Origin of the sequence: Micromonospora sp. NPDC049101, assembly GCF_040648675.1 — a bacterium.
GTDB lineage: Bacteria > Actinomycetota > Actinomycetes > Mycobacteriales > Micromonosporaceae > Micromonospora.
The window spans coordinates 1-103,638 of sequence record NZ_JBEZED010000030.1 but is presented as its reverse complement, the minus strand read 5'-3'; the positions used below and the strand labels follow the sequence as shown (position 1 = coordinate 103,638).

Here is a 103,638-nt window from a genome sequence, read left to right as displayed (position 1 = left end):
TGGGTCGTCCAGCTCGGCGGTGACGGCCACCCCGAATTCATCCCACCCGCCTGGCTCGACCCCGACCAACTCCCCCGCCGCAACCACTACCACCGACGAACGTGATCTCCCCGCGTCGATCCGAGTCGAACGAACGCACTGGGGCCGACACATCCACTGAGGTTGGCTAACACGCTGGTGCCGATGAACACGCCGAGCCCAATGGCCGGCTGGGAGCGATGGGCACGTCGAAGGCGCTGAGGCAACGAACGCGCCGTAGGCGGGCTGTGACGGGTGCCGCAGCGCTCGGGGCATCGGTGACGCGTACGTCGGTCCTAGGGTCGGTGTGTGGGCACCTGGGCGGGGATTCACGGCCGCTGGCGGTCTCTGTCGCCGCTGCCGCCGCCGGGTCGGCTGCGTACCCTGTCGCTGGCCACGCTCGCCAACACCGTCGGGACCGGGCTGTGGGTGACCGGTTCGGCGCTCTACCTCACGCGCGTCGTCGGGCTGAGTCCGACGCGGGTCGGGCTGGGGCTCACGCTCGCCGGCCTGGTCGGGCTCACCGCCAGCGTGCCGCTCGGCGGGCTGGCCGACCGGCGTGATCCGCGGAACCTCCGGGCGGTCCTGCAGGTGGCGCAGGCCGGCGTCGCCGTCGCGTACCTGTTGGTCGGCTCGTTTCCGGTCTTCCTGCTGGTGGCCACACTGGACGCGCTGCTGATCTCCGGCAACCTGGCGGTCCGCGCGGCGCTCGTCGCCGCGGTCGGCGGACCGGAGGGCCGGGTGCACGCCTTCGCCACCCTACGGGCGGTGGCCAACCTGGGTGTGGCGCTCGGCGCGGCGCTGGCCGGGTTCGCGCTGGTGGCGGACACCGGGTGGGCGTACCGGCTGCTCGTGGTCGGCAATGCCGCGACCTATCTGGTGTCGGCGGCGCTGATCATGCGACTGCCGGGTTATCCGCCGGTTCGGCGGCTGCGCCGGCCCGGCCCCGGTCGTGCCCTGCGCGATCGACGCTTCCTCGCGGTCGCCGGGGCGTCAGCAGTGCTCTCCCTGCACTGGGTGGCGCTGACACTGCTGCTGCCACTGTGGGTGGTGACCCGCACCGATGCCCCGCCGGTGCTGGTCTCCGTCATGCTGCTGGTCAACACGCTGCTGACAGTGCTGCTCGCGGTGCGGCTGAGCGGCGGCGCCCGGGACGCGCTGCCGGCGGCGGCGACGATGCGCCGGGCCGGGCTGGTGCTCGCGGCCGGGATGCTGCTGTGGGGCGCGACCGGCTTCGTCTCCGGCGCGCTGGCGATCGGCCTGCTGCTGGGCGCGACAGTGATCTACACCCTCGGGGACCTGTGGCACGCCGGGGCCGGGGCGGCGCTGGCCTACGACCTCGCCGCCCCGGACGCCATCGGCGCCTACCAGGGGGTCGACACGCTGCTCGCCGGCCTGGCCCGCGCGGCGGGGCCGGCGGTGCTGACCTGGCTGATCCTCGGCGGTGGCCCGATCGGCTGGCTGGCCCTGGCCGGGCTCCTCGCCGGCACCGGCCTGGCCGGGCCACCGCTGACCCGGTGGGCTCTGACAAACCGCAGCGATCAGCCGATCTCCTCGTCGACGTAGCACCAGCGCCAGGTCTCGCCCGGCTGCACCGACCGGATCACCGGGTGGCTGCTGGACTCGAAGTGCTTCGTCGCGTGCTGGTACGGCGACGAGTCGCAGCAACCGACATGCCCGCAGCTCAGGCAGCCCCGCAGGTGCACCCAGTCGGCGTTGCCGATGGCGACGCAGTCGGGGCACTCCTCGGTGGTGCGCGGCTCGACCGCGCCCGCCTCGGCCAGATGCTGACAGCTCACTTCTCGACCTCCCGCAGCAACGACTCTTCCAGGTCCAGGTCACGATAGGCCCGCACCAACACCTCCTCGGGAATCCGACCGGAGTCCCGGGCAGCCCGGAACACATCCCGCTCGGCGTCGATCATCTCCTGTCGCAGCCGACCGTACGCCTGCGACGGGGTTTCCCGCTCGGTGCCACCGAGCCGTTCCCAGGCCAGGTTGTTGCGATCCTCCAGCGCACGACGCAGCCGGTCCACGACCGCCTCCGGGGCGCTGTCGGCCAGCTTGTCGAGGCGGTCCCGGGCGGCACTGCTGGCCTGCTGCTGCACACCGGCCGCGGACAACGCGTCCTGCACCGGGTCGTCCTGGGGCAGCTTCAACCGGCGGGCGACCATCGGCAGCGTGGCACCCTGGCCGACCAGGGTGACCACGATCACCGCGAAGGCGAGCCAGATGAACAGGGCCCGGGGGTACGCCTCGTCGTCGGCCAGGGTCAGGGGCAGGGCCAGCGCGGCGGCCAGTGTCACCACTCCCCGCATCCCGGCCCACCCGATGATGATCGGGAACTTCGGTGACGGCCTCTCGTCCCGGCGGCGGACCCGGGGAACCAACCGGGCCAGGTAGGTGGCCGGGAAGAGCCAGACGAACCGGGTCAGGAAGACGGTGGCAAGCACCGCGAAGGTGATCAGGATGAGCGAGCCGGCCGGCTCGTCGAGGTCACGCAGCACCTCCCGCAATTGCAGGCCGACCAGCAGGAAGACCAAACCCTCCAGCAGGAAACGGACCAGCCGCCAGAACGCGCCGATCTGCAGGCGGGACGCTGCCGACAGCAGCTGCGGCAGTTTGTGGCCGAGCGCCAGCCCGGTGACCACCACCGCGACCACGCCGGAGGAGTGCACCGCCTCGGCGGCGAACACCACAGCGAACGGGATGATCAACGACAGCGCGTTGTCCAGCAGCGGATCGGTGATCCGCCGGTGCAGGAAGCCGAAGACCACCGCGCCGAGGGCACCGATCAGGATGCCGCCGCCGGTGGCCCGCAGCACCTCGATGGCGATCTTGTCGGCGCCGACCGCCGAGCCGGCGGTGGCCATGGTGGCGACTCGCAGCAGCACCAGCGCGGTGGCGTCGTTGACCAGGCTCTCCCCCTCCAGGATGGTGACCACCCGGCGGGGCAGCCCGACCCGGCGCGCGACGGCGGTGGCGGCCACCGCGTCCGGCGGCGCGACCACCGCGCCGAGGGCCAGGCAGATCGCGAACGGCACCTGCGGCAGCAGCAGGTGCAGCACGAACCCGACCACGAACGCGGTGAACAGCACCAGGCCGACCGCGAGCAGCAGGATCGGCCGGATGTTGTTCTTGAACGCCGGTACCGACGTCTCCAGCGCGGCGACGTAGAGCAGCGGCGGCAGGATGCCGACCAGCACCAGCTCCGGGTCGAGTTCGACGTGCGGGACGCCGGGCACGAAGGAGAGCGCCAGGCCGAGCACGACGAGCACGATCGGCGCGAGCAGGCCGAGCCGGCGGGCCAGCGCGGCACCGAGGGTGGCGATCGCCAGGAACACGACGACCGGAAACAGGCTTTCCATGGGGTACGAGCCTAGGGGTTCCGCCGGTTCGGGCCTCGATCAGCCGGTCGTCCGCAGCTTCGGCAGCACCTCGGTGCCGAACGCGTCGATGAAGCCGCGCTGCTCCTGCCCGACGTGGTGCAGGGCGATCTGGTCGAAGCCCAACTCCACGTACTCCTCCAGCCAGCCGACGTGCCGGCCCAGGTCGGCCGAGATGTTCACCAGGTCGGCGACCCGCTGGGCCGGCACGTCGGCGGAGACCACGTCGAAGTGCTCGACCGTCTCCAGGTCCCAGCAGACCGGCGGCGCGAAGACGTTGCTGCGCCACTGGTCGTACGCGAGAGCCTCGGCCTGCTCCTGCTCCGGCGCCCAGGAGACGTGCACCTGCAGGTGTAGCGGGCCGCGTCCGCCGGCGTCCCGGTACGCGTCGATCATCTCGCGCAGGTGCGCCACCGGGGCGTTCACGGTGATCAGGCCGTCTGCCCACTCGGCGCACCAGCGGGCGGTGGCCACGCTGACGGCCGCGCCGACGAGCGCGGGCGGCTCCTCGGGACGGGTCCACAGCCGGGCGCGGTCCACCCGGACCAGCCCGTCGTGGCTGACCTCCTCGCCGGCCAGCAGCGCCCGGATCACGTCCACGCACTCCCGCAGGCGGGCGGCGCGGACGTCCTTGCGCGGCCACGGGTCGCCGGTGATGTGCTCGTTGCTGGCCTCACCGGTGCCCAGCGCCGCCCAGAACCGGCCCGGGTACATCGCGCCCAGGGTGCCGATCGCCTGCGCGATGATCGCCGGGTGGTACCGCTGACCGGGCGCGTTGACCACGCCGAACGGCAGGCCGGTGGCCTGCAACGCCGCGCCGAGCCAGGACCAGGCGAAGCCGGACTCGCCCTGCCGGGCGCTCCACGGGGAGAAGTGGTCCGAGCACATGGCGGCGTCGAAGCCGGCCCGCTCGGCGTGCGTCACCGCCTCCAACAGGGCGCGCGGACCGATCTGCTCATGCGAGGCGTGGAACCCGAACGACGTCATGGGCGCACTTCCTACCCACGACGGCGCCGACTGATGCGTGCCGTGCCGGGAACTACTCGGCGTGCGCTCCGGCACCGGCCGAGGCGGCACCCTCGCCCACCCAGACCGTCTTGGTGTTGCAGAACTCCCGCATGCCCAGCGCCGACAACTCCCGCCCGTAACCGGAGTTCTTCACACCGCCGAACGGCAACTCCGGGTACGAGGTGGTCATCCCGTTGATGAAGACGTTGCCCGCGTCCAGGTCGGTGGCGAAGCGCTCCTGCTCGGCCGGGTCCCGGGTCCAGGCGTTCGAGCCGAGCCCGAAGCTGGTGCCGTTGGCGACCTCGATCGCCTCTTCGTACGACGACACCCGGAACAGGCCGGCGACCGGGCCGAAGACCTCCTCGGACCACATCCGCATCGTCGGGGTGAGGTCGGTGACCACTGTCGGCGGGTAGAACCAGCCGTCGCCGGCTGGCGGCTCGCCGCCGCAGAGCACCGTCGCACCGTTGTCCACCGCGTCCCGGACCTGGGCGTGCACCTCGTCGCGGCCACGCTCGCTGGCCAGCGGCCCCACGTCGGTGTTCGGGTCCATCGGGTCGCCGACCCGCAGCGCGGCCATGTTCGCGGCGAACTTCTCCGCGAAGGCGTCGAACACGTCGGTGTGCACGATGAACCGCTTCGCGGCGATGCAGGACTGGCCGTTGTTCTGGCAGCGGGCGGTGGTGGCCACCTCGGCGGCCCGGTCCACGTCGGCCGAGGGCATCACCACGAACGGGTCGCTGCCGCCGAGTTCGAGGACCGTCTTCTTCAGCTCCCGGCCGGCGATCTGGGCGATGGACCGGCCGGCGGGCTCACTGCCGGTGAGCGTGGCGGCGCGGACCCGGGGGTCACCGAGGATCGTCTCGACCGCGTCCGAGCCGACGAGCACGGTGGTGAAGGCTCCCTCGGGGAAGCCGGCCCGGCGGAACACGTCCTCCAGCAGCAGCGCGGTCTGCGGCACGTTCGAGGCGTGCTTGAGCAGACCGGTGTTGCCGGCCATCAACGCCGGCGCGGCGAAGCGCATCACCTGCCAGAGCGGGAAGTTCCACGGCATCACCGCGAGCACCACGCCGATCGGCTGGTAGCGGATGAACGCCCGGGTCGCCTTCACGGCGGGCGCGTCGGCCGGCTCGTCGGCGAGGAACCCCGGGGCCCGGTCGGCGTAGAAGCGGGCGGCCGTGGCGCACTTGGTCACCTCGGCCTGCGCCGAGGCGTACGTCTTGCCCATCTCGGTGGTCATGATCCGGGCGATCTCGTCCCGTTCGGCGTCCAGCAGGTCGGCGGCGGCGTTCATCCACCGGGCGCGCTCGTCGACGGTGGTCTCGCGCAGTTGCCGGTACGCGAGGTCGGTGCGCTCGATGGCGGCGTCGAGTTGCTCGGTGGACATCGCCTCATAGGTCTTGAGCACCTGTCCGGTGGCGGGGTTGGTGGTGGCGATGTGGGGCATCTCGTCCTCCTGTCACTCGAACAACGAGTGTCGTACGCCCGGCTCCTCGCGGCGGCGGGCGGCACGGCGGCGCTGGATCACGACCAGGTCGACCACGGCGACCACGGCGAAGATCGCGCAGACCACGCCGAGCCAGACGATGCCGGCGGCGAACGCCAGCACCGCGAAGAGCACCATGATCACCAGCCCGAAGCCGGCGAGGGTGAGGCGAAGGTTCAGTGCGCTGTTCGCGTGGCCGACCGTGCCACGGGCACGCCGGGGCTGCGATCTCGTCATACCCAGGGAGCTACCCGCGATCGGCCCGGTTAACCGGTACGACGCGCTCGCAGGCCGGTGTGCTCCGGCACATCCGATCGCGCCGCGGGCCCGCGACCCGCACGATGGGCGCATGTCAATGACCCTCGCCGTGCCGGTGACCGTCGCCATCGCCCGCCGTGTCGATCCGTCCCGGGCCAGCGAGATGGTGGCCTGGATGCGGGCCGGCACGGCGTTGGCCGAGGCGTTCCCGGGTTTCCTCGGCGCCGGATGGGTGCAGAGCGGCCCCGGCTCGCCGGACTGGCACATGCTCTATCGCTTCGCCGACGCCGAGACGCTGCGCCGGTGGGAGGAGTCGCCACAGCGGCGCTGGTGGCTCAGCTCGGCCCAGGGCATCGTCGAGCACACCCGCGTCGAGCGGCGTACCGGCATCGAGGGCTGGTTCGACCCGCCGCTGGAGCACTCGGTGGACCCGGTCGAACCGGTCGCACCGGCGTCGCCGCCGAGGTGGAAGCAGGCGGTGACCATCTGGTTGGCGTTCTTTCCGCTCAGCCTCAGCGCCACCCTGCTGACAAGTCGTTTCCTCGCCGACGTGCCGTTGGCGGCACGGGTGCTGCTGATGACGCTCTGCCTGACCCCGCTGATGACCTATCTGGTGCTGCCCCGGATCACCCGGGCCCTGCACGGGTGGCTGCACGGACAGCCGGCACGGCGGCGGAATTAAAGCACCTCCGAACGCTGTCACCTACGCTCTGCCGCATACCCGACAGCAACTTCCCGGCACGCCACGTCTGGCGCATAGAGTTACCGCGCTGTCGCTCTGTGCTGCGAAACGCTGTGCTGCGAAACGGGGGATGTCATGCCTCGACGGTGGGTCGCCGCGCTGGCCTGTCTCGCAGCGCTTGTCGCGTTGGCCTGCGAGGGCGGCACCTCCGCGTCACCCCGCCCCACCAAGAGCGGCCCGTCGAGCGGGCCGGGCGGCATCGCCGCGCTCGGCGACTCGATCACCACCGGCTTCGCCTCCTGCCTGGTGCTCACCTCGTGCGAGCGCAACTCCTGGTCCACCGGCGACGGGCTGCGGGTGCAGAGCCACTACCGGCGGCTGCTCGACCAGAATTCGGCGATCCGCGACCGGACGTACAACCACGCCCGCGCCGGCGCCCGCGCGGACGCCCTGGAAGGTCAGGCGCAGGCAGCGGTACGCGACCGCCCCGACTACGTCACGGTGCTCATCGGCGCCAACGACGCCTGCCGCGGCGGGGTGGACGCGATGACGCCGGTGGCGCAGTTCCGGGCCGACGTGGACCGGGGGCTGCGGGTGCTGCGGACCGGCCGCCCGAAGGCCCGGGTGCTGGTGGTGAGCATCCCCGACCTGTACCGGCTCTGGGAGGTCGGGCACGACGACCCACGGGCGGTCCGCGCGTGGCGGCGGGGGGTCTGCCCGGCCCTGCTGGCCGAGGCGACCTCGACGGCGCCCGCCGACCGGGCGCGCCGGGCCGCCGTCCGGGACCGGATCGACGCGTACAACGCCGAGTTGGTCGCGGCCTGCCGGGCGTACGGATCCCGCTGCCGCCACGACGGCGGCGCGGCACACAAGGTCCGCTTCACCCTGGACCTGCTCAACCCGCTGGACTGGTTCCACCCCAACGCCACCGGGCAGAGCCGGCTCGCCGAGGTGACCTGGCGACCCTCCGGTATGGCCGGTTGACCGGCCCGGAGGGAGACCGTCAGGGGTGGCGGGGCCTCGGGAGTGCGGTGCCCCGGGTGCGGTAGAGGGCCCGGGAACGCTGCGCGAGGTCCTTGGTGGCCGACGAGTTGGCCCAGGTGCCGAGCACGATGGCCGCACCTGGGATGACCTTGGCGACGATCCGCTTGGCGGCCCGGACTCCGGCCATCTGGGCCAGCCGGACGCCGAGTTGCAGCATCACCCGACCGAGCGGGCGCTGGCCACCCAGGCCGAAGAGCGCGTCGGCGCGTTCCCGACCGGCGGCCACGCCGAGCGCCAGCCGGGCGCTCTCGGCGACCTTGTGCACGCGCTGCAACACGAGCAGATCAGTGGCCCGGTCGCTGTGCATCGGGTCGACGTCGTACGCGGCGGCGATGTGCAACACCATGCGTGCCTGGGTCCAGGCCAGAACGCCCACGTCGATCACGGCGCCGGGCAGCCCGGCCGCGCCGGAGACCGCACCGGACAGCCGGGCCAGGTTGACGAACTTGCGCGTCGCCTGGTCGGCCAGGGCGTCGGCCGAGACACCGGGCTGCTCGGCCCGGGCCCGGTCGGCCCACTGCTCGGCTTCCGGCCCGAGTCGGCGCACCGCCTCCAGGGCAAGGTGCTCCGGAGCGTACTGGGGGTCGTCGCGCATCCGGTCCCACAGCCGGGCCGGCGGACCCTCGGGGGCGTCCGCCGACCCGACCGGCAGGTCGACGGACGGTTGGGGAGTAGGGGCGGCGGGCTGGCCGCCGACGGGCGGGGTGTCGGTCACCGGGTCTCCCCTGGGATGGGAATGGCGGACAGGGCGGCCGATGGAGCGGTCAGCGGCGGCGGTTGGACAGCTTGGCCGCCAGACCCTTGAGCTTCTGCTGGTTGGCGGGCTTGGCCATCTCTCGACGACCCCGCTCCACCATCTGCTGCCCCTTCGGCGATCTCAGGAACGTGGTGATCCGCTGCATCAGTGACATGGCGTCCTCCTGTCGATGGTCCCTCAGTCATGTGTACCCCGAACCCGCAACACATGTACCCGGGATGCGACAGCCTCAACCCTGACCGTCCACAGTGGGCGGTAGACTACCGCCCCGGCACGATGGCGTCGACGACCCGGGTGGCCCGCCACTCGTGCTGCTGGTAGTACTCGGGGTACGCGGAGACCTGCACGGCCTGGGCGGCGTCGGTGAGCCGCATCCGCTCCCAGCCGGGCACCTGCTCCAGCGCGCCGAGGAACTGCCGGGTGGCGAACTCCGGGTCCATCAGCCGACCCACCGGGCCCCAGCCGCTGCTGGACCGCTGCTGGAACAACCCGACCGAGTCGTGGTCCCAGCCGACGCCCTGGTGTGGGTAGTCCTGCGACTCGGGCAGCACCCCGCTGGCCACGTTGTAGAGGTTGCTCTCCTGCATGGCGGTGGCGACCGCGATCACCAGCCCCCGGCGGGGCACCCCCATCTTGCGGCCGGCGCGCACGATCGCCTCGGCGTTCTCCATCTGGTCCTCGTCCAGCCCGGCGACGGGCGCCAGCCTGGTCGGGCGGGCCGGGGCGGCCTTGCGAGCCGGCGCGGTGGTGTCCGGGTCGGCGGGAGTCGCCGTGGCGGACGCGGCGGGGGTCGTCGGGGCGGCGGTGCGATCGAGGCCACGGGAGGCGCGCTGCTGCTCGGCGCGTTGCGCCAGTTCCGCGCCGGAGATCGCGTCGCGGCGGGTGGCGGCACCCGCGGTCTCGTCCCGAACCTGCGCGACGGCGGCCAGGCCGAGGCAGCAGACCACACCGGTCGCCAGCGCCACCTGCGCCCGGCGTCGACCGGCCAGGTCCCGGGTGTACGCCCGGAGGCGACTCGCGGCGGTTGTCCGTTCGGTTGAGGTGCCATCCTCCGTATCGGCAGTGGGGCTGCTCGGGGCGTACGGGTCGTCGAGGGTGCCGTCGTCACGCATCAGCCGAGGCTAGGCAGAGGGAACCCCCGATTACGCACGGTGATCACGTGGCGATCACCACACCTCGGGGTCGTACTGGTGGACGACCCGGGCGGGTCGACCCGCCCGGGGAACGTTCCTCGCGTACCGGATGAAGCCGGCGCCACACGCAGGCCGGCACGGCCGGTGCCAGGCCCGGACATCCGACCCCCGGGGCTGACATGATCGACAAACTCGGCCTTTGGGCCGAACGACCCCTCGGCCGATCAGCCGACCCATACCCGCCTGGCGGCGTAATCGGGCGATTAGTCCGGTCATGCCCAACCGCCGGGCGACGGATCGCCCGGCGCAGGAATGCACCAGGATGGCGGGTACGTTGCCCGAACGGGTGCCCTCCGTCGCGTGGGCACCCCGCAGGCACATTTCAGGGAGGTCCGCACCGGTGCTCGACCCACATGAGCTCTACCAGCTCACCGACGATCTGCCCGACCTCGGGCAACCGGTCCTGATCCAGGCCCTCACCGGGTTCGTGGACGCCGGCAACGCCAGCCGGCTGGCGCGTGAGCAGCTGCTCACCTCGCTGGAGGGTCGGCCCATCGCCACGTTCGACGTCGACCAGCTCTTCGACTACCGGTCGCGACGACCGGTGATGACCTTCGTCGAGGACCACTGGGAGAGCGTCGACGCGCCCAAGCTGGAGCTGCACCTGCTGCACGACGACGACGAAACCCCGTTCCTGCTGCTCACCGGCCCCGAGCCGGACCTGCAGTGGGAGCGGTTCGTCGCCGCCGTCGCCGGGCTGGCCGCCCGTCTGGACGTCCGGCTCACCGTGGGGCTCAACTCGATCCCGATGGCCGTGCCGCACACCCGACCGACCGGGGTGACCGCACACGCCACCCGCCCCGAGCTGATCGCCGGCTACGAGCCCTGGCTGCAACGCGTCCAGGTGCCCGGCAGCGTCGGCCACCTGCTGGAGTTCCGCCTCGGCGAGCAGGGCCGCGACGCGCTGGGCTTCGCCGCCCACGTGCCGCACTACGTGGCGCAGACCGAGTATCCGGCCGCCGCCGAGGTGCTGCTCACCTCCGTGTCGCGCAGCACCGGGCTGCTGCTGCCCGGCGACGGGCTGCGCTCGGCCGCCGAGGTGGTCCGGGTGGAGATCGACCGCCAGGTCGCGCAGACCGAGGACGCCGCCGCCCTGGTCCAGGCCCTGGAGGAGCAGTACGACGCGTTCGCCCGGGGTCGGGGCGAGAAGAACCTGCTCGCCCCGGACGCCGGGCCGCTACCCACGGCCGACGAACTCGGCGCGGAACTGGAACGGTTCCTGGCCGAACAGACCCGTCCCGGCGACACCCCGGGCAGCTGACCCGGCGCGCCGGGGGCGGATGCGGCAGGCTGGGGGCATGCGCCTGGCGACCTGGAACGTCAACTCGGTGAAGGCCCGCCTCCCCCGGCTGCTGCAGTGGCTGGCCGACACCGGGCCGGACGTCGTCTGCCTGCAGGAGACCAAGTGCCCCGACGGCGCCTTCCCGGTGACCGAGGTGGGCGAGCTGGGCTACACCGTGGCCAGCCACAGCGACGGCCGGTGGAACGGGGTCGCCATCCTGTCCCGGGTCGGGCTGGCCGACGTCCGGGTCGGGTTCGCCGGTGAGCCCGGCTTTCCCGACCCGGAGGCCCGCGCCATCTCCGCCACCTGCGACGGGGTCCGGGTCTGGTCGGTGTACGTGCCGAACGGCCGCACGCCCGACGACCCGCACTACGCGTACAAGCTGGCCTGGTTCGCGGCGCTGCGCGACGCGGTGGAGGCCGAGCTGTCCGGTGGGCTCCCGCTGGCCGTCTGCGGCGACTTCAACGTCGCCCCGACCGACGCCGACGTCTGGGACCCGGCGGTGTTCACCCACTCCACCCACGTCACCCCGGCCGAGCGGGCGGCCCTCGCGGCACTGCGCGACCTGGGCCTCGTCGACGTGGTGCCGACCCCGATGAAGGGGCCGCACCCCTTCACCTACTGGGACTACCGGGCCGGGATGTTCCACCAGAACAAGGGCATGAGAATCGACCTGGTGTACGCGTCCGCGCCGCTCGCCCGCGCGGTCGGTTCGGCGTACGTCGACCGGGAGGCCCGCAAGGGCAAGGGCCCCTCCGACCACGCCCCGATCGTCGTCGACGCGGAGCTGGTGCCCGCGGTCGAGGGGTTCTGAGTGGCTAGGGTGGACAGATGGCAGTCGTGAAGATCAACGCAATCGAGGTTCCGCCCGGCGGTGGCGCGGAGTTGGAGAAGCGGTTCGCCGCCCGAGCCGGCGCGGTGGAGAACTCCCCCGGCTTCCTCGGCTTCGAGTTGCTCCGGCCGGTGGCCGGTGAGACCCGCTACTTCGTCTACACGAGGTGGGAGACCGAGGAGGCGTACCAGGCCTGGGCCGCCGGCCCGTCGCGGGCCGCCCACGCCGCCGCACCCGGCGAGAAGCCACGCCCCCCGGTCGCCACCGGCGCCAGCCTGCTGGAGTTCGAGGTGGCCCTACACGTCCCCCAGCCCTGACCGTCACCCCAGGCCCTGACCGGCCGGCCGGATCACGCGCGGATCCTCCGCCGGAGCGAACCCGGGGCCGGAGGCGGTCTGCGCTGATAGCGTCGTAGCGCGTCGACCGGATCGCTCCGGCCGCCCGGGCAGCCCGACAGCGGCGACCGTAGGTCGCGCTGCCCGCGGCACGCCGTCGGCACCGGCGAGTCCAGGCAGTCACGGGGGATCGCGGCCATGTTCGACGGGTTCGAGGAATTCGACATCGCCACGTCCGGAGCGACGATCCACGGCCGCCGGGGCGGGAGCGGGCCGCCGGTCCTGCTCCTGCACGGCATTCCCGAGACGCACCTCATGTGGCACCGGGTCGCGCCGCGGCTCGCCGAGACGTACACCGTCGTCGCCACCGACCTGCGGGGGTGGGGCGACAGCGGCAAACCGCCGAGCACCGCGGATCACGAGCCGTACAGCATGCGCGCCATCGCCCGCGACCAGGTCGAGGTGATGCGGAGTCTGGGGTACGAGCGGTTCCGGCTCGTCGGCCACGATCGCGGAGCCCGCTGCGCGTACCGTCTCGCGCTGGACGAACCAGACGCCGTCACCCGGCTCGCCGTCCTGGACGTCGTGCCCATCGGCGACGTCTACAACCGCGCCGACAGGACGTTCAGCCTCTCCTACTGGGTCTGGTCCTTCCTGGCCGCACCATTCCCGGTGCCGGAACGCTTCGTCGACGCGGCGCCCGCCGTACTCGTCGACTTCATGCTCGACACCTGGCCCGAGGTGAAGGATGCCTTCCCACCCGAGGTACGCGCGGCGTACGTCAGGCAGTTCAGCGATCCCGCCACGGTCCACGCCATCTGTGAGGAGTTCCGCGCGGCCGCGACGCTGGACTACCAGCAGGACGAGGCGGATCGCGGCACCCGGAAGATCGGCTGCCCGGTCCTGTTCCTGTGGAGCCAACGAGGTCAGGTCGCGAAGCTCTACGACGATCCGCTCGCGATCTGGCGGGAGTGGGCCGACGACGTACGCGGCGAGCCGGTCGGAGTGGGGCACTTCATCCCGGAAGAGGCCCCGGACGAGACGACTCGCCAACTCCTCGCCTTCCTGAGCTGACGCCGGGTCGACCTGCGCGCGCCGCGCGGGTCAGGGCTTGCGGGACGACTGGAGGGTGGCGAAGGCGATCACGTTGTCGGCGTAACCGGTGCGGCCTCCGATGAACTGACCGCCGCAGGTGATCAACCGCAGCCCGGCGGGGCCGTCGTCGCCGTAGATGCGCTCGGCGGGCAGCCGGTCCTTCGGGAAGTGCTCCACGGTGTCGACCTTGAAGATCACCGTGGACCGGTCCGCCCGGGCCACCTCGATGAGGTCGCCCGGCTTCAGCTTGCCCAGGTCGTAGAAGACCGAGGGTCCGCTCTTGGTGTCCACGTGCCCGACGATCACCGCCGGGCCGGGCTCGCCGGGCGTGGGACCACGGTCGTACCAGCCGGTCTCGTTGTGCCGCTCCAGCGGCGGTACGGCGATCGAGCCGTCCCGGGCCTGCCCGACGGGTGCCACCGGCGCGGCCACCTTGATGGCGGGCACGGTGAGGCGCACGGGGCGGCTGGCCGACAACCCGACCGACTCGCTGCGCGCCGGTCGGTCCCCGCCGGCCGGGGCCCAGTCGAACGGGCCGACCGAGCGGCCCAGCCCCGCCCCGGTGGCGAAGACCCCCGCCAGCACCAGCACCACGGCCAGCGGCACCGACCAGGGGCTGCGGCCGGTCGGCCGGCTCCGCCGAGGCGCCACGGCGGTCGGCGGGCGAGCGGCGACCACCGGTCGATCGGAGCCCACCGCACGATCGTCCACCGCCGGGCGGGCAACCACCTCCCGGCGATCCGAGCCCAGCCCACGATCGTCCATCGGCGGGCGGGCACCGGCCGGAGGCGACGAGCCAGAAGCGCCCGGCTGGCGGGGACCGGGCGGCGGCGGTGGGTGGAAGATCTCCATGACGGGCTCAGCGACGCGCGACGCCACGGACCGGATGTGGCCGGCGTAGCGCCACGATGGCGAGGATCAACCCGGTGATGGTCAGCGCCGCGCCGCCGGGCAGCAGCAGCTTGCCGGTCATTCCGTCGGCACCGCCACCGAAGCCGGTGGCCGGACCACGACTGGGATGGGCCGGGACCTTCTTGACCACCTGGAGCATGGTCGAGGCGGTCTCACCATCGCGGCACTCGAGCTTGACCCGGTAGTTGCCGGGGCGCGTACGCTCGCGGACCATCGGCGCGGCGGTGAGCACGCCACCCTGCGGCTGTACGCCGACCGCGCCGAAGGCGTCGGAGACGACTGTGGCGCCCACCGAGTTGTCCTGACAACTGGCCCGGATCCCGACCAGGTAGCCGGGCTGCACCGTGCTGGGGCTCACCTCGACGAAAACGTCTATCGGCGCCGGTTGGGGCGCGCCACCCGGTGGGCCTCCGGGCTGCGGCGCGGGAGCCGCCAGCACCGAGGCGACAGGCGGGGAGGCGGCGAACGCCGAGGTGACAGGCGCGGGAGCCGCGAACGCGGGAGGGGAGGCGAGCAGGGGGCCGGCGAGCACGGTCAGCACCGACAGGGTAACGCCGCCACGGGTCACTGTCACGATGCCCCCTCTCGACGCCGCACGGCCGAGTCGGGCAGTGGAGTCCCCGACCTGCCGTACCAGTTGGATCCTCTCATTTCCGGTCGCACATCACATCCGATTCGTCGGCGGCGTCGCGTACTCTCGGATCGCTGTGACCGCCACCGAGCACGACCCCGCCGCCCCGCCCGTGAGCCGGATGATCCGCACGTTCCACCCCCGTCGAGGTCGGATGAGCGACCGGCAGACCGACGCGTTGGGCCGCCTCTGGCCCGCGTACGGCCTGGATGTGCCGGACGGACCGGTTGTGCCCGTCGACCTGGCCGACCTGTTCGGTCGCCGGGCGCCGGTGGTGTTGGAAATCGGCTCTGGCATGGGCGACAGCACCGCCGCGATGGCTGCCGCCGACCCGGACCGAGATTATCTGGCGGTCGAGGTGCACACGCCGGGAATCGCCAACCTGCTCGACCTGGTGGACCGGCACGGCCTGCGGAACGTGCGGGTAGCCCAGGGCGACGCGTTGTCCCTGGTCAACGGCCTGCCCGAGGGCGTGCTGGATGCCGTGCACGTCTTCTTCCCTGACCCGTGGCCGAAGGCCCGCCACCACAAGCGGCGGATCATCCAGCCGACGCACGTGGCGCTGCTGCGGTCCCGACTGCGGCCCGGCGGGACGCTGCACTGCGCGACGGACTGGGCCGAATATGCCGAGGCGATGCGGACCACCCTGGAGGCGGACCCGGAGTTGGTGGACGCGTACGGCGGCTTCGCGCCGCGTCCGGCGCACCGCCCGGTGACGAAGTTCGAACGGCGCGCGATCACCGCCGGCCGGCCCGTCGCGGACCTGCTGTACCGCCGCCGGTGACCGCCGGCACACCCGGCCAGAAGGCCGACGGGGCGCTACACACACCCGGCCAGGAGCCCGGCGGGGGCCGGGTTGGCGCGCGGGGGCATGGTGCAGGCACCATGGACAGGCTATGACGCTCACCGCCGCGCTGCCGACAAGCGCCGACCCCGACACCCTCTTCGACGCGTTCGCCGGCTGGGCGAAGGAGCGCGGCCTCGACCTCTACCCCCATCAGGAGGAGGCGGTCATCGAGATCGTCTCCGGCGCCAACCTGATCATGAACACGCCCACCGGCTCGGGCAAGAGCCTGGTGGCGATCGCGGCGCACTTCGCCGCCCTCGCCGACAGCCGGACGACCTTCTACACCGCGCCGATCAAGGCGTTGGTGTCGGAGAAGTTCTTCGCCCTGTGCGAGGTCTTCGGCGCCGAGAACGTCGGCATGCTCACCGGTGACGCCAGCGTCAACGCCGATGCCCCGATCATCTGCTGCACCGCGGAGATCCTGGCCAACCTGGCGCTGCGCGAGGGCACGAAGGCCGACGTCGGCCAGGTGATCATGGATGAGTTCCACTTCTACGCCGAGCCCGACCGGGGCTGGGCGTGGCAGGTGCCGATCATCGAGCTGCCGCAGGCCCAGTTCATCCTGATGTCCGCCACCCTCGGCGACACCACCCGGTTCGTGGACGACCTGACCCGCCGTACCGGACGGGCGACCGCCGTCGTGCGCACGGCGGAGCGGCCGGTCCCGCTGATCTTCTCGTACGCCATGACGCCGCTGCACGAGACCCTGGAAGAGCTGCTGGAGACCAAGCAGGCCCCGGTGTACGTCGTGCACTTCACCCAGGCCGCTGCGCTGGAACGTGCCCAGGCGTTGATGAGCGTCAACGTCTGCTCCCGCGCCGAGAAGGACATGATCGCCCAGGCGATCGGTGGTTTCCGGTTCACCTCCGGCTTCGGCAAGACGCTGTCCCGGCTGGTCCGGCACGGCATCGGCGTGCACCACGCGGGCATGCTGCCCAAGTACCGCCGCCTGGTGGAGACCCTCGCCCAGGCCGGCCTGCTCAAGGTCATCTGCGGCACCGACACGCTCGGCGTCGGCATCAACGTGCCGATCCGCACGGTGCTGTTCACCGGCCTGTCCAAGTACGACGGGGTCCGTACCCGGCTGCTCAAGAACCGGGAGTTCCACCAGATCGCCGGGCGGGCCGGCCGGGCCGGCTACGACACCATCGGCCGGGTCGTGGTGCAGGCACCCGAGCACGTCATCGACAACGAGAAGGCCCTCGCGAAGGCCGGCGACGATCCGAAGAAGCGGCGCAAGGTGGTCCGCAAGAAGCCGCCGGAGGGCTCGATCGGCTGGGGCCAGCCCACCTTCGACCGGCTTGTCGACGCCGAGCCGGAGCCGCTGACCTCCAGCTTCCAGGTCAGCCACTCGATGCTGCTCAACGTCATCGGTCGACCCGGGGACGCGTTCACCGCGATGCGGCACCTGCTCACCGACAACCACGAGGAGCCCGCCGCCCAGCGCCGGCACATCCGCCGGGCGATCGCCATCTACCGGGCGCTGCGCGCCGGCGGGGTCGTCGAGGAGCTGCCCGAGCCGGACGAGACCGGCCGGCGGATCCGGCTCACCGTCGACCTCCAGCTCGACTTCGCGCTCAACCAGCCGCTCTCACCCCTGGCCCTGGCCACCATCGAGCTGCTCGACGCCGAATCCCCGTCGTACGCCCTCGACGTGCTGAGCGTGATCGAGTCGATCCTCGACGACCCCCGGCAGATCCTGTCCGCGCAGCAGTTCAAGGCGCGCGGCGAGGCGGTCGCCGCGATGAAGGCCGAGGGCATCGAGTACGAGGCGCGCCTCGAACTGCTCGACGAGGTGACCCACCCGAAGCCCCTCGCCGAGTTGCTGGAGGCCGCGTACGAGATGTACCGGCAGGGCCACCCCTGGGTCGCCGACCACCAACTCTCCCCCAAGGCCGTGGTCCGCGACATGTACGAGCGGGCGATGACCTTCACCGAGTACGTGCAGTTCTACGGGCTGACCCGCTCGGAGGGCCTCGTCCTGCGCTATCTGGCCGACGCGTACAAGACGCTGCGCCAGACCGTGCCCGAGGACGCCAAGACCGAGGAGCTGATCGACCTCATCGAGTGGCTGGGTGAGCTGGTCCGCCAGGTCGACTCCAGCCTCATCGACGAGTGGGAGCGGCTGCGCAACCCGTCCGACGTGGCCGAGGTGGCCCAGGCGCACGCCGCCCTGACCGACCGGCCGCCCGCGGTGACCCGCAACGCGCGGGCGTTCCGGGTGCTGGTGCGCAACGCGCTGTTCCGCCGGGTCGAGCTGGCCGCGCTACGCCGCTGGGATCTGCTCGCCGAGTTGGACGCCGGCGACGGCTGGGACTACGACGCGTGGGCCGACGCGCTCGCGCCGTACTTCGAGGAGTACGACTCGATCGGCGTCGGGCCGGACGCCCGAGGGCCGGCGTTGCTGATGATCGAGCAGGGTCGGGAGCGGTGGACCGTCCGGCAGAGCTTCGACGACCCCAACGGCGACCACGACTGGGGCATCAGCGCCGAGATCGACCTGGTGGCCTCCGACGAGGTCGGCGCGGCGGTCGTCCGGATCACCGACGTCGGCCAGCTCTAGCGATCATCTCGACCAGGGGGTCGCCGGTACGCCGGCGGCTCCCCTTGTCGTGTCTTCCAGTCCGTTCCGAGCAAGGGTGGCCGGCGGCTGACCCGGCAGCAGGGGGTGCGGGCATTCCGGGGCCGATCCGTCCGGATCTGGTTGGCCATTCGTGCAGCGGACCGTTCCCACCAGGATCTGCCCGTTCAGCGGGCGTCGGCGAAGTGGACGCTGCGGGCGGTCGGTTCCCAGGCCAGGAACTCGACGCGGGCTTGCTCCAGGCTGGCCGAGATCGCGTCTGCCGCATCGTTGCCGAGGACCAGCCGCAGCGGGGTCGCGTCCGCGTCGAGTGCGGCGAGGATGGCGGTGGCGGCCTTGGCGGGGTCGCCGGGCTGCCGGCCGTCGGCCGCGTCGAGGTTCGCCGCGACCGCCCCCACGCTGTCGGCGTACGCGTCGATCGCAGGAGCGCGCAGCATGGCCCCGGCGGCGTTGAGGTTCGTCCGGAAGGCTCCCGGCTCGACGATCAGTACCTTGATCCCGAACGGAGCCACCTCGGCCGCCAGTGCCTCGGAGAGTCCCTCCAGAGCGAACTTGGTCGCCGAGTAGGCGGAGACCCCGGCGAAGGACATCCGCCCGCCCATGCTGCTGAGCTGCACGATGGCGCCCGAACCCCGCCGGCGCATGTGCGGCAGCACCTCCCGGGTCAGGGCCGCGGGACCGAAGAAGTGCAGGTCCATCAGGTCACGTAGCTGCCGGTCGGTGGTCGCCTCGACCGCGCCGACCAGAGCGCGGCCGGCGTTGTTGACCAGGACGTCGATCCGGCCGTACCAGAGGATGACCTGCGCGACCACCGCGGTGATCCGGGCCGCGTCCGTGACGTCGAGTTCGACCAGGCATAACCGGTCGGGGTGGGCCGCGGCCAGGTCCTGGAGCGTCTGCGGGCGGCGAGCGGTTGCCACGACGGTGTCACCGGCACGCAGCGCTGCCTCGGCGATCGTCCGGCCGAAGCCGGAGGAGGCCCCGGTGATCAGCCAGATCCGGCCGGTCGGCGGGCGGGTGGACGGGGTTTCGGTGGACATCTCGGCCTCCAGTGGCGCGATGAGCTGACCACAGTGTGGCCAGCGGCGACCTGGCGCGTCCAAGACAGAAGATCGTTCAGGCCATAAGGCCGATTTATGATTCCGGGATGGAGCTGCGCCAACTGCGCTACCTGGTGGCGATCGACGAGGCCGGGAATCTGGGCCGGGCCGCCCAAGGGCTCTACGTCAGCCAGCCCGCTCTCTCCTACGCCCTGCGCAAACTGGAGGCGGAGATCGGCGTGCAGCTCTTCGACCGGCACGCAGGGGGCGTGACGCCGACCGCCGCCGGGCGCGACGTGGTCGCCGAGGCGCGCCGTACGCTCCGGCAGGTCGACCGGATCACGGCCGTGGCGCAGCGGCACCGGCGCGGCCAGACCGGCGTGCTGCGGGTGGGCTTCGAGGCGAGCGGCGCGGGCGAGCTGACGACGCGTTCCCGGGCGGAGTTCGCCCGCCGGTATCCGGGCGTACGGGTGGAGCCAAGGCGATTTGACTGGGGCGAGGAGGCCACCGCACTGCGCGATGGCCGGGTCGACGTCGCCTTCGTCTGGCTCCCGAACGACCTCACCGGCATGCGTGTCGAGGTGGTACAGACGGAGCAGCGGCTGCTTGCCGTGGCCCGGGAACACCCACTCGCCGGTCGGGACAGCGTCTCGATCCTGGAAACCAACGACGAGCCGTTGGTGTGGACCGAGCGGGCGCCGCGCGAGTGGGTGGACTGGTGGGCGGTGAACCCGCGGCCGGACGGGTCGAGCCCTCGCTGGGGCCCAACCAGCAACAACGTCGAGGAGATGTTGGAGCAGGTGGCGGAGGGGACGGCCATCTGCTTCGCACCGGAGAGCATGGCGAGCTACTACGCCCGTCCCGACCTCGCCTGGGTGCCGCTGATCGACGTCGAACCGCTCCGGATCGCCCTCGCCTGGCCCGACCGCACCGACACCCGACTCGTCGGCGGTTTTGCCCACGTGGTCCGGGAACTCGCCGCCGAGAGAGCCTAGCCGGACCGTTGCGGTGTGCAGCCATAGGACACGGCGGTGGGTGCTCGCCGCCGCCAGCTCCGGCGTACCGACCAACTCTTCCCGACCGTGCCGCCGCACCGCGGACGGGACGCTAGCGACCATCTCCACCAGGGGGCCGCCGGTACGCCGGCGGCCCCCTTTGTCGTGTCTTCCACGCCCCCGTTTTCACTGGGCGATGTCAGACCCGTCGATTAGAATGTATGTACTAATCGAGTTCCTGACCTGCAGGATTACGACTAGGGAGGACGCCCGTGACCGCTCCCGCCTCCACGCCTCTCACCCCCTACGCCACGCTGCTCGGCTTCACCCGCTACGTCGACCGCACCGGCCCCACCAAGGCAACCTTCGTGGGCGGGCTGCGCAAGCAGCGTGCCAGTCGGTCCGGCTTCAACCCGCACGGCCAGTTCGTCAAGGCACTCAAGGCCGACATCGCCTTCCACACCGGCGGCACGCACCTGGCCGGGGTGGTCGACGTGGTCAAGCCACGCTGGCGCCCGCTCTACCAGGCGCTCGTCCCCGGTGCCACGGCCTGGCTGCACTCCCTCGGCGATCCGGCCGCCCTCGACCTGGCCCAGACCCGCGACGCCCTGGCCATGCTGGGTGACCTGCCCGTCAAGATCAACCCCCACTTCGGGGTACGCCACGCCGACGGTCGCGCCGAAGCGATCCGGCTGCACTTCGACGAGACCCCACCGAGTGCGGAGTCGGTGCTCGCCACCCTGCACCTGATGGCCCGACACATGGACGCGGTGCTCCCGCACGCCGAGCCGGTCCTGGTCGACGTCCGCCGTGGCCAGGCCCACCGCATGCCCACCGATGCCAAGCCCGACCAGATCGAACGCTGGCTGTCCGGCGAAGCCGCCGCCTTCCGCGCCATCTGGTCCACCGCCGCCTGATTGCTGCCTCCCGTCCGGGTGAGCCAGCGACCTGGACGGGAGAATCGGCACAGCCCCTCACCGTCGCTGCCCCCGCCCCGCGCGGCAGGGGCAGCGACGGGCGTATTCGGCCCGATCAGGCAGTCACGCCGGGCACCTGGCCGGACGGGAACTCCAGCGCCCGCACCGCCGCGACCAGCTCTCGCGCCCGCCGGGCCAACCGGCCAACCGGCCAACCGGCCAACCGGCCAACCGGCCAACCGGCCAACCGGCCAACCGGGACAGTCGACCCCGGACCGGACGTCAGAGCCGGTCGTCGTGCGGCGTGATCTCGTCGGGGTCGACGACGATTGACCGGCCGTCGTCGAAGGTGACAAGCACGCGGTCGTCCGGCATGGCCTGCGCCGTGCCGACCCGCCCGTCCCTCGTGCGGACCAGAGACCGTCGCAGGTCCACGGAAGCCGGCGGATGGTCCTCGAAAACCGCGGGAGCGGTGCTGGTCGCCGCCGCGGTGCTGGTCGCCGCGAAGCCGCTGATCCGCATGATGCTCCGCCCGGCGAACGACACGTACAGCGCCGGGTCCGCGGGGTTCGAGACCCAGTCGAAGTAGCAGTTGGCGGGCCGGCCACGGACGGCACCCGTGTCGAGCAGCCGAGTCCAGATGACGCCGTTGGTGGTCATGAACGCACCGGCGAGACCGACGGCGAAGCGACGGCCCGGGTTGACGGGGTCGAACTGCATGTCGCTGAGGATGGCGCCGTAGTGGTCGCCCTGGCCGTCGGCGTCCTCGTCACGGTCGGCTTCGATGCGCCCACCGCAGGTGAGCAGCTGCTCCAGGCTGGCGTCGACACGCCAGGTGACACCGCCGTCGTCGGAGCGCACGACGTGCTCGCGGTCCAACACGTACAGCAGGTTGGGCCGGTACGGGTCGACGAAGAACCGGCGGGCCTGCCCGGCGCCCCCACCGGGAACCAACTGCTGCCAGGCGGGCATCCCGTCGGTCCACTTCCAGAGGCGACGCGCGTCGTCGCCGCCGACGACGAACACGGTGCCGCTGTGCCCCCCGGACGCCTGGACGAGGCTGACGTTCGGGTCGGGCAGGAACGGCCCCTGTTGCTCGAACGGCCCACCCTCGCCAGCGCCGAAGTTGGGAATGACGAACAGGGGCCGCGGCGGGAAGGTGCCGTCGCCCTTGTTGACTGCGATGAGGACGCCCGCGTCACCGAACCCGACGATGTCGGCGTGACCGGCGCTTGTCACGTCGGCAAGAAACCGTGGATGCTGCTCGACCCGCCAGTCGGAGTCGTAGCCGAAGTCGGGGATGGCGGGTGTGGGCGTGAACGCGAAGGTGCCGTCGCCCCGCCCGAGTGCGACGTAGACCCCGTCGTCGCCGAACGCCACGATGTCGGCGCCACCACCGCCGGTCAGATCGGCCAGGAAACGCGGGTGCTTCTCGACCCGCCACCCAGAGTCGTAACCCAGATCCGCCAACACGAACTGCGCCCCGGCGAACGTACCGTCACCGTTGTTCAACGCGACCCACACACCGTCGTCACCGAACGCCACGACATCGGCACAACCGTCACCGGTCAGGTCCGCCAACACCCGAACATGTCTCTCCACCCGCCACCCACCAGCCTCATACCCGAAATCGGGAATCGCCGGCACCGGAGTGAACGCGAACGAACCGTCACCCCGGTTCAGAGCCACATACACACCGTCATCACCGAACGCCACGATGTCGGCCCGGCCGTCACCCGTCAGATCCGCCAACACCCGGACATGCTTCTCCACCCGCCAGCCAGACTCATAACCCAGATCCGCCAACACGAACTGCACCGCGCCGAACGTGCCGTCACCGTTGTTCAGCGCGACGGAGACGCCGTCGTCGCCGAAACCGACGATGTCGGCGCAGCCGTCACCGGTCAGGTCCACTGCGAACCGGAGGTGCTTCTCGACCCGCCAACTGCCCGCATCGTGCCCGAAGTCGCTGACCACTGGCACCGGCGTGAAGCGGAAGGTGCCGTCGGAGTTGCTCAGCGCCACATAGACGCCCGCGTTGCCGAAGGCGACGATGTCGGCGCCACCGGAGTTGGTCAGATCGGCGAGCAGCCGTGGGTGCTTCTCGACCCGCCAGCCAGACTCGTAACCCAGATCCGCCAGGACGAGCCGGGGGTCGGCGAACGAGCCGCGGGACGTGCTCAACGCGGTCCACACGCCCGCGTCGCCGAAGCCGACGACGTCCGCGTGACCTTCCCCCGTGACGTCCGCGAGCAGGCGGAGGTGCCTGTCCACCCGCCAGCCGCCGGGGGTGTCCCAGTCCGTGCGCTTCGTGACGTCGCGCAGGTTCCTGGTGCGCAGGAGCACGGCCAGGTTGTTGGGGAACGTGCCCAGGTCCCGGGACGAGAAGTTGCCGAAGAAGCGGATGAAGACCTGGTCGTCGGGCTGCGGCGCGTCACCCGGCAGGTCCCGCACGATGGGGCGGTATCCACGGATGACGAACCCGCTCGTCGCGTTCCAGATGGTCGAACCAGGGCGCAGGGAGGGCCCCGGAATCATCTGCCGCCGCGTCCTGCTGGTGAGGTCCGGCAGCGCGCCGGGTGCGGCACCGTAGACGGCCAGGGTCTGGCCCGTGCCCCCGGTGGCCAACTGTCCGTCGGTGTTCCAGCGCGGCGTGAAGACCAACATCGAGGACGGTCGCAGCGGATCGGCGAAGGAGCAGTCGTTGTCGCCGCCGCCGTAGTCCTGCGGCCGCCACGTCTGCCCGCCGTCGGCTGAGGCGAAGCCGTCGTTGTCGCCGGTGTTGAGCGAGATGACCGGGCCACGACCCGGGATCGCCACGCCGGCGATGTTCACGACGGACAGAGTGCTGATGCTGCCCGCGGCGTGGAAGTTCCGACCGCCGTCGGTGCTACGGAAGATACCCCCGTCGCTGGCCATCCAGACGGTGCCAGCGGTCGAGGCGTACGTCCCGTCCTGAACCGTTGCCGCGAAGTCGGGCGACAGGAAGATCCCGTGCAGGTCGACGTGCGCGTGTTGACCGTCGTCGAGTTCGTGCCAGTCCGCCCCGGACGCGGGATCGAGCGGGGCCGCGAAGACTTTCGCGCGCTGCGGGCCGTAGAACAGCACCTCGCCGTGGCCCGGACGGGTGGCGGCGACGAAGACGTTACCGCTGAACTGTTTCTGTTGCCGCAGGTCAGGCAGCGGAACCGGGGTCCACCGCGACGCGTTCGTCCGGGTGAACTGCGTGTAGTCGCCGCGCCACAGCTCGGGTGGGACCAGGTTGGCGTCGGCCGTCGCGAAGACCTCCAGAGGCGAGCGGGGTGACACCACCATGACCCGCTCGTTCGGCGCGTTCGCGAGACCCGTCGCCCCGCCGATGGTGGCCGGGATCGGCCCGACGTCGGCAACCCAGGTCAGGCCGGCGTCGGCGGAGACGAAGACCTTTCGGCTGGCGAGCGCGTACACGATCGGAGGTTGGAGAGCGCCCGGGGGCGTGGCGGCGACCGCGACGTGGTTGACCTGTTGGAAGCCGCCGCCCGGCATGGGCATGACATCGGCGAAGGTGGCGCCGCCGTCGGTGCTGACCGCGAGGGAGCTGCCGCCCGCGGCGTACACCAGGTTCGCGGTGCCCGGCGCCCAGACGAGCTGACCGGCGCCGGGCAGCCGTGCCTGGCCGGTGGAACGGGGGAACCCGTGTACGCGCGTCCAGTTCATCCCTCGGTCACTCGACCGCCACACGCCGGCATCCTGTGACTCGCGGTCGCACTGCGCCAGGGCGAGCACGACCGCCCCGGCCCCGAAGTTGGGTAGCACGAGCCGCGGCGGCTCGAAGGAGGTCCCACTGGCGAGGCTGACGTAGACGCCAGCGTCGCCGAAGCCGACGATGTCGGCGTGGCCGTCGCCGGTCACGTCGACCAGGAACCGGGGATGCTTCTCCACCCGCCAGCCCGAGTCGTAGCCGAAGTCGCGCACCACCAACTGCGACGGCTGGAAGGTGCCGTCCCCGTTGTTGCGGGCGAGGTGGACGCCCGCGTTGCCGAAGCCGACGATGTCCGCGTGACCGAGGGTGGTCACGTCGGCCACGAGGCGCGGGTGCCGTGCGACCCGCCAGCCACCGGCGTTGTGACCGAACTGGTTGAGGGCGGGTGTGGGCGTGAACGCGAACGTGCCGTCGCCGTTGCCGAGCGCGACGTACACGCCGTCGTCGCCGAACGCCACGATGTCGGCGCCGCCCCCGTCGGTCAGGTTCGCCAGGACCCGGACGTGCTTCTCGACCCGCCAGCCCGAGTCGTAACCCAGATCCGCCAGCACGAAGCGCGGCGCGGCGAACGTGCCGTCGCCGTTGTTCAACGCGACCCACACACCGTCGTCACCGAACGCCACGATGTCGGCGCGGCCATCACCGGTCAGATCCGCCAGCACCCGGACGTGCCTCTCGACCCGCCAACCGCCAGCCTCGTACCCGAAGTCAGGGATGGCCGGCACCGGCGTGAACGCGAACGTGCCGTCGCCCTGGTTCAGCGCGACGTACACGCCGTCGTCGCCGAACGCCACGATGTCGGCGCAACCGTCACCGGTCAGGTCCGCCAGGACCCGGACGTGCTTCTCGACCCGCCACCCAGCGTCGTAACCGAGATCCGCCAGCACGAACTGCGCCGCTCCGAACGTGCCGTCACCGTTGTTGCGGGCGACCCAGACGCCCGCGTCGCCGAAGCCGACGATGTCGGCGCGGCCGTCACCGGTCAGGTCGGCCACGAACCGCGGGTGCCTGTCCACCTGCCAACCGCCGGCCTGCGTCCCGAAGTCCGCCGACAGCAGCCGCGGCGCGGCGAACGTACCGTCTGATCTGCTCGTCGCGGTCCACAAGCCGGTGTCCCCGAAGCCGACGATGCCGGCGCCGGGGTCCGCGGAGATCCCGCCCAGCAGGCGCGGATTGCGCTCGACCGCCCAGCGCGCCGAGTCTGGCGCGACGGCGATCGACGTCACGCAGTAGCCGCCCATCGCGCCCGGCACACCGAACTGACCCGCACCTGGCTGCGGCCGCTCGACCTGCGACCACGACTCCCCGCCGTCCTCGGAGACCCAGAGGTTGCTCGAGAAGGAGCCGGCGAACACCAATTGACCATCATCGGAGCTGTCGAGGGACAGCATCCGCCCCGTCGTGAACTGTCCCGACTTCCGGTTCGGTGTGTTGGACCGGGTCGGGCTGACATCCTTGATCGTTGGCACGAGGGCCCTCCCGGTGAGTCCCTACTGCGCGAGCGCCGTCCGTCGCCACTCGAAGCGGGCGGACACCGCGAACACCGCGGACAGGACGAACAGCCCGGCGACCATCAGCCACTCGACCGTGCCGTCGTGGTTGTCGGGCTCGAAGCCGAACGCCTCGAGCCAGTCCTTCCAGAGAAGGGTCAGCACGAACAGCACTCCGAAAAGTGCCGCTGATGCGATCTCGACCCAGAAGCGGGTCCGAACCGTGCGCTGTGGAGGATTCACGTCTCGCTCCTCGCCAGGAGAGCCATGAGGTTCGATTGACGCAGCGTAGGCCCGATTCGCAGTTCGTGGACGTCCGGTAGGCGACAGCTCACCCGATGATGCGCCATCAGCAAACCCGGAGGCTGGGGCGCAAGAAAAAGGAGTGGCTGTCCGTGTCGGACAGCCACTCCTTTTCGGTGTGTACGCCGAGATCAGCCGGCGAGATACTTCGCGAGGTCGTCGAGGATCTTGTTGGCGGCGCCGACGCCGATGCCGGTCATCCAGACCTCGTCGGAGACGGAGTACGCCTTGCCGGCCTTGACCGCGCCGAGGCCCTTCCAGAGCGTGCCGCCGGCCACCTTGGCCTGCTCGGCGGCGGCCTTGTCGCCGTACGCGGTCACGAAGATGACGTCACCGTCGACCTCGTTGACCCGCTCGGGGCTGACCAGGTCGAAGCGCTTGTCCTCCTTGTTGGCGAGCAACTGCCGCTCGGGGCGACCCAACCCGGTGTCACCGAGGACGATGCCGGAGAACGAGTCCGGGCCGTACACCCGGATGTTGCCCGGGAGGAAGCGCACGATCGACACCTTGCGGGCGGCGGCGTCGCCGAGGGTCGTGCCGAAGTCCTTGGCCCGCTTCTCGTAGGCGGCGAGCAGGTCCTTGGCCTGCTGCTCGCGGCCGAGCGCCTTGCCGTCGAGGAGGAAGTTGTCCTTCCAGGTGATGCCCACCTTGTCGGTGAACACGGTCGGCGCGATGGCGGCCAGCTCGTCGTAGAACTTTTCCTGGCGGAACTTGCTGCCGAGGATGAGGTCGGGCTTCAGCGCGTTGATCGCCTCCAGGTCGGGCTCGGCGAGCACCCCGACGGCCTTAATGCCGGCGAGCTTGTCCGCGCCGAAGTAGGTCGGCCAGCTCTTCGCCTCACCGGCGGTCGCCGCGCCGACGGGCGTGATGCCCAGCGAGAGCGCCGTGTCGATCTTGTCGGTGTCGAGCACGACGACGCGCTTGGGCTCGGCCGGGACCTTGGTGGTGCCCATGGCGTGGGTGATCTCCCGGGTCTCCCCGGTGGTGGAGCCGGCGACCGGGTCGCTCTCACCGCAGGCGGTGAGTCCGACGCCGAGGGCGACGGCCGCGGCGAGGGCGGCGACGAGACGACGCATCAGAGTCCTTTCGAGGGGTACGAACCGGAGAGCGGGTTGGCCGCGTCACCGGTAACGGGTCGGGCGACCGGTACGGACGCCGTCGACGAAGAGGGGTCACCCGCGCCAGCGGGAGCCGGAGCGTTACCGCCGGTGTGTGCGGGCACCACCAGTGGCGCACCGGTCACCGGGCAGGGCACGACGACGCAGGCGAGCCCGAAGACGTCGCGGACCAGGTCGGCGGTGAGGATCTCCCGGGGCGGTCCGGAGGCGACCACCGCGCCGGCACGCATCGCGACCAGATGGTCGGCGTACCGGGCGGCCTGGTTCAGGTCGTGCAGCACGGCGACGACGGTGCGGCCCCGCTCGACGCGCAGCCGGTGCAGGAGGTCCAGCACCTCCACCTGGTGGGCCAGGTCGAGGAAGGTGGTCGGCTCGTCCAGCAGCAGGGCGTCGGTGTCCTGGGCGAGCGTCATGGCGATCCAGACCCGCTGGCGTTGACCACCGGAGAGGCTGTCCACGGGTCGGTCGGCCAGGTCGGCCACGTCGGCCAGGGTCATCGCCTCGTCCACCGCCGCGCCGTCCTCGGACGACCACTGCCGCCACCAGCGCTGGTACGGCTGCCGGCCACGGCCGACCAGGTCCGCCACGGTGACGCCCTCGGGCACCAGTGGGCTCTGCGGCAGGACGCCGAGCCGGCGGGCGACCTCACGGGTCGGCAGGTCGCGGATCGCGGTGCCGTCCAGCAGCACCGTGCCCCGGCGCGGGCTGAGCAGTCGGGCCATCGTGCGCAACAGGGTGGACTTGCCGCACGCGTTCGGCCCGACGATCACGGTGAACGCGTCGGTGGGCAGGTCCAGGTCGAGGCCGTCGAGCACGGTCCGCTCGTCGTAGCCGACGACCAGGTCGCGGGTGGAGAGCATCACACGACTCCTTGAGTGCGTCACGACGACCGCCGCCGGCCGCGCAGCAGCAGGAAGATCAGGTACGGGCCGCCGATCGCCGCGGTCAGCACACCGGCGGGCAACTGCGTGGGGGCGAGCAGCCGTCGGCCGGCCAGGTCCGCCAGCACCAGCAGCAGCGCGCCGAGCAGCGCCGCGCAGACAAGCGGTGGCCGTTCGGCACGTACCAGCCGCCGGGCCACCTGGGGGGCGACAAGCGCCACGAAGTCGACGGCGCCGACCTGGGCGGTGACCATCGCGGCGACGAGCACACCGGTGCCGGCCAGGCCGATCCGGCGAGCCACCGGGCGTAGCCCGACGCCCCGGGCGGTGTCGTCGTCGAGAGCGGTGCTGTTCAGCGCCCAGCCGGCCCAGGCCAACACCGGCAGCAGCACCAGCAGCGTGCCGGCGATCCAGGCGGCCTCGGTCCAGCCCTTGCCGGCGAGGGTGCCGATCAGCCAGAGCTGCGCGCGCAGCCCGTCGATCGGGTCGGCGGTGAGCATGACCACCTCGGTCAGCGCCCGGAAGGCGAACGCCACCGCCACTCCGGCGAGCACGAACCGCTGCGCGGCCAGCCCGTGCCGGGCACCCAGGACGAACAACAGCACCGCCGCGAGCAGCCCGCCCACCAGCGCGGTGGGCGCCACCAGCACCGCGGCCATCCCGCTGGTCACGGCCACTGTCGCGGCCAGGCCGGCGCCCTGGGTGATGCCGATGACGTCCGGGCTGGCCAGCGGGTTGCGGGCCACGCTCTGGATCAGCGTGCCCGCCACGCCGAAGGCCGCACCGGCGACAGCCGCCAGCACGACCCGCGGCAGCCGAAGATCAAAAACCACGAGGTCGTACGGGGTGCCGGCGCCGGAGAAGGCGCGCAGCACGTCGGCCGGGGCGACGTACGGGGTGCCCAGCGAGAGGCTGAGCACGACGGCCAGCAGGAGCAGCACGATCAGCACACCGGCCACCAGCACGGCACGACGGCGGACCAGCAGGCTGACCGGGCCGACCCGCACCAGCGACCGCCCGGGCAGCCGAGCACCCGCCGCGCCGACGGCCGCGACGCTCGACAAGCCAGCCGGGCTGGACGGGCGTGCGGGGGTCACGCGGTCACCACCCGGGCGCGGCGGACCAGGACGGCCAGCAGTGGCGCGCCGATCAGGGCGGTGATGATCCCGGCGGGTATCTCGCCGGGCGGGGCGACGAGCCGGCCGACGACGTCGGCGCCGAGCAGCAGCGCCGGGCCGAGCAGGGCGGAGACGGCGAGGGTCCAGCGGTGGTCGGCGCCGACCAGGGCACGCGCCAGGTGCGGTACGGCCAGCCCGACGAAGGCGACAGGTCCGGCCGCGGCCACCGCCGCGCCGGTCAGCAGCACCGCGGCGAGGCCGCCGCCGAGTCGGACCAGGCCGATGCGGTGGCCGAGGCCGCGGGCCACGTCATCGCCGAGGGCCAACGCGTCCAGACCGCGGGCCACCAGGGCGGCCAGCAGCAGACCGGCGAGGACGAACGGCAACACCTGCGCGGTGACCGACAGGTCGCGGCCGGCCAGCCCGCCGACCACCCAGAACCGGTACTCCTCGAAGGTGCGGGCGTCGATGCTGAGCAGCGCGTACACCCCGGAGGCCAGGCTGGCGTCGAGCGCCGCGCCGACCAGCGCGAGGGTGACCGGGCTGGCGCCCTCGCGGGCCCTGGTGGCGATGGCGAAGACCAGCAGCCCGGCGATCAGCGCGCCGCCGATGCCGAACCAGACGTACCCGGCGAGCGTGCCGACGCCGAAGACGGAGATGGCGAGCACCACCCCGAACGAGGCGCCCGCGCTGATGCCGAGGATGCGCGGTTCGGCGAGGGGGTTGCGGGTGAGCGCCTGGAACAACACACCGGCCACGGCGAGTGCGAGACCCACGGCGAGGCCGAGCGCGGTACGCGGCATGCGCAGCTCACGCACGATGGTGCTGGCATCGCCGTCGTCGGGTGCGACGAGCGCGTGCCAGACCTGGTCGATGCCGAGGTGTCGGCTGCCGAGCGCGAAGCTGGCCAGCACGGCGAGCAGCAACACCAGCGCCGCCCCGGCGGTGACGGCCACCCGGCGGCCGGTACGGGTGCCGGACCGGCTGCGGGCCTGGGTCGGCCGGCTGGCGAGGGCGGTCACGAATCTCCTGCACGATCGGGCTTAGGTTCGCCTAACCTTAGCCGACCTGCGGAAAGTGACCTAACCGGCGTCGGTCGATGCCGTCGAGGGCTCTCCCGGCACGCCGCCGTCCCCGGCCGCCGCGCCGCCGTGCGGCAGGACGGTCAGCGGTCGCATCATCTCGTTGTCCTCGTGCTCCAGCAGGTGACAGTGCCAGGCGTAGCGTCCCGGCAGGTCGAAGCGCGCCTTGATCCGGGTCACCTCCCAGGGGTACGCGAGCACCGTGTCCATCCAGCCCCGCTCCCCCGGGCCCGGCCGCGCCCTCCCCGAGTGCCCTCGGCCGAGTAGCTCGAACTGGACCTGGTGCAGGTGGACCGGGTGGACGAGCCGGGTGAAGTTGCGCACCTCCCACACCTCGGTGGCGCCGAGGGTGGGTTGCTCGGTCACCGGGTCGCTCCAGCGCAGCGGCAGGCCCCGGCCCCGCTCGTCGAGGACGCCCAGCAGCATGGTCATCGACCCGCCGGACCTCCGCTCGTTGAGCGACAACCGGCGTACCCGCTGGGCCGGGCCCAGCCGCGGGTGCGACGGCAGCCGCAGGTGCTCCGGTGGCACGCTCGGGTCGGCGCCGGTCGCCTCGGTGACCACGAAGCGCAGCACCTGCCCGGTGGTGTGTGGGTCGGCGGCGTCGAAGTCCACACCGGGCCGACCGCCGCGGTACGCCCAGTCGGGTCCCTCGTTGACGAGGTACAGCTCGGTGCCGGCCGGCACGTCGGTGAAGTCGACGATCGCGTCGACCCGCTGGGCGGGGCCGAGGGTCACCCGTTCGTGCGGCACCGGCTCGGGCAGGAGACCGCCGTCGCTGCCGATCTGCCAGACCGGCAGCACCGGCCGGGCCGGTCGCGCGGTGGCGTTGGCGACCACGCTGAGCAGCAGGAACCGGCTGTTGCATCCGTTGAGCAGCCGGAACCGGTAACGCCGACGTTGGACCGTCAACGTGGGCCAGGTGCGACCGTTGACCACCATGGCGGACCCGGAGAACCCCGACGTCCACAGCGGTGGCACCTCACCGTGCGACGAGTGCGCGTCCGGGTAGAGCAGATCGCCGTCGGCGGTGAAGCTGCGGTCCTGGATCAGCAGCGGAATGTCGCGGTGGTGGGCGTTCGGCGGATCGTCGCGGGCCGGCGCCGGGCCGGGCAGCACCCCGTCGGGCAGGTCGTCCCCGCCGCCGAGCAGGTAGAACCCGGCCGGCCCGGCGTAGACGTTCTCCCGGGTGAGCCCGAGGGTGTGGTCGTGGTACCAGAGGGTGCCGGCCCGCTGGTCGTTCGGGTACTCGAAGGTGGCCGAACCCGGCGCCCAGCGCCGGCCGGAACCCTCGGCGAAGCGGGACCGGAACTCGCGGTACGCGGTGCCGGTCACGGCGAAGCCGGCGGGCAGGTCGCGGGCCACCGGGAGGTACCACGCCTCGGAGTGGCCGTCGCTCTCCTGCGTGCTGTGCCCACCGTGCAGGTGCACCACCTGGGGCACCGGGCCGCGGTACCCCCGGGGGTCGCCATTCCAGCGACCGCGGTGGTCGCGGTGCTCGACGCCACCGCCGGGGTTGGCCCAGTGCAGGCTGGGATCCACCGGCAGCAGGTGCGGCAGGTAGTCGCCCCGGCCGTCGACGAGCTGGTTGACCCAGGTCACCCGGACCGGGCGGCCCACCCGCGCCATGATGGTGGGCGCCGGGTAGCCGAAGCTGCCGGGGTGGGCGGTGGAGCCGTAACCCCACACGGTGGTACGCGGCCAGGACGGCGGCAGGATCTGCTGGCGGAACTGTCGTACCGCGATCACGTACTCGTCCCGCTCCGGGCCGGTGGCAACCGCCGGCATGGCCGGTGGGATCCGCAGCGGCGTGACGTACTTCGGGATCTCGCCGGCGTCCAGCGGCGTCGCCGCCGCGAGCGCCCGTCCCGACGCCGGCCCGGCCGCCGGGGTCAGCGCCGCGGCACCACCGGCGGCACTGGCCGCGAGCACCTGTCGTCTGGTGACCATGCCGCATACCTCCCCAATCGCAACGAACCTCGGTTCGAGAATGAGATTCGCAGACGATGACGGGGCGGACAGATAGCAGATGCCACCCAGAAGAGGAAGAATCGCCCCATAGGGTGTGGGCATGCGATTCGACAGGCACACGGTCGTCCTGCTGACCCGACCGTCGGATCCGCCGGAGCTGCCACAGGACGCGATCGACCGGATACGGGACGCGCACCTGGCGCACCAGGCGGGCCTCGTGGAGCAGGGGCTGGTGCTGGCGACCGGGCCGTTCCTGCACCCCGACGACGACCGGCTGCGGGGTTTCGTCGTGCTCTCCATCGCCCCGGACGAGGCGCGCGCTCTCTACGCCAACGACCCTGCCGTGCGGGCCGGACGGCTGGCCGTGCAGGTGACGAGCTGGCTGGTGCCGGAGGGCAACCTGCGGTTCGAGAGCGTGCCGGTGCCGCAGTCGATGCTGGAGGCGGCCTCCGGGGACTGACCCCGCGCCCGGTCAGGCGGCCGAGCCGCTCCCGGCCTCCGCCGGCAACTCCCCGAGCGGGACCACCCGCAGGGCGTCCATCGGGCCGACGATCACCCGCAGCTCCGGGAACTGGTCCCGCAGCACCTGCCGACACCCGACACAGGGCGCGACGACCTCGCGGCCGCGGTCGGCGACCGTGACGATCGTCTCCAGCGCGGTGACGCCCTGCGTGGCGGCCGTGCCGATCACGACAAGTTCGGCGCAGGCCCCGCCGGTGGCGTGCCGGACGTTCACGCCCGTGAAGACCCGCCCCTCCGCGGTCCGGGCCGCCGACGCGACAGTGTGGTGCTGGCTGCGGCAGCGCAGCTTGGAGACCGCCGTGGCGGCCTGCACCAACGCGCGGTCGGTGTCGCGCATCTCCATCCGACTCCCCCAGCGCTCGACGTCGGCCGCCAACTCTAGGTCCCGCTCGTGGCCGTCCGGGGACGGGAGGTGGCCTCCGGAGAGCCGGCCACTCGGTAACCCAGGGGCGGTACGCCGCGAGGCTGCCTATCCTTGGGCACGACATGCAGAATCCAACCGCCTCCGTCGCGACCGACCCGGTTCGCGAGCTGCACCGCCGCCTGACCCCTCTGATGTTCCGCGACCAGCGCCGGCTCCAGCGGCGGCTGGACGGTGCCCGCAAGCTGCGCGACCCGCAGCGGCGGGAGGCGGCGCTGACCGAGATCACCGCCGACCTGGTCCGGGCCGAGCAGCGGCTCGCCGCCCGCCAGGCCGCGGTGCCGGTGATCACGTACCCGGTGGGTCTGCCGGTCAGTGAGCGCAAGGACGACATCGCCGCCGCCATCCGCGACCACCAGGTGGTGATCGTGGCGGGCGAGACCGGCTCCGGCAAGACCACCCAGATCCCCAAGATCTGCCTGGAGCTGGGGCGCGGGGTGCACGGCCTGATCGGGCACACCCAGCCCCGGCGGTTGGCCGCCCGCACGGTGGCCGACCGGATCGCCGACGAGCTGGGCACCGAGTTGGGCGACGTGGTCGGCTACAAGGTGCGCTTCACCGACCAGGTCAGCGAGCGCAGCCTGGTCAAGTTGATGACCGACGGCATCCTGCTGGCCGAGTTGCAGACCGACCGGATGCTGCGCCAGTACGACACGTTGATCATCGACGAGGCGCACGAGCGCAGCCTCAACATCGACTTCATCCTCGGGTACCTGCGGGAGCTGCTGCCCCGCCGACCCGACCTCAAGGTGATCATCACCTCGGCGACCATCGAGACCGACCGGTTCGCCCGGCACTTCGCCGGGCCGGCCACGGCCGACGAGCCGGAGGGCGTGCCCGCGCCGGTGGTCGAGGTCTCCGGCCGCACCTACCCGGTGGAGGTGCGCTACCGGCCGCTGCTCGAACTCGCCGAGGGCGAGGAGGCCGGCGACGGCGACGAGGAGACCGTCCGTGACCAGATCCAGGCGATCGGCGACGCCGTGGAGGAGTTGGCCGCCGAGGGCCCCGGCGACATCCTGGTCTTCCTCAGCGGCGAGCGGGAGATCCGGGACACCGCCGACGCGCTCGGCAAACTCGTGCAGACCAAGCGCCCGCTGCTCGGCACCGAGATCCTGCCGCTGTACGCGCGGCTGTCCAGCGCCGAGCAGCACCGCGTCTTCGCCGCGCACAGCTCACGCCGGGTGGTGCTCGCCACGAACGTCGCGGAGACCTCGCTGACGGTGCCCGGCATCAAGTACGTGGTGGACCCGGGCACCGCCCGCATCTCCCGCTACTCCAGCCGGCTCAAGGTGCAGCGGCTGCCGATCGAGCCGGTCTCCCAGGCGTCGGCCAACCAGCGCAAGGGCCGCTGCGGCCGTACCTCCGACGGCATCTGCATTCGCCTCTACGACGAGCAGGACTTCCTGTCCCGCCCCGAGTTCACCGACCCGGAGATCCTGCGCACCAACCTCGCGTCGGTCATCCTCCAGATGACCGCGATCGGGCTCGGCGACCTCGCCGCGTTCCCGTTCATCGACCCACCGGACAAGCGCAACATCAGCGACGGCGTCAACCTGCTGCACGAGCTGGGCGCGTTGGACCCGACCGAGGCCGACCCGGCGAAGCGACTCACCACGCTGGGCCGGCGGCTGGCCCAGTTGCCGGTCGACCCGCGGCTGGCCCGGATGGTGGTCGAGGGCGAACGCAACGGCTGCGCCACCGAGGTGTTGGTGATCGCCGCCGCGCTCTCCATCCAGGACCCGCGCGAGCGGCCGGCGGAGAAGCAGACCCAGGCCGACCAGGCGCACGCCCGGTTCGCCGACAAGGAGTCGGACTTCGTCGCCTACCTCAACCTGTGGCGCTACCTGCGCGAGCAGCAACGGGAGCTGTCCTCCAGCGCGTTCCGCCGGATGTGCAAGGCGGAGTACCTCAACTACCTGCGGATCCGCGAGTGGCAGGACATCGTCGGCCAGTTGCGTCAGGTGCTGCGTACCCCGCAGCAGGAGGGTGACCGGCGTGGTGGGCGGCCGGCGCGCGACGCCGCCGACGACGCGGACGCCGGCCGGGGTGCGAGCCGCCGGGGCGGCGCGGACCTGCCGGAGGAGATCGACACCCCGAAGGTGCACCAGTCGCTGCTGCCCGGCCTGCTGTCGCACGTGGGCCTCAAGGACGCCCAGAAACACGAGTACCTGGGTGCGCGGGGCGCGAAGTTCGGGATCTTTCCCGGGTCGGCGTTGTTCAAGAAGCCGCCGCGCTGGGTGATGGCGGCCGAGTTGGTGGAGACCTCCCGGCTGTGGGGCCGCATCGCCGGCCGGGTCGAGCCGGAGTGGGTCGAGCCCCTCGCGCAGCACCTGGTCAAGCGCAGCTACAGCGAGCCGCACTGGGAGAAGAAGCAGGCCGCGGTGATGGCCTACGAGAAGGTCACCCTGTACGGCGTCCCGCTGGTCAGCTCCCGCAAGGTCAACTTCGGTCGGATCGATCCGGCGTTGAGCCGGGAGCTGTTCATCCGGCACGCCCTGGTCGAGGGCGACTGGCAGACCCACCACCAGTTCTGGGCGGACAACAAGCGGTTGCTCGCCGAGATCGAGGAGTTGGAGAGCCGGGCCCGCCGCCGGGACATCCTGGTCGACGACGAGACCATTTTCGGCTTCTACGACCAGCGGATCCCCGCCGACGTGTCCTCCGGCCGGCATTTCGACAGTTGGTGGAAGAAGACCCGCCGTGAGCAGCCCGACCTGCTCACGTTCACCCGCGAGGTGCTGGTCAACGACGGCCGGCCGGGGGTGGACGAGGACGACTACCCGGACGAGTGGCAGGCCGACGGGGTGCGCCTGCCGCTGACCTACCGCTTCGAGCCGGGCACGCCCGACGACGGCGTTACCGTGGACATCCCGCTGCCGCTGCTCAACCAGGTGCCGGCGGAGAGCTTCGACTGGCAGGTGCCGGGGCTGCGCGAGGAGACGGTGATCGCGCTGATCCGCTCGCTGCCCAAGGCGATCCGCCGCAACTTCGTCCCGGTGCCGGACTACGCCCGGGCCGCCCTGGCGACGATCACCCCCGGTGAGACGTCGCTGCTGGACGCGCTCACCCGTGAGCTGCGCCGGATGACCGGGGTGACAGTGCCCCGCGACGCCTGGGAGCCGGGCAAGCTGCCCGCCCACCTGCGGGTGACCTTCCGGGTCCTCGGCGACGACGACAAACCGGTCGCCGAGGGCAAGGACCTGCCGGCCCTGCAACGCCAACTGCGTCAGGAGGTACGCCAGGTGGTGGCGGCCGCCGCGCCGGAGGTGGCCCGCACCGGGCTGCGCGAATGGAGCATCGGCACCCTGCCGCGGACCATCGAGCAGGTCCGCGCTGGCTATGCGGTGACCGCGTACCCGGCGCTCGTCGACGAGGGCACGACGGTCGGGGTGAAGGTGTTCGACTCCCCCGCCGAGGCGGAGGCGGCACACTGGGCCGGCACCCGCCGGTTGTTGCGGCTCACCGTGCCGTCCCCGGCGCGGTTCCTGCAGGGCCGGCTCACCAACGAGGCGAAGCTGGCGCTGAGCCGCAACCCGCACGGCGGCGTGCAGGAGCTGATCGAGGACGCGGCCGGCGCGGCCATCGACCGGCTGATCGGTGCGGCCGGCGGGCCGGCCTGGGACGCCGACGGGTTCGCGGCGCTGCGGGAGAAGGTCCGGGCCGACCTGGTCGACACCGTGGTCGAGGTGATGGACCGGGCCCGCCGGGTGCTCGCCGCCGCGTACGCCGTGGAGCAGCGGCTCGGCGCCACCCGCAACCTCGCCGTGGTGGCCGCGCTTGCCGACATCCGCAAGCAGCTCGCCGGGCTGGTGCACGCCGGTTTCATCACCGAGGCGGGCTACGCCCGGCTGCCCGACCTGCTGCGTTACCTGACCGCCATCGAGCGCCGGTTGGAACGCCTCGGCGGCAATCCGCAGCGGGACCGCCAGCAGCAGGACCGGATCGCGGTGGTGCAGAAGGAGTACGACGACCTGCTCGCCGCGCTGCCGCCGGCCCGCCGACAGGAGGCCGCCGTACGGCAGATCCGCTGGATGATCGAGGAGTTGCGGGTGAACGTGTTCGCCCAAGCGCTGGGCACCCCGTACCCCGTCTCCGAACAGCGGATCTACCGGGCGATGGACGACGCCGAGGGCCGCTGACCGACTCCGGTCGGTCGGCGGCTTGTCCGTCCTTTGCTCTGCACCCGCCGAGGCGACACTCACGGCCGGTGGCCGGTTGTTCGTCCGCCGCCCTTTGCTCTGCACCCGCGGAGGCGACACTCACGGTCCGTAGCTGGCGCCTCCGCGGGTGCAGAGCAAAGGGAACGCACGACCCTCGCGGCGGTCAGCGCGCGTGCACGGAGAGCCCTCGGGGGCCTGCCACGGTCCGGACGGCGCTGGCCAGCGCCGGGCCGCGGGGCTCCCCGACGGCGGCTGACCACCAGGCCCGGTTCTCCCGGTACCAGCGGAAGACCTCGTCCAGCCCGTCGACGAACCGGATCTGCGGCGCGAAGCCGAGCTCTTCGGTGATCTTGCGATAGTCCAGCGAGTAACGCTGGTCCTGCACCTTGCGGTCCGGCACGTGCCGGACCCGTTCCCAGCCGACACCGGCCAGCCGCAGGATCCGCTCGGCGAGGGCGCGGTTGGTGAGTTCGAGGTCGCCACCGATGTTGTAGACCTCGCCGGCCCGGCCCTTGGCCAGCACCAGCGCGATGGCCCGGCAGTGGTCGTCCACGTGCAGCCACTCGCGCACCGCGCTGCCGTCGCCGTGCAGGGTGATGTCCTGACCGGTGAGCAGGCTGGTGACGAAGCGGGGAATGACCTTCTCCACGTGCTGGTACGGGCCGTAGTTGTTGGCGCAGCGGGTGATCGACACGTCCACGTCGTACGTGCGCCAGTAGGACCGGACCACGCAGTCGCTGGCGGCCTTGGACGCCGCGTACGGGGAGTTGGGCTCCAGCGCGCAGCTCTCGTTCCAGGAACCCGCGCTGATCGAGCCGTACACCTCGTCGGTGGAGACGTGCACGACCCGGCCGACACCACCGCGGGCACACGCGGCCAGCAGGTGGTGCGAACCCATCACGTTTGTCTCGAAGAACGGCGCCGGGTCGTCGATGGATCGGTCGACGTGGGACTCGGCGGCGAAGTGCACCACGGCGTCGTGCCCCGGCACCACGTCGGCGAGCAGCTGTCGGTCGCAGATGTCCCCCCGGACGAACGTGAGGCGGGGGTGCGCGAGCGGCAGGTTGGCCCGATCACTGGCATAGGTCAGCTTGTCGATCACGGTCACGTCCGCGTGCTCGAACCCGACGTATCGCCCGTCGAGCAGACTGCGCGCGAAATGCGATCCGATGAAGCCAGCACCGCCGGTAACCAGGATCCTCATGGATGGCCTCCCTGCCGGCGGGGAACGCCGTCGGTGAGTCGTACGGAGACGAATGGGGCTTTTGCCCGCAAGGAATCACCTTAGGTGACAGGCATCGGCACCGACCGTGATATTTACGCCTTAAGCACGAATTAACTCAGCGGGTCGATTACCGGACCCGCTCAGAGCGGATCCACGCCGGGTGGCAGGTCGTCGCCGTCGATCGCCGAGTGGATGTAGTCCAGCAGGATCCGCCGGAGCTCCCGGCCGGCGTGGGTCGGCACGACGTCGCGGCGCCGGGCCACCGCGATGGTCCGCCGCACCCCGGGCGGGGCCAGCGGGGTGGCCCGCACGGCCGGCCGACGAGCCAGCACGATGCCCGGCACCAACGCGATGCCGAGCCCCGCCTCGACGAAGCTGAGCACCGCGTCCATCTCGCCTCCGTCCACCGCGAAGGTCGGCTCGAAGCCCGCGTCGCGGCACGCCTGGATGGTGGCGTCGCGCAGGTCGTACCCCTCCCGGAACATCACCATCGGCTGGTCGCGCAGGTCGGTGATGTGCAGCTCCCCGGTCGCCGAGGCGGTCGGCACCTCCGCCACCGAGGCCACCACCAGGCTCTCCCGCAGGATCGGGTCGACGCGCAGGCCCGGGTCGGCACCCTGGGCCGGCATGATGATCAGCGCCAGGTCGAGGTCGCCGCGGAGCAGGTCACGGACGAGATCCTGCGATCCGCTCTCCTCAACCCGGAGGTCGATGGTGGGGTGGGCGTCACGGAACCGGCGCAGCACCGGCGGGGCGAGCGAGGTGGCCAGGCTCGGGGTCGCCCCGAGCCGGACCCGACCCCGGCGCAGCCCGACCAGCTCCTGCACCTCCCGGGTGGCGGTCTCCACGTCGGCGAGGATGCGGGTGGCCAACGGCAGCAGCACCTCGCCCGCCGCGGTGAGGGCGATGTTGCCCCTTACCCGCTCGAACAGCGGCGCACCGAGGTCGGCCTCCAGAGCGTGAATTTGCTTACTCAGTGAGGGCTGAGTTATGCCGACGATGTCGGCGGCATGAGTGAAATGTCGTACTTCGGCCACCGCAACGAAGTACCGCAGCTGATGGAGTTGCATCTACATAGCTTACGGCTATCAACACTACGAGTTTGATGCATTGGACGACTGATCGAAGTGCTCCTAGCGTCGGTTCCGTGGTCATCACGAAAACTCGGTCGCCCATCCGCTCGAACGTCGGCCTCAAAGCCGTCATGGCGGTGACGGGCATCCTGCTGGCGCTGTTCCTGATCGCGCACATGTTCGGCAACCTGAAGGTGTTCACGGGGGAGACCTCGTTCGACCACTACGCGCACTGGCTGCGCGACATCGGCAAGCCGCTGCTGCCCGGCGTCTGGTTCCTGTGGATCCTGCGTACCGCGCTGGTGGTGGCGGTCGTCGCCCACATCGTGGCGGCCACCGTGCTGGCCCGGCGCGCCCGCGCGGCCCGCCCGGTCAAGTACGCCCACCGCAAGAAGGTCAACGGCAGCTACGCCGCCCGCACGATGCGCTGGGGTGGCGTGATCATCCTGCTCTTCGTGATCTACCACCTGCTGGACCTCACCACCGGCACGCTCAACCCGGTCGGCGACGCCAGCAAGCCGTACGGCAACGTCGTCGCCGACTTCGCGCCGGAGCGCTGGTACGTCACGCTCTTCTACACGCTCGCCATCCTCGCGGTGGGCTTCCACCTGCGCCACGGCGCGTTCAGCGCGTTCCGCAGTCTCGGCCAGCAGACGCCCCGCGGCGAGCGCCGGGCGCGCACCGCCGCGCTGGTCTTCGCCGTGCTGCTCTGCGCCGGATACCTGGTGGTCCCGTTCGCCGTACTCACCGGATTGGTGTCCTGACATGGAACTCTTCACCGAGGGCGACCCGATCGCCGACACCAGGGCTCCCGCCGGCCCGGTCGAGAAGCGTTGGGAGACCCGACGCTTCGAGGCCAAGCTGGTCAACCCCGCCAACCGTCGCAAGATGACAGTGATCGTGGTCGGCACCGGCCTGGCCGGCGGCTCGGCCGCGGCGACCCTGGCCGAGCAGGGCTACCACGTCAAGTCCTACTGCTACCAGGACAGCCCGCGCCGGGCGCACTCCATCGCGGCACAGGGCGGCATCAACGCGGCGAAGAACTACCGCAACGACGGCGACTCCGTACACCGGCTGTTCTACGACACCGTCAAGGGCGGCGACTTCCGCTCCCGGGAGTCGAACGTGCACCGGCTCGCCGAGGTGTCGGTCAACATCATCGACCAGTGCGTCGCCCAGGGTGTGCCGTTCGCCCGCGAGTACGGCGGCCTGCTGGACACCCGCTCCTTCGGTGGCGCCCAGGTGCAGCGCACCTTCTACGCCCGGGGCCAGACGGGCCAGCAACTGCTGCTCGGCGCGTACCAGGCCCTGGAGCGGCAGATCGGCCTCGGCAACGTGGAGATGAACGCCCGGCACGAGATGCTGGAGCTGGTCATCGTCGACGGCAAGGCCCGGGGCATCGTCGTCCGCGACCTGGTCACCGGCGAGATCAGCACCGAGATGGCCGACGCCGTCGTGCTCGCCTCCGGCGGCTACGGCAACGTCTTCTACCTCTCCACGAACGCCAAGGGCTGCAACGTCACCGCTACCTGGCGGGCCCACCGCAAGGGCGCGTACTTCGCCAACCCCTGCTACACGCAGATCCACCCGACCTGCATCCCGGTCTCCGGCGACCACCAGTCGAAGCTGACCCTGATGAGCGAGTCGCTGCGCAACGACGGCCGGGTCTGGGTGCCGAAGACCAAGGGCGACGACCGCAGCCCCAAGGACATCCCCGAGGACGAGCGGGACTACTACCTGGAGCGGATCTACCCCTCCTTCGGCAACCTGGTCCCCCGCGACATCGCCTCCCGCGCCGCCAAGAACGTCTGCGACGAGGGCCGCGGCGTCGGGCCGACCAAGCTCGGTGTCTACCTCGACTTCGCCGACGCGATCGGTCGGCTCGGCCGCAAGGCCATCGAGGCCAAGTACGGCAACCTCTTCGAGATGTACGAGCGGATCACCGGCGAGGACCCGTACGAGGTGCCGATGCGCATCTACCCCGCCGTGCACTACACGATGGGCGGCCTCTGGGTCGACTACGACCTCCAGTCGAGCATCCCCGGCCTGTTCGTGATCGGCGAGGCGAACTTCTCCGACCACGGCGCGAACCGCCTCGGCGCCTCGGCGCTGATGCAGGGCCTCGCCGACGGCTACTTCGTCCTGCCCACCACGATCGCCAACTACCTGGCGTCGGGCGGGTTGGAGAAGGTCGACGCCAGCCACCCGGCGGCCGTCGAGGCCCGTACCGAGGTCGAGGACCGGATCCAGCGGCTGCTCGCCGTCGACGGCGACCGCACCGTGGACTCGTTCCACCGGGAGCTGGGCCAGATCATGTGGGAACACTGCGGCATGGAACGCAGCGAGGCCGGGCTGCGCAAGGCGATCGACGAGATCCGCGACCTGCGCGAGCAGTTCTGGCAGCGGGTCAAGGTGTCCGGCACCGGCGAGGAACTCAACCAGTCGCTGGAGAAGGCCGGCCGGGTTGCCGACTTCTTCGAACTGGCCGAGCTGATGTGCATCGACGCCCTACACCGCGAGGAGTCCTGCGGCGGCCACTTCCGGGCCGAGCACCAGACCCCCGACGGTGAGGCGCAGCGCGACGACGACCGGTTCGCGTACGTGGCGGCCTGGGAGTTCACCGCCACCGGTGAACCCTCGGTGCTGCACAAGGAAGACCTGAAGTTCGAATACGTCCACCCCACGCAGCGGAGCTACAAGTGAACCTGACCCTGCGCATCTGGCGCCAGAAGGGCCCTGAGGACAAGGGTCGGATGGTGACCTACCCGGTCGACGACGTGTCCCCCGACATGTCCTTCCTGGAGATGCTCGACGTACTCAACGAGCGGCTGATCCTCGCCGGCGAGGACCCGGTCGCCTTCGACCACGACTGCCGCGAGGGCATCTGCGGCATGTGCGGCATGATGATCAACGGCGACGCGCACGGGCCGCAGCGCGGCACCACCGCGTGCCAGCTGCACATGCGGCAGTTCACCGACGGCGAGACGATCGACATCGAGCCGTGGCGGGCCAGCGCCTTCCCGGTCATCAAGGACCTGGTCGTCAACCGGGGCGCCTTCGACAAGATCATCGCCGCCGGTGGTTACATCACCGCACCGACCGGCAGCGCGCCCGAGGCGCACTCCACCCCGGTCGCCAAGGCCAACGCGGACGCCGCCTTCGAGTCGGCGGCCTGCATCGGCTGCGGCGCCTGCGTGGCAGCCTGCCCGAACGGCTCCGGCATGCTCTTCACCGCCGCCAAGCTCACCCAGCTCTCCCTGCTGCCGCAGGGCCAGCCGGAGCGCTACACCCGGGTCATCGGCATGGTCGACGCGCACGACGAGGCCGGTTTCGGCGGCTGCACCAACGCCGGCGAGTGCACCCCGGCCTGCCCGAAGGGCATCCCACTGAACACCATCGGCCGCCTCAACCGCGACTACCTCGCGGCCACCGCCAAGGGGGCCGGCAACACCCCCGGCTCCTGAGGCGCCACGCCACCCGGACCGCCGTGCCCCCGCACCTCCGGGGGTACGGCGGTTTGGCGTTTGCGGTCTCGTCTCGTCTGTTGCGGTCTCGTCTGTTGCGGTCTCGTCTGTTGCGGTCTCGTCTTTGGTTGCGGTGGGGGCTGGGACGACCGTCCCCGGCTCCGGGCGGTCAGGCTTGATCCCTCCGCCGGGGACGGTCGCCCCAGCCCTGACCTTGGTCACGGTCCGTCCGCCGGTTGCGCTTCTGCGGTGGTACGCCGGCGCCTGCCGAGCACCGAGGCCCCGCTGGCTGTCACGCCCCGCCCCTTCGCATCGCCTCACCGCCCCGCCACGCCCTGCCGCGCCTTGCCTCCTCGCTACGCCCCGCCGCTCTGCCTCGACTCGCCCCACCTCTTCGCCTCGACCCGCCATGTCTCCCCGCCACGCCCTGCCGCATCGCCTCACTACGCCCTGTCGCGCTCCGCCTCGGCTCTCCCCGCCTCGACTTCTCGGGCACTGCGCTCGGTCGCGCTCCACCTCGTCCCCCTCGCCTCGCGCCGGCTTCTCGGGCCACTGCGCTCGGCCGCACGCCACCTCACCCCTCTCGGAGCGCATGATCCACTCGGGTTTCAGGAAGTCGGGCTGTCGCCGGGCCTCGGATACCGCGACTTCAAGAAAGACGAGTTGATCAGCTCGACCTTGCCCTGGAGAACGCGCCAGCCGCACTGACAAAAGGGGCCAAGAAGGCAGATCGCACGTCCTGTGGGTCGCCGATCGGCGCCGGAAGCGCAGGGCGGACGCCACGACGGGCCAGCGCAGCGAGAACACGGGCAGACGCACCAGCAGACCAGGGCCGGAAGCAACGAGCGGTCCGCACCAGCGAGCCAGGGCAGGAAACACACGACCGGACCCCACCCACGCAAGCGCGGAGAGCGACGAGCAGACCAACCACACAAGCACGCAGAACACAGAACACAGAACACAGAACACAGAACACACCAGCGGGCCCCACCAACGAGCGCGCAGAACGCAGAGCACACCAGCGGACGTCGCCCCCGCGAGGGCTGGGGGCGACCGTCCCCGGCGGAGGGATCAAGCCTGACCGCCCGGAGCCGGGGACGGTCGCCCCCAGCCCGGACCGCAACCACCGACCAGCCAACAACCACCGACCAGACCCAACCGACACCAGGACCAACGCGGACCACCTGAGCCAGGAGGGCGCGAACCGTGGCCCTCGGGTGCGGCCGGTTCAACTCCTCTCTCCCGGGTAGCAGTCAGGCAGCGACCAAGGGAGGCGACCAGTCATGAAGGCGTTGACGTGGCAGGGCAAGCGGGACGTACGGGTCGAGGAGGTGCCGGACCCGCGGATCGAGGAGCCGACCGACGCGATCGTGAAGATCACGTCGACCGCGATCTGCGGCTCGGACCTGCACCTGTACGAGGTGCTCGGGCCGTACCTGAAGCCCGGTGACGTCCTGGGCCACGAACCGATGGGCATCGTCGAGGAGGTCGGGTCGGAGGTGACCGGGCTCCGGCCGGGCGACCGGGTGGTGGTGCCGTTCAACATCTCCTGCGGCAGTTGTTGGATGTGTAGCCGGCAGCTCTACGCGCAGTGCGAGACCACGCAGGTCACCAGCGAGGGCAAGGGCGCGTCGTTGTTCGGGTACACCTCGCTCTATGGTTCGGTGCCCGGCGGGCAGGCCGAGTACCTGCGGGTTCCGCAGGCCCACTTCGGCCCGATCAAGGTCCCGGAGACCGGTGCCGACGAGCGTTACCTCTACCTGTCCGACATCCTGCCCACCGCGTGGCAGGCCGTGAAGTACGCGGACACCCCGCCGGGCGGCACCCTGGCCGTGTTCGGGCTGGGCCCGGTCGGGCAGTTCTGCGCCCGGATCGGCCGTCATCTCGGTGCCGGCCGGGTGATCGGGTTGGACCTGGTGCCCGAGCGGCTGGAGTTGGCCCGCCGGCACGGCATCGAGGTGCTCGACGTGCGCGAGTTGTCCGATGTGCCGGGTGCGCTGATCGACCTGGTCGACGGGCGTGGCCCGGATGCGGTGATCGACGCGGTCGGCATGGAGGCGCACGGTTCGCCGGGCGGCAAGCTGGCCCACGCGGCCGTCGGGCTTCTGCCGGACAAGCTGGCCCAGGTGATGACCGACAAGGGCGCACTGGACCGGTTGTCGGTGCTGCACGCCGCCGTCAAGGCGGTCCGGCGCGGCGGCACCGTGTCGATCTCCGGCGTCTACGGCGGTGAGGTGGACCCGATGCCGCTGATGGAGATGTTCGATCGGGGCATCCAACTGCGGATGGGGCAGTGCCACGTGCGCCGGTGGACCGACGAGATCCTGCCGCTGCTCTCCGGCGACGACGATCCGCTGGGCGTGGAGGACCTGCGTACCCACCGGTTGCCGCTGGCGCGCGCTCCGCAGGCGTACGAGATGTTCCAGAAGAAGGACGACGGCTGCATCAAGGTCGTGCTCGAACCGTGAGCCGGGTGGTGGTGGTCGTCGGCGCGAGCAGCGGGGTCGGCCGGGCGACAGCCCGGGCGTTCGCCGAGCGCGGCGACCGCCTCGTCCTCGCGGCCCGCGCCACCACGACCCTTGCCGAGGTACGCGCGGAGTGCGCCGACGTCGACGTGCTGACCGTGCCGACCGACGTCACCGAGCCGGGCGCGTTGCAGGCGCTCGCGGACGCGGCGATCGGGCGGTTCGGTCGCATCGACGTCTGGGTGCACACGGCGGCGGTGATGGCCTACGGGCGCTTCGACGAGCTGCCCGAGCGGGTCTTCGACCAGGTGGTACGCACCGACCTGCTCGGCACCGCCGCCTCGGTGCGGGTGGCGCTGCGGCACTTCCGGGCTGCCGGAGCCGGCACCGTCGTTCTCACCGGCTCGGTGCTCGGGCACATCACCGCGCCGTACATGAGCGCGTACGTGGCCAGCAAGTGGGGGCTGCAGGGGCTGGCCCGGACGGTGCAGCAGGAGTTGCGCGACCGCCCGGAGATCCAGTTGTGCCTGGTCAACCCGGGCAGCGTGGACACTCCCGTCTACCAGCAGGCGGCGAACTATCTGGGCCGGATCGGGCGGCCCCCACCGCCGGTGACCAGCCCGCGGCGGGTGGCCCGGGCCATCGTGGACTGTGTGGACCGGCCGCGCCGGGAGGTCTCGGTGGGTCGGCTCAACGTGGTGTTGCGCGCCGGCTTCACCGTACTGCCGGGGGTCTACGACGTGTTGGTCGGGCCGTTGATGCGGGCGTTGGGCCTCGGTGGACGGCCGGTCGCCGCGCACGACGGCTCGGTCTTCGCCCCGAACCCGGCCGGCGAGGCGGTACGCGGCGGCCACCTCCCTGACCTGCGGCAACTCCTGTTCGGCACGGTTGGTGCGGTTGGCACCGCATTGCGCCGTCGGCTCGGCTGATCTGTTCGGGACTGTTTGCGACTGTTTGGGGTTCGTCTTGCGTCGATCAACTCGCCTAGGGTGGTGGGCCAGCAAGCGCTCTGGCGCTCCACTATGGGGGAGACGATTGACCATGCGACTGAACCGTAGGACCGCACTCGGGTTGGGCACGATGGCTACCGCGGGCACGGTGCTGGGCGCCGCCGCTCCGGCGAGCGCCGCCGAGAGCACCGAGGCCGCCCCGACCACCCCCGCCCGGGCCGCCACCCGGATTGCCTCGATCTTCACCAGGCACAGCACCGAGGCCGGCGGCAACTGGCAGGCGTACATCAGCGTGGCCGACCCGGCCGGGACGCCGGTGGTCGCGGTGGCGGCCGACGCGGACCGGCGGATCGAGGCGTACAGCGTCAACAAGATCGCGGTCGCCACGGCGGTGCTCGACAAGGTCGACCGCGGGCTGCTCACCCTGGACCAGCAGGTCGAGGTGACCGCGGCGATCGTGGTGCCGGGCGGTGACGGCATCTTCAGCCTGGACGGCGCGTACCCCAGTAAGGTGACGATCGGGCACGTGCTGGCCAACCTGCTGACCGTGTCGGACGACACCGCGGTACGGCTGTCTGGGCTGGTCGCCCCGGCCGCCGAGATCAACTCCATCCTGGTCGCCAAGGGCTTCCCGAACACCCAGGTCGAGCCGGTGGCCAACCCCAACCGGTTCTTCCTCGGCACCAGCACCCCGCGTGAGACGCACGACCTGCTGCGCGCCCTGGTCGGCGGCACCCTGCTCTCGCCCGCCTCGACCACGTACCTGCTGGGTATCCTGCGTTCGCCGGTGGCGTTCACCGACGGCATCCGGCGCACGATGTCCTCCGACGAGCGGGCGCGGATCGCCACCAAGGCCGGCTGGTACGCCGACGCCCGGCACGAGGCCGGCGTGATCTTCGACCGTTCCGGTGCGGCGGTGCTCACCTACGCGCTGTTCGCCGACGGTCAGGCTGACCCGGACAACTTCGGCGCCACCCACCCGGCGGTGCAGGCCCGCGCCGCCATGGGCCCCAAGTTCCTGGCCGCGGTGGACCGCATCGCGGGCGCGGGCAAGACGTTCCGGATCACCGCCCGCCGCCCCAGCAACGGCGGCTAGCAGGCCAAAGATCCAGCCAGCCCCTCCTCGAAGCCCCTGGCCGGCCTGCGGCGGGCCAGGGGCTTCGACACACCCGGCGTGGCGACCGCCGCGGCACCGTTCGGCGCGGGTGACTACCGTGTAGGGCGGACACGTCGGAGGGACGGCAATGGCACGAGCGCGGAGCACGGACGTCGAACGGTCGCTCGGGCGGCGGATGCGGGGCGCGGCGGGCCTGGCCGCGCTCGCCGGCCTGGCCTGGGTCGCCCGGGATGTGCCGGCGGCCCTCGGTGGCCGACTCAGCGGGGCCCGGGCCGAGCGCGCGGCCCGCTCACCCCAGTTCCGCGAGGGCACCTTCCACAACCGGGCCGGCACCCGCACCATGATCGCCGAGCCGGGGCGCAACCTGCTCCGCGAGCTGATCTTCGGCAAGCAGAAGCGGCGTCCCACCGCACCCGTGCCGCTGCTGCGCCCCAGCGCCGGCACGGCCGACACCGCCGACGAGCTCACCATCGTCTGGTACGGGCACGCCTCGACGCTCATCGAGATCGAGGGCCGGCGGGTGCTGCTCGACCCGGTGTGGAGCGACCGTTGCTCACCGTCCGGGCTGGTCGGCCCGCGTCGGCTGCACGAACCACCGGTACGACTCGACGAACTGCCCCCGCTGGACGCCATCCTCATCTCCCACGACCACTACGACCACCTCGACATGGCCACCGTGCGGGCGCTGCTGGCCGGGCAGTCCGCGCCGTTCCTGGTGCCGCTCGGTGTGGGCGCGCACCTGGACCGTTGGGGCGTACCGGCCGAACGGATCATCGAACTGGACTGGTCCGAGTCGCACCGGGTCGCCGGGCTGGAGATCACCGCGACCGCCGCCCAGCACTTCTCCGGTCGGGGGTTGCGCCGCGACGGCACCCTGTGGAGCTCCTGGGTGGTGGCCGGGGCGCGCCGCCGGGTCTTCTACACCGGCGACTCCGGCTACTTCGACGGGTACGCGGAGATCGGTGCCGAGCACGGCCCGTTCGACGTGACGCTGATGCAGATCGGCGCGTACGACCGGGCCTGGCCGACGATCCACATGTTCCCCGAGGAGGCCGTCAGCGCCCACCTCGACCTGCGCGGTGGGCTGTTCGTCCCGGTGCACTGGGCGACGTTCAACCTGGCCCTGCACGACTGGTCCGAGCCGGTCGACCGGCTGTGGGCCGAGGCGAAGGCCCGCGACGTGCGGCTCGCCGTGCCCCGCCCGGGTGAGCGGGTGGTGGTCGACGAGCCGCCCGCCGTCGACGGCTGGTGGCAGGCCATCGCCTGAACCAGGCCAAGGCAGGCATCGCCTGAACCAGGCCACAGCAGGCATCGCCTGAACCAGGCCGAGGCAGGCGTCGCCTGAGGGGCGGGCCGCTCAGAGCACGAACGCGTCGGTCCAGAGGGCACCGGAGCGGCCGGACAGCGCGTCCAGCATGGCCACCGCCTGTCCGTCGGTGAGCTGTGCGACGAAATCCACGATGGCCCGGCCCCGGGCCCGCCCGATCCGATCCGGGGTACGCGGGTGCAACTCCGCCTCGGCCAACTCGACCAGGTCGTGCAGTCGGCGGGGCAACCGGGACTCCTCCTCCGGGTCGAGTAGCCACTCCCAGAGCGCCTCGACCAGGGTGCCGAGCAGTCGGGCCTGGCCGCGTTGGTGCAGGGCGAGGTCCGGGCGGGCCAGCACGAAGCGGTGGTGGACGAACTTGAGCACCTGCACCTCGTGCCACTGCGCGCCGCCGAGCAGCACGTGCCCGGAACGCACCGAGGGCGCGTCGGTCACCGTGATCGCCTCGACGAAGCGCGTGGACCAGCGGGCGGAGAACCGCGCCACGTACTGCTCGGCTTCGATCGAACCGTCGAACGGCATCGCCAGCAGCCCGTCGACCAGCTCCTCGCGAACGTGCTCGACGGCGGCGGCGAAGGCGTCATCGTCCGCGATCCAGGCGTCCTTGCGGTGCAGCTGCCGACGGAGCCGCTCGATCGCCGCACCGGGTCGTCGCGCCGCGGTGGCCAGCGCCGCGTCGGTGATCGCCCGGAGTTGCCCGCTCTCGCGCTGCCAGGCCATCAGCTCGGCGGAGACCGACCCCTGTTGGAGCACACCGACCCGGTAGAAGTCCTCCACGTCGTGGATGGCGTACGCGATGTCGTCGGCGGTGTCCATCACGGACGCCTCCACGGTCTGCTGCCAGTCCGGGATGCGACAGGCGAACGGCTCCCGCGCCTGCCGCAGGTCGTCCAGTTCGGTGCGGTACGCGCCGAACTTCGACGAGCCGCTCTCCGGGTCGTCCGGCGGCGGGGTGGCGCCGCGCGGCGACGGGTCCATGGTGCGGGGGTGCGGGTCGGGGTGGTCCAGCCGGGTCCACGGGTACTTCAGCATCGCCGCGCGGACCGCCGCGGTCAGGTCCAACCCGGTAGTGGCCGCGCCCCGGATCTCGGTGCTGGTGACGATCCGGTACGACTGCGCGTTGCCCTCGAAACCGTCGGTGAGGCCGAGGCGCTGGCGGGCCAGCCGATCCAGCACCCGCTCCCCCAGGTGCCCGAACGGCGGGTGACCGAGGTCGTGGGCGAGCGCGGCGGCCTCCACCACGTCGGGGTCGCAGCCGCCAAGCTTGTCCAGCAGGTCACGCGACCGCTCGTCGGCGTTCAGCCGCTCGGCTACCGCCCGCGCGACCTGGGCGACCTTCAGGCTGTGGGTGAGCCGATTGTGCACCAGCAGCCCGGAGCCGACCGGGCTGATCACCTGGGTGACACCGCCGAGGCGGGCGAAGAACGGCGAGCCGACGATGCGGTCCCGGTCGGCGCGGAACGGGTTGGCCGTCAGGTCGCCGAGGGCCCGGGCGCTGCCGCCGAAGAGCCGCCGGGCGCGCGGCTCCGCAGGTGTTTCCATGATCGCCACGCTAGCGCAGGCCCGGCGGCGCCGTCCGGGGGTCACCCCGGCCGGGCCCGGCGACGTCAGCCCGGCCCGGCCGGGCGCGGCGACGCCGCCGGGGGCCGCCCGGCAGAATGCAGGCGGTATCCGCTCTGTGAAGGCGGATCGAGTCGAAGGCGGATCGAGATCGTGACCCAGTCTGTTCATCAGCGGATCGCCGACGAGCTCGGCGTGGCCGAGCGTCAGGTGCGGGCGGCCGTGGAGCTGCTCGACGGCGGCGCCACCGTGCCGTTCATCGCCCGTTACCGCAAGGAGGCCACCGGCCTGCTCGACGACACCCAGCTGCGCACGCTGGAGGAGCGGCTGCGCTACCTGCGCGAGCTGGACGAGCGACGGGCGGCGGTGCTGGAGTCCATCCGCGGTCAGGGCAAGCTGGACGAGGCCCTGGAAGCGCAGATCATGGCCGCCGACTCGAAGTCCCGGCTGGAGGACATCTACCTGCCGTACAAGCCGAAGCGGCGCACCCGGGCGCAGATCGCCCGGGAGGCCGGGTTGGCCCCGCTGGCCGAGACGCTGCTTGCCGACCCCAGTAAGGACCCACGGGCCACGGCCGCCGGGTTCGTCGACGCGGAGAAGGGCGTCGCGGACGCCGCCGCCGCGTTGGAGGGCGCGCGGGCCATCCTGATCGAGACCTTCGCGGAGGACGCCGACCTGATCGGCACGCTGCGCGAGCAGATGTGGTCGCGGGGGCGTCTGGTGTCCCGGGTACGCGAGGGTCAGGAGGCGGCCGGCGCCAAGTTCGCCGACTACTTCGACTTCTCCGAGCCGTACCCGAAGCTGCCCTCACACCGCATCCTGGCCATGTTCCGGGGTGAGAAGGAGGGCGTGCTCGACCTGACCATGGAGTCGGAGGAGGCCGGCGAGGCGGACGCGGTGCCGACCGGCCCGACCCGGTACGAGGCGGCCATCGCCGGCCGGTTCGGGGTGTCCGACGCGGGCCGACCGGCCGACCGTTGGCTGGCCGACACGGTGCGCTGGGCGTGGCGTACCCGGATCCTCATCCACCTCGGCGCGGACCTGCGGATGCGGCTGTGGCAGGCGGCCGAGGAGGAGGCGGTACGCGTCTTCGCCACCAACCTGCGCGACCTGCTGCTGGCCGCCCCGGCCGGCACCCGCCCGACGATGGGCCTGGACCCGGGCCTGCGGACCGGCGTGAAGGTGGCAGTGGTGGACGCCACCGGCAAGGTGCTCGCCACCGACACCATCTACCCGCACGAGCCGCGCCGGCAGTGGGACGCGTCGGTCGAGGCCCTCGCCCGGCTGGCCGGGGCGCACGGGGTGGAGCTGATCGCCATCGGCAACGGCACCGCCTCGCGGGAGACCGACAAGCTGGCCGCTGACCTGATCAAGCGGCACCCGCAGCTCAACCTGACCAAGGTGATGGTCTCCGAGGCCGGCGCGTCGGTCTACTCCGCCTCCGCGTACGCCTCCCAGGAGCTGCCGGGGATGGACGTGTCGCTGCGGGGGGCGGTGTCCATCGCCCGCCGACTCCAGGACCCGCTCGCCGAGCTGGTCAAGATCGATCCACGGTCGATCGGGGTCGGCCAGTACCAGCACGACCTGTCCGAGGTGAAGCTGTCCCGGTCGCTGGACGCGGTGGTGGAGGACTGCGTCAACGCGGTCGGGGTGGACGTCAACACCGCCTCCGCGCCGCTGCTGACCCGGGTCTCCGGGATCGGCGCCGGCCTGGCCGAGAACATCGTGTTGCACCGGGACGCCAACGGGCCGTTCCGTTCGCGTACCGAGTTGAAGAAGGTGGCGCGGCTCGGGCCGAAGGCGTTCGAGCAGTGCGCGGGCTTCCTGCGCATCCCCGACGGCGACGACCCGCTGGACTCGTCCAGCGTGCACCCCGAGGCGTACCCGGTGGTGCGCCGGATCCTCGCCAGCACCGGGCAGGACCTGCGCTCGGTGATCGGCAGGAGCGCGATCCTGCGCGGGCTGCGGGCCACCGACTTCGTCGACGACCGGTTCGGCCTGCCCACCGTCACCGACATCCTCGCCGAGTTGGAGAAGCCGGGCCGTGATCCCCGGCCGGAGTTCCGCACCGCGACCTTCGTCGAGGGGGTGGAGAAGATCGGCGACCTGACCCCGGGCATGGTGCTGGAGGGTGTGGTCACCAACGTGGCCGCGTTCGGCGCCTTCGTGGACGTCGGGGTGCACCAGGACGGTCTGGTGCACGTGTCGGCGATGTCCCGGACCTTCGTCAAGGACCCCCGCGAGGTGGTCAAGTCCGGTGACGTGGTGCGGGTGCGGGTGCTCGACGTGGACGTACCCCGAAAGCGGATCTCGCTGACTCTGCGCCTGGAAGACGAGCCGGCCGCCGCCGGTGGCGATGGTCGGACGAGCCAGGAGGGGCGCGGCGGCCCGGCCCAGCGCGGACCGCAGGGTGGACGCGGCGGGCAGCCGGGGTCCGCCGATCGCGGCGGGTCCGGCGGCCAGGCAGGGTCCGGCGGTCGCGGCGGATCCGGCGGCCAGGGCGGATCCGGCGGTCGCGGCGGCCAGGGCGCACGGGGCGGCCAGCAGCGGCAGGGCGCACCGGCACCGGCCAACGACGCGATGGCGGAGGCTCTGCGCCGCGCAGGACTCGCCTGATCCGTCGGCCGGCGCGAGGAGGCGCCCGGAATGCCCCAAGGTGGGACGGTCATCCTCGGCCCGCCCGCGACAACATCCAGGCCGAACCACCCCACCCCCCACCCACCCCCACCCCCACCCTCCGTCGATCATGGAGTTGTTGTCACGACACGCCGGCCGCGGTGGCTATAACCCCATGATCGACGGAGGGGTGGGGGTGGGGTGGGTGACGGAGGGGTGGGGGTGGGGTGGGGGTGGGGGGTAATCGGGTCGCGCGGTGGTGGGGTTTGGGGTGATGATCTCGCGGTGCGGATGCATGCCGACCAGGTGGACGTGAGCGCGGACGTGGTTGCCGCGCTGGTGGCCGAGCAGTTTCCGCGTTGGCGCGGCCTGCCGATCCGGCCGCTTCCCTCGGCTGGCACGGTGAACGCCCTGTTCCGGCTCGGTACGGAGTTCGTGCTGCGGTTTCCGCTGCGGCCCTCCGCCGATCCTGACCTGGGCGCCGCGCTGCGGCGGGAGCAGGAGCACGCCGTACTGCTCGCCGCGCACCTGCCGGTCGCGGTGCCCGAGCCACTCGGCCTCGGTGCGCCGGGCGACGGGTACCCCGGGCCGTGGACGGCGTACCGGTTCATCCCCGGGGAGACGGCGCGGCCGGACCGGATCGGCAACGCCGACGTCTTCGCCCGTGACCTGGCCGCTGTCGTGGTCGCCCTGCACGGCATCGACAGCGGCGGACGATCGTGGTCCGGGGCTGGTCGGGGCGGGCCACTGGCCGACCAGGATGCCGGCGTACGGGCTGCCCTCGCCGTCAGCGGCGACCTCACCGACACCGCCGCGCTCGCCCGGGTGTGGGACCGGTGCCGGCAGGCGGGTCGGGCTGACCCGGCCGACGGGTGGATCCACGCCGATCTGATGCCGGGCAATCTGCTGGTCCGCGATGGTCGCCTGGTCGCGGTCATCGACCTGGAGTCGGTCAAGGTCGGCGACCCGGCGGTGGACCTGATGCCGGCGTGGAACATGTTCGACCCCGGGCCGCGGGAAACGTACCGGCGGGCGTTGGGCGTGGACGACGCCACCTGGGAGCGGGGGCGCGGTTGGGCGCTGGAACAGGCGATCAACGCACTGCCGTACTACGTGGAGACGAACCCGGTGATGGCCGGCATCGCCCAGCACACCCTGCTGGCCGTACTCGACTGAGTCGGGTCGCGTACCGTCGGCTCGTGGGTGAGGGCGACGGCCGTGAGTGGCGGGAGCGGCAGCGGCAGGCGGTGCGGGCGCACGCCGACGCGGACGCTCGGCGGCGGGCCGCCGAGCAGTCGCAGGCGGCGGAGTTGGTGGCCTGGTTCGTGGCGGAGGCGACCTTGCGAGGGCTGCCCACCACCCGGCTGGTGGCCCGGGGGTACGACGGGCGCGGGCGCTACCGGACGAGGCTGACCGGCTGGTACGTCGACCGGGCCGGGACCCGGGCGGTGGACGTGGACGGTCGGTTCCACCTGTTGACGGTGCCCGGGGGCGTGCGGGCCCGGCTGTTCGGGGTCGACCCGCAGCCCAGCCCGGCGCCGTTGGTGATCGGGGCGGGAGGCCGCGACGGCGAGTCGATCCCGTTGCGGACGCTGCTCACCCGGCTGCTGGACGGCGGGACCGGCGGGCCAGGTTCCACCACCAGACCTGCTGCACCACGAGGGTGAGCAGCCCGGCCAGAACGATCGCGCACAGGTTGATCACCAGTTGGAGCGCCGAGCCGCCCGCCTCGTCCCACACCCCGTAGGCGGCGGCCACCGCGACGTTCGCCGCGGCCGGCACCGTGGTCACCGAGATCAGCACCCCGACGAGGCTGCCGGACTTCTTGGACGTCAATGACAGCATGCCGGCCACACCGGCGAGCAGGCCGACCACCCAGGACAATGCGTCCGGCCGCCAGATGAAGTCGGTGAGCGGACGGTCGGCGAGCAGCATCTCCCGACTGACCAGGCCAGCGGCGGTCAGTGCCCAGGTGCTCAGCACGGTCGCCATCATGGCCGCCAGGAAGCCGACCGAGAGCGCCTGCACCGAGCGGCCGATCACCCCGAGCCGCCGGCGCAGCAGCGCCACGCAGAGCGCGGCCAGGGGGCCGAACTCCGGGCCGACCACCATCGCCCCGACGATGAGGATCGGCTGGTCCAGCAGCACGCCGATGCCAGCGATCATGGTGGCCACCACGATCAGTACGAGGTAGGTGCCGGACAGCTCGGTCTGCTCGCCGGTCTTCGCGGCGATCTCGTCCCAGACCACCGCGTCCGCGCCGCTGCCGGGGGCCCGCCGGGCGGCCCGGTCGGCCGCGCTCGAGAGGGTCAGCTCCACGTCGTCGGCCGCGATGCCACCGCTGGTGTCCACGCCGATCCGCTGCAAACCCTGCAACACCTTGTCGGCGCTTTCCCGCACCACGTCGCAGAGGATGAGGTCACCCTTCGGCTGCCGGGCCGCACCGGGCAGCACGGCCAGGTGCGTCACCCCCGCATCGGTGGCGAGCAGGTCGACGACCTCGGACGACCGGTCGGCCGGGGCAATCACCCTCAGGTGCAGCACTCGTTCTCCCTGGTGTGGACGTATCGCCAGCGCGGCCGGCAGCACTCTACCGGCCGAGTCTGTTGGCCAGCCGAACGCGAAGACCGATCGGGTGGATTCGCCGCGCAATCGGCAAAACCACTCACCGAATCCCATACCGGCTGATACAACCATTTGGGTCTTCCCTATCGTTCGATCGGAGGCGCCGTCCGTGGATCTGATCCACCACCGTCCGCCCGTGGCGCGCAGCGGCGGACCAGGCGTGGCCGACCCGGTCTTCCTCTCCCCACCCGACGTCGGCGAGTTGGAGGAGTCCTACCTGCTGCGCGCCATCCGGGCCGGGCGCTTCGACCCGGACGGGCCGGAGTTGGGCGCGTTCGAGCAGGAGCTCGCCGCGCGGGTCGGCGTGGGCCACGCGCTCGGGCTCTCCTCCGGCACCGCCGCTCTGCACCTGGCACTGCTCGCCGTCGGCGCGGGGCCGGAGACCGTGGTGGTGGTGCCCACGCTCACGTTCGCCGCCACCGCCAACGCGGTCACCTACACCGGTGCCGAACCGGTCTTCGTGGACTGTGACGCGTCCACCGGCAATCTCGACGTCGACCTGCTCTCCGACCTGCTCGGTCGTCTCGTCGACGCGGGCCGACGCGTCGCCGCCGTGTTGAGCGTGGACATCAACGGCCGGTGCGCCGACTACGACAGGCTGCTGCCGCTCTGCGCGGCCATCGGCGTCCCGGTGGTGGAGGACGCGGCGCAGGCCCTCGGCTCGACCTACCGGGGGCGATGTGCCGGCACGTTCGGCCGGGTCGGGATCTACTCGTTCAGCCACAACAAGGTGATGACCACCACAGGTGGCGGGATGCTGGTCTCCGACGACCCCGCGCTTGTCGCCCGGGCCCGCCACCTCGCCACCCAGGCGCGCGAACCGGTGTCGCACTACGAGCACCGCGACGTGGGCTACAACTACCGGCTCAGCACGTTGCTCGCCGCGCTCGGCCGCGCCCAGCTCACCCGACTGGACACCATGATCGCCCGGCGGCGGGCCCTGCGCGACAGGTACGCGCGGCTCTTCGGCGGCGTCACCGGCACCCGGATCCTCGGCGCCGGTGACCCCGGCTCGAACTGCTGGCTGACCTCCGTCGTCGTCGAACCGGAGCGGACCGGCTGGCAGCCCGCCCACCTCGCCGAGCACCTGGCCCGCCACGGGGTGGAGTGCCGCCCGATGTGGAAACCGATGCACCGCCAACCGGTGTACGCCGACCGGCAGGTCGCCCGCACCGGTGTCGCCGACCGCCTCTTCGCCACCAGCCTGTCCCTGCCCAGCGGCTCCGCCCTCACCGACGACCAGGTGGAGCGCGTGTTCGCCGCGATCACCGAGTTTCTGGACGGACACCGATGAACCGGTCCTACGACATCGTCAAACGAGTGCTGGACGTGGTCCTGGCCGCCACCGGCCTGCTGCTGGCGACGCCGGTGCTCGCCGCGGTGGCGCTGGCCGTCCTGGTCACCATGGGTCGGCCCGTGCTGTTCCGGCAGGCCCGCCCGGGTCGGCACGGCCAGCTGTTCCACCTGGTGAAGTTCCGTTCGATGACCGTCGGCGGCGAGGATCAGGCGCCGGCCAACGACGCCGCCCGGCTCACCACCTTCGGCCGGTGGCTGCGGACGACAAGCCTCGACGAGCTGCCGCAGTTGTGGAACGTGCTGCGCGGCGAGATGAGCCTGGTCGGGCCGCGTCCCCTGCTGCCGGCGTACCTGAGCCGCTACAGCCCGGAGCAGCTCCGCCGGCACGACGTCCGCCCCGGCATCACCGGCCTCCAACAGGTGTACGGGCGCAACGCGCTGAGCTGGGACGACCGCTTCGCCCTCGACGTGCGCTACGTGCGGCAGCGCTCACTCGCCCTGGACCTGCGGATCCTGCTGCGCACGGTACGCACGGTCGTGCGCCGGGAGGGGATCACCGCGGCCGGTGCGGCCACCGCCCACGAGTTCCTCGGCCCGGCCGAGCCGGCCACCGTGCACGGGGTGCCCGGCCCGGCAAAGCCGGCCACCGTGCACGGGTTCCCCGGCCCGGCCGAACTGGCCGGCGCCGGCGGTCCTGGGCCGGCGGAGGGCCGCCGGTGAGCCTGGACATCGTCGTCGTCGGCTGCGGCGGGCACGGCCGGGAGGTGCTCGGCATCGTCCGGGCCGTCAACGCCGCCGCCCGCGGCGGCCCGGTGTGGCGGGTACGCGGCTTCGTCGACGACGAGCCCAGCGAGGTCAACCTGAAGCGGGTGCAGCGGCTGGAGGTGCCCTACCTCGGCGGCACCGCCCGCCTGGGCAAGCAGCCCGCCGGCACCCACCTGGCGCTGGGCATCGGGGATCCGACCGCCCGGCGGTCGGTGGACCAGCGGCTGGCCGCGTACCGGCTGCCGGCGGCGGTGCTGGTGCACCCGGACGCCACCGTCGGCCCGGACACCGTCTACGGCGAGGGTCTGATCGTGTTTCCCGGCGCCCGGGTCACCACGAACGTCACACTCGGTCGGCACGTGCACCTCAACCAGAACAGCGCCGTGGCGCACGACTGCGAGGTGGGCGACCACGTGTCGGTCAACCCGTTGGCGGCGGTTTCCGGTGACTGCCACCTGGGCGACGGTGTGCTGATCGGGGCCGGTGCCGTGGTGTTGCAGACGCTGCGGGTCGGCACCGGCGCCACCGTCGGTGCCGGGGCCTGCGTGGTCCGCGACGTACCCGCCGGCACGGTGGTCAAGGGAGTCCCGGCCCGGTGAGCGTCGGCCCCCGCGCGAACCGTCCGCTCGGTGTCCGCCAGCTACGGATCGCGGTGGTGGTCAAGACCAACACCGGCGGGCTGTGGCTGCTGCCGCAGGTGGAGGAGTTGCGGCACCGGGGGCACGAGGTGACGGTCGTGCTGCCGCGGGGCGCCGGCCGGCTCACCGACGAGTTGGCGCACCGCGGTGTCGAGGTGCTCAGCTCCCCGTACGACTTCACCATGGGCCGGTACGCGCCCATCGGGCTGCTGCTGTTGCGCGCGCTGCTGCGCCGGCTGCGCCCGGACGTGGTGCAGTACCACCTGATCGCGTCGGCGTACGCGGTGCGGCTGGCCACGCTGGGCCTGCCGGTGCGCCGGGTGCACATGGTGGCCAACCCGGCGTACCTGGAATCCCGGTTGGTCCGGTCGGTGGAGCGGTTGCTGTGGCGGCTGGACGACGTGGTGGTCTGCGGCTGCCGGTACGCCTCGACCCGGTACGGCGAGTTGGGGTGTCCGCCACACCGCCGCCCGGTCGCGGTGTACGGGGTGGACACCGACGCGTTCAGCCCGGACGCCACCGGCCCGGATCAGCGGGCCAAGCTGCGCGCCGAGTTGGGCATCGACCAGGGCGTGTTCCTGGCGGTGATGGTCGCGCACGTCTACCCGCCCAAGTGGTTGATCCACTCGGGTCGGGGGGTGAAGGGGCACGAGGTGCTGCTGGCCGCGTGGCGGACGTTTCGCCGTCGGCACCCGGACGCGCACCTGCTGCTGGTCGGTGGCGGCTGGACGGCCGCCGGTGAGACCTACCGGCGGCAACTCGGCGAACGCTTCGGCATCGCCGGCGATCCGGGGATCACCTGGGTGGAGTCGATCCCGGACGTGCGGCCCTGTTACGCCGCGGCGGATGTCAGCGTCTCCCCGTCGCTCGGTGACGGCCCTGGTGCGGCGGTGCAGGCTGGCGCGATGGGTGTGCCGAGCATCGTCAGCGCCGCCGGTGGCCTGCCCGAGGCGGTGACCGATCGCTGCGGCTGGGTCGTTCCGCCTGGTGATCCGGCGGCGTTGGTGGAGGCGCTCGACTCGGCGTACCAGGGTTGGGTCGCCGGCACGCTCAGCCTGTGCGGCCGGTTGGCCCGCCGCCACGTCCTGACGTCCTTCGACGACCTGCGGGCGGCGGCCGAGGTGGCGGACATCGTGGAGGACGTGGCGGCCGGGCGGCGGTGAGCACGACAACGGGCGGCCGGTGGTCGGTCCCGCCGGACCACCGACCGCCCGCCGCGGTGTCTCAGTGCCGGATGCCGGCCCAGTCGTGGTGCCGACGCACGGTGGAGAGGATGAAGTCGACAACCCGCCGGGAGGTGTCCGGCACCTGGTAGTCGACCGGGCAGGGCACGCCCTGCGCGGCGACCTGCGCCACCGTCACCTCGACCGCCTCGACCACGCCCTGCGGGTCGAGACCGGTCATGATGATCCCGCCGGCGTCGAGCGCCTCGGGACGTTCGATGGACTCGCGCAGGGTGACCGCGGGGAAGCCGAGGATGGCGGCCTCCTCACTGATCGTCCCGCTGTCGGACAGGGTGCAGAACGCCTTGGTCTGCAGGTGCACGTAGTCGAGCAGACCGAACGGATCGTGGAAGGCGATGCCGTCCAGCGCGCTGGCGTCCGGGGCGAGTGCCTCCAGCCGTTTGCGGGTGCGCGGGTGGGTGGAGACCAGCACCGGGTAGCCCCATCGGTCGCGGACCGCGACCAGGCAGTCCAGCAGCCGCCGCAGCCGGTCGGGCCGGTCCACGTTCTCCTCCCGGTGCGCGCTGACCAGGAAGTACCTGCCGCGTTCCAGCTCCAGTTGGCTGAGGATGGTGGAGCTGGCGATCGGTGCCCGGTAGTGCTCCAGCACCTCCCGCATCGGCGAGCCGGTGTGCAGGATCCGGCGCGGGTGCAGGCCCTCGGCGAGCAGGTTGCGCCGGGCGTGTTCGGTGTAGACCAGGTTGAAGTCGGCCACGTGGTCGACGAGTCGCCGGTTCGTCTCCTCCGGCACGTTGAGGTCGAAGCAGCGGTTGCCGGCCTCCATGTGGTAGACCGGCACCCGCATCCGACGGGCCATCAGGGCCGCGATGCAGCTGTTGGTGTCGCCGAGCACGAGCAGCGCGTCGGGCCGCAGCTCGGTGATCGCCGCCTCCATGCCGACCAGCACTCCGCCGAGCACCCGGCCCAACGACGCGGTGTCGACGCGCAGGAACCGGTCCGGTTCGCGCAGCCGCAGCTCCTTGAAGAACACGTCGGAGAGGGTGCTGTCCCAGTTCTGCCCGGTGTGCACCAGCACGTGGTCGACGGTCTCGTCCAGCCGGCTGAGCACCCGGGACAGTCGGATGATCTCGGGACGGGTGCCGACGACTGTCATCACGCGGGTCATGTGGTCTCCCTCCGCAGGTCAGTCACCGGACGCCCGCCGGCACCCGGTGCTCGTCACCGACCGGCTCCGGCCACGTGTCGGGCCGTTCCGGGTCGAACAGCTCGTTGGTCCAGAAGAGGGTGAGCAGCTCGTCCGGGCCGGTGTTGGTGATGTTGTGCGCCCACATGGTCGGCATGTCGATGACCACGGGTTGCTCGCCGCTGACCGGGAACCGGAGAACGTCGGTGTCGCCGACCCGGCGCAGGCTGATCTCGGCGGTGCCGCGCAGCACCACGAACCGCTCCACCTTGGCCAGGTGGAAGTGCTCGCCCCGGGTGATCCCCGCTCGGGTGGTGGAGCAGAAGGTCTGCCCCGCTCCGCCGTGCGCCTTGACCGTCTCGACGAGTGCGCCCCGGGCGTCGGCCCGGGTGGGCAGGGCCAGCGGGTAGTGCGCCGGGAAGCAGTGCGACCGGTAGGTGTTGAACAGCCGTACGTCGTGCCGGTCGCGCAGCGGCGGGATCTCGCCGGTGCGGTAGGTGTCGGCGTACGAGGTGAGCTGGGCGGCGACCTCACGGACCCCGATCCGCAGCGCCGGCATGGCCGGGTCCCAGGAGCCGCCCGCGGTGACGCCGGCCAGCCGGGCGGCAGCGTCGGTGACGTGCACCAGGTCCAACTGTCGGTCGGCGTGCACCTCCGGCTGATGGCCGTCGGCGAGGACCCGGCAGAACGTGGCGACGGCCGAGTTGTACCAGGGTCGGCCGTGCTCGCCGTACAGGTTGGGCAGCAGCACGTCGTCCAGGGGCACACCGGTCTCGGCGAGGATGCCGGCGGCGGTGGCCTTGGCGTCGCCGTAGGGGGTGCCGTTGCCGGCCTGGGTGGAGTTGGCGAAGACCACCCGGTCGGGCGGGTCCGGGCAGGCCCGCAGGCCGTTGGCGAGCTGGGCGGCGAGCTGGACGTTGCCGGCGGCCACCTCGGCGGGCTCACCCCGGTTGACCCCGGCCAGGTGCAGCACCCGGTCCGTTCCCGCGATCTTGCGGGCGACCACCGCCGGGTCGACCAGGTCGGTGCGGGTCAACACGGTCGGCTCGGGCCAGCCGAGCGCGCGCAGCAGGACCCGCAGGTGCCAGCCGAGGAAACCGCCGGCGCCGGTGACGGCGAGGCTCAGCACGCCAGCACCGGGTCCCGCAGCGCCAGCTCCGCCCGGATCTCCGGCAGCGACCTCAGCAGCCGCACCACATCGGGTACGCCGAGCCGGGTGGCGTTCGCCGAGTTGAAGTCCTCCCCGGGCCGTTCGCCCAGCTCGCCCTCGGAGACGTAGAGCGCGTAGTTGAGGTCCCGCGCGTCCAACGGCACCCGGTAGAAGTCGCCGAAGTCGTCGGCCTGCGCCAACTCCTCCCGGCTCGCCAGGGTCTCGTGCGACTTCTCGCTGTGCCGTACGCCGATGATGTCCAGCTTGAACGGCACGTCGAAGAGCTGGCAGACCGCCTCGGCGAGATCGCTGATCGTGCAGGCGGCCGCCTTGCGGATGAACACGTCGCCGGGGCGGGCGTGGTGGAAGGCATGCTCGACCAGGTCGACCGAGTCGGCCAGCGACATCAGGAAGCGGGTCATGGCCGGGTCGGTGACGGTGGGCGCGCGGCCCGCCTTGATCTGCTCGATGAAGAGCGGGATCACCGAGCCACGCGAGTACATCACGTTGCCGTACCGGACACAGGACACGGTGGTGGCGCTGTTCGGGTTGTTGCGGGCGTACGCCTGGGCGACCTTCTCCATCAGCGCCTTGCTCATGCCCATCGCGTTCACCGGGTAGACGGCCTTGTCGGTGCTGAGCACGACGACCGAGCTGACGCCGTTCTGCGCGGCGGCCTCGACCACGTTGCCGCTGCCGAGGATGTTGGTGCGTACCGCCTCCAGGGGGAAGAACTCGCAGGACGGCACCTGCTTGAGCGCCGCCGCGTGGAAGACGAAGTCGACGCCCCGCGTGGCCCGCACCACCGTGTCGATGTCCCGGACGTCGCCGACGTGGTAGCGCACCCGCCCGTCACCGATGGATCGCCGCATGGCGTCCTGCTTGGCCTCGTCCCGGCTGAGGATCCGCACCTCGGCGACGTCCCGGTCGAGCAGTCGTCGGGCCATGGTCTGTCCAAAGGATCCGGTCCCGCCGGTGATCAGCACCCGGCGGCCCGCGGTCATCACGCTCATCGGTTCTCCCGTTCGTCACCCGACGGGCGGTTCTCACCCGTCGACCCGGCGCGGCACAGCGCTGCGCGCCGTGGCGGGGGCACCGGTCTCCGGCGGTCAGGCGGAAGCCCCGCCGGATGCGGCACCCGGGTCAACGAGGGGCCCCAGCAGCAGATACGTGTGTGAGCCGCAAACGGGCCAAACGAGCCATAGGGCACTCAGAAAACATGTCGGTCTATGCCATGATTTGGCTACTTCGTACTGTCGTACCTGGTAGAAACGGTTCGGTGCCCCCGCGCCGGGCTACGGCCGGTGCCGGCGGACCACTCTCGGGCCAGTCAGGACACGAGCGATCACCGGACCGACCCCCCGAAGGGACTCCCATGCCGCGCGGTCACTCGTCCGGCCCGGCTCGTCGCGGGTCGGCCGTGGTCGCCGCGCCGCGCCGGAACGCCCGGACGCCGCGACGCGGGCCGGTCCGGGCCGACGCGGGGCGCACGCGGTGACCGACGCGCCACCGCGGCACGGTCCGACCCACGCTCTGCGGCACCACCACGCCGGCGGCACCCGGTTGGCGCCCGCCCCACTGACACCCGTCGAACGGCGACCCGCCGCGCGCCCCGGGCCCGCGCCGGTCGCGCCCAGCGGCAGCCTGCCCGCCGTGCTGGTCCTCTGCGTGGCCGCCTACCTGGTGGCCCGGCCACCGTGGTGGTCGTTCAACTACGTCGCGATCCTCGCCGTGGTGGCCGTCGTGCTGACCGGCCGGCTGCCCCGGCTGCGGTCGGTCGACACCGTCGCGCTGCTCACCGCCGGTTGGGCCGCCGCCAGCCTGCTCTGGACGAGCCACCCCGACCTCACCGGGCCCGCCGCCTACCGGTACATCTCGGTCTGCGTGCTCTTCGTGGCCTGCCGGCACGTCGTACGGGGACGACGGGACCTGCTGCTGGTCGGCTGGACCTTCCTGCTCGGCTGCGTGGTGGTCGCCGTCGAGGTGGTCACCGGCGCCCGGTCCCAGGGGCAGGTGCTGCTCTTCGCCGAGCGCTACGGCATCGACGGCAGGGAGGTGAACGGCACGGCGTACACCCTGGCCGCCGGGGTGGTGCTGGCCCTGGTGCTCGCCGCCGCCGGCGCGCATCGGCCGGTGCTGCGCCTCGCGCCGCTGGCCCTGGCCGTGCCGCTCGGGTACGGCGTGCTGCTCACCGGCTCGCGCGGTGCGGCGATCGGCATCGTGTTCGGTCTGGTCGCCGCGCTGGCCACCCGCGTGGCGCCCCGACTGACCGGGATCACCGTCGCTGGGCTCGCCACCGCGCTCGTCGTCCTGGTGCCGTTCGGGCTGACACCGAAGGCCGAGCTGCTCTGGCTCGACGCGCTGTACGGGCGACCCACCGGCGACATCTCCGGACGCCTCTCGATCTGGCCGTACGCGCTGTCCACCTGGTCGGAGTCACCACTGAACGGATCCGGCGCGGGGGTGTTCATCAGCACCAACCCGTTCGACATCGGGCCGCACAACCTGCTGCTCACGGTCGGCAACGACCTGGGGCTGGTCGGTGTGCTGCTCTACTTCGGCGCGCTGGCCGCGGCGCTCGTCACCGCGGCCCGCACCGGTCGGGCCGGGCTGCTGCTGGCCTGCGCGTTCACCGGTGTCATGTTGCCGATCTGGCTGACCGGCCAGTGGGAGACGTCGCTCGCCTTCTGGTTGGTCCTGGCGCTGGTCACCGTGCTGCCGGGAATCTGGGGGCCGCCGCGTCCGCCCGTGGCACCGCGGCACTCGGCCGCCCGCCCGCCTCCCGCAGCACCTCGGCGAAGCGGGCCGCCACCTGATCCGTACGGTGGTGCCGCACCGCGTACGCCAGGCCACGCCGGCCGAGCCGAGCCCGAAGCCCGGCGTCGACGCAGAGCGGGGTGAGCGCGTCGACGAGGGCCCCGGGGTCGTCGCTGCCGACGACCGGGCCGGCGTCGGCCGCCGCCAGGTGCGCCATCGAGGCCAGTTCGGCCGGGCCGAACCCGAAAACGGGACGGCCGGACGCCAGGTACTGCGGGATCTTGGTGGACAGCGAGTAGCGGGTGTAGCGGCGGTGCTCGGCGGCGAACGACTCGACGTGCACCAACACGCCGGACCGGCGCAGCACACCGGCGACCTCGTCGCTGGTCAACGAGCGGCCCAGGTGCACCGTGGGCAGCCCGGTGAACGCGCCCGCGTACCGCGCGAGGTCGGTCGCCGGGGCGTGCACGGTCAACCGGGCCGGCGTGCCCTGGGCCACCAGCCGGGCGACGGCCTCGCCGACCCGGCGCAGCGACCGCCACCGGTCCAGGTGCAGCCCACCCACGTAGACCAACTCGACCGGGGCCCCGGCCGGGCTCTCCGGCGCACACCTGTCGGGATCGGCGAAGTCCGCGGCGTCCACGCAGTTGCCGAAGGCGGCGAAGGGCAACCGGTAGCGGCGTTCGAACTCCCGGGCCATCGCCACGCTGATCCCCATTCCGTACGAGGAGTGCCGCAGGACGTCACGGAAGCCGGCACGGACGGCGAGGCGGGGCAGCCCCAGCACCTGACCGTCGGTGTAGAGGGTGGTGGGCCAGTCGTCCATGAAGTGCGGCACCAGGGGCACCCGGCACTCCTGCGCGGCGGCGACGGCGAGGCGCATCATCCGGATGCTGCCCAGCGTCGTGTAGATGACGTCCGGCCGCTGCGCGCGCAGCCACCGGCGGACGTCGTCGGGGATCCGGACCGGGCTGAGGTCGACGAAGGCGCGCAGTTGGGTGCGCAGCCGGGCACGCACCGGGCCGGGCCCCGGATCCCGCGCCGGACCGGCCGCGCTGCCCGAGCCGGCTGAGCCGGCCGCGCTGCCGGGGCCGGCCGAGCCCTTCACCAGGGCCCGGACGGGTCCGCGGACGCGTTCCCACTGCCGGAACAGGTGGTACTCCACCGGCGCGTTGCGCGGCGCGAACCGGGCGAACGTGCCCACGGCGTCCGGGCCCGGGGCGCGGTCCTCGGCGTAGAGCTGGGCGAGGCGGTCCCCCGGCCAGCCGGTGAACAGGTTCGACAGGGTGATGCCGGTGCCGGTGGAGCGGTCGAACACGGCCGCGCTCACCACCAGCACGCGGGGATACTCGTCAGCGCGCACTGTCCTGCACCAATCTCTGCTCGGTGACCGGGCCGCGGTGCAGCCGCAGCGTCCGGCGATATCCGTACAGCGCCGCCGGCACGACGGTCAGCGCGTAACCGGCCGCGCCGACCCAGGGCACGGCGGCGACGGCGATCCGGTCGGCGGCGTACCACTTGCCGAGCACCGACACCACCAGGAACGCCCCCCAGCCGACCAACTGCGGGACGAGGACGCCACCGGCGTTCTGCACCATGAACCGGGGCGAGAGCGCCGACTGCAGCAGCCACCAGACGCCCAACCCGGCCAGCAGCCACCGGTCGCCGCCCATCGGCACCGGCAGCCAGGCCGCGAAGAGCCACTCACCGAAGGCGACGAGTACGGCGGCCGGCAGGCCGGCGGCGAGCACGGACACCACTGTCATCCGGCGGGTGGTCCGGCGTACCCAGTCCACCTGGCCCTGGGCCAACGCCTCGCCGTTGGCCGGCCAGAGCGGCACGTTGACCAGGACGACGAGCTGACCGAGTTGGGACAGCAGCTTGGCGGGCACCACGTAGCCGGCGACGGCGGACAGACCGAGCGCGTGCGCGATGATCAGCGTGTCGGCGTTGGTGGCGAACGAAATGACCACGGTCAGCAGGAAGAACAGCCCGCTGAGCCGGGTCAGTTCCACGGCGGCGTGGGCCTGCACGGCCCTCGGCGTGGGCCGAATCCCCGGCTCCTGCCGGCCGAAGAACCAGAGCGTGTTGAGCAGGTTGACAAGCAACGGCGCGGTGACCGACAGGGCGACCACCAGCAGCGGCGACCAGTCGGCCCAGACCACGCCGAGCACCGCGCCGAGCGCGGCCAGACTGCCCGCGGTCTGCCAGACGTTGCTCCGGCCGACCTGCTGGTAGGCGTACTGGACGCGGGCGATCAGGCTGAGCGGCACGTTGAGCGCGAACGCGGTGAGACAGATCAACGCGATCATCCGGGTCTGCTCCGGGCTGACCTGACCTGTCACGTTGAACAGCGCCGACCAGGGCACGGCACCGGCGAAGATCCAGAGCAGGCCGGTGAGGGTGAGCGCGAGCCCCGACAGGGTCAGGTACGCGCTGGAGATGTAGCGCCGGGCCTGGACGGTGTCGCCGTGCGCGTAGCAGGGGGCGAGTTTCGTCATGAGCCCGCTGCCCAGCCCCAGGTCGGCGAAGGCCGCCATGCCGGCCAGCGCGGCCACCGCCATCCACAGGCCGTACAGGTCGTTGCCGAAGTAGGGCAACGTGACAGGCACCAGCACGATCGGCACGACGAGCCCCGCCAGCCGACTGAGCAGCGCGGTCGCGACCCCGGAGACGAGCCGGCGACCACGGTCGGGGCGGCGACGGTGCGCGCCCGGTGGGCGGGCGCGCCGGGTCCGCTCGACGACCCCGGACGACATCGACGCCCCTACTGGCTCGCGAGCACGTGATCGGCCATCCAGGACACGGTGCGCTCCAGGCCGGTGCGCAGTGGCACCGGCCGCAGACCGGGGAACAGCTCCCGCAGGCGGGTGCAGTCGGCCTGCGAGTCCCGCACGTCGCCCGCACGCGGCGCCTCGTGCACCACGGGCAGCGGCCGGCCCAGCACGTCCTCCAGCTCGGCGACCAGGTCGAGCAGGGAGATCCGCGCGCCGAACGCCAGGTTCACCACGTCGGTGGTGGACACCCGACGGACGATCGCGTCGACGATCACCGAGGTGACGCTGCCGACGAAGGTGAAGTCGCGGGTCTGCCGACCGTCACCGTGCACGCGCAGCGGCTCACCGGCGAGCGCGGCGGTGACGAAGCGGGGCAGCACCGCCGCGTACGGGTGGTGTGCCGCCTGGCGTGGGCCGTAGACGTTGAAGAAGCGGAACGGCAGCACGCCCAGGTCGTAGCAGGCGGCGTAGGCCACCGCGTACGCCTCGGCGGCCAGCTTGGAGACCGCGTACGGGGAGACCGGGATGGGGCGCAGCCCCTCCTGGCGGGGCAGCACCGGGTTCGCACCGTAGACCGACGACGAGGACGAGAGGATCACCTGCTGGACGTGGTGCCGGCGAGCGGCCTCCAGCACCATCAGCGTCCCGGTGGCGTTGGCGTGGTGGCTGGGCAGCGGCCGCTCGATGGAGCGCGGCACGGAGCCGAGCGCACCCAGGTGCACCACGCTGGCCGCGCCGGCGAACGTCTCGTCCAGCAGGTCCGGGTCGAGCACGGTGCCCCGGTGCAGCCGGACGGGCTGACCGTCCAGGTTGTCCAACCGGCCGGTGGAGAGGTCGTCGACGACCACGACCTCGGTCACCTGGGGTGCCTCGTCGAGGGCCCGTACCAGGTTGGCGCCGATGAACCCGGCACCACCGGTCACGACTACCTTCAACGCGTCCCCCGTTCGGCTCGGCCCCGGGCGGCCGGCGCTGCGGTGTCCGCCCGGTGGGCGCGTGGCAGCGGTCGCCGGCGGCCACTAGTGTGACAACGAGCGCTCTTCTCGCAAGTCACGCGAAACGGGCGCCGCCCCGCGTGTCCTCCGTTCCCCTCCGTCAGTTGTCTGCCCTGGTGGGCGAGTTGACGTCGACGGGAGTGCCGGGCACATGCGAATCGGACTGATCAGTCAGTGGTACCCGCCGGAGAGCGCCTTCGTGCCGGGCCAACTGGCCACGGAGTTGGCCCGCCGCGGCCACGAGGTGCGGGTGCTGACCACGTTCCCGAGCCTGCCCCTCGGGCGCACCTACCCGGGTTGGCAGCAGCGCTGGAACCACCGGGCCACCGATCGCGGGGTGGCCGTTCGGCGGGTGCCCGCGTACCCGAGTCACGACCGTTCCGGCCTGCGCCGGGCGGCGAGCTATCTCTCCTTCGCCACCACCAGCACCCTGGCCGCCCCGCGCCACCTACGCGGCGTCGACGCGCTCTACGTCTACCATCCGCCGCCCACCGCGTACGCCGCCGCCGGTCTGCTGCGGATGCTGCGCGGCGTTCCGGCGGTGCTGCACGTGCAGGATCTGTGGCCGGAGTCGGTGACGGCGTCCGGGATGGCCCCACCGGGGCTGGCGGGGCGGGCGATGGACCGGGTCCTGACCGCCACGATGCGCCGGATCTACCGCGCCTGCGCCGGCATCGCGGTGATCGCGCCGGCCATGGCCGAACAGGTGGTCGAGCGGGGCGTCGACCCGGGCGCGGTGCGTACCGTGTTCAACTGGACCGACGAGGCGCTGTTCCGGCCGGTGCCCGGCACCGACTCGGCCCGGGAGACGATCGGGCACCGGGGGCGGACCACCGTGATGTTCGCCGGCAACCTGGGTTTGTTGCAGGGCGTCGACGTCGCCATCCGAGCCGCCGCGGCGGCACCGGACGCGGTGGACCTGGTCTTCGTCGGCACCGGGCTGGGCGCGGAACAGGCCCGGCGTCTCGCCGACGAGTTGGGCGCGGCGAACGTGCGGTTCGTCGGTCGCCGTCCGGCCGCCGAGATGGCCGAGTTGTACGCCGCCGCCGACTACCAGTTGGTCATGCTGCGCGACCTACCGTGGTTGCGCGGGACGGTGCCGTCGAAGTTGCAGGCCGCGCTGGCCTGTGGCAGTCCGGTGTTGATGTCGGCCGACGGCGACGCCGCCCGGTTGGTCAGCGCGGGCGGGGCCGGGCTGGTCTGCCCGCCGGACGACTGGCGGGCGTTGGCCGACCAGTTCGCCGCCGCCGCCCGGGTGCCGGCCGAGCAGCGGATCGAGATGGGCCGTCGAGGCCGCCAGCTCTACCTGGACCGGATGTCGTTGCGGGTCGGCGTCGACCAGATCGAGGACCTGCTCAGCAAGGCCGCCGCGAGCGGTCGGGGCTGAGCGCCGCGCTGGTCGGGCAGCCGGGCCAGGCCGGCGAGGAAGTCACGCACGCGGCGACCCTGCGCGGCCGGGTTACGCGTCTCCCGCACGAAGCGGGCCCCACCCGCCCCGCGCGCACGGGCCTCGTCCGCCGGCAGCTCCAACACCCGGCCGACGGCCGCCCGCAGCCCGTCGGCGGTGTCCGGCTCGGCGAAGGAGAGCCACGGCGCGTACGCCGCCGGAATGCCGGGCAGGCGGGTGCTCACCACCGGCACCCCGGCGGCGAGATACTCGATGATCTTCGACGGGAAGGACCAGCGGACAAAGTCCTGGTCCACCGGGCGCGGGTTCACCAACACGGCCGCCCGGGCCAGCCGGGGCAACAGCTCCGACCGGGGCAGCAACGCGGGGGGCACGATGCGCCGGTCCACGGCGGCCTGGTCACGCAGCCAACCCGCCAGCTCGCCCCGGCCGTACACGCACAGCCGCAGGTCGTCCCCGGCCAGCCCGCGGAACGCCTCGACCAGCCGGTCCACGCCGTAGGCGCGGCTCAGGCCCCCCGCGTACACGATGTCCCTGGTCGCACCGCGCGGCACGGGCGGGCCCGGCGGCGGCACCACCCGGGCGCCCTCGCGCAGCTCCGGCGGCGGCACCACCCGGGCGCCCTCGCGCAGGTCCGGCGGGTCGGCGGCCCAGATGCCCTCCAGCACCAGCCGGGGCCGGCCGGGCGCGAAGTCCTCGGCGAGCGCGGGGGTCAGCGCGATCACCCCCGAGCAGCGGGCCAGGGCGGCCCGGACCAAGGCTACGTCGAGCCCGCGCAGCAGCCGGACCAGCCGGCCGTCGGTGGGCAGCGCGACACCCGGCGGGTCGGTGAGCACCGGCACCACCCGGACGCCCCGACGGCGGGCCCGCAGCACACCGAACCAGAGGAACGGCGAGTGCACGCCGTGCACCAGCAGCACGTCGGCGTCCCGCTCGCGCAGCGCCCGAGCGCCGGTGCGCCAGGCGGCCACGAACCGGGTGAGGTGCTTGAGGCCGAGCAGGTTCACGAACGCCAGCAGCTGACCGTCCACGTCGTCCTGCCGGAACCGCCCCGCCCGGAACCGGATCTGCCCGTTGCCGGGCCAGGTGGACACCGGCGCCGCGGAGAGCAGGTGCACCGGACAGTCGGCGGCCCGCAGGCTGCGCACCAGGCTCCAGGCGAAGGTGTGCGTCTGGGTGGGCATGATGGTGTCCCGGGCGATGATCTCGGCGAGCAGGTCGTCCGGGACCGTGAAGCCCAGCAGGGTGACTCGTGGGCTGCGGGGCCGCGCCACCGTCACTCCCCGAGGATCTGCTGGTAGACCCGGTCGAGGCGACCGAGCATGACGTCGAGGCTGTAGTCCTCGGCCACCACCTTGCGACCCAACTCCCCCACGTGACGCCGCTCGGCGGGGTCGTCGAGCAGCGGCGTCAACGCCGCGGCCAGGGCGTCCGGGTCGCCGGCCGGCACCAGCCGGCCGCCGCCGGAGCGCAGCACCTCGACGTTGCCACCCACCGCCGACGCGACCACCGGCAGCCCGTACGCCATCGCCTCCAGCAGTGCGTTGGAGAGGTTCTCGTGCAGGGTCGGGAAGACGAAGAGGTCCGCCGCGGCGAGCAGGTCCGGTACGTCGAGACGGTTGCCGAGCAGGCGTACCTCGACGTGGCCGGCCTCGGCCAGCGCGGCGGCGATCCCGTCCCGGTCGAGCCCGTCGCCGGCGACCAGCAACACCCGGCGGGTCGCCGACGGCGGCAGTCGGCGCGCCGCGTCGGCGAGGACTGCGTAACCCTTCTCCCAGGTCAGCCGGGACACCGCGATCATCGCCACGTCGTCGGGGCGCAGGCCCAGCTCGGCGCGGACCCGGTCCCGCTCGGCGTGTGGACGGGCCGGCAGCGGCACCCCGTTGGGGACCACCCCGACGAACTTCCCGCCCAGGTCGGACAGGAAGTCCCGGCCGGCGGCGTACGCGCAGACGGTGCCGACGTGGGTGGCCAGCCGCAGCGTCGCGGGCTCGGCACCGTGCACGAGCAGTCGGCGCCGCCAGGCGCGACCGGGTTGGCGCAGGTCACGGACGGTGCCGTGCACGGTGACCAGGATCCGCGGGCAGCCGGCGAGGCGGGCGGCGAGGACGCCGTGGAAGCCCTCGTTCTGCAGGCCCCGCACGTGCACCAGATCCGGGCGGACTTGTCGCAGCAGCCGCACCCACTCCCGCAGCAGCGGCACGTTCAGGCTGCCGTTGCCGGCGTGTTGGTGCATCCGGACGAACTCGTACCGGTCGGCCAGGGGCGAGGCGAGCACCCGCCGCACGGCGGTCAGCGGGCCGTTGGCACCGGCGGTGCCCGCCGAGTGCTGCACCACCACCGGTCGGCTCACCGCGGGGCTCCGGCCGACGCCCGCCGGGTGTCGCGCACGGCTGCACGCTGCATGTCTCCTCATTCCGACGGCCGTCTAGACTAAGCAGTCATAATGGCACGAATCACCTAATTTCCCCGAGGGGTAGACCGTGGGCGAGCCCACCACCAGCCCGGACCTGATCTCCGCCCTGCGGCCCACCGCGACGCCAACGGTGCTGGCGCTGGCCGCGTACCGGTTTCCGCATGGTGACGCGATGTCCAACCGGCTTTTGCAACTGGCCCGGTCGGCCACCCCGCCGGGGGGCGTGACCCTGGTGGTCAACGACTGGCCCGACGACGGGTCGCGCCCACCGAGCACGGTGGACCTACCCCCCGGCGTCCGCCTGATCACGCTGCCCCGACGCCGCCTGGGCGGCGGGGTGCTGGGCCGCCTGTCGCACCGGCGCCTCCGGCCGCTGCGGGTGCTGGCCGCGCTGCGCCGCGCGGGCGTCCGTCCGGGCGAGTTGGCCGGCGTACACCTGCCGCTCGGGTTGTGGGACCTGGCGACCTGGGCGGTGCTGCGGGTGGCGGTGCGGTGCCCGGTGACGGTGGACGTGCTGGAGCAGCACGACCGGGCGCAGTTTCCCCGGGGCTGGCTGACGCCGTACTTCCTCCGGCACCGCTGGGCGTCCTTCTGGGCCGGACGACTCGCCGACCAGGTCATCGTCATCTCCGAGCTGCTGGAGCGGCACTTCGTGCGCCAGGGCCGGCGGACCCTGGTGGTGCCGCCCCAGGTCGACCGCGCCGACTACGCCAATCCCGCACCGGCCTCGCTCGGCGACGGCCTCCGACTGCTCTACGCCGGGTCGGCAGGCGTGAAGGACCAGTTGGCCGTGGTGCTGGAGGGCATCCGTCTGCTCCCGCCCGCCGATCGGGCCAGGGTGCACCTGGTGATCGCCGGGATCAGCCGGGAGCAGGCCAGCAGCCTCTCCGACCTCGGGGAGGCCGGGCCGATCGACCTCGACGACCAGGTGAGCTTCCTCGGCTGGGTGCCCCGCGAGCGGGTGCTCGCCGAGTTGCGCCGGGCGCACTTCTCCGTGCTGGTCCGCCCGCGGGCCGGGTACGCGCAGGCGGGCTTCCCCTCCAAGGTGCCGGAGAGCCTGGCCGCCGGTTGCCCGGTGCTGCTCAACCTCACCAGCGATCTGCGGCGCTACCTCGTGGACGGCCGGGAGGGCATCCTGCTCGACGGCTCGGCAGCCGAGGATGTCCGGCGCGGCATCGCGCGGGCGCTGCGTCTCGACGACGCGGCCTGGCGGGCGATGAGCCGCGCGGCCCGGGAGCGGGCCGACTGTTTCGACTATCGCGGCTGGACGCCGGTGGTCAGCGACTTCGTCACGGGAGTCGGGCGCGGCTCGGGCACCGGCAGCTCGGCGAGGCCGGCCAGCTCGGCGGCGGTCAGCCGCCGGTCGGCCGGGTAGAGCTGCCGCTCGTGGGCCCGGATGGTCTCCACCGGCCACCGCAGGCGGATCACCCGGGCCGGGTTGCCGGCGGTCACCGCGTACGGCGGCACCGACCGGGTGACCACCGCGCCGGCGCCGATCACCGCGCCCCGGCCGATCGTCACCCCGTGCAGGATCACCGCCCGGGTACCCACCCACACGTCGTCGCCGATGGTGACGCCCCGATCGTGGGTGTCGTCGCCGGCCTCCTTGTCGACCGCGATCATCGGTACGCCGACCTGCTCGATGCGGTGGTTGCCACCCCGGATCGTCACCTCGGGGCCGAACATCACGTTGTCACCGATGCGGATCCGACTCCGGGCCGCCATCAGGATCGGCCGGTACCCGAGATCAACATTGTGGCCGACCTCGATCGACTCGCACGTGTAGACGCCGTCCGGATCGAACGTGAAGTTGTCTCCCCGGGCGGCGAACCGGCCGACGAGGGCAAGACCCCGGATCGCCCGACGGACCCGCGCCCCCGCGCACAGGAGACGGTCGAGTGACCCGAGCACCGGGCCGAGCAGTGTTCCAGGTTGGTCTAGGCGGACGCGCATCAGATGGCCGTCCCGACGCCGGCCCGCTCGGGCACCGTACGCATGTCGCCCCCGCATCTCCGCCGATCGTCCAGGTCGGTCCAGGGGCCGATGATAACCTCCACAATAGGTGTAAAGCGCTCGAAGTTCCCGTACGCGCCGAGCGTCCGAGATGACCAGAATCGTGACGTCGTGCGCATCTCTGGTGACCTGAGCAGCGGCACGAACCCCCGACCGAAGGGGCCGCCCCTCCCCTCGCCCGACCGGCCAGTTTTGGCCTCGCCCGACCGGCCGTCGCGACGCTCACGGCTCGTGCCGTGGGCCACCGCCGGCCAGAAGGCCGCCGAGCTGGCCGTGTCCGACTGCGGGTTTTGGGGTTGATCGGGGGAATGCGGGTTGTGTGTCACCAATCAGGGTCGTCATCCGGTTTTTGCCCCGATGGGACGCTCGCCCGGCGTTGTCCCCGACGCCGTTGGAGGTGGGATCGTGCCGATACCCGGTGTTCTCGTGACCGGCGGTGCCCCGTGAGCGGCACCGTTTATCTGTCGCCACCCGACATCGGGCCGCTGGAGGAGTCGTACCTGATCGCCGCCCTGCGCTCGGGCTGGGTCGCACCGGTCGGCCCGGACCTGGACGCCTTCGAGCAGGACGTCGCCGCCCGGGTCGGCACCGCCGGAGCCGTGGCCGTCAACTCCGGGACCGCCGCCCTGCACCTGTCGCTGCTCGGTGTCGGGGTCGGACCCGGCGACGTGGTCATCGTGCCCACGCTCACCTTCGTCGCCACCGCGAACGCGGCCCGCTACATCGGGGCGCGGCCGGTCTTCGTCGACTGCGACCCCCGGACCGGCAACGTGGACGTCGCCCTCGTCGACGAGGTGCTGCGACGGCTGCGCGCACGCGGCGAGCGGGCCGGCGCGGTCGTCCCGGTGGACATGTTCGGCAGCTGCGCCGACTACCACGCCCTGCTCCCGGTCTGCGCCGACGCCGACGTTCCCCTGGTGGAGGACGCCGCGGAGGCCCTCGGCGCCGGCCACGGGGGGCGGCCCGCCGGTTCCTTCGGGCGCGTCGGCGTGCTCTCCTTCAACGGCAACAAGATCATGACCACCTCCGGCGGTGGGATGCTGGTGTCCGACGACACCGCTCTCCTCGGCCGGGCCCGTCACCTCGCGACACAGGCCCGCGAGCCGGCGCGGCACTACGAGCACCGCGAGACGGGTTACAACTACCGGCTCAGCAACCTCCTCGCGGCACTCGGCCGAGCCCAGTTGCTCCGGCTGGACGCGATGATCGCCCGACGCCGCCACCTGCGCGACCACTACGCCAAGCTCTTCGCCCCGGTGCCGGGCGTCCGGCTGCTCGGCGCGGAGGACACCGAGTCCAACTGTTGGCTCACCGTCATCACCGTCGAACCGCAGCGGTGCGGCTGGGGGGTGGACGACCTGGCGGCCCACCTGGCCGAGCGGGACATCGAGACCCGGCCGGTGTGGAAACCGATGCATCTCCAGCCCATGCACGCCGGTGCGGAGAGCCTGCTCACCGGCGCGGCGGAGCGACTCTTCGCCAACGGGCTCACGCTGCCCAGCGGAAGCGCACTCACCGAGGCCCAGATCGCCCGGGTGTCCGTCGCGATCGAGGAGTTCCTGAGCCTCCGGACAGGAGCCTGCACGGTGTGACGACCGGGGTGCGGGAGATGGCCGTTCAGGTGGCGTCGCGGGGCGTACCGGCGCGCTGATCTTCACCGGGACGGGCACGACTTCCCGCCATCTGCCGGAAAACGCCCACAAAATACGAAACTGCCTGTAACAAGGACAAAGGGATTTTAGTCCCTTCTGTCGTACGCGGCGGAAGCGGTCGAAGACGGTTCAGGGAGCCAGCACATGCCGCAGGAGACTGAGCACACGGAGCGCGCGGACCGAACGACTCGGCGGGCCAGGGCCCGCCGCCGTACCGCGGGTTTCCTCGCAACCGACACCACCGCCTGGGTCAGCGGCTTCGCCGCGGCCGTGTGGACCCGGTTCGAGTTCGATCTCCCGGCGGGCCAACTGGGTCGGGCCGCGGCGATCGGTGTGCTCGCGGCGGTCGTGCACGTGGCGGTGGCGGCGGTCCGCCGGCTCTACTCCGGACGGCACCCGCTGGGCAGCCTCCAGGAGGTCCAGGGCGTCGCCGGCACCACCATCCTGACGGCGGCCATCGTGCTGCTCGGCCTGCTGTCCTCCGGTGACCGACCGGTGCCGGCGAGCACCCCGCTGGTCGGCGGCGCCCTCGCCCTGCTGCTGATGCTCGGCGCCCGGTTCGCGTACCGGCACCGCCGCGACCTCTCCATGCGTCCCGACGTCCGGTCCTCCACACCGGTCCTGCTGTTCGGGATGGGCAACGCCGGTCAGGAGCTGCTGCGGGCGATGCTGGGCGACCCGCGCGGCCGGTACCTGCCGGTGGGCGCCCTCGACGACGATCCGGACAAGCGCGACCTGCGCATCCGGGAGGTGCGCGTGCTCGGCGGGCGGCAGGACGTCGAGACCGCGGTGCGGCGTACCGGCGCGAAGGCGATCATCTTCTCGGTGGCCAACGCCGACGCGGCGCTGATCCGCCAGATCCGCGAGGCCACGCTCGCCACCGGCGCGTTGTTCAAGGTGCTGCCGCCCGTGCGGGACCTGGTCGACCACCGGATCACCGTCACCGACGTGCGGGACGTGCAGATCGGCGATCTGCTCGGCCGCCGCCAGGTGGTCGGTGACCTGCCGCTGAGTACGAACAGCCTGACCGGACGACGGGTCCTGGTCACCGGTGCCGGCGGGTCGATCGGCTCGGAACTCTGCCGTCAGGTGATGAAGGCCGACCCGGGCGAGCTGATGATGCTGGACCGGGACGAGTCGGCCCTGCACGGTCTACAGATGTCGCTCGCCGGGCGGGCCCTGCTGGATGGCCCCGAGCTGATCCTCGCCGACCTGCGCGACGACGAGGGCCTTCGGCGGATCATCCGGGAACGCCGCCCGGAGATCATCTTGCACGCGGCGGCACTCAAGCACCTGACCCTGTTGCAGCGCCACCCCGGCGAGGCGGTCAAGACGAACGTCTGGGGCACGCTGTCGGTGCTGGACGCCTGCCGGGACGTGACCAAGTTCGTCAACATCTCCACCGACAAGGCGGCCAACCCGATAAGCGTGCTCGGGTACTCCAAGCGGATCACCGAGCGCCTGACCGCGCACGCCGCGTCCCGGTTCCCGGGGACCTTCCTCAGCGTCCGGTTCGGCAACGTGCTCAGCAGCCGCGGGTCGGTGGTGACGGCGTTCCAGCGGCAGATCGAGGACAGCAGGCCGCTGACCGTCACCCATCCGGACGTCACCCGTTACCTGATGACCATCCAGGAGGCCGTCCACCTGGTGCTCCAGGCCGCCGAGATCGGCCGGGACGGGGAGGCGTTGGTGCTGGACATGGGCGAGCCGGTCCGCATCGCCGACCTGGCCCGGCAGATGGCCGAGCAGGCGTCCAGCACGATGCCGATCGTCTACACCGGCCTTCGTCCCGGGGAGAAGCTGCACGAGAACCTGTTCGGCACCGGTGAGGTGGACACCCGGCCGTTCCACCCGTTGGTGTCCCACGTGGCCGTGCCGGCGCTCGACCCGATGGAGGTGAGCGGGCTCGACCCGTACGACGACGCGGTGAAGCTCACCGAACACCTGGCGCTGCTCTGCGCCCAACCGATCGACCCGACGGTGGGCGGTCCGGTGGGCGTACCCCTGCAGTCGCGGTGACCGGCGCGGCGGGCGGTGACCGACGACCACACCCAAACCCCCGCACCGACAGTTATGACCGTGAGGAACCCCAACGCGAGGCCGCGTCGCGGCGACCGCGTCGCCAGGCGCGTCCCTCCGGCGTTCGCCGCCGATCGATAGGACCGACAGATGCGGACCCGGCACGGCAGGCCTCAGCGGTACGAGCCGCTGCACGCCGCCGCATCGCCCAGGCCGCGGCGGGCCGTCCAGACGATGGAACCACCCGCGCCGGTCGACCCCGCTCCCCCGGCCCCGCGCCGTGGTCGCCGGCTGCTGTCCTGGATCGCCACCGCGGCGCTGAGTCGGGCGGTCAGCGCTCTCGTCCCACTCGTCCTGCTTCCCGTGACCCTGTCGTATCTGGGCACCGACCTGTACGGGCTCTGGGCCGCGGTGCTCGCCGTCACCGGGATGGTCGCCTTCGCGGACCTGGGCGTCGGCCTCGGGCTGATGACCAGACTCGCGCCGTGCCGGGTGGACGGCGACTCGGACACCGCCCGGCGGTACGTCTCCAGCGCCTACGCCGCGGTCTGCGGGGTGGCGCTCCCGACGTGTGGCCTGCTGTGGCTGGTCGGTGGGTTCGTCCCGTGGCCGTTGCTCTTCAACGCGACAGGCACGGCGGCGCGGGACGCCCACCTCGTCGCCCTGGTGTGCCTGACCGCGTTCCTGCTCAATATTCCCCTGTCGCTCGTCGCCCGCGTCCAGTACGCGTATCAGCAGGTGGCGGCCAGCAATGTCTGGCAGGCGACGTCGAGCGCGCTCTCGCTACCCCTCGCACTCGGCGCGGTGTACGCGAACCTGCCGCCGATAGCGGTCATCGCCAGCATCGCCATCGCCCCGTTACTGGTGAACATCGTCAACACCGTGTGGACCTTCGGCTGGCGGCTGCCGCACCTGGCGCCCCGCCTGAGACTCGTCGACGGTCGGGGGGTCCGGGAGCTGTTCGGCCTGGGCGGCCTCTTCTTCCTGGTCACGCTGATAATGGTGCTGGCGGACAACGCCGACCCGTTGCTCATCGCGCACGTGCTGGGTCTCGCCAGCGTCACTGCGTACGCGGTGCCGGCCAGACTGTTCAACCAGCTCGGCGCACTGGTGACGCTCGTCAACCAGCCACTGTGGCCGCTGCACGGTGAGGCCCTGGCACGCGGTGACCTGGCCTGGATACGCCGAACCGTGCGGCGGATGACGATGGTGTCGACACTCATCGCCGTGCTGCCGTCGATCTTCCTGGTGGCGTACGGCGAGCAGTTCTTCGCGGCCTGGTTGCCGATCTCGATAGGCAACCGGTCCCTCCTGCTGGGCCTCGCCTGCTGGTGGGTCGTGCTGGCCGCGATCTCGCCGCGGTTCATGGTGCAGAACGCGGCCGGAATCGTCCGCCCGCAACTGTGCGGCTATCTCCTCTACCTACCACTGTCCATTGTCGGAAAACTGCTCGGCCTGCACTGGTGGGGGGTGGCCGCGACACCGTTCGTCGCCGTCGTCATCTACACCGTGACGGTCGTCCCGGCGGCCCTCTACGGCTACCGGCGGGCACTGCGAATACGGACCACCTGAGAGAGGCGGATACACAGATGGTGTTCGACGAGGAATTTCCGCGGGTGCTGGTGGTGAGCCACACGCCCTTCAGCCGGGTCAGCGGGACCGCCCTGACCCTGTCGAACCTCTTCTCCGGCTGGCCCAGGGACCGTCTCGCGCAGGTGCACACCGGCAACATCACCCCGTCGACGGAGGTGTGCGAACACTTCTTCCACTTCCCGCCGCGAGACCACTACCTGCCCATCCAGTACTACGCCATGCGGATGTCGGGCTGGAACGGCCGCACGCCGCTGCAACAGAGCCGACCGATCGCCGCCGTACACGCCGCGGCGGAGACCCGTCCCACCATGGCCAAGATCTACGCACAACTGCGCGCGAGCGCCGATCTCAGCCCGATCCGGGTTCCCCCGGCGCTCGTCGAGTGGATGCGCGACTTCCAGCCCGACATCGTCTACTCGATGCTCGGCAGCGTGCGGCTGACCAGGATCACGGCGCTCGCCGCGCGCACCTGCGACGTTCCGGTGGTGCCGCACTTCACCGACGACTGGCCGGCGACCCTGTACGACAACGGCGAGCTCTTCGGTCGGGCCGACCGGTCCGTCCAGGAGACGATCGCGAGACTTCTCCGCCTGGCCCCGCTCGGCATGGTCATCAGTCAGCCGATGGCCCAGGAGTACGCGCGGCGGTACGGCATCCCGTTCAGCGCGTTCGCGAACTGCGTCGACGAGACCTTCTTCGCCCCACCCCGCGACGCGACGCGGCAGCAGGGGACGACGGAACTGGTCTACGTCGGCGCCCTGCACCTCAACCGCTGGGAGTCGCTGCGCGACATCGGCGCCGCACTGGACGACCTGGCCGAGGCCGGTCTGCCCGTCCGGCTGACCATCCACGCACCGGAGAAGGACCTCAGCCAGTACGCGAGACACTTCGCCCCCCTGCCACGGGTGCGGCTCGGGCCGTCGCTGGCCAGCGACGAGGTGCCCGCCGCCCTGCGCCGCGCCGACGTCCTCGTCCACATCGAGTCCTTCGACGAGGAGATCCGCCGCTACACCCGCTACTCGGTCTCGACGAAGATCCCCCAGTACCTCGCCTCGGGCCGTCCGATCCTCGGCTACGGGCCCGCCGAGGTGGCGTCGATGCACCACATCCAGGAGGCCGACGCGGGCGTGATCGTCAGTACGAACGACACCGGGGCGCTGGTCCGCGGTCTGACCGACCTCTGCCGGGACGCGGCCCTGCGGGAGCGGCTCGCCCGCAACGGCACTGCCTTCGCCCGGCAGGAGCACGCCAAGGAGAACGTGGCCGCGCGGTTCGCCGCCACGCTCGGCGCGGCGGCGCGCACCGGGTCCGCCACCGCCGACGCCGCCCGCGGGCAACTGACCTAAGGAGGTGCTGCGATGAGACGTACCGGATGGGTCGCCTGTGTGGGTCCGTTCCTCTTCCCGTGGGGGGAGGCGGGGTCCCGGCGGGTCTACGGCCTGGTGGCGTCGCTGGCCGCCGCCGGCTACGACGTGGTGGTCGCCAGCGGCGGGCCGGACCCACGCACCGTCACGCCGTTGCCGGGCGTCGACGGGCCGGGTTCGGTCTCCCACCTCGGCCTGGCGGAGCGGCCGTCGCCGGAGGCCGGGCCGATCGGCAGCTCCGTTCAGACGCTCGTGCGCTGGGGTCAGCGGACGGTGCGCTGGCTCGACGCCCAGCCGACCAGGCCCTCGCACGTCCTGGTGCACGGCGGTCAGGCCCAGTACATGTTCCACCTGCAACGCTGGTGTCGTCGGCACCGGGTGCCGCTGATCGTCGACGTCGTGGACTGGTTCAACGGACGCCACGTGCGGGGTGGCTACCTCGGCCCGCTGCACGCCAGCATGAAGCTCGCCCTGCGCCACTACTACCCACGGTGCGACGGCATCATCGCGATCAGCTCCCACCTGGAGGCCCACTACCGCCGCGGCGGCAAGCCCCTCCTGCGGGTGCCACCCACCCTCGACGTGAAGAACCTGACGCTGGACGCCCGGCAGACCGCGGGTGACTCACCGCTGCTCACGCTCGCCTACGCGGGGAATCCGCACGGAAACCGCAAGGATCTCCTGGGTACCGTCATCGAGGCGGTGGGCAACGTCCAGCGCGACGGCGCGAGCGTCGAGTTGCGTGTCTACGGCCCGACGCTGGACGAGGTGCGCGGGCTCTTCGACGCTCGGCCGTTGCCCGACGGTGTGCGGTGCCTGGGTCGTCTGCCGCAGGTCGAGGTGTCCAACGCCCTGCAGGGCGCGGATTTCACAGTCCTGGTCCGCCGGCCGGAGCGGGCGGCGGAGGCGGGCTTCTCGACGAAGTTCTGCGAGAGTCTCGCCAGCGGCACACCGGTGATCGCCAACCTCACCAGCGACATGGGCAGATACCTGCGCCCCAACCTGGAGGGCCTGGTCTGCCGGGACCACACGGTGGCCGAGGTCACCGAGGCGTTCCGCGCGGCGGCGCGGCTGAGTTCCGCGCAGCGCAGCGTCATGCGCCAGGCCGCACGCAGCCAGGCGCTCGAATCGTTCGACTACCGGGCGTACGCGGAGCCGCTCGGCAGGTTCTTCCGGCAGTGGGGCTGACGGTGCGGTGGTGTGGCACCCCCGGACCGGCGCGCCCGGCCGGTCAGCCGGGTCGGCCTACCTGGTGGCGGGCCGCGCGACGGGGGTCGGGCCCGCGGCGGGTTGCCGGCGTTCGCTGAAGAGCGACTGCATGACGTGCAGCACCAGCAGCGTGGCCATCCCGACTATCGATTCCGGTGCCATCCCGAGTTGGTTGTTCGCCGGCACGTAGATGACGAGAATGCAGAGCTGCGCGAAGATCAACGTCGGGACCACCCGTCGGGAGGACACCGCCGCGCGCCACGCGCCGGCGAAGAGCCACCCGACCAGGCCCATGAACAACGCCGCGCCGGGGAAGGTCAGGTCCGAGGCGAGCCAGGGATAGATGGTGGCCCAGTACATGCGCGCGGGCCACCCCTTCTCGTGCTCCGTCCGGTCCGGGTAGGTCGGGTGCTCGGTCAGGTCCACGTCGAGGGTCTGGTCGGCGAAGATCGCCGCGGACGGGGCGCTGCCGAGACCACGGGACCACTCGAAGGGCACCTGGAGGTTGTAGGACAACCCGAGGTAGCCGTGCGTCGGATAGCCGATCATGGCGGCGATGCCCTCGGCCATCGGCTTACCCACAACACGTTCCACGGACGGGTTCACGTGCACCACGTCGCCAGTGGTGCCGAACTCGGCCGCCCGCGTCGCGTGATTGTGGATCATGTAGGTGGCCAGGAGCACGAACGCCCCGACGACCAGCAGGAGCGCCCGGCGTCGCCGGGAGTGGACCCGCGGCCGGTGCCGGACCGACGCCCACGCGACCAACATCCCCGCCGCGAGCATGATGACGACGTCGCCGAGCCCCTTCATCGTGCCGATGAAGAGGTAGAACGCGATGTGCGTCGCCGTGGCGACCAGGCCGGCGAGTCGCAGCCAGCCGGAGAGACTGCGCCAGTGCAGCACCAACAGCGGCACGAGGGTCACGCTGAGGACGCCGAGCGGGAACAGCAGCGTCATCCACGGGCTCGTGCTGCCGACCCCCTGCTGGTAGACGTCGAACTTGTTCACGTAGCCGGCGGCGGGCGCCTGGATGTTGGCCCACACACTGCCGGGGCCGGTGGCACCGAACTGGGTCAGCCGCGTCAGGTTCACCACGACGTAGTAGACGGCGCTGGCCAGGACCAGTTGGCGTACCAGCCGGACGCGGGCGACGGAGTGGGGTGCGGCCGCCACCGCGGGCGGACGGCGGGACATCTGCGCCACGTACCCACCGGCGAACAGGGCTGTCGCCACGAGCACGAAGGCGCAGAGCTGGTCGGGGTTTCCGACATCGCGAGCCAACCTCGTCAACCAGAACGCCCCGAACGTGCCGAGCATCCACGCCAGCGCCAGCGCCAGCGGCAGCCAGGTGGTCGTTCGACCTGCCGGTGCCGCGCGGTTAGCCGCCACTGGCGGGTGTACGCGGTGCCCGGGTCGCGGCGCGGTGGCCGGCATCTGGAGGTCGCCGACCGGCGAGCGGTGCCGGCCGTGACTGATCCGGTCGACGGCGGTCACCGGAGACCACTCCGTGCCGGACGGCCGACCCTGGGCGGTCGCGAGTCGACCCGGACCGGGTTCCGAGATTGCACTCGCCGACCCTCCACACTGTTGGGCGACCGTCGACCGTCGCGGGACGACTGTCGCGCCCCGGCATGTTCCGGTGCTCCGCGACGGTGCGGGTCGATCGGCTGGCTGTCAGTAGTCACTGAACGAGCCAACGACCGGGTAGTCACACCGGTGATGGGCCCTGGTCACGTGGGAACGGCTCCGCCGAGAAGGGGCGCGCCGGCGCGGGCACCGCCCGGTCCCGGCGGAGGGGCCGCCAGCCGGCCCGGTCAGCCGCCGTCCGACGGCCGGCGGCCTGGACCGGCAGCATCGACAGCAGGGCGAGTGCCAGCCACGACCCCCGCTCGAACTCCCACACTCCGGTCAGCCAGAGCGGGAACCCGCCCACCAGGAAGAGCCCGGCGACCCGGAGTCCGACCGGGCACCGGGCCGCCCGCCGGGCGAGCACCACCCCGAACAGGGCGACGACGCCCAACAGCCCGACCAGGCCCAGGTCCACGGCGACGGCGAGGACGGCGTTGTGCGGGCGGATGCCCAGCGGGTTCCAGAGTTCGAAGGTTCCCGCGCCCCCGCCCACCCACAGGACGTCCCACCAGTAGGAGGACGCGTACCGCCACAACTCGATCCGACTCAGCACGTCGCCGGTCGCCGCCGAGCCGATGAGATCGTCGGCCCACACCAGGGCGCTCTGCCCCAGGCCGAGCGGCACCGTCAGCAGCAGCGTCGGCACCGCGGCGGCCGCCGTCACCCACATCGTGCGGGGGCTGAGTTCGCTGAGCAGCGCGTACATCACCACGAGCAGCAGGGCGACCAGGGCGCCCTTGGTCCGGTTCAGGAAGACCCCGGACGCCAGCACCGGCAACGCGGCGGTCAGTCCGATGGTGACGAACCGCCGTTGACCGCGGATCTTCAACAGGCCCAGCGCCAGCACGAACGCGGTGACGCTGGAGTAGGCCGTGAAGTTGATGTTGGTGCCCTCGATGCCGAAGCGCACCGCCATGTCCATCGCGCTGGCCTGCCCGTCGACCCCGCGCGCCTCGATGACCAGACGCCACACCGCCATCGCGCACCCGAGGATGTACGCGCCCCCGACGGCGAGCAGGTGCCTCGGCGTCGTGGCGACGTGGCGGACCGCGACGAAGAGCAGACAGGCCGAGGTGTACGCGAGGGCCACACTGTGCGTCTGCGCGACGTCGCTGGACCAGAGGGCGGTCAACTGCGCCCAACTGGCGACCGCGACGGCGAGGACGTCGGGCAGTCGGGGGCGGGGAAGACGGCAGCTGAGCAGGATCGCCGCGACGGACGCCTGTAGGACGATCAACCAGGCGTTCGCCGACGACGCCTGGAAGGCCGCGACACACAGCAGCCCGACGGCGAGCGTCGTCGCCCTCGTCCGCCAGCCACCCCGACCGGTCCCGGCCGCGGCGACCGTGGCCCCACCGGCGGGGGCGAATCCGACACCGGCCCGAGCCGGCACCGGCGTACGGGCTCCGAGCCGCACCCGGGTTTGCGATGTCACGACCACTCCTCCTCGTCCCCACACCGGCACCGACGACGTCACTCGCGCAACGGCGCTGACCACGTCGTTCGCGCGGCGCACCGGTGCCTCGTCCGTGAAGCGGCACCGGTGGCGTCGTCACTGAAGCGGCACCGGCGACGTTGGACACCCGACAGACCGACGACCCGTCCCGACCGGCACGCGTCAACCACATGACCTGAAAAAACAACCTCAAGAACGTGCCAAATGCCCGATTTGATGGCAATCGCAGCTTGCTATAGACGCCGTCCCGCTCGGGACGAAACGACGGAATCTCCGTGCCAACACCCAAGGGGAAGGTGAAGGTGAAACCCGATCTCCGCGCGATCGCCGTGGACACGCGCGCTCTGGGCCTGTCGGCGCCACTGCGCGCGGCGTACGAGGCATCCAAGCGCAGCGGATTCCACGCCGTCCTGTTCCACGGGCGGGCGCACCGGCACCATCCGGCCGCGTTGGTGCCGCTGACGAGCGTGCTGCCGATCGGCGACGGGGCGCGGCAGCGGTGCCTGGACGACGCCGGCCACGTGCTGAACGACGGGCTCCGGGTCTTCGGCGCCCGCGTGTCGACGGGCGTGTCCGCACCGTGGGGCACCGACCCGCTGACCGGGCGGCAGTGGCCGGCGGGCGACCCGTGGTGGCGCATCGACATCCGTTCCGAGGCTCGGCTGTCGGACGTGAAGCACACCTGGGAGGCGGCACGCCACCGGGACCTGGTCGTCCTGGCCCGCGCGGCCCGCCTCGACCCGGCCGGCCCGTGGCAGAACGGCCTCGACGGGCTACTGCGGGCCTGGTGTGCGCAGTCCCCGCCGGAGCGGGGCGTCAACTGGTACTCCAGCCTGGAACTCGCGCTGCGCGCGATCGCCTGGAACCAGATCCTCGCGTTGGTCGGCGACCGACTACCCCGCGACGTCGTGACCGGCATGGAGCGACTGCTGCTGTCCAGCGCCCGGCACCTGATGGTCGAGCTGCCCTACACGTTGAGCAGCATGCGCAACAACCACCTCCTCGGCGACGCGCTCGGGCTGCTGCTGCTCGCCCGGATGTTTCCCACCGCCCGGCGCGCGCGCTGGTGGGCGCGTACCGGCGAGCGGATGTTCGCGGCTCAGCAACGCCGACACTTCGGGTCCGACGGTCGCATGATCGAGGACTCGGTGTCGTACCACCGTTTCGTCCTCGAGATGCTCGTCGTGCGGGTGCTGCTCGGCGGCGCGCCGTCCCGCGTCCACCGTGACCTGCACGCCGCCAGCCTGCACCTGGCCCGGCTCGGCGTGTTCGACGGCGATGTCCCGCAGTACGGCGACTGGGACGAGGGGCGGGTGCTGGCGTCCTCCGGCGACCCGCTCGACGTGGCCGGCTCCGCCGCGCTCGGGCTCGCGTTGTGCGGCGAACGGCTGCCGGCGCGGTGGTACGCCGACTTCGACGAACTGGCGTGGTACGCGCCCGCGCCCGGCCCGGAGGCCACGTCGGAGGAGTTCGTGGCGCGGATGCGTACCCGGTCGACCGCGACGACCTCGGGCGGCATCGCGCTTGTCGAGCGGGGGCCGTGGCGGGTGTGGTTCAAGGTGGACGGCGGTCCCTCGCACGGCCACGCCGACCTGACCTCGGTCTGGATCAAGCACGGCGACCGGTGGCTGATCGCCGACCCGGGCACCGGCACCTACAACGGCCCACTGGAGGTACGCAACGGGCTGCGCACCTCGGCCGCCCACCCGGTGCGCCGCCCGAACGGGCAGGACCAGCTCGTCCCGCACCGGGCGTTCCGCTGGCTGAACTCCGGCCGTGGCCACCTCGGGGCACCGCTCGTCCTGCCGGACCGCACGATCGTCTTCGGGTGGCACGACGCGTACGCGCGCGGCGAGCACCCGGTGCGCGTCGGCCGCGCGGTGGTGGTGGCCGAGCAGTACGTGGCGATCGTCGAGTTCGCCGACCCGTCGGCGACCGCCCGGTCCTGGTCGCTCACCGTTCCGCTGCACCCCGACGTCGTCGTGGACGACGACACGCTCATCGCCGGCGAGACCAAGCTGGACCTCGTCGGACTGGCCGGACACGAGGCGGTGCGCGGACGGTCGGCGCCCTTCGCGGGCTGGCACAGCCGGACGTACGGACGCTGGGAGCCGGCGACGTGGCTCACGGCCGAGAGCCGGGCCGACACCACGGTGTGGGGGCTCGGCGCGATACCCGGCCCGCCGGACCCGAGCGCCCTCGACGGTCTCCGGTTTCAGGTGACCTGGACCGACGCGGGCGCCCGGCTCACCGTCACCCACCTCGGATCAGGGGAAACCCACCACGTGCGAGCACCGCGATGACGACACGCAGAGTCCTCGTCCTCAACCACTTCGCCGTGCCCCCGGGCCAACCCGGCGGCACCCGGCACACCGAGTTGTTCACTCGGCTGCCCGGCTGGACGCACGTGATCATCGCGGGTCGCCGCAACATGATCACCGGCCGGCCGCAACGGCCACAGCCGGGGTTCCACCTGGTCGCCGTGACCCCGTACCGGGGCAACGGTCTGGGCCGGGTGGTCAACTGGGCCAGCTACGCGGTGACGGCCACGGTCGCCGGCCTGCGGCAACCCCGACCCGACGTGGTCTACGCCTCCTCGCCGCACCTCCTGGCCGGCCTCTCCGGCTGTGTCGTGGCGACACTGCGGCGTACGCCGTTCGTCCTGGAGGTCCGGGACCTGTGGCCGCGGGTGCTCGTCGAGATGGGCACGCTGTCGGAGACGTCGGTGGCGTACCGGGCGTTGGCGCGCCTCGAACGGTTCCTGTACCAGCGCGCCGACCGCGTGGTGATCATGGCGCCCGGCGTACGGGCGGCGATCGAGGGCACCGGCGTGGCGCCGGAGAAGATCGCCTTCATCCCGAACGCGGCGGACCCGGAGGACTTCGTACCCAGCGGGGACCGTGCCGAGCTGCGGCGACGGTACGGGTTCACCCGCCGGACCGCCGTCTACGCGGGAGCACACGGCCCGGCGAACGGGCTCGACCTGCTGCTGGCCGCCGCCGAGGCGGTGCCCGAGATCGACGTCGTGCTGGTGGGTGCCGGGGTGGAGAAGTCGCGCCTTCAGGCGTTGGCCCTCGGCAGGCCCAACGTCCGTTTCCTCGACCCGGTGCCGAAGTCGGAGATCCCCGACCTCCTGCACGCCGCGGACGTCGGTGTGCACGTGCTCGCCGACGTCGAGTTGTTCCGTGCCGGGGTGAGCCCCAACAAGGTGTTCGACTACATGGCCGCCGGGCTGCCGATCGTCACCAACAGCCCGGGGACCGTCGGCGATCTCGTGCTGGGTGCCGACGCCGGGTACGTGACGCCGCCGGGCCACCTCGCCCACGGCCTCGCCCAGATCACCCAGGCAAGCCCGGACGAGCTGACCAAGATGGGCGCGGCGGGGCGGAGCTGGATCCGGGCGAACCAGTCGCGTACCGCGATGTCGCACGCCCTCGGGCGACTACTCGCGCCGCTCGTCGACGGCCACGCCCCGCGCTGACCCAGGTGCGCCGACGGGCGCGGCGCGGACGCCGGCACGCGGCACCGCGCGGGGACCCGGCCGGGCGCGGCCGGTCACGAGGTGGAGCCGGCCCGCACGCTCTCCACGTCGACCTGGGTGGGCAGCCGCGAGGGGTGTTCCTGGATGCCGGTCAGGGCGGCGATCGCGGACAGCGCGGCCCTCGTCGTGCCGAACGACGCGTCGAGTTCCCGTTCGGCGGGCGCGTTCCCGGCGAGCACCGCGCGGGTGTGGGCGAGCAGGTCCTGGTGCCCCTTGCCGCCGGACACCCGCTTCACCTCCCGGCCGTCGATCTCCAGCCGCCGGAAGTCGTCGATCACCACGGTGTGCCCGCGCCCGAGAACCTCCAGGCGCTCCTTCGGCGTCCGCCGGTGCCCCCGGGTGGAGTACGTGATCGTCGCCGTGGACCCGTCCGGGTAGCCGAGCAGGACACTCACGTCCTCCTCCAGGCCCGGTTCGCCGCGACCACTGCCGTACGCGTGCACGACCCGCGGCTGCTCGCCCACCAGCCACGACGCCAGGTCCATGAAGTGGCACACCTCGCCGCGGATGCGGCCGCCCTGGCGTCGGTCGTGGTACCAGTGCGCGGCGGGCAACTGCCCGGCGTTGATCCGGTAGGCGACGGTGATCGGCCCGGACCCGGCGGCCAGGGCCCGCTTCGCGTGCACCACCATCGGCGCGTGCCGGCGGTTGAACCCGACGAACAGGTGCCCGGAGTTGCGGTCGTAGGCGGCTCTGACCTCGTCGAGTTCGTCCTGGGTCAGCGCGAGCGGCTTCTCCACGAAGACGTGTTTGCCGGCGTCGAGCGCCTGCACCACCAGGCGGGCGTGCGAGTCGTGGCGGCTGAGGACGAACACCACGTCGACGTCGTCGCGGACCAGCAGATCCTCGACTGTCGGTGCCACGACGGCGATGCCGTTGCGCTCGGCCGCGTGCCGCGCGGACAGGCCCCGGGCCGACGTGATGGCGACGAGGTCGTCTCCCCAACCGGCCGCCTTGAGCGCGGGCAGGAACGTCGCCTTGGCGTAGGTGCCGGCTCCGATGAGACCGGCCCGCGGCGACGGCGAGGTCCGGCGCGGGCGGATCGTGATCGTCTGCCGGGACGGCTGCGCGGGAGCCGCGTAGCTGAGCTGCACCGCGAGCGAACGCGGGTCCGAGGCCAGCACGTCGTAGGCCGCCGTCGCGCGCTCCACCTCGAAGACGTGCGTCACCAGGTCGTCGACCGCGACCCGGCCACCGGCCACCAGGTCGAGATAGGCCTCGATGTTGCGCCGTGCCGTCCAGCGCACGTGGCCGATCGGATAGTCGATGCCCCACTCCTCGTAGGACCGGTCGTGCCGGCCGGGCCCGTAGCTGCGCGCGAACCGGAGATCCAGCTCGCGCTCGTAGAAGCGTCGACGGTCGAGGTCCAGGCCGACGTCACCGACCACGACCAGTCGGGCCCGGTCACGGGCGATCTCGGTGCTGCGCGCGACCGGCTCCGACGAGGGCGTCGCCGCCGTGATCAGGACCGCGTCGACGCCTCGGCCACGGGTCAGTTCCATGATCTGGTCGGTGGTCGTCGCGCCCGCCTCGACCAGGCCGACCGCACCGCACTCGCCGGCCAACTGAGCGGTCCAGTCGCGCAGGTCGATGCCGATGACGCGCAGCCCCGAGGCGAGCGCCAGTCGTACCGTCAGTTGCCCGACCAGGCCGAGACCGACGACCGCGACCGCACCACCGAGGCCCACCTCGGCCTGCCGCAGGCCCTGCATGGCGATGGCCGCCACCGCGCCGAAGGCGGCAGCCTCGTCGGACACCGACTCCGGGACGGGCACGGCGAGCAGACCCGGCACCGACTGGTACTCGGCGTGCCCCACCGAGGCAGTGGCCACCCGCATCCCGGGTCGGATGCCGTCGGTGGCGGTGCCGGCGGTGACGACGACACCCGCGGCGCTGTAGCCGAGCGGCATGTCCTCGTCGAGCCGGCTGCGCACGGCGGCGAGCGTCGAGCGGACTCCCCCGGTGCGTGCCCGGTTGACGACCTGGCGGACCAGATCCGGCCGGGCCCGGGCCTTGCGCAGCAGGCTCGCCGAGGCCAGCTCGCGCACGGCGCGCTCGGTGCCCGCGGAGAGCAGGGACCTGCGCGTGGCGACGAGCACCTCGGTGGGGCCGGGCTCTGGCTGGGGAACCTCGACGACGCGCAACTCTCCGCCGGACACCGATTGGACGATCTGCTTCACGCGGGTCTGCCTGCCTTCGGGAAGTAAGAACATCGTCTGCGGCGGTCACCGCTCCGGCAACGCACACCGCGACGCATCCGTCATTCGGCATTCTATGCCGATTAGATGCTTTAAACTGGATAACTTGTACTATTGGCGCGCCGTCGCTGATTCGCCCCGAAATCACGAGGAGATCCATGCCAGCCGACGCCGTTCTGCACGTCGCGGGTGCCCGTCCCAACTTCCCCAAGGCAGCGCCGGTGATCCGTGCCCTGCGGCGGCACGGCGTGCCGCAGCGCCTCGTCCACACCGGACAGCACTACGACGAGCGGATGTCCGAGGTCTTCTTCCGGCAACTGGGCCTCCCCGAGCCGGACGTCAACCTCGGGGTGGGTTCGGGCAGCCACGCGAGCCAGACCGCGCGCGTCATGACCGGCCTGGAAGAGCTGATGGTCGCCGACCGCCCGGCGCTCACCGTCGTCTACGGCGACGTCAACTCCGCGCTCGCCGCGGCCCTCGTCGCGTCGAAGCTGGGCATCCCGGTCGCGCACGTGGAGGCCGGCCTGCGCAGCTTCGACAGGTCCATGCCCGAAGAGATCAACCGCATCGTCGTCGACCACGTGTCCGACCTGCTGTTCGCCACCAGCCCCGACGCCGTGTCGCACCTGGAGACCGAGGGCGTCGCGACCGAGAAGATCCACCTGGTCGGCAACCCGATGATCGACACCCTGCTGGCCAATCTCGACCGCTTCGACGTCGCCGGCATCCGTACGGCGCTCTCGCTCCCCGACCGCTACGTGGTGGCGACACTGCACCGACCGGGCAACGTCGACGACGCGGCAGACGCGGTCAGTCTGGTGAAGGCGATGCACGCGGTCGCCGACCAACTCCCCGTCATCCTGCCGCTGCACCCGCGCGGCCGGCGTCACCTCGAGAACGCGGGCCTGCTCTCACATCGCGCGCTGCGCGTCGTCGACCCGCTGGGCTACCTCGAGTTCGTCAGCCTCGTCCGTGGGGCGGCAGTCGTCGTCACCGACTCCGGCGGGGTGCAGGAGGAGACGACGATGCTCGGCGTGCCCTGCCTGACGCTGCGACCCAACACCGAGCGGCCGATCACGATCACGCACGGCACCAACCGCCTCGTCACCCCGTCCACACTCGCCGAGACCGTGGCGAGCACGGTGGCCGCGCAACGACTCGCCAGCTGGCCCACACCGCCGATGTGGGACGGCGCGGCGGGTGCGCGCATCGCGGACGTCATCTCGACGACGCTCCGGTAACCGGTACCACTCGTTTACTGGCGGCACCCGCACCAACACGGTCAGCCACCTCGCGCCCATCGAACTATTGACATCGTTTACGCCACACCGAAGGCTCGCGCCTACAGGTCCTTCACCCAAGGAGGCGCGATGAGACCGAGACGACTGGCGATCGCCAGCGTGGTCACCCTGCTCGGCGCATTGGCACTGACCGCACCCGCCAGCGCGCGGCCGTCGTCCGATCCGGACGCCCGGGACGGCCTTGAGGTGTACGTCGGCACCGTCGACGCGAAACAGCGGGATCAACTGCGCGCGGCGGGGGTCGACCTCGGCCACGACGCGAAGACCGACTCGGCCGGCCGCACGACTGTCGAGACGGTGCTCAGCCGCCGGCAGGCCAAACGGCTGACCGACAAGGGCGTTCCCCTGTCGGTGAAGAGGGTTCGCGGCAAGGACGCGTCGCAGGCGCTGCGGGAGCAGGCCGCGGCCGGCTGGACGGCGTTCCGCCCCTACGGGGAGCCCGGTGGCCTCCGGGACGAGCTGAACGCCACCGCCGCCCGGTTCCCCAGACTGACCAAGGTGGAGACGCTCGGCCGCAGCCAGCAGGGCCAGCCGATCCTCGCCCTCAAGGTCACCAAGAACGCGCGGACCGTCGCGGACGGCAAGCGACCGGCGGTGCTCTACGCCGGCGCGCAGCACGCCCGCGAGTGGATCACGCCGGAGATGACCCGCCGGCTGATGCACCACGTGCTGGACAGCTACGGCACCGACCGGGAGATCACCCGCCTGTTGGACACCACCGAGCTGTGGTTCCTGCCGGTCGCCAACCCGGACGGCTACGACCACACCTTCACCCCCGGCAACCGGCTGTGGCGCAAGAACCTGCGGGACAACAACGGCGACGGGCAGATCACCTCGGTCGACGGCGTCGACCTCAACCGCAACTTCAGCTACAAGTGGGGGTACGACAACGAGGGCTCGTCGCCGGTGCCGAACAGCGAGACCTACCGGGGCCCGAGCCCCAACTCGGAGCCGGAGACCAAGGCCCTGGACCGGCTGTTCAAGCGGGTCGGGTTCGAGTTCTTCGTCAACTACCACTCGGCGGCCCAGTTACTGCTCTACGGCGTCGGCTGGCAGGTGAGCACACCCACCCCGGACGACGTGATCTACGAGGCGATGGCCGGTGACGACGCGCACCCGGCGGTGCCCGGCTACGACCCGGACATCTCCGCCGAGCTGTACACCACGAACGGCGACACCGACAGCCACGCCACCGTCAAGTACGGCACGCTGGGCTTCACCCCGGAGATGTCCACCTGCGAGGCCGCGTCGGCGGTCGACCCCGACGACCAGTGGCGCCCGGAAGACTGCGTCAGCGAGTTCATCTTCCCCGACGACGAGGCCCTCATCGCCGGTGAGGTGCGCAAGAACCTGCCGTTCGCGTTGGCCGTGGCCCGGTCCGCGGCGGACCCGGACGACCCGGTGTCGGTGGTCGGCCGGAGCACCCCGGACTTCGTGGTGGACGCGTTCGACACCTCGTACGGGCGTACCCAGCAGGTCGCCTCGATCACCCGGCGGGCGTTGAAGAACGTCCGAATGCACTACACGGTCAACGGCGGGCGACCGAAGACGGTCACGGTCCGCGAGTGGCGCGGCGGCGAGCGGTACGGCGACACGCACGACGACTACTACGCCGAGCTGCGCGGCACGGTCACCGGCGCCAAACCGGGTGACCGGGTGGAAGTCTGGTTCACCGGCAACAAACCCCGGGCCGGAGTAGCCGCCAGTGCGCACTTCACCTACCGGGTGCACGGCGACATCGGCGGTGACGTGCTGGTCCTCGCCATGGAGGACGTCACCGGCCTCAGCCCGACGCAGACCGGCACCACCGCGAAGTACGCCGACGAGGTCGCGGCGTCGCTGAGCGCCGCCGGGCGCAGCAGCGACGTGTACGACTTCGACACGATGGGACGCAAGGCGCCACACCCGCTGGGCGTGCTGTCGCACTACAAGGCGGTGGTGTGGGAAACCGGTGACGACGTCATCCTGCGGGCTCCCGGCCAGGTGCCCGGCACCACGGCCAAGGCGGCGCTCAACACCGAGCTGGCCGTCCGGGACTACCTCAACGAAGGCGGCAAACTGCTGATCAGCGGCCAGTACGCGCTGTACGCGCAGGGCGCCAACGGTTCGTACGTCTATCACCCGGACGCGCCGCCCGAGTGCACCGACGCCGAGTCCGACGACTGCCTGCCGTTGTTGAACGACTTCCAGCAGTACTGGCTGGGCGCGTACACCTACGTCAGCGACGGCGGCACCTCCCCGGAGGGGGGACCGTACCCGGTCGCCGGCATCGACGGGGCGTTCGCCGGCTTCAGCGGGCAGCTCAACGCGCCCGGGTCGGCGCAGAACCAGGAGCACGGCGCGTCGTTCCTGACCACGTCGGGCTTCCTGCCGCCGGACGAGTTCCCCCAGTTCGCCAGCTCCGCGCCGGTGGGCTGGACCCGGCCGGGCGCCGCGCCGTTCGACCCGCGTACCGGTGAGTGGTACCTGCACAGCGGGCAGAGCGACGAGTCGTACAAGCGGCTCACCCGCACGGTGGACCTGACCGGGGCGAGCAGTGCCGAGTTGCGCTTCTTCACCTCGTACGACATCGAGCAGGACTGGGACTTCCTCTTCGTCGAGGCCCACGAGGTGGGCAGCGACAACTGGACGACCCTGCCGGACGCCAACGGCAAGACCAGCACGGCCACCGGGGAGAGCTGCCTCAGCAACTGGGGCGAGCTGCACCCGTTCCTCACCCACTACCAGGGTGCGGACTGCTCGTCCACCGGGACCACCGGCAGCTGGAACGCGGCGTCCGGTGCCTCCGGCGGCTGGAAGGAGTGGGTGGCGGACCTGTCCGGTTACGCCGGCAAGCAGGTCGAGGTGTCGATCACGTACGCCTCGGACTGGGCCACGCAGGGTCTCGGCGTCTTCGTGGACGACGCCCGGGTGCTCGTCGGCGGGGCGACCGTGGCGGAGACCTCGTTCGAGTCGGCCGACCTGGGCGGCTGGACGGTGGCCGGACCGCCGGCCGGGTCCGGTGGCAACGCCACCGACTGGTCGCGCAGCCAGCGGGCGTTCGAGGAGGGCTCGGTGGTGGTCACCGGCGACACGGTCTACCTGGGCTTCGGGTTGGAGGGTCTGCCCCCGGCGGCCCGCGACGACCTGGTCGCCCGCTCGCTGAGACACCTCACCGGTCGACCCCGACCCTGACGGCGGCGAGGTGCGCCGGCGGCCTCCGGACCGTCGGCGCACCTTCGGTGTACGCCGGGTACGGCCATCGCGAATGTGGTGAGCTGTACGAGTGTCGGGGCTGGGACTTGTGCTGCACCCCACCCGGGATGTCACCGAGGTGGTCGGGATCATCGAACGGTGGGCCACGCGCCACCACAAGACGCTGATGGTGCGCGAGGAGGACCAGCACCGGGTACCGTCCTGCGTCGAACCGGTGCCGGCCGACGAGGTCGCCATCCGCGCCAACGCGCTGATCAGCATCGGCGGCGACGGCACCATGCTGGGCGCGCTGCGCTCCGCCATCCGCGACCCGAAGCCGGTGCTTGGCGTACACCTGGGTCATCTGGGTTTTCTCGTCGAGATCGAGCCGCCGGAGCTGCCCGACGCGCTGAGTCGGCTGCTGTCGAAGGACTTCACCGTCGAGTCGCACGCCTGCCTCGCGTGTGACGTGTGCGGTGACGACGTCGTGGCGTTCAACGACATCGCGCTGGTCCGCCAGCCGGGCTCCGGCTTCGTCAGCGTCACCCTCGGCATCGACGGCCAGCAGTACGGCTACTACCGCAGCGACGCCGTGGTGGTCAGCACCCCGATCGGCTCGACGGCGTACAGCTACGCGGCCGGTGGCCCACTGATCTCCCCCGCCGCGGACTCGGTGGTGATCACGCCGTCGGCGCCGATGGCCGGCATCTCCCGGTCGGTGGTGCTCTCGCCGGACGAGAAGATCCGGTTGGAACTCCGGCCCGACTCGTCGCCGGTCGTGGTGGAGATGGACGGGTTGGTGTTCCGCGACGCGGCCACGGAGGGGACCGTGGACATCACGTACCGCCGCAACGCCGGCCTGGTGGTCCGCTTCGACCCGCTGCGCTACCAGGAACGCAACCAGTTGAAGATGACACTGCTCGACCTGCCGTTCCTGCCGGAGCAACTCCGCGAGCTACTCCCCGAAGAACTCCGACGAAGAGCCCAACAACAAATCCCCCCACCCTGCTAACCCACCCCCGTTGATCATGGAGTTATAGCCGCGACACGCCGAGGTGCGCGGCTATAACTCCATGATCAACGCGGGTGGCCGGGTGGGGTGGGGTGGGAGGGGGGTGGGGTGGGGTGGGGGCGTTGTTAGGGGGTTAGGGCTTGGTCTACCAGGTTTTTGGCTTCTTCTTGGATCTGCTTGAGGTGGTCGGGGCCCTGGAAGGATTCGGCGTAGATCTTGTAGACGTCCTCCGTGCCAGACGGGCGCGCGGCGAACCAGCCGGACTTCGTGCTCACCTTCAGGCCGCCGATCGGGGCGTTGTTGCCGGGCGCGGTGGTCAACGTCGCGGTGATCGGCTCGCCGGCCAGCTCGGTCGCGGTCACCTGCTCCGGGGAGAGCTTGGCGAGCACGGCCTTCTGCTCCCGGGTGGCCGGTGCGTCGATCCGGGCGTACGCGGGTGCGCCGAACCGCTCGGCCAGCTCGGCCCAGTGCTCGCTCGGGCTGCGCCCGGTGGTCGCCAGGATCTCGGCGGCGAGCAGGCAGAGCAGCAGACCGTCCTTGTCGGTGGTCCAGGTGGAGCCGTCCCGGCGCAGGAACGACGCCCCCGCGCTCTCCTCACCGCCGAAGCCGACCGCGCCGTCCAGCAGGCCGGGCACGAACCACTTGAAGCCGACCGGCACCTCCAGCAACGGCCGACCCAGGTCGGCGGCGACCCGGTCGATCATCGACGAGGAGACGAGCGTCTTGCCCACCGCGGCGTCCGGACCCCATTGGGTACGCGTCCGGAACAGGTGCCCGATCGCCACCGCCAGGTAGTGGTTGGGGTTCATCAGGCCGGCGTCGGGGGTGACGATGCCGTGCCGGTCGGCGTCCGCGTCGTTGCCGGTGGAGATCTGGTAGTCGGCGCGGGCGGCGATCAGCGACGCCATCGCGTTGGGCGAGGAGCAGTCCATCCGGATCTTGCCGTCGCCGTCGAGGGTCATGAACCGCCAGGTCGGGTCGACGTTCGGGTTGACCACGGTCAGGTCCAGTCGGTGCCGTTCGGCGATCTCCCCCCAGTACGCCACGCTCGCCCCGCCCAGCGGGTCCGCGCCGATCCGGATCCCGGCGTCGCGGATCGCGTCGATGTCGATCGCCGCGGGCAGGTCGTCGACGTAGTGCGCGAGGAAGTCGTACTCCCCGGTGGTGTCCGCGGCCCGGGCCCGCGCGTAGGTGATCCGGCGGACCTCCTTGAGCCCGGCGGCGAGGATCGCGTTGGCGCGGTCCTGGATCCACCGGGTGACGTCGGTGTCGGCCGGCCCGCCGTTCGTGGGGTTGTACTTGAAGCCGCCGTCGTCCGGGGGGTTGTGCGACGGGGTGATGACGATGCCGTCGGCGAGCCCGCTGGTCCGCCCGCGGTTGTGGGTGAGGATCGCGTGCGACAGCGCCGGGGTCGGGGTGTAGCCGTCGCGGCTGTCGACAAGCACGGTGACCCCGTTGGCGGCGAGCACCTCCAGGGCGTCCACGGCGGCCGGGGCGGACAGCGCGTGGGTGTCCCGGGCGAGGAACAGCGGCCCGTCCAGGCCCTGCTCGCGTCGGTAGTCGCAGAGCGCCTGGGTGACCGCCAGGATGTGGTCGGAGTTGAACGCGTTGCGCAGGCTGGAGCCGCGGTGGCCGGAGGTGCCGAAGGAGACCTGCTGCGCCGGGTCCGCTGGGTCCGGATGCTCGGCGTAGTAGGCGGTCACCAGGCGCGGCACGTCGACCAGGTCGGCGGGCTCGGCGGGCTGGCCGGCACGGGGGTGGGTCACTGCGGGAACCTCCTCGGGGAGTGCGGGTCGGTCACGGTACGACCTTCTGGCCCTTGCCGATCACCACGATGCCATTGTCGGAGACGGTGTAGCGCTGCCGGTCCTTTTCCAGGTCGACGCCGATCTCGGCGCCCTCCGGGACGAACACGTTCTTGTCCAGGATGGCCCGCCGGACCACCGCGTGCCGGCCGATCTCCACACCCTCCATCAACACGGAGCCCTCGACGTGCGCCCAGGAGTGCACCCGCACCTTCGGCGACACGATCGAGTTCTCGACGAGCGAGCCGGAGATGACCACACCCGGGGAGACCATCGAGCCGACCGCCCGGCCGACCCGCTCACCCCACTGGTGGACGAACTTCGCCGGTGGCCACGGCGGCTGCTCGGTGTAGATCGGCCAGTCGAAGTTGTACATGTTGAACACGGGGTGCACGTTGATCAGATCCATGTGCGCGTCGTAGAACGAGTCGAGCGTCCCCACGTCGCGCCAGTAGCCGCGGTCCCGGTCGTTGCTGCCCGGCACCTCGTTGTCGCGGAAGTCGTAGACGTTGGCCTCGCCCCGCTCGACGAGCATCGGGATGATGCTGCCGCCCATGTCGTGCTTGCTGGTTTTGTCTTCCGCGTCCCGCTCGACCGCCTCGCAGAGCGCGCGGGTGGTGAACACGTAGTTGCCCATCGAGGCGTAGATCTCGTCGGGGGCGTCCGGCAGACCGACCGCGTCGGTGGGCTTCTCGCGGAACGCCCGGATCCGCTTGCCGTCCTCGCCGACCTCGATGACGCCGAACTGGTCGGCCATCGACAGCGGCTGGCGGATGCCGGCGACGGTGACCGCGGCGCCGGAGGCGATGTGGTCCTCCACCATCTGCCGCGGGTCCATCCGGTAGATGTGGTCGGCGCCGAAGACGATCACGTAGTCGGGCTGCTCGTCGTGGATCAGGTTGAAGCTCTGGTAGATGGCGTCGGCCGAGCCGGCGAACCACCACGGGCCACGACGCTGCTGCGCGGGCACCGGGGTGACGTAGTTGCCGAGCAGCGTGGACATCCGCCAGGTCTTGGTGATGTGTCGGTCGAGGGAGTGGGACTTGTACTGGGTCAGCACGACGATCTTGAGATAGCCGGCGTTGGCCAGGTTGGAGAGGACGAAGTCGACCATGCGGTACATCCCGCCGAACGGGACGGCCGGCTTGGCCCGGTCCGTGGTGAGTGGCATCAGGCGCTTGCCCTCCCCACCCGCCAGGACGATCGCGAGCACCTTGGCAGCCATGCCCCGACGCTATCCACCCGCGTCGCACTTCACCACTCGTACGGGGACTCTTCTGCATTAGGGTGCGGGGTCATGACGGAACCCACCCCGCTGCGCGTCGATCTGCTCACCCGCGAGTACCCGCCGGAGGTCTACGGCGGTGCCGGGGTGCACGTCGAGTACCTGGCCCGGGAGTTGCGCCGCCGCGCCGACGTACGGGTGCACTGCTTCGGTCAGCCGCGCACCGAGCCGGGCGTCACCGCGTACCTGGAACCGCCCGGCCTGACCGGCGCGAACGCCGCGCTGCGCACGATGGGCGTGGACCTGGAGATGGCCGCCGGCGCGGCCGGCGCCGACGTCGTGCACAGCCACACCTGGTACGCCAACCTGGCCGGGCACACCGCGAAGCTGCTGCACGGGGTGCCGCACGTGGTGACCGCGCACAGCCTGGAGCCGCTGCGGCCGTGGAAGGCCGAGCAGCTCGGCGGCGGCTACGCGCTCTCCTCCTGGATCGAGCGCACCGCGATGGAGGCCGCCGACGCGGTGATCGCGGTCAGTGGCGGGATGCGCAACGACGTGCTCACCGCCTACCCGCAGATCGACCCGGACCGGGTCCGGGTGGTCTACAACGGCATCGACACCATTCAGTACGCCCCGGACGCCGGCACCGACGTGCTGGACCGGCTCGGCGTCGACCCGTCCCGACCCAGCGTCGTTTACGTGGGAAGGATCACTCGGCAGAAGGGGCTGCCCTACCTGTTGCGGGCCGCCCGGGAGCTGCCGGCCGACACCCAGCTCGTGCTCCTCGCCGGAGCGCCAGACACTCCGGAGATCGCCGCCGAGGTCGAGGAGTTGGTCGCCGAGCTGCGGGCCAACCGATCCGGCGTGATCTGGGTCGCCGAGATGCTGCCCAAGCCCGAGGTGATCCAGGTGCTCACCCACGCCACGGTCTTCGCCTGCCCGTCGGTGTACGAGCCGATGGGCATCGTCAACCTGGAGGCGATGGCCTGCGAGACGGCCGTGGTGGCGACCGCCACAGGCGGCATCCCGGAGGTGGTGGCCGACGGTGAGACGGGCCTGCTGGTCCCCATCGAGCAGGCCACCGACGGCTCGGGGACCCCGTTGCAGCCGGAGAAGTTCGTCGCCGACCTGGCCTCGGCGATCAACACGCTGCTCGCCGACCCGGCGCGCACCGAACGCTTCGGCCTGGCCGGCCGCCAGCGCGCGGTGGAGCACTTCTCCTGGGACGCCATCGCCGGTCAGACCCTGGACGTGTACCGCTCGGTCGGCGCGGGCTCCGCGGGCTTCACGGGCTCCGCGGGCTGAGGCGGCCGGCGACATGCGGTACGACGAACTCGAAGCGGCGATCCTCCGTCTGGTAGTCGCGGCCGGTGCGGACGAGCTGCGCGCCTTCGGCCTCGACACGGTCACCCGGCTGGTCCGCAGCGACCTGCTCGACACCGCCGCGGACGACGAGTTGGACGAGGACGCGTGGGCGGCACTGGCCACCGCCCGGGAAAACGTCCGCACGGCCAGCGCGACGGAGCTACGCGCACAGCTGGAGCGGATCGACGCGGGCGTCCTCGCCGACGGCGACCTGGATCAGGGGCTCCTGATCGTCATCACCGCGCTCGAACACTGGACCACCTACCTGGAGGAGGACCAGCGCGGGGAGCTGTACGAGCTGGCCATCCGCTCCGTCGAGGAGGTCGACTTCCAGGTCTCGGCCGATCTCGACGACTTCCTCGCCACCCCGGAGATGACCGCCGAGTTCGCCCGGATCGAACGCCTGCTCACCACCGGCCTCAGATCGCCGTCCCCGGCGGGGACTTGAGTAACGGAGTCGCCTCGGCGGAGTGACCGCCACGCCCGTCGCGGAGCGCGCTCGCCGCGATGCGGATCAGGTCGATGTTGACCCCGGCCGCGCCGCTCGGATCATGCACCTTCAGCTTCACGTCGAGGCTCACCGCCGTCTCACCCCAGCCCTGCGCCTCGATGTTCAGGTGCGCCACCTTCTGCGACGCGAGGTGCGGTAGGTAGCCGAGCGGAGCGACCTCGACCGTGCCGGCGGTCCGTTGTTCCGTGGCGCTTTGGCCGGCGGAGGGTCGGTCGGCGGCGTGGCCGGCGGGGTGGCCTTCCGACAGGGCGTTGAGCTTGGACTGCTTCTTGGTGTTGGGGTTGTCGACCAGGTTGCGGAAGTCCTCGGTGCCGCCCAGATTGACCTGGTAGGAGCTGACCAGGGTGAGGCCCCGCTCCTGAAGGAGCCGCAGCAGCGCGTTGTGCAGCACCGAGGTGCCGAACTGGCTGGCCAGGTCGTCGCCCAGCAGCGGCAGGCCCGCCTCCTCGAACCTGTGCAGCACGTCCGGATCGCGGGCGACCGGGTCGGACGTGGTGTTGATGAAGGCGACACCCGCTGTGCGCGCTGCTTGCGCGTACGCCCGTGCCGTGTGCGGCCGCCCACTCGGCGCCGAGTAGAGCAGCACTTCCGCCCCGGCCAGCGCCGCCGCTACCCGTTCCACCTCCGTCGCGTCGACAAGGCCCTTCGTGACGGGTACACCTGCTCTGGGTAGGTCGCAGTTGAGCCGGAGGAAATTGTTGGGCGGCAGGAAGATCGCCTCGGTCAGGTCCCGGCCGATTTTCTCCTCGGAGGTGGCGAAGGCCGCCACGACGTCGATGTCCCCCACCCCGAGCCCGTCGATCATCGGCCTGCGGATGCCGACCAGACTGCCGCTCTGGCGGTAGAGAGCAAGCCCCTGCACCAATGCCGACGTGTTGTTACCGACGCCAACGACCGCGACCCGCACCCGTTCGACCATGGCCGGAGGCTACGTCACCTCCGGTTCGGTGATCCACTGCGACCGTACCATCAACGGCGCCGGAAAATGTCGTACACCTGTTCTAGTCTTTGCATCGTGATCGATGCGTTGGAGCAGGCGGAGGCCGCGGTGGCGGCCTGCTTCGACACGGCGGCCTGGGCCGCCAGCGAGCACGACCTCGTGGCGGCGTTGGACGCCACACACCGCGTCGAGCAACGGCTGGCCGCGGTGAAGCTGACCCTGGTCCGGGAGCTGGACGGCCGAGGCACCGCGACCGCGCAGGGCGCGTCCTCCACGGCGGTCTGGCTGCGGGATCGGTTGCGGCTCGGGGTCGGCGCGGCCCGTCGTCTGGTCGAGCTGGCCGCTGCACTCGATGCCGCCCCGGCCGGCGTGCGGGACGCTTTGGCCGGCGGGTCGGTCGACGTGGAGCAGGTCCGGGTCATCGCCACCACGGTCCAGACCGTCCAGGCCAGCGCCGGCCCGGAGGCCGCCGACAAGGCCGTCGGCGTCCTCGTCGACTGGGCAACACAGTTCGACGCCACCCTGCTGCGC

General features: G+C 71.9%; 79 protein-coding genes and 2 pseudogenes. 44 read left to right on the top strand and 37 right to left on the bottom strand.

Features of this window, described 5'->3' with window-relative positions:
* Nucleotides 1-105: pseudogene (locus AB0B57_RS30860) on the top strand (HNH endonuclease); the annotation flags it as partial.
* 222 nt (nt 106-327) lie between these two features.
* The gene (locus AB0B57_RS30855; protein WP_357077710.1) at nt 328-1,584 is read left to right on the top strand and encodes an MFS transporter; all 1,257 of its coding nucleotides are present in this window, start codon (nt 328-330) and stop codon (nt 1,582-1,584) included.
* Here AB0B57_RS30855 and AB0B57_RS30850 read toward each other — a convergent pair.
* Genes AB0B57_RS30850 through AB0B57_RS30830 form a run of 5 tightly spaced genes read right to left on the bottom strand, consistent with a single transcriptional unit; the run spans nt 1,560 to nt 6,134 of the window.
* On the bottom strand, nt 1,560-1,817 hold the full coding sequence (locus tag AB0B57_RS30850) for a UBP-type zinc finger domain-containing protein (RefSeq protein ID WP_357077707.1): 258 nt from the start codon (nt 1,815-1,817) through the stop codon (nt 1,560-1,562). The two genes, AB0B57_RS30855 and AB0B57_RS30850, sit on opposite strands and share 25 nt — an antisense overlap.
* Complete coding sequence (locus tag AB0B57_RS30845) at nt 1,814-3,385, bottom strand: Na+/H+ antiporter (RefSeq protein ID WP_357077704.1); 1,572 nt, start codon at nt 3,383-3,385, stop codon at nt 1,814-1,816. The genes AB0B57_RS30850 and AB0B57_RS30845 overlap by 4 nt, the downstream gene beginning before the upstream one ends.
* 39 nt (nt 3,386-3,424) lie before the next feature.
* Nucleotides 3,425-4,390, bottom strand: a complete 966-nt coding sequence (locus AB0B57_RS30840; protein WP_357077701.1) for a TIGR03885 family FMN-dependent LLM class oxidoreductase — start codon at nt 4,388-4,390, stop codon at nt 3,425-3,427.
* A 52-nt stretch (nt 4,391-4,442) separates the two neighbouring features.
* On the bottom strand, nt 4,443-5,858 hold the full coding sequence (locus AB0B57_RS30835; protein ID WP_357077697.1) for an NADP-dependent succinic semialdehyde dehydrogenase: 1,416 nt from the start codon (nt 5,856-5,858) through the stop codon (nt 4,443-4,445).
* A gap of 12 nt (nt 5,859-5,870) precedes the next feature.
* The gene (locus AB0B57_RS30830; RefSeq protein ID WP_357077694.1) at nt 5,871-6,134 is read right to left on the bottom strand and encodes a DUF6343 family protein; all 264 of its coding nucleotides are present in this window, start codon (nt 6,132-6,134) and stop codon (nt 5,871-5,873) included.
* A gap of 112 nt (nt 6,135-6,246) precedes the next feature.
* Between AB0B57_RS30830 and AB0B57_RS30825 the strand changes: the two genes are divergently transcribed.
* Both AB0B57_RS30825 and AB0B57_RS30820 read left to right on the top strand, forming a co-directional pair.
* Nucleotides 6,247-6,837, top strand: a complete 591-nt coding sequence (locus tag AB0B57_RS30825) for an antibiotic biosynthesis monooxygenase (protein WP_357077691.1) — start codon at nt 6,247-6,249, stop codon at nt 6,835-6,837.
* 135 nt (nt 6,838-6,972) lie between these two features.
* Nucleotides 6,973-7,821, top strand: a complete 849-nt coding sequence (locus AB0B57_RS30820; RefSeq protein ID WP_357077688.1) for a GDSL-type esterase/lipase family protein — start codon at nt 6,973-6,975, stop codon at nt 7,819-7,821.
* Between the two features lie 19 nt (nt 7,822-7,840).
* Here the strand turns inward: AB0B57_RS30820 and AB0B57_RS30815 are convergent, their stop codons facing one another.
* The 3 genes from AB0B57_RS30815 to AB0B57_RS30805 form a co-directional block, all read right to left on the bottom strand.
* On the bottom strand, nt 7,841-8,596 hold the full coding sequence (locus AB0B57_RS30815; RefSeq protein ID WP_357077683.1) for an EcsC family protein: 756 nt from the start codon (nt 8,594-8,596) through the stop codon (nt 7,841-7,843).
* 49 nt (nt 8,597-8,645) lie between these two features.
* A complete protein-coding gene (locus AB0B57_RS30810; RefSeq protein WP_357077681.1) occupies nt 8,646-8,792 on the bottom strand; it encodes a hypothetical protein in 147 nt (48 codons plus the stop codon).
* Nucleotides 8,793-8,898: 106 nt separating this feature from the next.
* Nucleotides 8,899-9,750: a peptidase M23 gene (locus tag AB0B57_RS30805; protein WP_357077679.1), complete on the bottom strand. Its 852-nt coding sequence runs from the start codon at nt 9,748-9,750 to the stop codon at nt 8,899-8,901.
* Nucleotides 9,751-10,171: 421 nt separating this feature from the next.
* On the opposite strand from AB0B57_RS30805, the gene AB0B57_RS30800 reads away from it, so the two are divergent.
* The 4 genes from AB0B57_RS30800 (at nt 10,172) to AB0B57_RS30785 (ending at nt 13,354) form a co-directional block, all read left to right on the top strand.
* On the top strand, nt 10,172-11,092 hold the full coding sequence (locus tag AB0B57_RS30800; RefSeq protein ID WP_357077675.1) for a PAC2 family protein: 921 nt from the start codon (nt 10,172-10,174) through the stop codon (nt 11,090-11,092).
* A 37-nt stretch (nt 11,093-11,129) separates the two neighbouring features.
* Nucleotides 11,130-11,927, top strand: a complete 798-nt coding sequence (locus AB0B57_RS30795; protein WP_357077672.1) for an exodeoxyribonuclease III — start codon at nt 11,130-11,132, stop codon at nt 11,925-11,927.
* A 17-nt stretch (nt 11,928-11,944) separates the two neighbouring features.
* Nucleotides 11,945-12,262, top strand: a complete 318-nt coding sequence (locus AB0B57_RS30790; RefSeq protein WP_088947279.1) for an antibiotic biosynthesis monooxygenase — start codon at nt 11,945-11,947, stop codon at nt 12,260-12,262.
* A 216-nt stretch (nt 12,263-12,478) separates the two neighbouring features.
* Nucleotides 12,479-13,354, top strand: a complete 876-nt coding sequence (locus tag AB0B57_RS30785; protein WP_357077668.1) for an alpha/beta hydrolase — start codon at nt 12,479-12,481, stop codon at nt 13,352-13,354.
* Nucleotides 13,355-13,384: 30 nt separating this feature from the next.
* Here AB0B57_RS30785 and AB0B57_RS30780 read toward each other — a convergent pair whose 3' ends face one another.
* Nucleotides 13,385-14,026 (bottom strand): class F sortase, encoded by a 642-nt coding sequence (locus tag AB0B57_RS30780; protein WP_357077721.1) that lies wholly within the window; start codon nt 14,024-14,026, stop codon nt 13,385-13,387.
* Nucleotides 14,027-14,234: 208 nt separating this feature from the next.
* Entirely contained in the window at nt 14,235-14,864 is a 630-nt protein-coding gene (locus AB0B57_RS30775) for a hypothetical protein (RefSeq protein ID WP_357077718.1), read from the bottom strand.
* 130 nt (nt 14,865-14,994) lie between these two features.
* Between AB0B57_RS30775 and trmB the strand changes: the two genes are divergently transcribed.
* Together trmB and AB0B57_RS30765 are read left to right on the top strand one after the other, a co-directional pair.
* Nucleotides 14,995-15,702, top strand: coding sequence for a tRNA (guanosine(46)-N7)-methyltransferase TrmB (gene trmB / locus AB0B57_RS30770; protein WP_357077665.1), 708 nt, complete (start codon nt 14,995-14,997; stop codon nt 15,700-15,702).
* Between the two features lie 112 nt (nt 15,703-15,814).
* The gene (locus tag AB0B57_RS30765) at nt 15,815-18,328 is read left to right on the top strand and encodes a DUF3516 domain-containing protein (RefSeq protein ID WP_357077661.1); all 2,514 of its coding nucleotides are present in this window, start codon (nt 15,815-15,817) and stop codon (nt 18,326-18,328) included.
* A 185-nt stretch (nt 18,329-18,513) separates the two neighbouring features.
* On the opposite strand, the gene AB0B57_RS30760 is transcribed toward AB0B57_RS30765, so the two are convergent.
* Complete coding sequence (locus tag AB0B57_RS30760; protein ID WP_357077658.1) at nt 18,514-19,386, bottom strand: oxidoreductase; 873 nt, start codon at nt 19,384-19,386, stop codon at nt 18,514-18,516.
* Between the two features lie 107 nt (nt 19,387-19,493).
* On the opposite strand from AB0B57_RS30760, the gene AB0B57_RS30755 reads away from it, so the two are divergent.
* Both AB0B57_RS30755 and AB0B57_RS30750 read left to right on the top strand, forming a co-directional pair.
* The gene (locus tag AB0B57_RS30755; RefSeq protein ID WP_357077655.1) at nt 19,494-20,381 is read left to right on the top strand and encodes a LysR family transcriptional regulator; all 888 of its coding nucleotides are present in this window, start codon (nt 19,494-19,496) and stop codon (nt 20,379-20,381) included.
* 272 nt (nt 20,382-20,653) lie between these two features.
* Nucleotides 20,654-21,298, top strand: coding sequence for a hypothetical protein (locus tag AB0B57_RS30750; protein WP_357077652.1), 645 nt, complete (start codon nt 20,654-20,656; stop codon nt 21,296-21,298).
* A 282-nt stretch (nt 21,299-21,580) separates the two neighbouring features.
* Here the strand turns inward: AB0B57_RS30750 and AB0B57_RS30745 are convergent, their stop codons facing one another.
* From AB0B57_RS30745 to AB0B57_RS30715, 7 genes are all read right to left on the bottom strand, one after another.
* Nucleotides 21,581-26,509, bottom strand: coding sequence for a VCBS repeat-containing protein (locus tag AB0B57_RS30745; RefSeq protein WP_357077649.1), 4,929 nt, complete (start codon nt 26,507-26,509; stop codon nt 21,581-21,583).
* A 21-nt stretch (nt 26,510-26,530) separates the two neighbouring features.
* Nucleotides 26,531-26,773 carry an ABC transporter permease gene (locus AB0B57_RS30740; RefSeq protein WP_357077646.1) on the bottom strand — a complete coding sequence of 81 codons (243 nt, stop codon included), beginning with the start codon at nt 26,771-26,773 and terminating at the stop codon, nt 26,531-26,533.
* Nucleotides 26,774-26,964: 191 nt separating this feature from the next.
* Nucleotides 26,965-27,909 (bottom strand): iron-siderophore ABC transporter substrate-binding protein, encoded by a 945-nt coding sequence (locus AB0B57_RS30735; RefSeq protein ID WP_357077643.1) that lies wholly within the window; start codon nt 27,907-27,909, stop codon nt 26,965-26,967.
* On the bottom strand, nt 27,909-28,811 hold the full coding sequence (locus AB0B57_RS30730; RefSeq protein ID WP_357077640.1) for an ABC transporter ATP-binding protein: 903 nt from the start codon (nt 28,809-28,811) through the stop codon (nt 27,909-27,911). The genes AB0B57_RS30735 and AB0B57_RS30730 overlap by 1 nt, the downstream gene beginning before the upstream one ends.
* Before the next feature lie 20 nt (nt 28,812-28,831).
* Nucleotides 28,832-29,929: an iron ABC transporter permease gene (locus AB0B57_RS30725; protein ID WP_357077637.1), complete on the bottom strand. Its 1,098-nt coding sequence runs from the start codon at nt 29,927-29,929 to the stop codon at nt 28,832-28,834.
* Nucleotides 29,926-30,972, bottom strand: a complete 1,047-nt coding sequence (locus tag AB0B57_RS30720; protein WP_357077634.1) for an iron ABC transporter permease — start codon at nt 30,970-30,972, stop codon at nt 29,926-29,928. The genes AB0B57_RS30725 and AB0B57_RS30720 overlap by 4 nt, the downstream gene beginning before the upstream one ends.
* A 60-nt stretch (nt 30,973-31,032) precedes the next feature.
* Complete coding sequence (locus AB0B57_RS30715; RefSeq protein WP_357077631.1) at nt 31,033-32,982, bottom strand: multicopper oxidase domain-containing protein; 1,950 nt, start codon at nt 32,980-32,982, stop codon at nt 31,033-31,035.
* A gap of 121 nt (nt 32,983-33,103) precedes the next feature.
* Here AB0B57_RS30715 and AB0B57_RS30710 point away from each other — a divergent pair, with 121 nt between their 5' ends.
* On the top strand, nt 33,104-33,463 hold the full coding sequence (locus AB0B57_RS30710) for a YciI family protein (RefSeq protein WP_357077628.1): 360 nt from the start codon (nt 33,104-33,106) through the stop codon (nt 33,461-33,463).
* A gap of 12 nt (nt 33,464-33,475) precedes the next feature.
* Here AB0B57_RS30710 and AB0B57_RS30705 read toward each other — a convergent pair whose 3' ends face one another.
* A complete protein-coding gene (locus AB0B57_RS30705; protein ID WP_357077625.1) occupies nt 33,476-33,862 on the bottom strand; it encodes a cytidine deaminase in 387 nt (128 codons plus the stop codon).
* Between the two features lie 149 nt (nt 33,863-34,011).
* Between AB0B57_RS30705 and hrpA the strand changes: the two genes are divergently transcribed.
* Nucleotides 34,012-38,085 carry an ATP-dependent RNA helicase HrpA gene (gene hrpA, locus AB0B57_RS30700; protein WP_357077622.1) on the top strand — a complete coding sequence of 1,358 codons (4,074 nt, stop codon included), beginning with the start codon at nt 34,012-34,014 and terminating at the stop codon, nt 38,083-38,085.
* 184 nt (nt 38,086-38,269) lie between these two features.
* Here the strand turns inward: hrpA and rfbB are convergent, their stop codons facing one another.
* The gene (gene rfbB / locus AB0B57_RS30695) at nt 38,270-39,310 is read right to left on the bottom strand and encodes a dTDP-glucose 4,6-dehydratase (RefSeq protein WP_357077619.1); all 1,041 of its coding nucleotides are present in this window, start codon (nt 39,308-39,310) and stop codon (nt 38,270-38,272) included.
* A gap of 161 nt (nt 39,311-39,471) precedes the next feature.
* Complete coding sequence (locus tag AB0B57_RS30690) at nt 39,472-40,401, bottom strand: LysR family transcriptional regulator (RefSeq protein ID WP_357077616.1); 930 nt, start codon at nt 40,399-40,401, stop codon at nt 39,472-39,474.
* An 83-nt stretch (nt 40,402-40,484) separates the two neighbouring features.
* On the opposite strand from AB0B57_RS30690, the gene AB0B57_RS30685 reads away from it, so the two are divergent.
* The 7 genes from AB0B57_RS30685 to AB0B57_RS30655 all read left to right on the top strand — a co-directional run bounded on the left by AB0B57_RS30685 (nt 40,485) and on the right by AB0B57_RS30655 (nt 49,667).
* Entirely contained in the window at nt 40,485-41,168 is a 684-nt protein-coding gene (locus AB0B57_RS30685) for a succinate dehydrogenase cytochrome b subunit (RefSeq protein WP_357077715.1), read from the top strand.
* Between the two features lies 1 nt (nt 41,169).
* The gene (locus AB0B57_RS30680; RefSeq protein WP_357077613.1) at nt 41,170-43,107 is read left to right on the top strand and encodes a fumarate reductase/succinate dehydrogenase flavoprotein subunit; all 1,938 of its coding nucleotides are present in this window, start codon (nt 41,170-41,172) and stop codon (nt 43,105-43,107) included.
* Nucleotides 43,104-43,868: a succinate dehydrogenase/fumarate reductase iron-sulfur subunit gene (locus tag AB0B57_RS30675; protein ID WP_357077610.1), complete on the top strand. Its 765-nt coding sequence runs from the start codon at nt 43,104-43,106 to the stop codon at nt 43,866-43,868. Before AB0B57_RS30680 ends, AB0B57_RS30675 begins: the two co-directional genes overlap by 4 nt.
* A 1,283-nt stretch (nt 43,869-45,151) precedes the next feature.
* Nucleotides 45,152-46,336, top strand: a complete 1,185-nt coding sequence (locus AB0B57_RS30670) for a zinc-dependent alcohol dehydrogenase (protein WP_357077607.1) — start codon at nt 45,152-45,154, stop codon at nt 46,334-46,336.
* Nucleotides 46,333-47,262, top strand: a complete 930-nt coding sequence (locus AB0B57_RS30665) for an SDR family NAD(P)-dependent oxidoreductase (protein WP_357077604.1) — start codon at nt 46,333-46,335, stop codon at nt 47,260-47,262. The genes AB0B57_RS30670 and AB0B57_RS30665 overlap by 4 nt, the downstream gene beginning before the upstream one ends.
* Before the next feature lie 112 nt (nt 47,263-47,374).
* Nucleotides 47,375-48,379: a serine hydrolase gene (locus AB0B57_RS30660; protein WP_357077601.1), complete on the top strand. Its 1,005-nt coding sequence runs from the start codon at nt 47,375-47,377 to the stop codon at nt 48,377-48,379.
* 148 nt (nt 48,380-48,527) lie between these two features.
* Nucleotides 48,528-49,667, top strand: a complete 1,140-nt coding sequence (locus AB0B57_RS30655) for an MBL fold metallo-hydrolase (protein ID WP_357077598.1) — start codon at nt 48,528-48,530, stop codon at nt 49,665-49,667.
* 90 nt (nt 49,668-49,757) lie between these two features.
* On the opposite strand, the gene dgt is transcribed toward AB0B57_RS30655, so the two are convergent.
* On the bottom strand, nt 49,758-51,269 hold the full coding sequence (dgt, locus tag AB0B57_RS30650) for a dGTP triphosphohydrolase (protein WP_357077595.1): 1,512 nt from the start codon (nt 51,267-51,269) through the stop codon (nt 49,758-49,760).
* Between the two features lie 171 nt (nt 51,270-51,440).
* Between dgt and AB0B57_RS30645 the strand changes: the two genes are divergently transcribed.
* The 3 genes from AB0B57_RS30645 to AB0B57_RS30635 all read left to right on the top strand — a co-directional run bounded on the left by AB0B57_RS30645 (nt 51,441) and on the right by AB0B57_RS30635 (nt 55,570).
* On the top strand, nt 51,441-53,903 hold the full coding sequence (locus AB0B57_RS30645) for a Tex family protein (protein ID WP_357077591.1): 2,463 nt from the start codon (nt 51,441-51,443) through the stop codon (nt 53,901-53,903).
* 291 nt (nt 53,904-54,194) lie between these two features.
* On the top strand, nt 54,195-55,079 hold the full coding sequence (locus AB0B57_RS30640) for an aminoglycoside phosphotransferase family protein (protein ID WP_357077712.1): 885 nt from the start codon (nt 54,195-54,197) through the stop codon (nt 55,077-55,079).
* 23 nt (nt 55,080-55,102) lie between these two features.
* Complete coding sequence (locus tag AB0B57_RS30635) at nt 55,103-55,570, top strand: hypothetical protein (protein ID WP_357077588.1); 468 nt, start codon at nt 55,103-55,105, stop codon at nt 55,568-55,570.
* On the opposite strand, the gene AB0B57_RS30630 is transcribed toward AB0B57_RS30635, so the two are convergent.
* Nucleotides 55,500-56,447 carry a DUF389 domain-containing protein gene (locus AB0B57_RS30630; RefSeq protein ID WP_357077585.1) on the bottom strand — a complete coding sequence of 316 codons (948 nt, stop codon included), beginning with the start codon at nt 56,445-56,447 and terminating at the stop codon, nt 55,500-55,502. The two genes, AB0B57_RS30635 and AB0B57_RS30630, sit on opposite strands and share 71 nt — an antisense overlap.
* Nucleotides 56,448-56,664: 217 nt before the next feature.
* Between AB0B57_RS30630 and AB0B57_RS30625 the strand changes: the two genes are divergently transcribed.
* The 4 genes from AB0B57_RS30625 to AB0B57_RS30610 are packed head-to-tail and all read left to right on the top strand — an operon-like array spanning nt 56,665 to nt 60,390.
* Nucleotides 56,665-57,822 carry a DegT/DnrJ/EryC1/StrS family aminotransferase gene (locus AB0B57_RS30625; protein WP_357077581.1) on the top strand — a complete coding sequence of 386 codons (1,158 nt, stop codon included), beginning with the start codon at nt 56,665-56,667 and terminating at the stop codon, nt 57,820-57,822.
* On the top strand, nt 57,819-58,544 hold the full coding sequence (locus AB0B57_RS30620) for a sugar transferase (RefSeq protein ID WP_357077578.1): 726 nt from the start codon (nt 57,819-57,821) through the stop codon (nt 58,542-58,544). The genes AB0B57_RS30625 and AB0B57_RS30620 overlap by 4 nt, the downstream gene beginning before the upstream one ends.
* On the top strand, nt 58,541-59,188 hold the full coding sequence (locus tag AB0B57_RS30615) for an acetyltransferase (protein ID WP_357077575.1): 648 nt from the start codon (nt 58,541-58,543) through the stop codon (nt 59,186-59,188). The genes AB0B57_RS30620 and AB0B57_RS30615 overlap by 4 nt, the downstream gene beginning before the upstream one ends.
* A complete protein-coding gene (locus AB0B57_RS30610) occupies nt 59,185-60,390 on the top strand; it encodes a glycosyltransferase (protein WP_357077572.1) in 1,206 nt (401 codons plus the stop codon). Before AB0B57_RS30615 ends, AB0B57_RS30610 begins: the two co-directional genes overlap by 4 nt.
* Before the next feature lie 61 nt (nt 60,391-60,451).
* Here the strand turns inward: AB0B57_RS30610 and wecB (AB0B57_RS30605) are convergent, their stop codons facing one another.
* From wecB (AB0B57_RS30605) to AB0B57_RS30595, 3 genes are read right to left on the bottom strand one after another with little or no spacing between them, the layout of a single operon-like run.
* Nucleotides 60,452-61,576 (bottom strand): UDP-N-acetylglucosamine 2-epimerase (non-hydrolyzing), encoded by a 1,125-nt coding sequence (gene wecB / locus AB0B57_RS30605; protein WP_357077569.1) that lies wholly within the window; start codon nt 61,574-61,576, stop codon nt 60,452-60,454.
* A gap of 22 nt (nt 61,577-61,598) precedes the next feature.
* Nucleotides 61,599-62,723, bottom strand: a complete 1,125-nt coding sequence (locus AB0B57_RS30600) for an NAD-dependent epimerase/dehydratase family protein (RefSeq protein ID WP_357077566.1) — start codon at nt 62,721-62,723, stop codon at nt 61,599-61,601.
* Nucleotides 62,717-63,757 carry a polysaccharide biosynthesis protein gene (locus tag AB0B57_RS30595; protein WP_357077563.1) on the bottom strand — a complete coding sequence of 347 codons (1,041 nt, stop codon included), beginning with the start codon at nt 63,755-63,757 and terminating at the stop codon, nt 62,717-62,719. Before AB0B57_RS30595 ends, AB0B57_RS30600 begins: the two co-directional genes overlap by 7 nt.
* 481 nt (nt 63,758-64,238) lie before the next feature.
* On the opposite strand from AB0B57_RS30595, the gene AB0B57_RS30590 reads away from it, so the two are divergent.
* A complete protein-coding gene (locus AB0B57_RS30590) occupies nt 64,239-65,645 on the top strand; it encodes an O-antigen ligase family protein (protein ID WP_357077560.1) in 1,407 nt (468 codons plus the stop codon).
* A 1,208-nt stretch (nt 65,646-66,853) separates the two neighbouring features.
* On the opposite strand, the gene AB0B57_RS30585 is transcribed toward AB0B57_RS30590, so the two are convergent.
* Both AB0B57_RS30585 and AB0B57_RS30580 read right to left on the bottom strand, forming a co-directional pair.
* Nucleotides 66,854-68,260, bottom strand: coding sequence for an oligosaccharide flippase family protein (locus tag AB0B57_RS30585; RefSeq protein WP_357077556.1), 1,407 nt, complete (start codon nt 68,258-68,260; stop codon nt 66,854-66,856).
* A gap of 8 nt (nt 68,261-68,268) precedes the next feature.
* Nucleotides 68,269-69,213: an NAD-dependent epimerase/dehydratase family protein gene (locus tag AB0B57_RS30580; RefSeq protein WP_357077553.1), complete on the bottom strand. Its 945-nt coding sequence runs from the start codon at nt 69,211-69,213 to the stop codon at nt 68,269-68,271.
* Between the two features lie 211 nt (nt 69,214-69,424).
* On the opposite strand from AB0B57_RS30580, the gene AB0B57_RS30575 reads away from it, so the two are divergent.
* On the top strand, nt 69,425-70,660 hold the full coding sequence (locus tag AB0B57_RS30575; RefSeq protein ID WP_357077550.1) for a glycosyltransferase family 4 protein: 1,236 nt from the start codon (nt 69,425-69,427) through the stop codon (nt 70,658-70,660).
* Here the strand turns inward: AB0B57_RS30575 and AB0B57_RS30570 are convergent.
* Together AB0B57_RS30570 and AB0B57_RS30565 are read right to left on the bottom strand one after the other, a co-directional pair.
* A complete protein-coding gene (locus tag AB0B57_RS30570) occupies nt 70,576-71,955 on the bottom strand; it encodes a glycosyltransferase (protein ID WP_357077547.1) in 1,380 nt (459 codons plus the stop codon). The two genes, AB0B57_RS30575 and AB0B57_RS30570, sit on opposite strands and share 85 nt — an antisense overlap.
* A 2-nt stretch (nt 71,956-71,957) precedes the next feature.
* Nucleotides 71,958-73,034, bottom strand: coding sequence for a glycosyltransferase (locus AB0B57_RS30565; protein WP_357077544.1), 1,077 nt, complete (start codon nt 73,032-73,034; stop codon nt 71,958-71,960).
* A gap of 235 nt (nt 73,035-73,269) precedes the next feature.
* Between AB0B57_RS30565 and AB0B57_RS30560 the strand changes: the two are divergent.
* A pseudogene (locus AB0B57_RS30560) lies at nt 73,270-74,328 on the top strand (glycosyltransferase); the annotation flags it as partial.
* Nucleotides 74,329-74,351: 23 nt separating this feature from the next.
* Here the strand turns inward: AB0B57_RS30560 and AB0B57_RS30555 are convergent.
* The gene (locus AB0B57_RS30555; RefSeq protein ID WP_357077541.1) at nt 74,352-75,050 is read right to left on the bottom strand and encodes an acyltransferase; all 699 of its coding nucleotides are present in this window, start codon (nt 75,048-75,050) and stop codon (nt 74,352-74,354) included.
* A gap of 503 nt (nt 75,051-75,553) precedes the next feature.
* Between AB0B57_RS30555 and AB0B57_RS30550 the strand changes: the two genes are divergently transcribed.
* From AB0B57_RS30550 to AB0B57_RS30530, 5 genes are all read left to right on the top strand, one after another.
* Complete coding sequence (locus AB0B57_RS30550; RefSeq protein ID WP_357077538.1) at nt 75,554-76,702, top strand: aminotransferase class I/II-fold pyridoxal phosphate-dependent enzyme; 1,149 nt, start codon at nt 75,554-75,556, stop codon at nt 76,700-76,702.
* Between the two features lie 204 nt (nt 76,703-76,906).
* Nucleotides 76,907-78,781, top strand: coding sequence for a polysaccharide biosynthesis protein (locus AB0B57_RS30545; RefSeq protein ID WP_357077535.1), 1,875 nt, complete (start codon nt 76,907-76,909; stop codon nt 78,779-78,781).
* Between the two features lie 234 nt (nt 78,782-79,015).
* A complete protein-coding gene (locus AB0B57_RS30540) occupies nt 79,016-80,353 on the top strand; it encodes an oligosaccharide flippase family protein (protein WP_357077532.1) in 1,338 nt (445 codons plus the stop codon).
* Nucleotides 80,354-80,370: 17 nt separating this feature from the next.
* Nucleotides 80,371-81,720: a glycosyl transferase family 1 gene (locus AB0B57_RS30535; RefSeq protein WP_357077529.1), complete on the top strand. Its 1,350-nt coding sequence runs from the start codon at nt 80,371-80,373 to the stop codon at nt 81,718-81,720.
* A 12-nt stretch (nt 81,721-81,732) separates the two neighbouring features.
* Nucleotides 81,733-82,926, top strand: a complete 1,194-nt coding sequence (locus AB0B57_RS30530; RefSeq protein WP_357077526.1) for a glycosyltransferase — start codon at nt 81,733-81,735, stop codon at nt 82,924-82,926.
* Between the two features lie 57 nt (nt 82,927-82,983).
* Here AB0B57_RS30530 and AB0B57_RS30525 read toward each other — a convergent pair whose 3' ends face one another.
* Together AB0B57_RS30525 and AB0B57_RS30520 are read right to left on the bottom strand one after the other, a co-directional pair.
* Nucleotides 82,984-84,444 carry a hypothetical protein gene (locus AB0B57_RS30525; protein WP_357077523.1) on the bottom strand — a complete coding sequence of 487 codons (1,461 nt, stop codon included), beginning with the start codon at nt 84,442-84,444 and terminating at the stop codon, nt 82,984-82,986.
* A 214-nt stretch (nt 84,445-84,658) separates the two neighbouring features.
* The gene (locus AB0B57_RS30520) at nt 84,659-86,014 is read right to left on the bottom strand and encodes an O-antigen ligase family protein (protein WP_357077520.1); all 1,356 of its coding nucleotides are present in this window, start codon (nt 86,012-86,014) and stop codon (nt 84,659-84,661) included.
* Between the two features lie 323 nt (nt 86,015-86,337).
* Between AB0B57_RS30520 and AB0B57_RS30515 the strand changes: the two genes are divergently transcribed.
* Together AB0B57_RS30515 and AB0B57_RS30510 are read left to right on the top strand one after the other, a co-directional pair.
* A complete protein-coding gene (locus AB0B57_RS30515) occupies nt 86,338-88,338 on the top strand; it encodes a heparinase II/III family protein (RefSeq protein ID WP_357077517.1) in 2,001 nt (666 codons plus the stop codon).
* Nucleotides 88,335-89,516 carry a glycosyltransferase family 4 protein gene (locus tag AB0B57_RS30510; RefSeq protein ID WP_357077514.1) on the top strand — a complete coding sequence of 394 codons (1,182 nt, stop codon included), beginning with the start codon at nt 88,335-88,337 and terminating at the stop codon, nt 89,514-89,516. The genes AB0B57_RS30515 and AB0B57_RS30510 overlap by 4 nt, the downstream gene beginning before the upstream one ends.
* Before the next feature lie 74 nt (nt 89,517-89,590).
* Here AB0B57_RS30510 and AB0B57_RS30505 read toward each other — a convergent pair whose 3' ends face one another.
* Nucleotides 89,591-91,756 carry a bi-domain-containing oxidoreductase gene (locus AB0B57_RS30505; RefSeq protein ID WP_357077511.1) on the bottom strand — a complete coding sequence of 722 codons (2,166 nt, stop codon included), beginning with the start codon at nt 91,754-91,756 and terminating at the stop codon, nt 89,591-89,593.
* Nucleotides 91,757-91,932: 176 nt separating this feature from the next.
* Here AB0B57_RS30505 and wecB (AB0B57_RS30500) point away from each other — a divergent pair, with 176 nt between their 5' ends.
* The 3 genes from wecB (AB0B57_RS30500) (at nt 91,933) to AB0B57_RS30490 (ending at nt 97,261) form a co-directional block, all read left to right on the top strand.
* Entirely contained in the window at nt 91,933-93,015 is a 1,083-nt protein-coding gene (wecB, locus tag AB0B57_RS30500; protein ID WP_357077508.1) for a UDP-N-acetylglucosamine 2-epimerase (non-hydrolyzing), read from the top strand.
* A gap of 129 nt (nt 93,016-93,144) precedes the next feature.
* On the top strand, nt 93,145-96,249 hold the full coding sequence (locus tag AB0B57_RS30495) for a M14 family zinc carboxypeptidase (RefSeq protein WP_357077505.1): 3,105 nt from the start codon (nt 93,145-93,147) through the stop codon (nt 96,247-96,249).
* 91 nt (nt 96,250-96,340) lie between these two features.
* A complete protein-coding gene (locus AB0B57_RS30490; RefSeq protein ID WP_357077502.1) occupies nt 96,341-97,261 on the top strand; it encodes an NAD(+)/NADH kinase in 921 nt (306 codons plus the stop codon).
* A gap of 125 nt (nt 97,262-97,386) precedes the next feature.
* Here the strand turns inward: AB0B57_RS30490 and pgm are convergent, their stop codons facing one another.
* A complete protein-coding gene (gene pgm / locus AB0B57_RS30485; protein ID WP_357077499.1) occupies nt 97,387-99,027 on the bottom strand; it encodes a phosphoglucomutase (alpha-D-glucose-1,6-bisphosphate-dependent) in 1,641 nt (546 codons plus the stop codon).
* Nucleotides 99,028-99,058: 31 nt separating this feature from the next.
* Nucleotides 99,059-100,291 (bottom strand): glucose-1-phosphate adenylyltransferase, encoded by a 1,233-nt coding sequence (gene glgC / locus AB0B57_RS30480; RefSeq protein WP_357077496.1) that lies wholly within the window; start codon nt 100,289-100,291, stop codon nt 99,059-99,061.
* A gap of 72 nt (nt 100,292-100,363) precedes the next feature.
* Here glgC and glgA point away from each other — a divergent pair, with 72 nt between their 5' ends.
* Nucleotides 100,364-101,596 (top strand): glycogen synthase, encoded by a 1,233-nt coding sequence (gene glgA, locus AB0B57_RS30475; RefSeq protein WP_357077493.1) that lies wholly within the window; start codon nt 100,364-100,366, stop codon nt 101,594-101,596.
* Nucleotides 101,597-101,609: 13 nt separating this feature from the next.
* A complete protein-coding gene (locus AB0B57_RS30470) occupies nt 101,610-102,104 on the top strand; it encodes a hypothetical protein (protein WP_357077490.1) in 495 nt (164 codons plus the stop codon).
* Here the strand turns inward: AB0B57_RS30470 and AB0B57_RS30465 are convergent.
* On the bottom strand, nt 102,076-103,086 hold the full coding sequence (locus AB0B57_RS30465; protein WP_357077487.1) for an inositol-3-phosphate synthase: 1,011 nt from the start codon (nt 103,084-103,086) through the stop codon (nt 102,076-102,078). The genes AB0B57_RS30470 and AB0B57_RS30465 overlap by 29 nt on opposite strands.
* Before the next feature lie 96 nt (nt 103,087-103,182).
* Here AB0B57_RS30465 and AB0B57_RS30460 point away from each other — a divergent pair.
* Nucleotides 103,183-103,638 (top strand): DUF222 domain-containing protein (locus AB0B57_RS30460; protein WP_357077484.1); only part of this gene is annotated, 456 nt, incomplete at its 3' end.

What these genes read in the sequence shown, in the direction of transcription:
- AB0B57_RS30620 (WP_357077578.1), top strand. Translation starts at nt 57,819, where the DNA reads ATGAACCGGTCCTACGACATCGTCAAACGAGTGCTGGACGTGGTCCTG.
- AB0B57_RS30730 (WP_357077640.1), bottom strand. Translation starts at nt 28,811, where the DNA reads ATGCTCTCCACCCGCGACCTGGTCGTCGGCTACGACGAGCGGACCGTG.
- AB0B57_RS30795 (WP_357077672.1), top strand. Translation starts at nt 11,130, where the DNA reads ATGCGCCTGGCGACCTGGAACGTCAACTCGGTGAAGGCCCGCCTCCCC.
- glgC (WP_357077496.1), bottom strand. Translation starts at nt 100,291, where the DNA reads ATGGCTGCCAAGGTGCTCGCGATCGTCCTGGCGGGTGGGGAGGGCAAG.
- AB0B57_RS30830 (WP_357077694.1), bottom strand. Translation starts at nt 6,134, where the DNA reads ATGACGAGATCGCAGCCCCGGCGTGCCCGTGGCACGGTCGGCCACGCG.
- dgt (WP_357077595.1), bottom strand. Translation starts at nt 51,269, where the DNA reads ATGGAAACACCTGCGGAGCCGCGCGCCCGGCGGCTCTTCGGCGGCAGC.
- AB0B57_RS30470 (WP_357077490.1), top strand. Translation starts at nt 101,610, where the DNA reads ATGCGGTACGACGAACTCGAAGCGGCGATCCTCCGTCTGGTAGTCGCG.
- AB0B57_RS30760 (WP_357077658.1), bottom strand. Translation starts at nt 19,386, where the DNA reads ATGTCCACCGAAACCCCGTCCACCCGCCCGCCGACCGGCCGGATCTGG.
- AB0B57_RS30640 (WP_357077712.1), top strand. Translation starts at nt 54,195, where the DNA reads ATGCATGCCGACCAGGTGGACGTGAGCGCGGACGTGGTTGCCGCGCTG.
- AB0B57_RS30680 (WP_357077613.1), top strand. Translation starts at nt 41,170, where the DNA reads ATGGAACTCTTCACCGAGGGCGACCCGATCGCCGACACCAGGGCTCCC.
- AB0B57_RS30705 (WP_357077625.1), bottom strand. Translation starts at nt 33,862, where the DNA reads ATGCGCGACACCGACCGCGCGTTGGTGCAGGCCGCCACGGCGGTCTCC.
- AB0B57_RS30585 (WP_357077556.1), bottom strand. Translation starts at nt 68,260, where the DNA reads ATGTCGTCCGGGGTCGTCGAGCGGACCCGGCGCGCCCGCCCACCGGGC.
- AB0B57_RS30465 (WP_357077487.1), bottom strand. Translation starts at nt 103,086, where the DNA reads ATGGTCGAACGGGTGCGGGTCGCGGTCGTTGGCGTCGGTAACAACACG.
- AB0B57_RS30710 (WP_357077628.1), top strand. Translation starts at nt 33,104, where the DNA reads ATGCGATTCGACAGGCACACGGTCGTCCTGCTGACCCGACCGTCGGAT.
- AB0B57_RS30765 (WP_357077661.1), top strand. Translation starts at nt 15,815, where the DNA reads ATGACGCTCACCGCCGCGCTGCCGACAAGCGCCGACCCCGACACCCTC.
- AB0B57_RS30545 (WP_357077535.1), top strand. Translation starts at nt 76,907, where the DNA reads ATGCCGCAGGAGACTGAGCACACGGAGCGCGCGGACCGAACGACTCGG.
- AB0B57_RS30690 (WP_357077616.1), bottom strand. Translation starts at nt 40,401, where the DNA reads ATGCAACTCCATCAGCTGCGGTACTTCGTTGCGGTGGCCGAAGTACGA.
- AB0B57_RS30575 (WP_357077550.1), top strand. Translation starts at nt 69,425, where the DNA reads ATGCGAATCGGACTGATCAGTCAGTGGTACCCGCCGGAGAGCGCCTTC.
- AB0B57_RS30735 (WP_357077643.1), bottom strand. Translation starts at nt 27,909, where the DNA reads ATGCGTCGTCTCGTCGCCGCCCTCGCCGCGGCCGTCGCCCTCGGCGTC.
- AB0B57_RS30825 (WP_357077691.1), top strand. Translation starts at nt 6,247, where the DNA reads ATGTCAATGACCCTCGCCGTGCCGGTGACCGTCGCCATCGCCCGCCGT.
- wecB (WP_357077569.1), bottom strand. Translation starts at nt 61,576, where the DNA reads ATGACCCGCGTGATGACAGTCGTCGGCACCCGTCCCGAGATCATCCGA.
- glgA (WP_357077493.1), top strand. Translation starts at nt 100,364, where the DNA reads ATGACGGAACCCACCCCGCTGCGCGTCGATCTGCTCACCCGCGAGTAC.
- AB0B57_RS30660 (WP_357077601.1), top strand. Translation starts at nt 47,375, where the DNA reads ATGCGACTGAACCGTAGGACCGCACTCGGGTTGGGCACGATGGCTACC.
- AB0B57_RS30835 (WP_357077697.1), bottom strand. Translation starts at nt 5,858, where the DNA reads ATGCCCCACATCGCCACCACCAACCCCGCCACCGGACAGGTGCTCAAG.
- AB0B57_RS30540 (WP_357077532.1), top strand. Translation starts at nt 79,016, where the DNA reads ATGGAACCACCCGCGCCGGTCGACCCCGCTCCCCCGGCCCCGCGCCGT.
- AB0B57_RS30790 (WP_088947279.1), top strand. Translation starts at nt 11,945, where the DNA reads ATGGCAGTCGTGAAGATCAACGCAATCGAGGTTCCGCCCGGCGGTGGC.
- AB0B57_RS30845 (WP_357077704.1), bottom strand. Translation starts at nt 3,385, where the DNA reads ATGGAAAGCCTGTTTCCGGTCGTCGTGTTCCTGGCGATCGCCACCCTC.
- AB0B57_RS30535 (WP_357077529.1), top strand. Translation starts at nt 80,371, where the DNA reads ATGGTGTTCGACGAGGAATTTCCGCGGGTGCTGGTGGTGAGCCACACG.
- rfbB (WP_357077619.1), bottom strand. Translation starts at nt 39,310, where the DNA reads ATGAGGATCCTGGTTACCGGCGGTGCTGGCTTCATCGGATCGCATTTC.
- AB0B57_RS30530 (WP_357077526.1), top strand. Translation starts at nt 81,733, where the DNA reads ATGAGACGTACCGGATGGGTCGCCTGTGTGGGTCCGTTCCTCTTCCCG.
- AB0B57_RS30655 (WP_357077598.1), top strand. Translation starts at nt 48,528, where the DNA reads ATGGCACGAGCGCGGAGCACGGACGTCGAACGGTCGCTCGGGCGGCGG.
- wecB (WP_357077508.1), top strand. Translation starts at nt 91,933, where the DNA reads ATGCCAGCCGACGCCGTTCTGCACGTCGCGGGTGCCCGTCCCAACTTC.
- AB0B57_RS30495 (WP_357077505.1), top strand. Translation starts at nt 93,145, where the DNA reads ATGAGACCGAGACGACTGGCGATCGCCAGCGTGGTCACCCTGCTCGGC.
- AB0B57_RS30595 (WP_357077563.1), bottom strand. Translation starts at nt 63,757, where the DNA reads ATGAGCGTGATGACCGCGGGCCGCCGGGTGCTGATCACCGGCGGGACC.
- AB0B57_RS30670 (WP_357077607.1), top strand. Translation starts at nt 45,152, where the DNA reads ATGAAGGCGTTGACGTGGCAGGGCAAGCGGGACGTACGGGTCGAGGAG.
- AB0B57_RS30820 (WP_357077688.1), top strand. Translation starts at nt 6,973, where the DNA reads ATGCCTCGACGGTGGGTCGCCGCGCTGGCCTGTCTCGCAGCGCTTGTC.
- AB0B57_RS30785 (WP_357077668.1), top strand. Translation starts at nt 12,479, where the DNA reads ATGTTCGACGGGTTCGAGGAATTCGACATCGCCACGTCCGGAGCGACG.
- AB0B57_RS30805 (WP_357077679.1), bottom strand. Translation starts at nt 9,750, where the DNA reads ATGCGTGACGACGGCACCCTCGACGACCCGTACGCCCCGAGCAGCCCC.
- AB0B57_RS30840 (WP_357077701.1), bottom strand. Translation starts at nt 4,390, where the DNA reads ATGACGTCGTTCGGGTTCCACGCCTCGCATGAGCAGATCGGTCCGCGC.
- hrpA (WP_357077622.1), top strand. Translation starts at nt 34,012, where the DNA reads ATGCAGAATCCAACCGCCTCCGTCGCGACCGACCCGGTTCGCGAGCTG.
- AB0B57_RS30715 (WP_357077631.1), bottom strand. Translation starts at nt 32,982, where the DNA reads ATGGTCACCAGACGACAGGTGCTCGCGGCCAGTGCCGCCGGTGGTGCC.
- AB0B57_RS30555 (WP_357077541.1), bottom strand. Translation starts at nt 75,050, where the DNA reads ATGCGCGTCCGCCTAGACCAACCTGGAACACTGCTCGGCCCGGTGCTC.
- AB0B57_RS30755 (WP_357077655.1), top strand. Translation starts at nt 19,494, where the DNA reads ATGGAGCTGCGCCAACTGCGCTACCTGGTGGCGATCGACGAGGCCGGG.
- AB0B57_RS30510 (WP_357077514.1), top strand. Translation starts at nt 88,335, where the DNA reads ATGACGACACGCAGAGTCCTCGTCCTCAACCACTTCGCCGTGCCCCCG.
- AB0B57_RS30810 (WP_357077681.1), bottom strand. Translation starts at nt 8,792, where the DNA reads ATGTCACTGATGCAGCGGATCACCACGTTCCTGAGATCGCCGAAGGGG.